The organism is Stenotrophomonas sp. YJH_SMC_8 (assembly GCF_059371315.1).
Genome location: NZ_JCAFUL010000007.1, coordinates 1 through 115,343, shown reverse-complemented (window position 1 = coordinate 115,343; position 115,343 = coordinate 1). Strand labels below are relative to the sequence as shown.

Genomic DNA, 115,343 nt, shown 5'->3' with positions numbered 1-115,343 from the left:
CGCCGGCGTCGACCGTGTCACGGTGCAGCTGGACCATGCCGACTACAGCGATGGCTTCGGCAAGCGCGACGTACAGACCGTGGACGTGGCCGGCCGCAGTGGCGACAGCCGATGGCACCTGGGGCTGGCCCATGGCGAGCGCGACTACGGCAGCAGGCGATTCAGCGGCAACCGCGTGCAGGGCTCGCTGCACCATCGCTGGAGCACGCGCCTGTCCACCCGCACTGCCGTCACGGCATCCAACGATGATCCAGTGTTCGTCAACCGCCAGGTGAACCAGGACATCCAGTGGAAAGTGGCACCGCAGACCGTACTGAGCGTGGGCGGCAAATACGCCCAGTACCATGCCGGCGCCTATGTGAGCGGTTGGTCGGTGGGTGCCTCGCATTACTTCCCGCGCGTGACAACCTCACTGCGCCACGAGCGGCACCGCCAGTCCAATGGACCGGATGGGCATGGCACCACACTGTCGCTGCGGCTGAAGGATGGGCAAGGCCGTGGCTCGACCCAGCTGTGGCTGGGCAGCGGCACGTCCGGCTACACCGCCGAGTCCGATCCGCTGCTGCTGCGCGAGCACGACGCACGGCGTGCCTTCCTGCGCCGCAGCCAGCCATTGGGTGAACATCTGGTGCTGGACGTGGGTATCGGCAAGACCTGGCACAAGACCCGCCTGGACAGCTTCCAGAGCGTGCAGTCGCACCTGGGCCTGGGCTACCACTGGTAAGCCTGTGGTCGATCGGCGGCATGCAGTGCCGCCGATCTTCAGCCCGCAGGAGTCAGCGCCACCACGCGCGCGCCAGCGCCACCACGCCGACCACACCGGACAGCCAGCTCCACATCGGCAGGTCGCCCCAGTACCAGCCCGGTGGCTGCACCACGTACATCAGTGCGGCAATGGCGAGCAGGCCCACACCGGTGATCGCGCCCACGGCGCGCTTCTGCAGGCGCTGCAGGCTGGCGTCGAGCGCGACCAGATCGCGCGAACGCATCGCCAGTTCGTGGCGGCCTTCCACCTGCTGGGTCAGCCAAGCGTGTACCAGGCGTGGCATGTCCGGCGCGTGGGTCATGATTTCCGGCAGGCGCTTGCCGAGCTCGCGCACCACCCGGCGCGGGCTGTAGCGCTCGCGCAGGATCTTCGCCAGTACCGGCTTGGCCACCGCCCAGATGTCGATCTGCGGGTCCAGCTGGCGGCCGACGCCCTCGATGTTCAGCAGGGTCTTCTGCAGCAGGATCAGCTGCGGCTGCAACGTCAGCTGGTAGCGCTGCGCCACGCGGAACAGCTTCATCAGCACTTCGGCCAGCGAGATCTGCGACAGCGGCCGGGTGAAGTACGGCTCGCACACCGAGCGCACCGCCGCTTCCAGATCGTCGATGCGCACGTGGTCGGGCATCCAGCGCGCCTGCACGTGCAGTTCGGCGATGCGGCGGTAATCGCGGTTGAAGATGGCCATGAAGTTCTCGGCCAGGTAGTACTGATCTTCCTGCGAGAGCTGGCCCATGATGCCGAAGTCCAGCGCGATGAAGCGCGGATTGGCTCGGCGCGCCGGATCGGTATCGACCCAGATGTTGCCGGCGTGCGCATCGGCGTGGAAGAAGTTGTCGCGGAACACCTGGGTGTAGAACACCCGCACGCCCTTGGCGGCCAGCGCCTTGCGGTCGATGCCGGCCTTGTCCAGCGCGTCGATGTCGTCGGACGGAATACCCCACACGCGCTCCAGGGTCAGCGCGCGCTCGGCGGTGTGGCTCCAGATCACTTCCGGCACGTACAGGTCGTCGGAATTTTCCCAGAAGCGGCGCAGCACGCTGGCATTGGCGCCTTCGCGCTGCAGGTCCAGCTCGGCGGCCAGGGTGTTCTCGACCTCGGCCACCACTTCGCGCGGGCGGATCTTGTCGGCGCGCGGGTGGGTGCGCTCGACCAGCGCGGCCAGCGAGTTGAGCAGAGCGATGTCGGCGTCGATCTGCTTCTCGATGCCCGGGCGCAGCACCTTGACCACCACCTGGCGGCCATCAGCCAGCGTGGCCGCGTGCACCTGCGCGATCGAGGCCGAAGCCAACGGTTCGGTGTCGAAACTCGCGAACGCCTCGCTGACCGGCAGGCCAAGCGCGTCCTCAACGATGCGGCGGGCGGTCTCGCCATCGAACGGCTTGACCCGGTCCTGCAGCAGGGTCAGTTCGTTGGCCACGTCCGGCGGCACCAGGTCGCGGCGGGTGGACAGGATCTGGCCGAACTTGACGAAGATCGGGCCGAGGTCCTGCAGCGCCAGACGCAGGCGGGCGCCGCGCGACTGCGAAGCGATGCTGGCCGAGGCGCGCGGCACGAACGGCTTGGCCAGGCGCAGCCAGCGCTCGGCCGGCGTGCCCTGCAGCAGGTCGTCGAGACGGTAACGCAGGATCACCCGGCCAATGCGGCTTGCCCGCAGCACGGCCTTCATGCGGCACCCCGCAGGCGCTGCACGCGTGCACCCAGACGCTCCACGTCATCGCGCAGCACATCCACGTCGTCGTGGAAGGCATCCAGCTCGGCACGTGGCACCACGTCGCGCGATTCCTCGGTGATGAACTCGGCAGCGCTGTGGGCCAGGTCAATCGCACCCTGGCGCGCATGCTGCAGGGCGCTGCGCAGGGTGTTGGCGACCTGCACGCCCAGCACTTCGCCGAACACGCTGACGAACGGCTGCTGCCAGTCCGGGTCGAAGCCCTTGGCCAGCTGCTGCAGGCGGCGCGCCAGCTCGGCATCGCCGGCCACGCGTACACGGCCCTTGCTGTTGTTGTCACCGCGCCGCGCGTTGGCCAGCAGCGGCAGTTGAGCGAGCACGCCGGCCAGGCTGCTGCGCACGGCCAGGTCGGCCTCCTGCGCGTCCACCGGGCCGACCCGCAGTGCATCGCCGTCGACGCTGATGCGCATGGCCAGCGAAGGCGCTTCCAGGGTCAGGTCGATATGCCGGCCGTCGAGGCTGGCCAATGCATGGCGGGTATCCGGATCCAGCGCCAGTGCGCGGTTCAGGGCGATCTGCAGGGCGCGGCCAGCGACCGGCTTGAGGGACTTGAGCAGGGAGAGAGCCATGTGCGCATTCTACCTGCGTGGGTGGGGGGCTTGGGCCGGGCTGCTGCCCGGCACCCGCAGATGCAACAGCCAGGGCAACATCAAAAGCTGACTTCCTGTGGGGAGGCGGGGTGAGTCCGGTTGCGGGGGCCGCTGCAAGTACGTCCCTGTAAGCTCGGTCGCCGCATCCATGCGGCTCACGCCCCCGCAACCGGACCCACCCCGCCTTCGACAGTTTCCTGCCGTCTGTGGGGTCGGATCCCGTTGCTGCGCAACGGGCTCTGACCCCAATTCTGATGGGCCATGAGGACGGTAGATCCGCGCCATGCGTGGCTGGATGGCCGGTTCATCCGCGCCTCACCTGGGCGGCAACGGAAGGTTCATGCTGTACGGCCACGCAACGCACAGGACATCGCATTCCCCATGGCACGGACCCGGGTCGGCATCATCTTCGGTGGCAAGTCTTCCGAGCACGAAGTTTCACTGCAGTCGGCGAAGAACATCCTCGACGCGCTCGACCGCGAGCGCTTCGAGCCGGTGCTGGTCGGCATCGACAAGCAGGGCCAGTGGCACCTGAGCCAGCCGGAGACGTTCCTGCTCAATGCCGATGATCCGTCGCGCATCGCGCTGCATCGGTCCGGCACGTCCCTGGCGGTGCGCCCGGGTGTGGAACAGGGGCAGCTACAGCCGTGCGATGCGGCCAGCGCGCTCGGCCAGATCGACGTGGTGCTGCCGATCGTGCACGGGCCACTCGGCGAGGACGGTGCGCTGCAGGGCCTGCTGCGCATGGTCAACCTGCCCTTCGCCGGTTCGCCGGTGCTGGGCTCGGCCGCAGCGATGGACAAGGACGTGACCAAGCGCCTGCTGCGCGATGCCGGCCTGCAGGTGGCGCCGTGGCTGTGCATCCGCCGTCATCAGACCGCAGCGGTCGATGTCGATGCGGTGATCGCCCAGCTCGGCCTGCCGTTGTTCGTTAAGCCCGCCAACCAGGGTTCGTCGGTGGGCGTGAGCAAGGTCAAGGATGCCGCGGGTTTCGCCGATGCGCTGGAACTGGCACTGCGCTACGACCACAAGGTGCTGGTGGAATCGGCGGTGATCGGCCGCGAGATCGAATGCGCGGTGCTGGGCAACGAGCAGCCGCAGGCCAGCGTGTGCGGCGAGGTGGTGGTGCACGACGAGTTCTACGCCTACGACACCAAGTACATCAATGCCAATGGCGCTGACGTGGTGGTGCCGGCCGGCATCGACGCCGCCACCCAGGCGCGCATCCAGCAGATCGCGCTGCAGGCCTACCAGGCGCTGGAATGCGCGGGCATGGCGCGGGTCGATGTGTTCCTCACCGCGGAGGGCGAGATCATCATCAACGAGATCAACACGCTGCCCGGCTTCACCCGCATCAGCATGTATCCGAAGCTCTGGGGCGCCAGCGGCGTGGACTACACCACGCTGATCACGCGGTTGATCGAGCTGGCGCTGGAGCGCCATGCGGCGGACCGGGCGCTTCTGTAGAGGCGAGCCATGCTTGACCCTGGAGATGCAGCCGAGCATGGCTCGGCTCTACAGGAGGCGTGCCGACCAACGGTCGGCACCCACCGGTCAAAGACAATGCCGACCAAGGTCGGTAACCACCGGGAAGCGGCGTGCCGGTCGGTGACCGGCACGCCCTGCAGGTTCTATCCGCGCTTGCGGAACATCGAGATCACCGCCAGCACCAGGAAGATCACGAACAGGATCCAGGCGATGTTGCTGGCGGCACCGGCGATGCCGGAGAAGCCGAGCACGGCGGCGATGATGGCGATGACGAAAAAGATGACGGCGTAATGCAGCATGGCGCTCCTCGCAGATGTCCGGGCCGTTGGATGGCGTGGGTCCATCCTCCCGATCTGGCGGTGTGCAACCAGTGATGGCGACCTATGCGGCAGATGAAGCCTTCAGCCTGCGCAGGCCTTCCTCGATGCTGACCTGCGGCACGTAGCCGAAGTCGCGGCGCGCCGGTTCCATGCTGTACCAGTGCGGCGTGCACAGCTGCTCGGCCAGGAAGCGGGTCAACGGCGGTTCGCCGCGCAGGCGCAGCAGCGGCCACAGGCGCTCGCAGATCGCACCGATGCGGTAGGCGGTCTTGAAGCTGATCGCCTTGTCCACGGTTGGCGCGCCCACGGCAGCCAGCAGCTTGTTGACCAGCTCGCGCATCGGCAGTGGTTCGCCGTTGGAAATGAAGTAGGCCTTGCCTGCACATGCAGCGCCCGGAGCCAATGCCTCGAAGGCGAGGAAGTGCGCGAGCGCGGCGTTGTCGATGTAGGTGGTATCGACCTTGTTGTTGCCATCGCCAACCAGGCGCAGGCGGCCCTGCCGCGCGCGCTCGGCCAGGCGCGGCACCAGCTGCTGGTCGCCCGGCCCCCAGATCAGGCGCGGGCGCAGCGCTACCGTCGCCAGCGTTGCATCGTTGGCGGCCAACACACGCTGTTCGGCAATCGCCTTGGTCGCCGCATACGGTGCCTGGAAATCCTCGCCATAAGGCACTTCATCGGCACCCAGGCCTTCCACCGGATGGGTGGCGCGGTGGGTCACGCTGGGCGTGGAGGTATAGACCAGCCGGCGGATGCCGTGCGCACGGCAGGCGGCGATCACGTTGTCGGTGCCGACCACGTTGGCCTGGTGGTAGCTGTCATAGCTGCCCCAGGCGCCGGCCTTGGCACCGTTGTGGAATACCGCGTCGACGCCGGCCACCGCGTGCAGCACTGCCTGCGGATCGGCCAGGTCGCCGCGGATCTGGCCCACGCCCAACGCCTGCAGTTCCGGGTAGTGGCTGCGGTTGAATGCCAGCACCTGGTGGCCCCGCTCGACCAGCCCGCGGCACAGCGCCTGGCCGAGGAAACCACCACCACCGGTGACCAGGATCTTCATGCGCGCTTCTCCAGTTCGGCGCTGGCCCAGACGGCGAGCTTCTCGCGGCCGATCTTGGCGTTGTGACGGATATCGACGGGGAAGGCCGGATGCACCAGGAAATGCTGCAGGCCGGCCTCAGGCGTGCGCGCTGCGGCATGCGCACGCAGCGCTTCCTGCAGTGCCGGGCTGTCGGACTGGCCGCGCAGCAGTTCCACGCACAGCACCGGCACCTGCGCACCGGCCACGCCGACGCCGACCAGCGCGGTGCGCGCCACGCCTGCGACGGTGTTGAAGACCGGCTCGACCTGTTCGGTGTACAGCGGTCCGCGCGCTGTTTCCACGCGCTGCGTCTTGCGTCCGCAGAACCACAGGCGGCCCTGTGCATCGAAGTAGCCGACGTCGCCCATGCGATGGACGATGCGGGTGCTGCCATCGGCCAGCGTCTCGCGGATCTTCGCTGCCGCCGTGGCCTGCGGACGATTGAAGTAGGTGTCGGTAGCGGTCGGGCCAGCCACTGTGATTTCTCCCACTTCGCCAACGGCCAACACGCGTGCCTGCGACCAGTCCGGCAACGGTGCGTCATCGATGGCGATGATGCGCACTTCGTTCGGCGCCACCACGCTGCCCACGCAGGTACCGGCACCGGCTTCGGTGGCGGCGCGCGTACGCTCCAGCTCACGGCCCTCGACCACGGCCACCGGCAGGCACTCGGTGGCGCCATACGGCGTCCAGAACTGCGCGTCGGCCGGCAGCAGGCTGCGGATGGTGGCGACCACGTCCGGCGGCACCGGCGCACCGGCCGAGGTCACCCGGGTCACCGTCGGCAGCGGACGGCCATGCCTGGCCAGCACCCGCATCAGCGCCGGCGAGCCGAACAGCTGGGTCACGCCGAAACGCTGGATGGCGTCGTGCAGGCGCGCCGGGTCGGCCTGTGCCGGCCGGGTCGGGTCCATGTCCGGAATCACCGAGGTCAGCCCCAGCGCCGGATCGAACAGCGCGAACGGCGGGAAGGTCGGCAGGTCCACCCCGCCCGCTTCCATGCCGAAGGCACTGCCCAGCAGCTGGATCTGGCCGACGAAGTGGCGATGGCGGTAGACCACGCCCTTGGGCACGCCGGTGGAGCCGCTGGTGAACAGGATCGCGGCCATGTCCTCGCCATCAGTGGCGGCCAGCATCGGCCCACCGTTGGCACCGGCGCGCTCCAGCGCGGCCAGCGTGGTCCCGCCCCAGCCGAGGCGGCGGCCGACGGTCACCAGGCGGGTCGCCGACGGTGCCCAGCGCAGCACCAGCCGCGCCACATGCGCCAGCGGAATGCCGATGAAGGCCTCCGGCTGCGCCTCGTCCAGGCACTGCTTCAGCGCGCGCCTGTCGATGCCCGGGTCGACCAGCACCGGCACCGCGCCCAGCTTGAACAGGGCAAACATCAGCAGGAAGAACTCCGGCGACGGCCGCACCATCACCACCGTGCGCACCCCACGGCCGATCCCGTAGCCGGCCAGGCCGGCCGCCATGGCGTCGCTTCGGGCGTCCAGCTGGCGGTAATCCAGGGTCACGTCGTAGGCGGCCATGCCGTTGCCGGCGCCACGCCGGCCAGGGCAGCGGATGGCGATCTGATCAGGCCGTTCACGCGCCAGTTCAGGCAGGCGGGCGGCAATATTGCAGGGTCGGTTCATCCGTTCATTGTCGCCGCTTACGGAATTTCTTGCGCGGCGGCCCACTTCGTGGAAAATCCGCACCCTCGTTCCTGATTCCGACTGCCGCCCGAGGCGGCTTGCCCATGCAACATCCCTGCATGACCTGCGGCGCCTGCTGCACCCAGTACCGCGTGGCCTTCCACTGGATGGAATCGGACGAGGTCACCCCCGGCGGCGTACCGCACCAGCTCACCGAGGTGCTCGACCCGCATCGCCTGTGCATGCGCGGCACCCACTCCAAGCCGGTGCGCTGCGTGGCGCTGGATGCGCAGATCGGCGTGTATTCGCGCTGCACCATCCACCCCAACCGGCCCAGCGTGTGCCGCGAGGTGGATGCATCGTGGGAGTACGGCAAGGCCAGCCCGCAGTGCGACAAGGCGCGCATCGCCTATGGCCTGGATCCGTTGACGCTGGCCGACTGGCGCTGGCGCGATGACGCCGACAACGACGACGACCATCCGGACGACAACGGCAACAGCCCGTCTTCGCCGCCGCAGGCGCCGGTCGCCGCGTGACGGGCGGGGTCGGATCCGTTTCCGGCACGGAAACGGCTCTGACCCCATGTACGACAACGCCGGGCATGGCCCGGCGCTACCGAAGGGTTCCGTCGCAGATGGGGTCAGAGCCCTCTCTGCGAGAGGGATCCGACCCCGCATCCGGTTACAGCGGGTTCTTGTCCAGGAACGCGCGGATCTCCGGCACCAGCACCTCGTGCTTGTCTTCCAGCACGTAGTGGCCGGCGTCCTCGAAGGCATGCACCTGGGCCTGCGGCAGCGCGGCCTGGAAGCCCTTCAGGAAATGATGATCGAACACGAAGTCGCGCAGGCCCCAGCCGAGGAAGGCCGGCCGGTCAGCGAACGACGGCAGCGCCTTGCCGGCACGCTCCAGCAGCGACCACGCCTTGTCGGCCGGCGACAGCGGGATGTCCTGCATGAAGCGGATGGTGCTGATGCGGTTGGCGTAGCTGTTGTAGGGCGATACATAGGCGCGGCGCACGTCGGCCGGCATCTTCCGCTCCACGCCCAGCCACGAGGCACCGGACGAGAACGCATTGAAGGTGCGGATGATCCACTCGCCGATCTTCCAGTGGCGTCCCAGCGCGATCTGCCACGGCATCTTCTTCGCCGCCGGCATCGGGAAGGCGGCGGTGTTGAGCACCACCAGGCGCTTCACCTGGTCGTGGTGCGACAGCGCCCAGCCGAAACCGATCATGCCGCCCCAGTCGTGCACGGCCAGGGTCACCGGGCCGGTGATGCCCAGGTGCTTGAGCAACGCATCCAGATCGTCCACGCGCGACTGCAGCGTGTATTCGTAGCGACTGTCATCGGGCTTGTCCGACAGGCCCATGCCGATGTGGTCCGGCACGATGCAGCGGTACGTGTCCGACAGTCCGGCCACCAGCGTGCGCCAGTAATAGCTCCACGACGGGTTGCCGTGCACCATCACCACCACTTCGCCGTCGCGCGGGCCTTCGTCGAGATAGTTCATCGACAGGCCGGGGCGTACCTCGAAGCGCTGCGGGTGGGCGGGGTAACCGGGAAGATCGCGCATGCGGAGCACCTAGGGAGAATCGCGGCGCGGTGTAGCGCCGAGCCGATGCTCGGCGGCTCTCCGGTCAGGCCGCAGAAGGACCGCGCTGTGCGCGTGAGCCGAGCATGGGCTCGGCTCTACAGGGAGTCTGGCAGGAAGCTCTTACCAGACCACTTCAGCCATCGAGCAGTTCAGGCCCGAACCGATGCCCAGAAGCGCGATGCGATCGCCCTTCTTCAGCTTGCCCAGCTGCTTGAGCTTGCTCAGCACGATCGGCACCGAGGCCGGGCCGATGTTGCCGTGCTCGCCGAAGATGGTCATGACCTTCTTCGGGTCGATGCCGAAGTTCTTGATGAACGCGGCGGTGTGCGGCTGGCTGACCTGGTGGATCACGAACTGGTCCAGCTCTTCCACGGCCCAGCCCAGGGCGATCTTGGCGGCGGTGAAGGTCTTCTGGGCCAGCTTGATGCCTTCGATCAGCAGCAGGCGGGTGTCGGTGACCATGCGGTCCAGGTTGCCCAGGCACAGCTGGTTCCACTCGGTGGCCGAGCGGGTCACGCCGCCCTTGTAGCGCGGCGCGTCCGGCACCAGCTCCGAGCGCGCCATCACCATCGCCGCAGCACCCGAACCGGTGGTCAGCGCCGCCAGCTCGTTGCGGAAATCGTCGGCGGTGACGTCCGGCGCGGTCATGCGCTCCAGGGTCTTCTCGTACACCAGGTTGGCAGTCTCACCGTCCACCACCAGCGCGTAGTCGATGTCTCCGCGCTCGATCATGCGCGCGGCGATATCCATGCCGTTGATGAAGGCCAGGCAGGCATTGGCAACGTCGAAGGTCATGCACTCGTCGCTGACACCGAGGTTGCCCGAGACGATGGAGGCCGTGGAGGGCTCCAGGTAGTCGCGGCTGACCGAGGTATTGACCAGCAGGCCGACCTGCGTCGCATTGATGCCTGCGTCTTCCAGCGCCTTGCGGCCCGCCATGGTGGCAGCGTCGGACGCCAGCACGCCGTTGTCCCACAGGCGGCGCGCGTGGATGCCGGCGATGTCGCCGAGCACGTCGGTGCGGATGCCGAGACGGTCCAACGTCGGCTGCAGCCGCTCGTTGATTTCCTTGGTCGTCAGCGTGTGCGGCGCGTCGACGTGTGCCAGGCCGGCGATCGAGACATTCTTGAAGAGCATCGAGGTTAGCGCCAAGGCTCAGGCAAAAGGGGGCGCTATTCTATAACCCCCGGGGCCTTCACCGCATCTTTACGAATTCAGCCTTGGCCGTATGGTGAAGCGTTCAGCGCGGCGGGCACTGGAACGCGGCGAAGCGCTGGCTGCCATCGGCGGGGGCCGCGGCGGCCTGCACGGCATTGGCGCCGGCACTCGGAGCCTCGTTGCGGGCCAGGGTTTCCAGCTCTTCCTGCACGCGCAGCGGGTTGCGGTTGTAGAAGCCGACCTTGCTCTTCACGGTCACCACCACCTCGCCCTTGGCGATGCAGCCGGCCGGAACCGGACCTGCCGGCAGCACGCGGGTCGCCTTGCCGGCCGGTTCGATCGGCACCCAGGTACAGGCGGTGACGGTGAGCAGCAGGGAGGAAAGCAGCAGAACGCGCATGGGCAGATCCTGGAAGGGTATGGGGGGATTCTGCCTGAACAGCCTGAATCGGGGGTAGCCGGGATGGGGTCCCGGTAGCGCCGGGCCATGCCCGGCGAGCGCAGAACGCGGCATGGCTGGCCGCCGGAAAGCCGCCGGGCATGGCCCGGCGCTACCACGGTAGGCCTGCCCGCCGTGGCGGGCAGGCACATCCCTTATTTCTTGACCGGGTTGCCTTCGGCATCGATCACGGTCACCTCGCCCAGGTTCAGCGCGCGCACGGCCGCTTCGGTCTGCTTGAGGTCACCCACCACCACCCAGGTCAGCGCCTGTGGCTTGATCTCGGCGGCGGCCTGCTGCACCTGCGCCGGGGTCATCGCCTCGATCTCGGCCTTGCGGCGCAGCACGTAGTCGTCCGGACGCTTGAACTGCACGATCGAACCGATGGTCGAGGCGACCGCGCTGGCGGTCTCGTAGGCACCGGGTAGGCTGAGGGTCTGGATGTTGCGGATGCGGTTGACCTCGGCGGCGGTGGCCGGCTTGCTGCCATCGGCGAACGCGGCGATTTCCTTGCGCATTTCCGCCATCGCCGGGCCGGTCTTGTCGATCTGCACCGGCGCGCTGGCCATCCACGGGCGCTGGCCCACCGAGTTGATCGCGCTGCTGCGCGCACCGTACGACCAGTGCTTGTCCTCACGCAGGTTCATGTTCAGGCGCGAGGTGAAGTCGCCGCCGATCACGCCGTTGGCGATATCGAAGCGGGTCGAACTGGCGGCGCTGGACGGCGCCACCACCTGGCCGGCGAACAGGTTGGCCTGCACCGCACCCGGCTGGTCGATCAGGAACACGCGCGGGCCCTTCGGCAATGCCACGTCGGTGGCGGCCTTCACCTGCGGGGCGTCGCCCGCAGCCTTCCAGTCGCCCAGCTGCTTGTCCAGCAGCGGCACGATCTCGGCCAGGGTGGTGTCACCGACCACGATCAGGGTTCCGTTCTGCGGGCGCAGCCAGTCGCGGTGGAAGTCGACCAGGTCTTCGCGGGTCAGGCCGTTGATCGCCGCTTCGTCACCGCTGCCGGTGAACGGAATGGCATACGGGTGGCCCTTGCCGTACAGCAGCGGCGGCAGCACGCGCATCGCCACCGCACCCGGGTTGACCTTCTCCTGCTGGATGCCGGCGATCCAGCTCGCCTTGACCCGGTCGATCTCGCCCTGTTCGAAGCGCGGCTCGCGCAGCAGGTCGCGGTACAGCGCCAGCGACGGCGCCAGGTTTTCCTTCAGCGCCGACAGGTCCACGCTCATCGAATCCAGGCCGGCCGAGGCGTCCAGGCTCGCGCCCAGCGCGTCGGCGGCATCGGCAAAGGCCAACGAACCGAGCTTGCCCGCACCCTCGGTCATCAGGCTCATGGTGAAGTTGGCGGTGCCCGGCTTGCGGCCCTGGTCGGCACTGAAGCCACCCGGGAACTGGTAGCTGAACTGCACCACCGGAATCTCATGGCGCTCGGCCAGGATCACCTGGGTGCCGTTCTTCAGCGTGGCGCGCTGCAGCGCCGGGAACTTCAGCTGCGGGAACTCGCGGGTCTGCGGCACGCCGGCCTTGCGGTCGACCTGCTCCGGCAGGGTGCTGTACTTCGGATCCACCGCCGGCACGTTGAACGGTTTCGGCGCCTGGCTCGGGTCTTCCTTCAGCGCCACGCGCTCACCCGGTGCAATCACAAGGGTGTGGCTGCCCTTGTCCAGCCACTGCGCGCCCAGACGGCTCAGATCAGCGGCACTGGCCTTCTCGATGTTGGCCAGCGAGGTGCGGAAGCAGCCCGGGTCGCCGGTGAACACCGCGCACTCGGCCAGTGCGTCGGCCTTGCCGCCGAAGCCACCAATGCGCTCGATGCCGCGGATGAAACCGGCGCGGGCACCGGTCTTGGCGCGCTCCAGCTCGGCCGCGGTCGGGCCCTGCTTGATCAGGCGGTCCAGTTCCTCGTCGATGATCTTCTCGACCTTGGCCGGGTCCTGGCCCTGCTTGACCGTCGCCATGATCACGAAGTTCGAACCCAGCTGCGAGGTCGACAGGCCCGACGCGATGCTGTCCACCAGCTTGTCCTGGTGCTGCAGGCGCTGGCTCAGGCGCGAAGACTTGGCACCGCCCAGCACCTGCGCGAACAGCTGCAGCTGATCGACCTCGGTGGTGCCGACCTGCGGCACGTTCCAGGCGCGGTAGATGCGTGCCTGCGGCACCTTGTCGGTCATCGTCTCGCGGGTGTCGGCGCTGCGCTTGGCCACGTTCACGGCCGGCTGCGCCATGGTCGGGCCGGCCGGGATGCTGCCGAAGTACTTGCCGACCTTTTCCTTGGCTGTGGCCAGGTCGATGTCGCCGGCCAGCACCAGCACCGCGTTGTTCGGACCGTACCAGGTGCGGAACCAGGTCTTCACGTCATCCAGCGACGCGGCGTTCAGATCGTTCATCGAACCGATCACGCCGTGGTGGTACGGATGGCCCACCGGGTACATCGCCTTGTTGAGCTGGTCCCAGGCCTGGCCGTAGGGCTGGTTTTCGCCCTGGCGCTTCTCGTTCTGCACCACGCCGCGCTGCTCGTCCAGCGCCGCCTGGTCGATCGCGCCGACCAGATGGCCCATGCGGTCCGACTCCATCCACAGCGCCATGTCCAGCGCGGTGGTCGGCACGTTCTCGAAGTAGTTGGTGCGGTCGGTATTGGTGGTGCCGTTCTGGTTGGTGGCACCCACCTGCTTGAACGGCTCGAAGAATTCGCCGCTGTGGTTTTCGCTGCCCTGGAACATCAGGTGCTCGAACAGGTGCGCGAAGCCGGTGCGGCCGGCCGGTTCGTCCTTGCTGCCGACGTGGTACCAGACATTGACCGCGACGATCGGCGCCTTGCGATCGGTATGCACGATCACGCGCAGGCCGTTGGGGAGGGTGAACTGCTCATACGGGATATCGACCTTGGCCGGTACGGCCGGCTTTGCCGCCAACGCATGGGAAGGCACGAGCGTGCCCAGGGCGGTGCTGAGGGCGACAGCCAGCAGTGCAGCGCGCGGGCGAAGGGCGAGAGACATATCCGGATCCTTGGTCACATAGGTGAATCCCGATCCTAGCGTGCGCACGCAATGGCAGGAATCGGTCGCCAGTCACTGGGGGTGTTTGCCCTGATGGCCATTCGGCCTGGGCCAATCGAGGCTCCTGAACCGTCACATGCGCCAGCTGAAGGCGTCCGGACAGTGTCCGCGGCGCATCGAATGGACAGGTGTCCGCCCACCGGACACTTTTCGATCCAAACAAAACCCTTGTAAATCAACGACTAAAAGTTGGCACGGGGATTGCTTGGTACTTCCTGCGCCAGGAAGGGCTTCAGACGAAAGCTGACTGAAGACTGAACAAATGCAGGAAATCGAAAATTTTCCTTGCAAGCCCAGAATCGGTGTACTACCTTACTACCACACCACTGATCACCAACACTAAACAGGCCCCGTCATGAACGCCAAGACCATTGCCATCGCCATCGCCCTGATCGCCGGCACCGCGGTTGTTTCGTCGGTGCAGGCCTCCGAATCCATCAAGACCCTGTCCACCGTGCAGGTCCGCCCGGCCGCCGACCAGCTGGCCCAGCAGGCTTGGGAACAGGCCAGCGGCATCCCGACCCTGGCCACCGTGGAAGTGCGCCCGAGCGCCGACCAGCTGGCCGAGCGCAGCGGCTACGTCGCCGCCCCGGTCGCCGCCGCGATGCCGATCACCACCCTGGCCTCGGTGGAAGTACGCCCGAGCCTGGAACAGCGCGTCGCCCTGGCCGCCGAACTGGAAGCCCAGCGCTACGCCGCCACCCTGGCTGCAGCCGCCACCAGCGTCGCCAACCAGGTGATCGTCAACCTGCCGGCCCTGCAGGTGCGTCCGAGCGCTGCCGACCTGCAGGCCCTGGCCACCGAAACCGCCCAGGTCCTGCTGCGCCCGTAAGCGGTGCCGCCCTGCCTCGCGCAGGGCGTGCGCCGTAAAGGCGGAGGCCGTCGCAGGTACACTGCGCCGATGAATGCCGCGCCCCAGTTCCACGTGATCCTGTTCCAACCGGAAATCCCGCCCAACACGGGCAACGTGATCCGGCTCTGCGCCAACACCGGCGCGCAGCTGCACCTGGTCGAGCCGCTCGGCTTCGCACTGGAAGACAAGCAGCTCAAGCGCGCCGGCCTGGACTACCACGAGTATTCGCGCCTGCAGGTGCACCCCGACCTGGACACCGCGCTGGCGCGGATCGCACCGAAGCGGTTGTTCGCCCTGAGTACGCGTGCCAGCGTCCGCTATGACAGCGTGGCGTTCGAAGACGGTGATGCGTTCCTGTTCGGCCCGGAAAGCCGTGGCCTGCCGCAGGACGTGCTCGATGCGCTGCCCGATGGCCGCCGCCTGCGCCTGCCGATGCGGCCGGACAACCGCAGTCTCAATCTGTCCAACACCGTGGCCGTGGTGATGTACGAGGCCTGGCGGCAGCACGAGTTTGCCGGCGGCGCGTAGCGCCGCAGACCGCATGTGGTGGGTGCGGACCTTGGTCCGCACAGATGTTTGGCCGCGCGCTGAAGAAATGTGCCAACCAACGTTGGCACCCACCAAAGGCAGGTTCAGGGGACTGCTGAGAACTTCTGGTGGCTGTGGATCGCTTCTGGTGGGTGCGGACCTTGGTCCGCACCGATGCCCGGTTGCGCGCCGAAGGAATGTGCCAGCCAAGGTTGGCACCCACCAAAGGCAGATCGGATCACCCACCCGATAGATCCACGCCATGCGTGGATGCCTTTGGCGTGCGGCCGCAGTGCCAACCAAGGTTGGCACCCACCGGAACCAGGTTTCAGAACGCGTTGATGCCGGTCAGTTCGCGCCCGATCACCAGCTGGTGCACGGTTTCGGTACCTTCATAGGTGATCACCGATTCCAGGTTCAGCGCATGCCGGATCGCCACGTGTTCGGTGGTGATGCCGGCGCCGCCCAGCAGGTCGCGGCACTCGCGGGCGATGTCGATGGCCATGCGGCAGTTGTTCCACTTGGCCAGGCTGACCTGCTGCGGTTGCAGCTGGCCGGCTTCCTTCAGGCGGCCCAGCTGCAGGGCCAGCAGCTGCGCGGTGGTGATGCGGCGGGCCATCTCGGCCAGCTTGATCTGCGCGCTCTGCGTGGCCGCCAGCGGGCGACCGAACAGCACGCGCTCCTTGGCATAGCCCAGCGCTTCATCCAGGCAGGCAATGGCCGCACCGATCGGCCCCCAGCTGATGCCGTAGCGGGCCTGGGTCAGGCAGCCCAGCGGACCCTTCAGGCCCTTTACGTTGGGCAGGCGGTGGCTGTCGGGCACGCGCACGTCGTCGAAGAACAGGGCGCCAGTCAGCGACGCGCGCAGGCTCATCTTGTGCTTGATCTCCTGCGTGGTGAAACCGGCCATGCCCTTTTCCAGCACGAAGCCCTGGATGCCGTCCTCGGTCTGCGCCCAGACGATGGCCAGGTCGGCCACCGGGCCGCTGGTGATCCACATCTTGCTGCCGCTGATGCGCCAGTCACTGCCATCGCGCACCGCGCGGGTCTTCATGCTGGCCGGATCGGAACCGCCATGCGCCTCGGTCAGGCCGAAGCAGCCGATCAGCTCGCCGCGCGCCATCGCCGGCAGCCACTGCTGGCGCTGTTCCTCGCTGCCATAGGCGTAGATCGGGTACATGCACAGCGAGCTCTGCACCGAGACGAAACTGCGCAGGCCGGAATCGCCGCGCTCAAGCTCCTGGCAGATCAGGCCGTAGCTGACCGCGCCGAGGCCACCGCCGCCGTACTCGGCCGGCAGGGTCGCACCGAGCAGGCCCAGTGACGCGATCTCCGGCACCAGTTCGTCGGGGAAACGGGCCTGGTCGAACGCATCGCCGATGATCGGCAGCACGCGTTCGTTGGTGAAGCGGGCCACGCTCTCCTGTACGGCGCGCTCTTCCTCGTTGAGCAGGGAACGGACATCGAACAGATCGTACGGATGCAAAGCCATGGCACTCACACGCAGTCAGGACCCGGCCATTGTCGGTCATCCGGGCAGAGCGTGCCGACCAAGGTCGGCACCCACCAGAGCTGCGGCCCTACGCTGCATTGCAGCAATCGTGGTGTGAACATCGCTGATCTAGCTCGATCACGCGCGTCCCGGTACCCTGACACATTCAAACAACCGTTTCGCCCGTGGCCGCACGCGCGATTCCCAGGCACCGCCGGTGGCCCCGATGCCGGCCCTACCCACGAGTCATGCAATCGATGAGCGCTGAAGCCAACGCCCTGCCCCCGCGTGAAGTAATGGAATTCGACGTGGTGATCGTCGGCGCCGGCCCCGCCGGCCTGGCCACCGCGATCCGCCTGCGCCAGCGCGCGATCGAAGCCGGCCGCGAATTGTCGGTGTGCGTGCTGGAGAAGGGGTCCGAGCCGGGCGCTCACGTGCTGTCCGGTGCGGTGATGGACCCGCGCGCGCTGACCGAACTGTTCCCGGACTGGGCCGAGCGCGGCGCACCGCTGAAGCAGAAGGTCACCCGCGACGAATTCCTGTTCCTCAGCGAAACCGGCGCACGCAGCACGCCCAACGCGCTGCTGCCGGAGTGCTTCCACAACGAAGGCAACTACATCATCAGCCTGGGCGAAGTGACGCGCTGGCTGGCGCAGCAGGCCGAGGCGCTGGAGGTTGCGATCTTCCCAGGCTTCGCCGCCGCCGAGGTGCTGTACGGCGACAACGGCGAAGTGATCGGCGTGGCCACCGGCGACATGGGCATCGAGAAGGACGGCAGCATCGGCCCGGCCTTCGAGCGCGGCATGGCGCTGCAGGCCAAGTACACGATCTTCGCCGAAGGCGCGCGCGGCCACCTGGGCCGCCAGCTGATCGCCCGCTACAAGCTGGACGAAGGCAAGGACCCGCAGGCCTACGGCATCGGCATCAAGGAACTGTGGCAGATCGACCCGGCCAAGCATGAGCCGGGCCTGGTGGTGCACGCCGCCGGCTGGCCGTTGGACAGCGACACCTACGGCGGCGCGTTCCTGTACCACGCCGACGGCGGCAAGGTCGCCATCGGCTACGTGGTCGGCCTGGACTACAAGAATCCGTGGCTGAGCCCGTTCGAGGAATTCCAGCGCTTCAAGACGCATCCGGACATCCGCAAGCACCTGGAAGGCGGCACCCGCATCGGCTACGGCGCACGCGCGATCACCGCCGGTGGCCTGCTGTCGCTGCCAAAAACCGTGTTCCCGGGTGGCGCACTGGTCGGCTGCGAGGCCGGCTACCTCAACGCCAGCCGCATCAAGGGCAGCCATGCGGCGATCAAGACCGGCATGCTGTGCGCCGACGCCGCGTTCGACGCGCTGGCTGCTGACCGCCAGCACGATGAACTGAGCGCCTACCCGAAGGCCTTCGAAGCCAGCTGGCTGTTCACCGAACTGCAGCAGGCCAAGAACTTCAAGCAGTGGTTCAAGAAGGGCCAGACCGTGGCCACCCTGATGACCGGCGTGGAGCAGTGGCTGCTGCCCAAGCTGGGCGTGCGCAACCCGCCGTGGACCCTGCACCGCACCCAGCCGGACCACGTCTGCCTGGAACCGGCGTCCAAGCACACCCGCATCGCCTACCCCAAGCCCGATGGCGTGCTGACCTTCGATCGCCTCAGTTCGGTGTTCCTGAGCAGCACCAACCACGACGAAAACCAGCCCAGCCACCTGACGCTGAAGGATCCGAGCATTCCGGTGAAGGTGAACCTGGCCGAGTACGCCGGCCCGGAAGCCCGCTACTGCCCGGCCGGTGTATACGAGTTCGTCGGCGAGGCGGACAACGCGCGATTGCAGATCAACGCGCAGAACTGCGTGCACTGCAAGACCTGCGACATCAAGGACCCCACCCAGAACATCGTGTGGGTGACCCCGCAGGGCGGCGGCGGCCCGAACTACTCGGGCATGTGATCGCCACGGGCTGCGACCGAGCGTCGCAGCCCATCGCTTGCCGCGCACCGCTATCCTGCCCGCCCATGCGTGCGTCACTCCCGCTCATCGCTGTTGCCGTGGCCCTGGTCGCCACGGCCTGCCAGCGCCCGCCTGCAGCGCCCGCCACGCCGGAACAGGCGCACCAGCAGGCCATGCAACGCGCGTTCGAGTTGTGTGCCGGCTGCCACACCGTGCAGCCTGGCGGCATCCACCGCTTCGGCCCGAACCTGCACGGCGTGATCGGCCGTCGCGCCGGCAGCCTGCCCGACTACGGCTATTCCGACGGCATGCGCCGCGCCGACATCACCTGGTCCGCACAGACCCTGGATGCGTTCCTGCAGTCACCCACCCATGTTGTACCGGGCACACGCATGTACAACGCCTTCCCCAGCGCCGAACGCCGTGCGCTGGTGATCGCCTACCTGCAGCAGCAGTCGGCTCAATGAGCCAGGCGCTGCAGCTGCTGTTGCAGCCGCGCCACGAATGCCGCCACCGCGGCGAACAACGGCACCGGATCGGTCTCGGCCGCATCCTGCAGGCGCTCGACCAGTGCATTGGCCTGCCCGGCCAGTGCCGTCGCCCCCACCGCACCCAATCCGCCCGCCTGACGATGCAGGTGCAGCGCGGCAGCCTCACGGTCGCCGGCCTCCAGCGCGCGCTGCACAGCGGCCAGGTCACCTTCACTGGCCTGCAGCAGGCTGTCGCGCAACTGCTCGGCCACGGCCTGTGAACCGAAACGCTGTCGCAGCGTGGCCAGGTCAGGCAGCATCACGCCGTCGGTGGCGGACTCCAGCACCGGCTCCTCGAACCGTTGCCCCTGCGCCTGCGGCAACCAGCGCAACAGTGCCGCACGCAATGTTGCCAATGACAATGGCTTGGCCAGCACCTCATCCATCCCGGCTTCACGGCAACGACGCGCATCGTCGTCCAGCACGCTGGCGGTCAGCGCCAGCACGGCCAGCCGGGGTTGCCCGGTGCGTCCCTCGCGCTCACGTAGAAGCCGGGTGAAGGCGAACCCATCCAGCACCGGCATCCGGCAATCGGTAATGACCAGATCGAAGTGCTCCGATGCCAGGCGATCCAGCCCTTGCTGGCCATCACCGACCAGCACGTGTGGCACGCCCAGCTGCTGCAGCCGCCAGGCCATCATCGCCTGGTTGGTGGGATGATCCTCGATCACCAGAACGCGTGCCTGGCGCAGTGCCGGCGGCAGCAGGGCAGCCTGTTCCTGTTCGGCAGCCAGCGCTTCAGCATCGGCAATGCCCGCTTCCACCAGCGACAGCCGTACCTCGGCGCAGGTACCCTCGCCGAGCGTACTGTGCAGCTCCAGCTCGCCCTCCATCATCTGCACCAGCCGATGGCAGATGCTCAGGCCGAGGCCGGTACCACCGTGGTCACGCTGGATGTAGGCGCCGGCCTGGGTGAACGGCGCGAACAGGTGCTGCAGCTGTTCGGGCGCGATGCCCATGCCGGTGTCGGTGACGCTCAGGCGAAGCGGTTGGCGGCCATCTTCGGAGGTCGGGCCCATCACTTCCACCTGCAGCCGCACTTCGCCGCGCGGGGTGAACTTGATGGCGTTGCTGAGAAGATTGAACACGATCTGGCGCAGACGGACACCATCCACTTCATGGGCCGGTGCCAATTGCGGATCGATCTGTACCTGCAGCGCCAGGCCGCGCGCGCTGGCCTGTGCGGAGAGCAGGCGGCACACGCTTTCCAGCAACGGCCGCAGCGGCTGAGGTACCGGCTCCAGCCGCAGTGCGTTGGCCTCCAGCCGCGAGTAGTCAAGGATGTCGTCAAGGATCTGCCGGAGCATCTGCGCCGAATCCTCGATCACGCCAAGGATGCGTTTCTGCTCTGCATCCAGCGGTGAGTGCGCCAGCACTTCCAGCATGCCCAGCACGCCACTCATCGGCGTGCGGATCTCATGGCTCATGGTGGCCAGGAAGCGGGATTTCGCCTCGGCCGCCTGCTCGGCCTCGGCCTTGGCAGCGGTCAGGGCATCCGCCTGTGCACGGGCCTCGCTGGCATCCACCCAGTAGCCACTCCAGGTCACCACACCGGCTTCGGCGGCATAGGGTTGCGCCTGGGTGCGCACCCAGCGCGGGCCTGCTCCATTGCCACGCAGGCGGAACTCCAGCATGAGCGGTGCGAACTGGTGCGCGGCCTGTTCGACCGCCTGCAGGATGCCCGCGCGATCCTCCTCTTCGACGCGTTCCAGCAACGTCCTGGCGTCCTGCTCAGCCTGCTGCCGGGTGATCCCGAACAGCGCCTGCAGGTCGCCGGCAATGAACGGGAAGCTGAGCGTGCCATCAACCTCGCGACGGGCCTGGTAGACCACGGCAGGCAGGTTGTCGGTCACTTCGGCCAGGCGCTGCTCCAGCTGGCGGCGCCCGGCCACCTCACGGCGCAGGCGCCAGTAGCCGATGCCATGCACCAGCAGCGCGGTCAGCAGCACCAGCAGCAGCGGTACACCCCAGCGCAGCGTGCTTCGCCAGTCGATGCCGTTGCGGTACTCCACCGCCAGCCAGTCGCCGCGCAGCGCTTCGCGCTCGCGTGGGGTCATCTGCAGCAGCAGGCGATCGAAGGTCGTGGCGAGAGCCGCATGCCGGCGTTCCACGGCCAGTGCCAGCTGGTCGTTGAAACCCGCGGGCGCGGCAACCTGCAGGCGACCCGGGAAACGCGTGCGCAGCAGGTGGTCGACCAGGGCCAGATTACCCACGTAGGCGTCGGCCTCGCCATCGATCAGGCGTTGCATGGCCTGTTCGGCGCTGCGCGCGGCGACGATCCTGGCCTGCGGCGCCTGCTGCAGCACATAGCCACGTACGCGCTCTGGATCGGACAGCAGCACACGCCTGTCCTGGAGGTCGGACAGGCCCAGCAGGGCCGGGCTGTCGTGGCGGCTGACGATCACGTTCGGCACGCTGATGAAGGGTTGGCTGAACACCCAGTCCGGGCCCAGGTAGCGCGAATCGACCGGAATGCCCATCACCGCCTGCAGTTCGCCGCGGCGCGCCTTCTCGCGCACCTCGTACCAGTCATGGCTGTTCTGTGCCTGCAGGTTGGCACCGGCCTGCATCAGCCGTTCCAGGTACTCGCTGGCCAGGCCGCTGGGCTTGCCATCCTCGTCGGCGAACGACAGTGGGGCGGCGTTCGGCGCGAAGCCGATCTTCAACGGCTGTTCCAGAACCCGCTTCTCGGCCTGGCTCAGCGCCAGCTGTGCCGATGCCGACCACTGCGGCGGGGGCAGCCAGCGTTGTACCAGTACATCGCGCTGGGCCTCGCTGGTCGCGGCCAGCGCCAGGTCCAGCGCTTCGGCCAGCGGTTGCTTGCTGTTGGGCACGCCGAAGTGCAGCCGTTCGGGGGGCAGGTCGCTCGGACGCAGCAGCACGACACCCTGCAGGCGCTCGCGTGCGATCAGTTCGGTGGCAACGTAGGCATTGCCTATGTAGACATCGGCTTTGTCGTCTCTGACCATCTGCAGCGCAGCCAACGAGCTGTTTGCGACAAGCTGCACCGCACGTGGGAAACGTGCCCGCACCTGCGGGCCGGTCAGGAAATCCTGCTCGATGACCACCCGCAATCCGTCCAGGTCGGGCATGTTCGAAGCACGCAGATCGCCTGGTCTCCCCACCAGCGCCAACGGCGCCTCGCCATAGGCAGCGGTGTAGACCATGCAGCGGGTGCGGTCGGCGCTGAGACCGACATTCATCACCACGTCGATCTCGCCACGACATGCCGCATCCAGTACGGAAGTCCAGTCGGTATAACGCCGGGCCTCAACCTTCACGCCCAACTGACGGGCAAGAAGCGACAGATAATCCGGCCCCAGGCCAACCTGCTGGCCATCACGGAGGGACTCGAACGGTGGCCAGCCGCTGTCATACTGGCCCACGACGATGCTTGGATGGGCGGCGAGGTACTCGCGCTGCAGGGGGCTGAGCGGCAACAGCCCAGGCACCGCCTGTGCCAGCGCCACGGGCAGCACCAGCACGGCCAGCAGCAGGACCAGCCCGCGAACAGCCCAGCTACGCATCGGCGTCGATCTCCTAGAATCCTGACAGGGCCGCGATGGTCGCGGTCCGGCTTGCCCGGTGGCCATACTAGAGCATGAGCTTGCGCATCATCATCGCAGACGACCACCCCGTGGTCCGTATCGGTACCCGCGCCGTCATCGAATCGAGCGGGGTCGGCCGCGTGGTCGGCGAGGCTGACAGCGCGCAGGCGCTGATGGCCCTGCTCGGCAGCCAACCCTGCGACCTGCTGGTGACCGACTATTCCATGCCGGGCAGCCCACAGGCCGACGGCTTCGCCATGATCGGCATGATCCGCCGCCGCTTCCCCGACCTGCCGGTGCTGATGCTCAGCGTCTCCAACAACCTGGCGATCCTGCGCATGGTGCTCGACAGCGGCGTGCTCGGCCTGGTCGACAAGAGCTCGTCGATGGACGAACTGCCGCAGGCCATCCAGGCGGTCTATCGGGGCCAGCCCTACATCAGCCGGAGCCTGCGTGAGCGGGTCGAGGCTGCGGGCAGCTGGCGCATGCGCGAGGGCGACGGCAAGCCGTTGTCGCCACGCGAGGTGGAAGTGCTGCGGCTGCTCGGCACCGGCATGACGGTGAAGGAGATCTCGCTGCAGCTGCACAAGAGCGTCAGCACCATCAGCCGGCAGAAAGGCGACGCCATGCTCAAACTGGGCCTGAAGGGCGACGCCGAATTGTTCGACTACCTGCGCGACGGCAAGATCTGAGAACCAGATCACACTGTAAGGGCATCTGTCACCGCCCTCTTTGACCGGCCGCCGTTCTGTGCCAAGATGACCCGGCATGGGTTTTCAATGCGAGGTCGAAGGAATCGACCGGCTCATGTCCTCGCTCCCGTCCCAGGTGGATGGGGTGCGGTTTCCTGCCGGCCGTCTGGCCCGGCAACGCTGACCATGGAGAGGCGCATGCATCACCCCCCCGAGCCATGTTGGACCCTGCCGTTGCGGCCCCTGCGCGCATTCGCGGCGTGCCTGCTCGTCTCTCTTTCCGCTGCGGCCTGCAGCGCCGCCGATCCGGCCCCCTCGTCCTCCCAGCCTGGCGCCCCCGTGCAGGCTGCCGATGCGCCCCGACAGGATGTTGCCCCGATGCAGAACACCTCTCCCGACACCGCCGTCACCCCGCCCGACGCGCCGACCGTGATGTATTTCACCTACCAGGTGGACGGTGATGGCGCGACCTCCTACGAGGTCCAGAACGGCAGCGTGGCGACCTTCTGGTTCGGCCACACCTTCACCCTCGATGGCACCACGTATTACACGGGTTTCTCCTGGGATACCCGCGAGCACTACGGCAAGCCGGGCGAGCAGTCGCCGGCCGGCCCGGATGACCGCGCCAACCTCGCCGAGGCCACCTTCGTGCTGGCCGGCAGCGACGCGAACAAGCCCTGGAAGTTCCGTGGCCAGGAATGGACCATCGGCGCACTGGGCGCCTATGACAAGGCCGACGATGTCGATACCCGGCGCAAGCCGCTTGAACATCGCACCGCCGACGGTCGCCTGCTGCTGGCGGTGCCGACCAGCAGCTTCGACCGCGGCATCAGCAGCACCGGCTATGCACTGCTGCTGTTCAACCCCAAGCGCAGCGAAGACGACGTGGACAGCAAGGTCTGGCGCTATGTCGGCTCGGTGCGTACGGGCGAGGACAACAGCGCCGCCTGCGACGAAGGCAACGTGATGCCCTGCACCGACAGCGATGGCGAACTGGCGTTCGCTGCCGACGGCAATGGCCTGCCGCGACTGACCGTGACCTTCAAGGGCACCACCATCGACGCCCCGGGCAAGACCCGTGCGCTGGCTGCCGGCGACGCCGTGCACTACACCTTCGACAGCGCGACCCAGCAGTACGTCGCGCCTTGATTGCCACCCGCACGTGCGGGTTACCTGTTGACCGACATGTTCTTGACTCATGGATGAGTCCGGTTGGCGATTCGCGGCACGCGCCGCTCCATCAACCCCGAGGAAGACGTCATGGCACAGCATGACTACAGCAGAAAGGAAGTCCTGGACATCGTCGAGCAGGTCGCCCGGCACAAGGGCATTCCCGTCGATGACTTCATGCGCTTCGCGCACATCGAGACCGGCGGCACCTTCAACGAGCGCGCCCACAACACCTCGTCCGGCGCCAAGGGCCTGTTCCAGTTCGTGCCCGGCTCCGCGCGCCAGTATCACCTGACCGGCCACGAGTTCGACCCGACCCGCAACACCGAAGCGGCCGCACAGATGTACCAGGACAACCTGGACTCGATGGCACGCCGCAACGAGCGCACCGGCCACCCGTACCTGTCCGGAGGCAGTACGCCGACCGGCCTGGACCTGTACCTGGCCCACCAGCAGGGCAGCGCCGGCTATGGCTCGGTGCAGACCGCGATTGCCACCGGCACCTTCGGCGTGGTCCGCAACGGCCACGGCGAAGAGATCAACATGCGCCGCAACGTGCTGAACCAGATCGGTTCCGACGCGAAGGCGCTGACCGGCCACACCCTGGCCGAGATGCGCGGCATGAACGATGGCGACCTGGCGCGGACGTTCTCCAGCTACTACATCCACAAGTACGCGGCGATCAGCATTCCGGAAAAGAACATCGAACCGCAGGCGGTGGCGCAGGGCCAGGGCCAGACCCCGGCAGCGCCGGTGCAGGCTAGCGCCGCCGTGGCGGCCGGTGCAGCCGCGCTGGCGGCGACCGCTTCGGCCGCTGCCGCGCCGAAGCCGGGCATCGAACTGCAGGCCGCCTACGAGGCCGGCGTGAAGTACGACCACGTGAAGTACGCCATCAACATTCCGGGTCACGCGCTGTACGTACCGGGCAAGACCGGCAAGAACGTGGAGCAGGGTTACATCGACTGTTCCGGCTGGGTCGGCACGCTGCAGAACCGGACCATGGACGAGATCAACCAGAAGGCCGGGCATGCGGTCTTCAGCAAGGCCGATCGCATCGACCTGGGCAACCTGGGTTCCGGCGGCATCGTGCGCAAGGCGTTCGACCAGTCCGGCGTGCTGCTGGACCGCGACGCGATCCTGAAGCCCGATGCGCTGAAGGAAGGCATGATCATCGGCCTGGATACGGCCAGGACCCGCCACGAGCATTGGAACGGCATCGACCACATCGTGATGGTGGTGCGCGACCCCAACACCGACAAGCTGCTGATCAGCCAGTCCACCGGCAGCAAGGGCGTGCACACCATGCCCATCGAGGACTACCTCAAGCAGGTGAAGGACCACCCGAACTGGAAGCTGTACGCTACCGACCCGCTGTCCAAGGCGCGCGACCTGCTGGAAAACCGCACCCAGTCGCACGAGCAGACCCAGGGCAAGCCGGCGGCCGAGCACAAGGCCGCTGCCACGCCGCAGGCCGAACTGTACAAGCAGGGCGCGCACAGCGACGGCGTGCGCACGGTGCAGGAACAGCTGGGCCACCTGGGCTATGTCGGTGCCGATGGCAAGCCGCTGGTCGAAGACGGTCGCTTCGGCCGCAACACCGACGCGGCGGTACGCCAGCTGCAGAAGGACAACGGGCTGGTCGCTGACGGCGTCGTCGGCGCGAAGACCCTGGAGGCGATCAGGGACGCTCGCGAGCGCCCGCTGCTGAACGACGAGCGGCACCCGCGCAATCCATTGTTCATCCAGGCCAGCAAGGGGCTGGAGCTGATGCCGGCAGGCACCTTCAAGGATCGCCACGCGCTGGAAAGCACCGCAGCGGCATTGACCAGGGAAGCCCACGCCGCCGGCCTGCAGCGCATCGACTCGGTGGTGCCCAGCCCGAACGGTGAACGCCTGTTTGCCGTGCAGGGCACGATCGGTGACCCGGCGGCCAGCCGTGTCGCGGTGGAGACCCGCGCCGCCAGCGAGCAGAGCATCGCGCTCAGCAGCGGTGCCGTGCAGGGCGCGCCGAACGTGCTGCACCAGCAGCAGGACGCCCAGCAGGAGCAGGCCCGGCAGGCACAGAAGGCCATGGGGGTCTGAGCCCGCAGCGCCTTGCAGACCGGGGAGGGGCCGCGCCATGCGCGGCCCTTTCCCTTTCTGCCAGCTGAGCGGCCGCGGCCGCTTTCAGCCTTGCTTCATGCCACCTGCCGCTAGATGAATGCGCAAGCCGCACGGTGGGCCAGGCAATGTTCCGGCAATGTTGGAACGTCAGCGTGGTCTCCACGGCAGCCGGGGCGCCCGCGCCCTCCCTGCCCAGCGTGGCATGCACCTCACAGGAGAACGAACATGCTCAGTACTTCCACACTCAGCTTCCGTGGTCTGGCGATGGCCCTGGCACTGGTTGCCGGTGTCGCCGTGGTCAGCGATGCCAGCGCGATGTCGAGGAAGGACAAGCGCACCCTGGTCGGCGCCGTGGTCGGTGGCGTGGCCGGCAATCTGCTCTCCAACGGCGATCCTGCGGCCACCGTCGGTGGTGCCGTGGCCGGCGGCGCGATCGGCAACCTGACCACCTCCGACCGCCGCGACCGTCGCTATTACGACAATCGCTACTACGACAACCGCTACGACCGGCGCTACGACCGGCGCTACGATCGTGGCTATTACCGCAGCGGCTACTACGACCGTGGTGACGATCGCCGCTGGCAGCGCGAGCGCTACTACAACAACCGCTACTACAACGACCGCGGTCGCCATCGCGGCTGGTAAGCGCGTCGGCATCACCCATGCTGATGCAGGGACGGGCGGGTCGATGACCCGCCCGTTTGCGTTGGCCGCGGTCATGGCGTTGAATGCGCAGCCTTGGATGTGACTTTTCCCACTCGGGCTGCGGCATGACGTCTTCCTCCCACCGCGTGCAGGGCCTCAACAACGACGAGGTCGCTGCCGACTGGCCACCCATCAGCGCCGCGGACATCGCGTGGCTGAGCGCGCGTTACCTGCAGCTGGGCGAGCACAGCCAGCCCCGCTGGCACAGCCCGCGACCGCTGTCGGCCGCCGCCATCGTTGACGGCGTGGATGGCGCGGTGTTCATCAAGCGCCACCACCACAGCGTGCGCAGCGCGGGCTGCCTGGAAGAAGAGCACCGCTTCATCGCCCATCTCGCCGCAGAGGGCGTACCGGTGGTGCAGGTGCTGGCGGCGACCGATGGCCGCACTGCCGTCGAACACGGCGAATGGACCTTTGAACTGCATGCCGTCGGCGTGGGCGAAGACGTCTACCGCGACGCCGTGTCGTGGTCGCTGCTGACCGATGTCGCACAGGCACGCGAAGCCGGCCGCATGCTAGCGCGGCTGCACCGTGCCTCCGCCAGCTACCACGCGCCACAGCGCAGTACCCACCTGCTGGTCGCGCGCGACGATCTGATCCGCGCCGACGACCCGATCCAAGCAATCAAGGCTGGCCTAACTGCACGTCCGGGTCTGGCCCGTTACCTCGCACGCATCCCCTGGGAAGCGCAGCTGCAGCGCGACGTGCTGCCGTGGCACGCCGGCCTGGCCGCGCGCCTGCGCGACGAGCCGCGTCTGTGGGCGCACAACGACTGGCATGTCTCCAACCTGCTGTGGCGCGACGGCCAGGTCAGCACCGTGCTGGATTTCGGCCTGGCCTCGCCCACCAGCGCGCTGTTCGACCTCGCCACCGCGATCGAGCGCAACGCGGTGGCGTGGCTGGAACTGGAGCGCGGCATGGATGCAGTGCGCATCGACATTGCGCTGGCGTTGCTTGATGGCTACCGCGAAGTGCTGCCGCTGTCGGGTACGCGCGTGCATCTGCTGGCCGACCTGCTGCCGATGGTCCATTTCGACTTCGCACTGTCCGAAGTGGAGTACTTCGAAGGCATCACCGGCTCGACCGCAAATGCGGACGTGGCCTGGCAGCCGTTCATGCTGGGGCATCCGGCATGGTTCCGCAGCGCGCCGGGGCAGGCACTGCTGCAGGCGCTGCACACCGCGGCATGACCCGGTTGACGCACCGTCGGGGTCACCGTTGGGGTCAGATCCCCTTCCTGCGGAAAGGGATCTGACCCCGCAGCCTGAAGGGCACCGGCTCGCAAATCCGTACCATTTGTAGTGAAATGGTCACCTGAAGCGGGGGTGCCTGGATCTGCCAGGCTGAGAGAGTCCCTTGGAACCTGATCCGGTTTGCACCGGCGTAGGGAGCTTTGAGCCGCAGCCACACCCCCATCATGGGCCGGTGCACCTGCGCGCCGTCGCTTCGTCTCCCTTGTTGTCCGAAGACGAACCGAATGAACCGCTGCCTGCGCCCCACCCTGCTCTCCCTCGCCCTCTGCGCCGCCTTGCCGCTGCATGCCAGCGAAGCCGATGCGTCCCCCGATGCGGCTGCCAGCGGCGCCGAACGCTCGCCGACCGAACTGGCGGCCGTGCGTGTGCAGGCCGGCAAGCCGAAGGCCGATACCTCGCGCGTGAACGCCTTCGGCGGTGGTTCCTGGAAGGACACACCGGCGTCGGTGAACGTGCTCGAGCGCGATTACCTCGACCGCCGCCAGGTGCGTTCACTGTCCGAGCTGGCCAGCAACGATGCCTCACTGGGCGATGCCTATGCGCCGGTGGGCTACTACCAGAACATCGCCATCCGCGGCTTCGCGCTGGACGCCGCCACCGGCTACCGCTTCAACGGCCTGTCCATCGCCGGCGAACAGCGCCTGGCGCTGGAGAACGTGCAGTCGGTGGAAATCCTCAAGGGCGAAGCCGGCCTGGCCGCAGGCGTGATGGCGCCGGGCGGCATCATCAACTACATCGGCAAGCGTCCGGCCGAGGTGCGCACCGCCACGCTCGGCACCGATTCGGAAGGCTCGCGCTACGTCGCCGTCGATGTCGGCCACTGGATCACCCCGCGCTTTGGCCTTCGCCTGAATGCCGCGTGGGATTCCAGCAACTCCTATGTCGAGCACGCCGATGGCCGCCGCAACTTCTACTCGCTGGCGGCCGATTGGCTGATCGGCGAACGCGGCAAGCTGGAAGTGGATGCCAACTACCAGACCAGCTCGCAGCGTTCGGTGTCCGGCTACCAGCTGCTGGGCGCGAGTGACCTGCCGCGCGGCGTCGACCGCGAGCATCTGCTCGGCTACCAGCCGTGGCAGCGCCCGGTGGATATCGCCAGCACCAACATCACCGCACTGCACACCTACGACTTCAACGACGCCTGGCAGTCGCGCGTGTCGGTAGGCCACAGCCGGTCGGTGATCGACGACAACGTCGCCTTCGCCTACGGCTGCTACTACGCCGTGCAGTGCGCCGATGGCAGCGTGCCCGGCAACTACTTCGCGCCCAACGGCGACTACGACATCTACGACTACCGCAGCCCGGACGATACCCGCCGCAACCAGCAGGCGCGCGCCGAACTGCGTGGCCGCTTCGACACCGGCAGCATCGGCCACGAGCTGACCATCGGCGCCGACTACTTCCGCCGCACCGTGGACAAGCGCCCGAGCGTCAACGAGTACGTCGGCACCAGCAACATCCACGAAACACCGGTGCCGGTGTTCGAGCCGTCGCCGAAGATGCCGGGACCGTCCGCACGTCGCCTGGACAGCCGCCAGACCGCGTTCTTCGCGCTGGACCGGATCAGCTTCGGTGACGACTGGCAGTGGCTGGCCGGTGGCCGCTTCGTGCGCCTCGATGAGCGCGCCTACGACAAGCGCGGCACCCCGCAGCGCCACAGCCGGCTGTCGCGCTTCCTGCCGCAGACCGCCGTGGTGTGGAAGGCCACCGACCAGCTCAACGCCTATGCCAGCTACGTGCGCGGTGTTTCACTGGGCCAGGAAGCGCCGTTCTGGACCAGCAACGCCGATACCTTCCTGCCGTCGGTGCAGTCGCGGCAGCTGGAAGTGGGCGTGAAGTACGTGCCGGTCGAGGCGCTGACCCTGGGTGCGGCGGTATTCCGCATTTCGCAGCCGTACCAATACGCCAAGCCGGACAACAGCGAGGTCGGCTACACCTTCGTCGAGGAAGGCACGCAGACCCACACCGGCCTGGAGCTGACCGCCAACGGCCAGCTGACCGATGCACTGCAGATCGTGGCCAGCGCCAGCGTGTTGCAGGCGCGGGCTCGCGATACCGGCACGCCCACCTATGAAGGCCATCAGCTGGTGAACGTGCCGAAGGTGCGGGCCAGCGTGCACGTGGCCTATGCGCTGCCGTTCGTGCAGGGCCTGGACGTGACCGGCGGCTGGCGCTATGCCGGTGCCAACGTGGCCCGTGCCGATGGCGGCGTGCGCGCGCCCGACTACTCGGTGTTCGACGCAGGCCTGCGTTTCCAGCATCGCCTGCACGAACGTGCAGTGACCTGGAACCTGTCGGTGGACAACGTGTTCAACCGCTTCTACTGGCGCGATACCGGCAGCAGCGGCGGTGACTACTACCTGTTCCCCGGCGCACCGCGACAGGCGCGCCTGTCGGTGACGTTCGCGCTGTGAGCGGCGTCATGCTCGAGTGGACCGCCGCGCTTTGCAGCATCCTCGGCGTCTGGTTGATGGCGAGGCGCCGGCTGTCGGCATGGCCGGTGGGCCTGCTGTCGGTCACGCTGTACGGGCTGGTGTTCGCCGAGGCCAAGCTGTACTCGGACACACTGCTGCAGGTCGCCTTTGGTGGTTTCCTGGTCTATGGCTGGCTCAACTGGCGCCAGCATGCTGCCGATGAAGGCAGCATCCGCATCGTGCCGTTGGCGCGCGGCAAGCTGCTGCGCGACCTGGCCATCGGCCTGTGCGGTGGCGTGGCGTTGGGAGCCGGCATGCACACCTTCACCGACGCCGCGCTGCCGTGGCTGGACGCGATGCTGACCGCACTGAGCCTGGTTGGCCAGTGGTGGCAGGCGCGCCGCCATGTGGCCTGCTGGTGGGTGTGGATCGCGGTGGACGTGGTCTACGTGGGCGCGTACCTGTTCAAGTCGCTGCACGTGACTGCCGCGTTGTACGTGTTCTTCCTGGGCCTGGCCGTGTTCGGCCTGCGTGCATGGAGTGCGGCCGCACGCGAACCGCAGGCGGCACCGGTTCGTTGATGCGGATGGCCGGGCTGGGCGCTGGCCATCCACAGTAGAGCCACGCCATGCGTGGCTGAGGGATCACCGGTAGGCCCATCCACGCACGGCGTGGATCTACCGGTCAAGCACCAGACCCAATCGCAGCGGCTGGCGCATGTCGGCAGGCGGTGCGGCCTGCAGCGGCGCCGCCTGCAGGGTCGCGCGCAGGTCCGCATCCACCTCGCGGTCACCCAGGCTGTCGAACTCCAGCTTCGAGATGCGGCCATCCGCCGCGATCCATACGCTCACCGGCAGCGGCGTGGGCGTATCCGGGTGTGCCCGCAGCCACTCCACCACGCGCTGCGCCTGCGGATCCTGTTCCTGCTGCAGGCGCTGCTGCAGCTGGCCCCCCACCGCAGCGGCATAGGCCATCCAGTGCGCAGGGGCCTCCTGCGCGGAAACGCTGGCACTCCCCAGTGCCAACGCGCCGAACAACGCGGCCAGCGGCCCCCACCAGCGCCGCGCGCCGGTCCCGTTCCCAGTCCTGGCCATCGCCTGCCTCCTGCACTCCCATCCAGCGCGCCATGGTCGGCGCCATAGATGACAGGCAGATGGCGGGCCGTGATGGCCCGGTGCGATCAATCGCCCAGGTCGGCCAGCACCTTGCGCGAGGGCGCGAAGAAGGTCACGCCGGTGGTGGCGGTGGAGAAATCGAGAATGCGGTCGTGCAACGGCGCGGGATTGCCGATGAACATGCGCTCGAGCATCTTCTCGATCACCCACAGGCGGCGGGTGTAACCAATGAAGTAGGTGCCGTACTCGCCACGGCCCGGGTTGGCGAACGGCATGTTGTCGCGCAGGATCTCGTGCTCGCCGTCGGCGTCTTCAATGGTGCACAGGGTCTTGTGCGACTTCTGCGCATCCGCCGGTGCGTCATCCAGCTCGATGTTGTCGTGCTTGGTGCGGCCGATGATGGCTTCCTGCGCCTCGGTCTTCTGTGCGCGCCACGCATCGAGGTTGTGCAGGTACTTCTGCACCACCACGTAACTGCCGCCGGCATGCTCCGGGTCTTCGTCACCCACGATCGTGGCTTCCGGCAACGACAGCCCTTCCGGGTTGGCGGTGCCATCGACGAAATCGAGCAGGTCGCGGCCATCGAAGTAGCGGAAACCGGCCACATCATCGACCGTTTCCACCGCATCACCGAAGGCCATCAGCAGGTTGCGCTCGAACGCCACGATCAGGTCCATGGTTCGTGCACGGATGTGGTACAGCAGGTCACCCGGCGTGGACACGGCGGTGTGGGTCGCACCCTTGATCTCACGGAAGGGCTGGAGCTCGCGCGGCGGCGTGGTGCCGACCAGCGGCTGCCACACGCGGTGGCCGATGGCCACGTTGCAGGTGAAGGTGCGCTCGATCTCGCGGATGGCGGTGTTCTTGATCAGGTCGTCGGTGCTGGCCAGCACCTCGCGCGCCTTGGCGATCGACGCCTCGTCATCCTTCACCTTCAGCACCAGGAACGCCGCCGAATGGGTAAGCGGCGCGGTGATCTGCTGCGGCTCGTTGTCGAGCGTGTGGTCGAGGGCGGTGATCGGTGCGGGCTGGGAATTCACGGCAGTTCCTGCTGGCTTGAGACGGGTGCATCGCCTGTGGCGATGTGCCGGCGATCATAGCCGAACCACCCGCGCGCGGCCGGAGCGGTTCTCGTTCCGCTGTCAGCAGCGCCGCACTACGCCCGGGTCAACTGGAACTGCTGTGGGCTAGTCCAGGCGATGCGAAGATACGCGCCTTCCAGCAGGCCGCGCTCGCGCAGCCAGGCGAACACCTCGGCCGGGCACCACTCGCGCCCCGCCGAGAAGGCCACGCCCAGATCGCGCAATGCGACGAACATGCGGGCCTTGGCGGCATCGTCGGCGACAGAGGCATGCAGGATCGGCGGCACGCCCTGAAAACCAAGCGCACCCAGCGCCGGCTGCGCGGTGGTATCCACAAGCACCACCTGCACGGTGTTGCCATCGGCCTGCTGCACGTATGCGCAAAGGGAAGTCTGCATGCGGAATCCGCCATCCGGTGGGCTGACAGTATGCCCGCGCATTACCGATGCCTCAGAGGTCCCGGAAAAAGTGAAGCCCGGCGCGAGGCCGGGCTTCGGTTGGCGTGTGGGAGAGAGAGAGTCACACGCCAGCACAGCACGCACTAACGACAGGCGTTTGTTACCAGGTGAAGCGCGGGCCCACGAACCACTCGCGGTCGCCGGCCTTGGCCAGCTTCACTTCGCCACTCAGGCCCCAGTTCTGGTTGAACTTGGCGGTGGCGCCGACGCGGCCGTAGAACTCGCCGTCCGGGTTGATACCGTGCTTCTTGGTGTAGTCCTCGTAGCCGGCCATCACGTAGCCTTCCACGTACGGGTTGAACGCGGTGCGCACGCCGACTTCAGTCGAGTAGCCGTTGAAGTCCAGGCCGTGCTTCATGTCGAACTTCTGGTACGCGACGCGGGCCACCAGGTCGGTGTTCGGTGCGATGCCGTAGTTGTACCCGGCGCCGATGCGCCACTGGTCGACGTCATTCTTGAACTTGTCGGTTTCCTGGGCGCTGTAGTCGCCAAAGACGTGGAAGTTCGGGTGCACCGCAACGGAACCCTTCACCTTCCAGCCATCGGCGTCGCCGCCTTTGGCATCGGTGTTCACGTAGCCGCCTTCAACGTAGTTGTACGACAGGCCATCGGTTGCCGATGCAGCGAACGGCAGGGCAGCCAGAAGACCCAGGGCAAGCAGCGAATTCTTGTTCATCGTGACACACCTTTAATTATTTTGGTTTCGTCGACCGCCTCCCGGGAGGGGGAGAGAGAGGAGGCGGCCGACAGGTGTGAATTATCCGTTAGGGGGTCTAATCGACCCTGAATATTGAACTGACTGGTGTATAAATAAGGCTCCCGTTCAGGGAACTCCGTCAGCGCTGCTAGTAGCCATGCCCCCATAGTTCGTGTCGATTGCACAAACTATGGGAGCAATCACCTACACAGACTATGGGGACAAATGCGAGCCTGGATCAGGGTCCCCGAACACTGGTCCCCGGCTCGCCCCACTGGGCGAGGCTGACTAGCGACGTCTAACAGTCCCGTACCTAGCGTACGAGATCGCCGATCGGATGGGTCGAGTGCCCTGACCTTCTAGGCCTCAAGATGAGGCAAAGACCGGTTCTAAAAGGGGCTACCTTGGCGTCCGCGAGATCCAGATCTACGCGTACCTCTTGATCGCTCGAATGCCCTTCCTCTTCTTCTTGTTATCGTCGTAGAACTGACTGAGGACCCCCATGTCCTTCAGGACGCCAAGGACCGGTCGAACAAACGGATCGTCGGGAAGTAGTGGCCTACCGGCGCCGCTCGCTGCAAGCTCACTGTAGACACCTTGCAGGCTATGGAGAATTGGTAGCAGCCTCTCAAGCTCAATCGTGGCCAGGTGCGGCCCCAGAAGTTCGAAGACCACCGCCGGAGAGACTCTCGGTACGCGCGCATATCGTTCGATGGCATTCAGAGGAATGCTCAAACCAGCCTCGATTGCCCCCTTCAGCAGTTGCTGAATTCCCGCATCGTTTGCAGAGGGTGCATAGGCCTCGATCTGCTCTACAACCTTACTCTTCAGCTTTTTGCGAACCTGAGCGCTTTGCAGAAAATCAGCCAGATCGTTCCCGATGACCTTGGGCGACATGAACTCCCCAAAGCCTCGCGAACGTTGGATGTAATGTGCTCGGGTTGCCCAGTCCATACCCTCCAAGGCGAGGTAGGCCTCCTTTGTGTCTTCGATCAGCTTCGCCCTCAGGGCAAGCCCGAACAGCTCACCACTCTCAACCACGAGATCGCTTACCGGCAGTGGTGCCTCCAGGCCCAGCATGGTCGCCAGTTCCACGCGCCGCTCCGCAGTAAGGACGTCATTCGCGGCCAGTATCACCTTGGCAACTCTCTGCCTGCCCTCAAGTTCCACCTCCTCAACCCCAGCAATTGATGAGGTCTTCAGCAGAGTGACGGCCAAGGACGCGTCGATAGCCTCAAACTCATCCAAGTATGCAATCAGGTTGAACAGCGATACCTTGAATCTCATGTTCTGCGCCAGTAGCGGCCAAAGGTGCGAGGTCACATCACCGAGATCTTCAATGATGCAGTCAGGAGAGGCACGTGAGATGAGGACACCGATTGTCTCTAGGTCCGCGTCTGCGGACTCTGCCACTTGCGACAAGATCTGCAGATAGTTGGAGCTGACATCGACGCTGAAGTCCGAAGGCGAGATTGCATCGAGGTACTGACGCAGATGGCCGATCATGTGATCGTAGGCAAAATCGCTCATTGAACGAATGGCGTCCAGGGCAACAGACCCACCATCCATGATGGAGGCCATGTTCTCACGCGTGATCTCATAGAGGCCCCGAGTAAGCAGGTCGCTCCGCAACGCTGGCGCCAGGCTGCCTAGATGAGATGCGCTGAGTTCGCAGCGCAGGAAAATAAAGCCTATTCCCTTCGCGGAGCGGTCATCCAGCTCCTCGCTAGCAAGCGAAGGGATAGCCGCATAGTTCGCCCTAAAGTAAGCGATGAACGCAGCATCAAGTGAGTATCTAAACCTACCGCTCATGCTCTCCAGTGCTACGCCAATAAGCTGCAACCGGGCGCTTTCCTCGACGTCAACCTCACTGGAGAGGTAGATCAGAATCCCATCATAGATGGGAGTTAGAAGCCTGATAACTGCATCCTTCTTGGAACTTCCAGCCAGTATCGCCTGGAGATAGCGCCGTTGGTCGCCCCCCATCTTCGTGAGCGAAGCTATCTGAAGTGAGAGGATGTCTGTGTGCCCCGGGTTGCGTTCTCCGGCGTTCAGCAGACGCTCCAAGACGCTGACGTTGTAGAGGCCCGGCTCTCCAAAGTCCGCCACGGCGCACTCACCGATAACCTCATCTGCCTCATCTGGCTCGAGATGGAAGTGCTCATCCATCGTGTTGCGCTGTACATGATGAATAAGGAAGTTCATCGCTGCGGCGCCAACACGATCGCCAGGAAAGACGGAGGTGTAAAGGTTGAAGTTTCGATTGATATACCCGGCGCGGACAAGATGATAGGCCAAGCCAGTCTTCAACACTTTCTGTGCCAGGGCATCCAATGACATCGAGTGATCCGAATGCGGGGCAACCCAATCCTCTCGACTAAGGAGCTGGGACATATCCGCCGCACGGAGTTCGACTAGATCTGAATGGATCTGAGTACGCCGCGCGACCTCAGCATCAGCGTCCAGTTGACTCCATTGCTCTGGTTTCCAGCGATCACCGAGCAATCGCACAATGTCACTCTTCTTCAGCGACAGTATCTGAGTGCGGTTGTAGTGATCGGTTCTGACGCTAAACGTGATGACACTCTCCATAGAGGCGTCCTGAAAACTCTGCCAGAAGTCAACGCCCTTGTACGCCGCAATTGAGTACGAGACTCCCGAGAGCTCGAATGGCCCCTCGGTGACGTGATGGGAGGCAGCGCGCATCAGCATCTGACCGATGCCTAGCAATGCCTCACCCAGTTCTTCGCTTCGCGCCTGCAGCCCGTTTGCCAATGACTCCCGTCGGTGAGTGGCTGATAGCTCCTTTTCCAAGCGATCAATGTTGAAGGCCACGATCTTGCGACCATGGTTGTAGAGAAAGTCAAGCTTGCTCTCGCCAAGACGAATGGCTTCGAAATCGCTTAGATGTGTGCTCTTGTACAACATCAGAGCGAACAGCTCAGTCTCCGATAGCTTCAGGCGGCTAGCCGGCCTCAGGATCTGATGCCGGAAGACCAGAAACTCGTTGCGCACATTCTTTAGTAGACGCATTTCGGGTACGTGCCTGCTGGCAAGGTCAATCAACCTCGGTTCAATGCTGTGCTCGATCTCCTTCAGCAAACGCGTCGTGAGATCTCGCGCATTCTGATGCGTGATGAAGGGGACAACCGGAATCACTAGGTCAAAGAACTTAGTCCGGTTGGCTCGAACTGTCTCGGCGAGTGCGGTGTCATCAGCTGCCAGCAGATCACTCTCAAGGCGCCGACCCTGCTGCTGCAGGCCAAGTTGATCGAAGATACTGTCCTTAATCGCATAGATGAACTTGATCTCACTTTCGATCTGTGGCGAAACGTTCAGAAGAGTGTTAAGAGACCTGAGCGTTTCAAATATGTGCGCATCATTGAATCTGTCGATATCCTCGAACACAACAATGTTCCGCTTGGACACCTCAAAGAAATAGACGATTTCATCCAGGTACTGGTCGAAGTACGATACCGACCGATCATCCAACGTGACCGTCGCCGCCCCCGCAGAGAGCTCCTTGATCCGCAGCCGGCCGTGGAAAAGCTTCCTCAGAGTCAGCGCTGTACCCATGAAGATCGGGGCCAGCACCAAGTAGATGCCATTGCCCATTGCCTTCCCGAAAGGAAGAACCTTGGCGACCTGATCCGCCCAGCCGGTTAGTAGGAATGCTACAACCGCGATCAGTGCAAAGATCAATGCGATCAGCAACTCTCGGGACCAGTTGAAGCGCTCGATCCGCTGGAAGCGGGATCCCGGCGTGTTTCTTGGCTCTTCACGGTAGAGGAGCTGCTTGACGATCTCCTGCTGAATCCGATTGGTCGGCGTTATCGCCTGTGGGGGTAGCGCCCCCTGATTTGCAACAGACTCGAATGGAGCTAACGTTGAGAGAGAGAGCTCGAGCACTTTCCCCTCATTGCGACGCACCAGCTCTTTAAGAATGCTACTTTTGCCAACGCCATACGTCCCTGATAGGGCGATGTTGCGGATCTGGGGGGTGGCCAGGGCATCCGTGAGCGCGTCGACGTATGGCGTGTGATCCGACTTTGAGAACTCTGGCGTCAGTGGCGTTAGCCTGGGCATTCCATCGCTGCTTGGCGCTCCATCCGTTACATGCTCGTTCTGAGAAGCGATGCCGACTGGGGCGCCGGAGGTGGCGCTGGATCGAGTGGTATCGGAATGGGATTGCTTCATGGACATCCTGTCGGAGCAGAAGTGTATGGGTGCGGTATCGATTGGCGATAGGGAGGCAGCGCCATCACGCTAATGCATGCTACCAACACAGGGGCGCCTTTTCAGGCGCGCCTGGGATAGCTTCATTGAGACCCTAATCATGGCGGCTAGCCGAGCGAAATAACGGAACTCCAAACGTCCCTCGGCAGGTGGCTATTCATCCCCAGTTGTATTGCAGAAGGGTCAGACCGTACTCAATGATCTAGGAGAGCTACAAGTCGTTGGCGTCGATCCGGCTGACGCCAGAATACGCCGGTCCCTCATCTCTCATCTCTGCGGGACCACGGTAGGCTCAAGGTCAGTCGTGGATAAGCGATGTTTATCGGGAGCAAGCAGCTTTTCGCCGGAAGCGGACTGCGCAAGTGAAGAACTCTTACTGCGGCACTTTGCGACCCGAAGCGGACACCCCGCCTAATACGCTAGCTGCTGCGAGTCCCTAGTTCGATGTGCGAGTATCCAACCGACGGCTGAGATCGAAACGGACCAGTGCCTTAGCTTCGCCCAGCCAAGGGTTTGGCCAGCATGCCTTGCAGGAAGATGTCTACACGGGGCGGGCTTCTTGAGATATCGTTAATGGTTGTTGGTTTCGAAGAAGGGGGCGAGTGTGCTGGAAGTTTTACTGGAAACGATTGTTCCCTTGGGGGGCGCTTCAGCAGTGGTCGGAGCGTTTGCAGCATTCTTGGGAAGTATCTGGGCCCATCGCATCAAGCAAGCGACAGTCGCAGCAGCTCAAAAAGACGTCGCTTCCATGACTGCAAAGGCTCAGCAGGATCTAGCTTCACTGTCCGCGGAGCACACGCGCGTGCTGGAATCATTCAAAGCGAAAGCAGCGGTTGCTCTCAAAGAACGAGAGGCATTCGCCGGATTTTCGGCGGATTTTTATCAGCAATTTCTTTCTCAGCGCGTCACTGTTTACCGTGAACTTCTGCGAATTGGAAACGATTACCGGAAGCGGATGGACGAGAACTTTCTGCGTGAGGAGTTTGAAGACTGGCACGGGGAGTACGTCTCTATTTATGGAGAAATGCTAGAGTTGGTGACCGACAACCAGCTTTATGTTTCGAATGAAGCTGAGGCCAGCTTTCAGCGCCTGCGTGTTGCAATCGCACCCCATCTGAATGAGGCGGATCGCGCCGAGGCGTACGCGCAGGCACATGGTGCAGATGACGGTGAGGCGAATGAAGCTCGAGCCGAGGGCGAGGAACGTGCACTCCGAGAGACAGGCCGCCTAATGGCCGAGTTTATTGATCAAGTGCGACGAGATGTCGCAAAGATTCGCTCGCGCATTGAGATGGATTCACCGGCACCCATGCTTTAACAGCGTCTGTGGACTCAGTCCGCAAATGCGCGCTAAGGGCAGCTGTCGCCGACGTCCAATTACTTGATTCGACCCGAGATCGGACACGCCTTTCAGCTATAGGACGGCGGGAACACGGATTGGCGATCCGCGACGGTGCACCTTGCTCGCCGGGGAAGCCACAGGCCGCTTGCCCCTGCTGCGGGAGGGCCGCCACCAACTCGATCTCGTTGGCTGACTATCGTCGGTCTTTAGGTCAGGTCTGACCGGCAAGGCGCTCACGTCCATCCGAGCGTCGCACGCTCAGCCATGGGTGCATGAAGTCACTGTGGACCAATGGCTCCCAGGAGGCAAAGATCCAAGACCGGATTCGCGCAGTTGCGTGCCGCTGGCCGGCACGCTGGATCTGCTGTTCGGCGCCGGACTGATGACCTTCGAAGACGCCGGTGATGCCATCTTTGCGGACAAGCGAGTCAGGAAGCAGTTGGCGGACGCCGGTCTGATTCCAGGGAACACCTGTCTGCGCAAAGCGCCATGGAATCGCCTGAAGAACTACCTCGCCATCCACCGCAGCCAAGTCTTCAAGGGTAAGCTGCCCCACAGCCGGACACGCTGACATCATTGGCAGAGTCAGTGCCGCACACAATGATCGGTCGGAGTGCAAGGCTGACCATCGGAATCATCACGATGTGCCGGATCCATAAACCGTGGTCCCGCGCTCCCTTTCAATTAGCGACCGGTACCCTTCAGCATGGATAACGTATCTACCAAACGCCTGGATCCCCTAGGCTACTGCATGTACTGCGGCACCAGTGCCGCTGCGCTGACCGACGAGCACGTCCTTGCGCGCGGCCTCAACGGCGACTTGCTGCTTCCCCAGTCCTCTTGCGAAGCCTGCCAAGAGATGATCGGCCGTGAGATTGAAACACCTGTTCTGAAGAATCGTTGGTTGACCCAGTGCAGGCTTGTCCTAGGCTTCCGTTCGTACAAGCCGCACCGGCAACCGAGCGACATCAAGATGACCTTCGTGGCCGCCGACGGAACCCGCTTTCAGAAGAAGATACCCAAGAGCCAGGCGGTCGCGGCCATCACGTTGCCGCACCTCATCCCCCCACGTGCGCTCACTCAGGCATCCCCCCTCATTGAATGCAACGGGATCGAGATCCACGGCACATATGACAGCGTAGTGCACAATCGCGAGGCCACAGAGCAAAGCAATACCCAGCAGCAGATTGCCGCGCTGTGCCAGCGCTATGGCGCTTGGGGAATTGACCTTTCGTCCAGAGTCTCTCCCACCGACCTGTGCCGCTTCCTGGCCAAGACCGCCTACGGCTACCACGTCGCTGTCCGGGGCTTCATTCGACGCGACGAAAGCCCAGCATTGGCGGTGCTGAAAGGCGTGCAACTGGACCTGTCGAACTGGGTCGGCGGCGAAGAGGTCGCATCGGCATACGGAGCAGGAGGCTTGCACACCCTGGACATCGAGGACCGCACGGATGGCAATGGCGCGCCGTGTACGGTCGTCACTATCCGCCTGTTCAACGCCTACGGGGTTCATCTGCGCTACGTCGTAGTGACCCATGCGCCTGGCTGGAAAGACCGCCTGATTCCAGACCCCAACCCGTTCCAGCGCATTGGTGAGGCCGTGACATTGACGGGCCGCTGGGGTTGGCCATGACCATGGCAAGCGAAGACGGCCGGACGCGAGCGCTGATCCTGATCCTTTGCGGCCAACAGCGTCGACTGAGCGCATGGTTTCGGCTTGGGACATCGTCGTGCAGACACGTGAGGTCACATGCTTCTTCATGGAGCTGGATTCCAGATCACCCATGAGTACGTACACGTGCAACAGCCCCATGCGAGCGTCTATGTTGCGCAGCGTACCCTGCTCTATCAGACGCTGCTTGGAGGCGGCGCCGAGTGCGCGGCCGAACTGATCTCAGGAAACCCGACAACGCCCATCTGCGTCGTTCGACGTAAGGCAGCGACTGTACACTGGAGCGCGCATTCGTACAGGACAGCGCAGGCATCGATCTTTCTCAGTGGTTGTACAACGGTCCTATCGATGCCGGACGGTGCGGAGATTTCGGATCCTGGATCGGCTACCGCATTGCCCACGACTACATTCCCCGCGCGCCGAACAGCACCAGTTTCATCGCCACGCTGCTAGATGTGCCCCCCGGCACAGCCGCAACCGTGCTTGAGGCGAGGGGATGGCAACCTGCGTGTAACGCTGGAAGAGGCGCTGAAGTGCAATCGATGTGACATCGACTTCATACAGATGAATTGGCTGTTGTGAACAGGCAAGGCGATGCGCCGACGTAGATCAGCTCGCCTGATCCCGCTTGTTAATGTTGGGTCACAGACAGGCTTCACAGCGCATCCACGTATTCAAATTCCAGCTGAAAGCGCTTGTCAGCGACGGGAACAAACGCCGCTATATTCCAGCTTCCCCAGACGAAGGAGGGAGTGCAATGAACCTGAACCCGCAACACATGAAGACGGCCCGCGCACTTGCTGTAGCGCTCATCGCCACCGTCAGCCTTGGCGCCTGCGCCTCTTACAAGAACGAGTTTGCAACCATCAACTCGCGTCTCGATCAGCTCGACGTAAAGGTGCAGGGTGCTGCGCAGAGTGCGGAGTCCGCCAACCAGTCCGCGCAGCAGGCCAACCAGCGTCTGGACCAGATCGAAGGTCGCGTGCAGCAGCTTGAAAGGGCACCTGCGGGCCGCAAGCCGCGCGGGTAATCGCTCCCTCACTGTTTGAATCGCATCTGATTTCGTACCTCTGTATCGGGAACCAGTGGCCTTCGCCGGCCACTGGCGTCCTTCCACCCAAGATTGCATTGCAAGGAGCCGTCCCATTCGTACCTACTCCTCCCCTGCACGCCGCGCCCTGCATGCCGCACTAGCCATGGCACTGGTCGTTGCGTGCAGCGGCGTAGCCAACGCCAGGGACAAGGACGCACCTGCACCACCGGTGGCCGCCGTTGATGAACTTCCGCCTGACCAGAGCGTGTCCGAAACGGTGATCGAACTGGCCGGCTGGGTGGTCGCCAGCAAGGACAACCAGGGCTATCCGTTTGCAGTCATGGACAAGGCGGCGGCGCAGGTTCTGATCTTCAGCGGCGACGGCAAGCTGCGTGGCGCGGCACCGGCGCTGTTCGGTTCGGCCATCGGCGATCATTCCGCACCCGGCGTCGCCAAGCTCGCACTGAGCGCGATTCCCGGCCACGACCGCACCACGCCAGCCGGCCGCTTCATTGGTGGCTACGGCCCCTCCGACGATGCCGGGCGCGTGCTGTGGGTGGACTACGATTCCGCCGTTTCAATGCATCCGCTGCCACCGGGCAGCCCGAAGGAGAAGCGCGCCGAGCGCTTGGCATCGCCCTCGCCCGACGACAACCGCGTCACCCACGGTTGCATCAATGTCTCGCCCGCATTCTATGGGCAGATCGTGCAACCCATGTTCGAGAAGGGCGGCGTGTTCTACATCCTGCCGGACAAGGATTCGATCGCGAAGACGTTCCCGGAGTTCGCGCAGAGTCGCGGAGATGCGAAGGACGAAGACGAGAAGGGCGCACGGCGCGCGAGCAAGTAGCAGCGCCGGCGTATACTCCACGCCGGGGGAACCCGCTTCGCGGGCCGGCTTGGTTCAGGTGTCACGTCCGCATGTCCGTTTTCGAATTCAACGCACGATGGAAGGAAGAGCTGGTCTGCACAGGCCCGCATGGCTCGTTCGTTCTTGAGCTGCCAATGGGCAGGTTGACGGCCTACCTGCCTTCCGAAGAGGTATTCCGAAGCAACGCCCCCTCGTGGGCGTCCGATCTCTGGCCTCAACTCAGAGAAGAGCTTGAACTGTGGTGCGTGACCCATCAGGCAGCGTTGGTCGTGGATTCCACGGCCCGGATCTACTGACTGAAGGCGGTCGCTCGAGCAGTCCGGAACATCCCTGCCGTCTCCTTGGCATAGGCAGTGGCACCGGGCATGCGGATCTTTCTCAGGTAGTTTCTTAGATCTGGGCCATCTCCACGGTGCAGCCAGTACTCGATCAGATGACCGATGGGCATGTGCAGGTTTGCGGGCTCATTGACAATATTGTCTGGCCCTCCTTCCGCTTCCATGTATGCAGTGAGTTTCTGCGCAATGTATCTGAAGGTCTGAACGCGTTCCGCTTCAATCAGGCCTAGCAGCGCTAAAGTGCGAATTGCGACACCATTGCGATCGCATCTGATTTCGTACCTCTGTAACGGGAACCAGTAGCCTTCGCCGGCCAGATGTGCCGTCTCCGAAAGCCGGCACGCTGGCATACTGCGCCCATTGACGATCCTTCGAGGCCACGTCTGCCTCGTTCATGAGGCTGCCGGTGGACCCAGTCTTCCAGTTTCTACTGAGCTCGATGGCAGGCGTATTCGTGTTCCTGTTCTTCGTGGGACGTGAGTACTTGCGTGGCCTTGGATGGCTGCTCGGCTCCTGGGATCCGAACATGGGGTGCGCGACGGAGGATGAACTCATTTCGAAGGCCAACCGCAACGCCTTGCTGATTGCCGTGCTGCTGCTGGCGTGGGCCTTCATGGGCCCTTCTTCCTACCGCCGCAACTGGGAAATCGAGGTGTTGGGCATTGGCACCGGCATGCTGCTTGCCTACGTGATGATCATCCGCCTCGCAGCGTCAAGGGTGAAGCGGTTGCGCGGGTGATCGTGCCCCGGTAGGCACCCTTGAGCATCAGGAAGCCGCAGCCCCTGCGGCCCGCGCCAATGCTGCGGCGTGCGCGTCACCCTTGCGCTCGCTGTAGCGGTCCACCAGGTAGTCCGACCGCCCTCGCGTCAGCAGCGTGAACTTCACCAGTTCCTCCATCACATCCACCACGCGGTCGTAGTACGGCGAGGGTTTCATGCGCCCGTCGTCATCGAATTCCTGCCAGGCCTTGGCCACCGATGACTGGTTGGGGATGGTCAGCATGCGCATCCAACGTCCAAGTACGCGCAGCGTGTTGACCGTGTTGAACGACTGCGAGCCACCGCTCACCTGCATCACCGCCAGCGTCCTGCCCTGCGTGGGTCGCACGCTGCCATCTTCCAGCGGCAACCAGTCGATCTGGTTCTTGAATACGCCGGTGACCGTGCCATGCCGCTCGGGGCTGACCCAGACCTGGCCTTCCGACCACTGCGACCACGCACGCAAGCGCTGCACTTCGGGGTGGCTCGTTTCCACGCTGTCCAGCATGGGCAGCGCATGCGGATCGAACACGCGGGTTTCGCACCCCAGATGGCGCAGCAATCGCTCGGCTTCCAGCGCCAGCTTGCGGCTGAACGACTGCGGCCGCAGCGAGCCGTAGAGCAGGAGGATGCGTGGCGGCCCCGGATCTGCCGCGGCGAGCTGGTGGTGATCGGGCTGGGGCAGCGAGCCGTCCACCAGGTTCGGCAGATGGGCACTTGTGATTGGCTTATTCATTCGACTATTCTAGAAATATGGAAACGTTGAATGCAATCGCCGCCCTGACTGCCCTGGGTCACGCCACCCGCCTGGCCGCCTTCCGCCTGCTGGTGGAGGCCGGCCCGGCAGGACGCATGGCGGGCGACATCGCCACGGCCCTGCAGGTGCCCCCAGCCACGCTCAGCTTCCACCTGAAGGAGCTGGTGCAGGCCGGGCTGGTGGAGAGCGAAAGCCAGGGCCGCCATGTCTGCTATCGGGCCAACTTCGATGCCATGAACGGCTTGATCGAGTACCTCACGCACAACTGCTGCGCGGGTTCACCCAGCGAGGAGTGCGTGCCCGCAGCTCCCGCGTGCAAGTGCTGACACCGCACACGACCTGCCCCATCGAGGCGATTGCCCCATGACCCGTTCTGTCCTCTTCCTCTGTACCGGCAACAGCGCCCGCAGCGTGCTTGCCGAAGCCACCCTGCGCGCCTGGGGCGGCGATCGCTTCACCGCCTTCAGTGCCGGCAGCCAGCCCACCGGCCAGGTCAATCCGTTCGCGCTGGCGCAGCTGCAGGCCGAAGGCATGCCGATCGATGGCCTGCACAGCAAATCGTGGGATGTGTTCGTGGACGCGGCCCCGATGGACCTGGTGATCACTGTGTGCGATTCGGCAGCCGCCGAAGCCTGCCCGGTGGTGTTCGGTGACTTCATCCGCAGCCACTGGGGCCTGCCCGATCCGGCGGCCGTAGCGGGCAGCGATGCCGACAAGGCCGCAGCCTTCGCGCTGGCCCATGCCATCGTGAAGCTGCGCCTGCGTGCATTGCTCGCGCTGCCCGAATCGGTGTGGTCCGACCGCGAGGCAGTGCAGCACGCACTGGACCGGATCGGCCAGCTGCTGCCGACCGACGGTACGCCGTGACGGCGCCACTGCCATGAGCCTGTTCGAGCGACACCTGACCCTGTGGGTGGTGCTGTGCATTGCGGCTGGCACCCTGCTGGGTCACTTCCTGCCCGGCGCTTTTGCCGCGCTGGCATCCGCAGAGATCGCCAAGGTCAACCTGCCGGTTGCCGCGCTGATCTGGCTGATGATCATCCCGATGTTGCTGAAGGTCGACTTCACTGCGATGCGCCAGCTGCAGCAGCACTGGAAGGGCATCGGCGTAACGCTGTTCATCAACTGGGCCGTGAAGCCATTCTCGATGGCGCTGCTGGGCTGGCTGTTCCTGCGCCATGCCTTCGCTGACTGGTTGCCAGCAGCACAGATCGACAGCTACATCGCCGGGCTGATCCTGCTGGCAGCCGCGCCCTGCACCGCGATGGTGTTCGTGTGGAGCAACCTGTGCCGCGGTGATGCCAACTTCACCCTGAGCCAAGTGGCGTTGAACGACGCGATCATGGTGGTTGCCTACGCACCGGTGGTTGCACTGTTGCTGGGCCTGTCAGCGATCACCGTGCCGTGGGATACCCTGCTGCTGTCCGTTGGCCTCTACATCGTGGTGCCGGTGCTGGTGGCTGCGTTGCTGCGGCGCTGGATCCTGATGCGGAGTGGCGAGGCAGCGTTGCTGCGGGTGCTTCGCAAGCTGGGGCCCGTCTCGCTGTGCGCGCTGCTGCTCACACTGGTGCTGCTGTTCGGCTTCCAGGGCCGGCAGATCGTGGAGCAACCGCTGGTGATCGCGCTGATTGCCGTGCCGATCCTGATCCAGGTCTATTTCACTTCCGGCCTGGCTTACCTGCTCAATCGTCGCCTGGGCGTGGCCCATTGCGTGGCTGGCCCTTCAGCACTGATTGGCGCCAGCAATTTCTTCGAACTGGCGGTGGCGACAGCGGTGGGGCTGTTCGGCGTGCAGTCGGGGGCGGCGCTGGCCACGGTCGTCGGCGTGCTGATCGAAGTACCGGTGATGCTGTCTGTGGTGCGGATCGTGAATCGTACCCAGGGCTGGTATGAAAAGCGTGCGGAGCGCTGACAGCGCAGGACGCTGCCAGGCAGGTCTGCTGCTGGCCGGCAGCAGATCTTCTCCCCGGACCATCTGGCCACGGTTGTGAGCCGCCAGACGGCGGTGCCTTTGCTCGCCTTCGGTATCAGAAATCCAGCTCATGCTCGGGCAGCGGAAACTCGGTGTGCCTGGCTTCCCACTTGCCAGAGGGCTCCCTGATGCGGAAGTGATCAAGCACGAAGGGAATCCCTTCGCTGCTCATGATTCCGGGCCCGGCGGTCACCTGGAAATGCAGGTGAGGCCAGCGTGCATCACCCGAATTGCCGATGTTTGCCAATGGTTCTCCGCGCCGAACGCGCTGGCCGGCTTTGACGGTGACACTTCCAGGTTGAAGGTGTGCATAGTGCGCAAACTGGCCTTCACCCAGGTCAAGCACCACCGAGTTGCCTGCCAACGACTCCATGCTCAACGGCACTGCAGGGGTGAATCCTGCCGATGTCCTGGGTATGTTGTCCGGGAACCCGCCCCTGGCTTCGACGACCGTGGCGTCGGCGACTGCGAACACCGGTTGCCCGTAGGCGTGGTAGCTCCGCACATCCCGCGGATCCCCCTTTAGAAGCTCACCATCTATGCGGCGCTTCCAATCGATGGCATATCGGCGCGAGGTCTGCGCGACGCCACCGGCGACGAACACGCCCGGCCGATGGTGGCGGTCCAGTGCCAGACCGTTGTCGGCCAGCCAATGACTGCCGCGGACGGGACTGGACAACACCTTTACGACGCCATGCCGTGTCCCCACCTCGGGACCTTCGGCTGCCGCGCCATCCAGGGCAATGCGATGCATAAGCCGCTCCGGCACAGGCGATGCTTCATTGAAGGCGATGCAGAGGAAAACCGTGGCGGCTCGCCCCGCTTGCAACGTATGCGCGGCATCGATGGCGCCGCCGCCGACAAGGGACATCTGGTCACGCAGGGTGTTTCCGGAAACAGTGAGCAGGCGATCATCGCCATCTGGCGTGGACGCCAGAATGTCCAGCGCGTTGATGTGCAACGCGTCTTCGGATCGGTTCTGCAGCTGCAGTTCGTAGACAAGATAGCGATAGCCGCCCGCGCTGAAGGCGCTGGGTGCGAAAGGCGTACGGACCTCGAGCTGGACCGGAGGAAATGCGGGCTCGGCCGCATCTACCGCTCGGCCCGCCGCATCGGTTCGCTGGACGACCTGGCACCCCACCGGAAGCGGAAGCTGCTCGACGGATGATGCACGGGCGGGCATGGCGAGGCTGAGACCCGCAAGAAGACCGAGGCAACGCAATGTGGAGCTCATCACATGTTGTCCTGGAGGGGAATGAGCACAGAAACACTGTGGGAACGGCTCACATCAGAAGTGGACCCAACGCGCCTCTTCATGCTGGAACGTGCCTGCGTGATGCAAGGCCGGTAACGTAGCTGATGTCCACGGGCAGATGCGGACATGAACCCGACGAATCGAGACATATCACCGGGAACCAAACCCTGTCCTGTACGCGCTGGGTGTTTGGCCCATCTGGCGGACGAAGGCCCGCCGCAGTGCATCGGCCGATCCATATCCGCATTCAGTGGCAATCCACCCTACGTCCTTCCGGGTAGCCTCCAGCAACAGTCTGGCTGCGTCGACCCGCAGCTGCTCGACATACTTCCGGGGAGTGAGACGGAACGCAGCAACGAACCGGCGGTTGAACTGCCTGGGGCTCATGTGGGAACGCTGCGCGAGCTCGTCCACGCCCAAACGAAGATGCAGGTTCTCCCGCATCCACTGCTCCAGTTTCTGGAATGCGTCGGGCAGGTCCAGGGACTGCAACTGGCGGCTGATCTGGCTGTGCCCGCCTGAGCGCCTGCTGGCCATGACCATGCGCTTTGCCACTTTGAGCGCAAGCGAGGGGCCGTGATCCTCCGCGACCATCGCCAGGGCCATATCCATTCCTGCGGTGATTCCGGCCGACGCCCACACGGGGCCGTCCCTGGTATAGATCGCGTCGGCCTGCACCCTTACCTTCGGGTAACGCTCACGCAATTCGCTTGCATCGCTCCAGTGTGTGGTGGCCTGGCGTCCATCAAGCACGCCTGCTTCTGCCAGCAGGAGCGCACCACTGCACACCGATGCAACCCGCCGCACACGTGATGCAACCGAGCCCAGCCATGCAACCAGCATCCGATCAGCCCTGACGATATCCAGCGAGTTCCCCATGCCTCCACAGACCAGCAGGGTATCGGTGTCATCAGGCATATCCGCATACACCAGATCGGGCAGCAGGCGAATGCCGGAAGACATCACGATGGGCTGTGCGTCCATGGCAAGCAGCTTTACCGCGTAGAACGGACCACTGCCAGGACGGTCCTCCTGGGCCTGGCGACTTGCCAGCGCGAACACCTCCATCGGCCCACTGATATCCAGTGACTGGGCACCGGCGTAGGCAAGCATGCAGACCTTTCGGGTGGGAACCCGCTCCATGACAGGTCGTCCTTCGGGAGTTGGCAGCAAGGCTGACAGCATATCCGCGAAGCGGTCATCACCTGATAGCTGTCAGGCGCTGTCCCTGTTGCAGATGTCCTGGCCAATGCTGAGTTCGTTGCCGCTTGGGTCTGCTATCCGGAAATCACGCATGCCGTAGGGTCTGTCTCCGATGGGGACGATGATCGTGACTCCCAGGCCCACAAGGGTTTCGTAATAGTCGTCTATGCCTGATACGCGCAGATGGATATGTGCAGCACCTGCAGGCTTGCTGCCGGCCCGCTGCGTGAGGGCGATCTCCACACCATCCCGGCAAACCGCGGCCATGTCGGGCGGATCGCCCCACGACCATGCCAGATCGAACCCCAGTACGTTGCGGTAGAAGTCCATCGATTCTGCAAGGTGGTCTACTGAAAGGATCGGAGAGATGGACTCGATCTTCATAGGCTTGGGACCCCTTTCATGCCCAGGTGCTGGTCGATGATAGCGTCCGGCCAGACTCAGGGCTGCGTGCCAGGCTCCCAGGTTGCCGCCGCCACCCGGTTTGTATTGTCGGGACAGGCAAGGATCCCGACCGTCTGTTGACACAGCGTGCGAACCTGGCAGCCATCGCCGGCACCGTTCATCGGCGGTCCTGGTCCTGTCTCTTCGCGGCGTCCAGGTACGACTCCGCCGATCCGGACGCTTTTTCAGCATGCCGCACGCACGCTCGAACCTCCGCCAACACCGAGGTTCCGAGATGACACACCGCTTTCCGAAGGCCGCCCGCTGGACGGCCGGGCTGGTCTTCACCCTGCTCTGCGCCGCCGTGGCGGCCTACGCCTTCACCGTGCTGTACGGCCAGCCGCACGCGGGCAATCCCCTGCAGATGAAGTTCGCAGCATCCGGCCTGGATGTTCCCGCCCACCTCTTCGGCGGCGGGCTGGCCTTGTTGCTGGCGCCATTGCAGATGAACGGATGGATCCAGCGGCACGCCCCCAGCCTGCACCGGCTGAGTGGCGGGTTGTACACAGGCGGGGTACTGATCGCCGGGCTGGCCGGATTCTCGCTGGCACTACATGCCGAAGGCGGCGCATCCACCGGCATCGCCTTTGGCCTGCTCGCCGTGGCATGGCTGGCCACAACCGGTATCGGCATCGGCCACGCGCTGGCCGGCAACCTCGCCAGGCACCGGCAATGGATGTGGCGCAGCATCGCCCTCACCGCCTCGGCAGTATCGTTCCGGTTGATCCTGGGCATCGGGCTGGGCGTGCTGCATCTACCCTTCGCCCCGGTCTATCTGGCCGCCGCCTGGGGATGCTGGGTGGTCAACCTGGCACTCTGCGAACTGGTATTGCGATGGCCGCGGCGCTCATCGGCCACGGCGTTGTCAGCGGTTCGGTGATTCCGGGGCGCCAGACATCGCATGGCGCTTGCGGAAGACGCTGGGCGTTTCACCCAGCTGGCGCTTGAACGCCGCGTTGAACGTCGATTTCGACGTGAAGCCGCAGGCATAGGCGATATCGAGAATGGTCCGGGTGTCGGCACCGTCGGCCAGATGGCGGGCTGTGGCTTCAATCCGCTGGCGGTTGATGTAGTCCCAGAAGTTCTCGCCGAAGCGACGGTTGATCACCACCGACACCAGGTACTCAGGGTAGCCGGAACGTTTGGCCAGCTGGCCGATGGTGAGCGCCGGTTCGCGGTACAGCTGCTGCTCGGCCATCAGTTGCGACAGGCGTGCCTCGACATCGGCAAAGCGCGGGTCGTCAGCGCTCGCCGCCGTGTCGGGCTCGGCTGGCGGCGGTTCGATGGCCGGCTCCGCCACCACGGCCACCTGGGTGAGGCTGAAATAGCCCATCAGGAAGACCCACGCGGCAACCAGACCGTAGATCAGCGGATAGTCGATCCAGGGAATCCGGACCAGCCACTGCAGGGTGGCAACGAACCAGATGGCAATCTGCGAGACCGCCATCGCATCGATCCAGCGCAGCGACATCCGGTCTGCATCCGAACGTCGCTGCAGCAACCCACGCCGGTAACGACCGACCCGCAGCAGGCCAGCAATCACGTAGGAAAGGCTGTAGGCGTACAGCACGATGTTCAGCCGCATCCATTCCAGTTCGTCAATGCCCGTCAGCAGGCGCGCGTGGATACCTTCGGGCGGTACCCACCCACGCAGGAAGAAACCTGCATGCAGGGCCAGCACGATGATGAACCCGGATAAATGCACACTGTCACGCCAGCGCGCGGCCCGCGCTTCGGTGAGGACCCTGACGTAGACATAGAACAGGCTGCCGTACAGGAACGGGAACAGGCCGACGAACCGCAGCGCCTTGCCGGCCGTGGGGTAGGACGGGTTCCAGTAAACCGCCTTCACCGCCAGATCAATGCCGATCAGTGCGATCCACACCGCCAGCACCCGGTTCGCCCCGGCATTGACCGGGCGGCGCCACAGGGCCAACGCCAGCAGCGCGGCCTGTGCGGCGCCAATGGCGAAGACGACGATCCAGAAAGCCATGTAAGGGGGCGGTTGGCGGTGGGATGGGCCGCAGCTTAGCAGTCCATTTCGGGGGGGGAAGAACAGGACAAACGGCATAGGCCGTGCCTTCGATGGGCGCGCCTTGTCGCATTCATCCCGCTGCGTGCACCGCACGCCAGGAAGCCAAGTTCGATCCGTGTCGCATATTGCCCAAGCGGCTGCGGCCATTGCGGCGCCCCGGTCTGCGGCCACTTAACAGCATGCAAGAATGCTGAAAGCGTCTTCGATCAAACGCTGTATGCAACACTTCTGATTGGCGTTGCGCAGCGGCGGCGGTACAGATGGCGGGCCACCGGAAATGGGTGGCCGGGCTTCGAAAACCCGTGCGCTTGTTTGACAACGCTTGCCCGTCGGCGTCACTCCTCGTGGCGTCGGCGGGCAATCCGTCTGCCGGTTATGGCGGGCGGAGCGTGGAGGCCTTGTGCCTGCCGGTTTCAACAAGCGCCCGGTTTTCGAACCACGTCTCCGCCTGCCACCTTTGCGTGGCGGCTGCCGTCTGTCCTGCACGGAGCACCTGCCATGAGCACACCCGACTCCTCCCGCCTGCGCACGCAGTACGTGCCCGCCAACGCGGACGCGCCCTCGGAAGCACCCCACCCGCACGATCCGCACGGTTTCATCGCCACGCTCGACCGCATCGGCAAAGGCGCCGCCGCCGATGGCCAGCCCTGGCCCGAGCGTCACCAGATGCCCGGCCGCCGCATGGCCTTGGGCGATGCGGACTGCGCGCTGGCTGGCCAGCGCGTGACGCTGGAACTGCTGCTGGCCGCCGAACGCGTGCGTCAGAACGGCGCAGACGCCGAGTATGTGGGTGATCGCGTGCTGGAAGGACTGGCCATGGCCTCGCTGGCGCTGAACGCGCAGATCGGCATGCGCATGCGGCCGGAGGAGTGATACGGGTAGCGTCGCCTGCTGTTCCGCCGGGTATGGCCCGGCGCTACCGCGGGCTCTGCATTACTCGCAGGCATCGCCCTCGTTCTTCAGCAGCGCTTCGTCCAGCGGGCGCTCGCGTTCAATCAGCGCGCGTTGTTCGGCATCCGGCTCGCCCAGCCACCAGACACGGCAGCGCGCGGTAAGACGGCCGACCATCTTCGACTGGTCGGGCGAATACAGCATCGCCAACGCGGTGCCGGGGCAGTCGTGGGCCTGGCAGGCGGTGTAGAACCACCACGGCTCGCCCTGCAGCACTACCAGCTCGCCAGGGCCGCTGGGGCCGCTCAACAGGCGCTGGCGCAGCGAGGGAATCTCCTTGTCGCTGGATTCGGCCGCCGCCGTGTTCTTCATCAGGGTGTTGAAGGCCGCCAGCACCTTCGGGTCCTTGCGCCCGCAGTCGTCCACGGTGTTGCCGCCGACCAGGGTGAAGAAGTGCGTCGCCAGCGGGTTGTCCGCGCAGGTCAGTTCGCCGCCGGCGCTCGGGTCTTCCGGTTCGCCTTCGTTGTCCCACACCGCGGGATCCACGCCGTCTTCGACGGACGGTTCCTTCTCGACCACGGTGGCCGTGGCGGCCGGTGCTTCGGTGATCGGCGCTGGCGCCACAGCAGGTGCAGTCTCGCCAGTCTTCTCCGGTGCCTGCCCGCAGGCTGCCAGCAGCGCGGCCATCATCGCCATCCCTGTGATTCGCATCTTCATCGCGTGTCCTTGTCTGATCTGCGCTGCATCCGCCGAATCGGCGGCCGCGTGATTCTAACCAGCACCGCGCTAGGATGCGTTCGTAGCTTCCCCTCATCGCCTGGAGCCGGACGCATGCGCCGCACTCGACTCGCCATGATCTTCTGCAGTGCCCTTCTGCTGGCAACGCCGGCAATGGCGTTCGGGGCTGAAGGCACGACGCCTGCGCGCCTGCCCGATACAGCGCTGCCCGCGCCGCTGGAGCGCGTGCTGCGCGACTACGAGCAGGCGTGGCGCACGGGTGATGCCAAGGCACTGGCCGCGCTGTTCGCCGAGGATGGCTTTGTGCTGCAGAGCAACCAGCCACCGGTGCGCGGGCGCAGCGCGATCGAGGCCGCGTATGCCGGCCAGGGCAGCAGCCCGTTGCGGTTGCGTGCCTTGGCGTATGCGGTGGAAGGGAACACGGGTTACATCATCGGTGCCTACGGCTACGGCAACAACGTGGGGGATACCGGCAAATTCACGCTGACGCTGAAGCGCGTGGGCGAAGGGCCATGGTTGATCTTCTCGGACATGGACAACACCAACGCGCCACCGCGGGTGCGATGATGGTTTCCGCCGGGCATGGCCCGGCGCTACCGAAAAAAAAACCCCGGCGCGTGGCCGGGGTTTTCGATTCACTTGAACAGCGTGTCCGGGTATTCCGGTTTCTGTTCCCGCGCCAGCAATGCGCGCAGGCCTTCTTCCGGCGTCTGCTCGCCGTGCAGCACGGCGCGCACGCGGTCGGAGATCGGCAGGTCGATGCCATGGCGGCGTGCCTGTCGCATCACTTCGTCGGCGGTCTGCACCGACTCGACCACCTGGCCGATTTCGCGCACGGCATCCTGCAGCGTCTGGCCACGGCCCAGGGCCAGGCCCAGGCGGCGGTTGCGCGACAGGTCGCCGGTGCAGGTCAGCACCAGATCGCCCAGGCCGGCCAGGCCCATCAGCGTTTCCGGCTTGGCGCCGATCGCCGCGGCCAGGCGCAGCATCTCGTTGAGGCCACGGGTGATCAGGCCGGCACGGGCGTTGAGGCCCAGCTGCATGCCATCGGCCACGCCGGTGGCCACGGCCAGCACGTTCTTCATCGCACCGCCCAGCTCGGCACCGACCATGTCGTCGCCGGTGTAAGCGCGGAACGCCGGGCCGTGCATCGCCTCGGCCACCGTCTGCGCGAACTCGGGCACGTCGCCGTGCACGGTGATCGCGGTCGGCAGGCCCTGGGTGACTTCCTTGGCGAACGACGGCCCGGTGACGACGGCCAGCGGCACGTCCTCACCCAGCACTTCGCGCGCTACTTCATGCAGGAAGCGGCCCGAACCGGGTTCGAAGCCCTTGGTGGCCCAGGCCACGCCGGCACCGGCCGGGCGCAGCGGCGCCAGCGCACGCACGGTTTCACCGAAGGCGTGCGACGGCGTCACCACCAGGATCCAGGCCGCGCCCTCCACCGCCGACGCCAGGTCGGTGGTGGCACGCAGGCTGTCCGGCAGCGGGATGCCCGGCAGGTAACGCGGGTTCTCGTGGCGCTGGTCGATGGCTTCGACCACGGCAGCGTCGCGCCCCCACAGCACGGTCGGGTGACCGTGCCGTGCGAGCAGGCTGGCCAGCGCGGTTCCCCAGGAACCGGCGCCCAGCACGGCGATCTTGTCAGCGGTAGTGCTCATCCGTGACGTCGCAGCAGGGATCAGGCGTTGCCGGCCGGCTCGGAGTCAGCCAGCGACGGTGCGTCGCCCTGCTCCTGGCGCTGGCGCAGGGTTTCTGCGTACAGGCCTTCGAAGTTGATCGGCTGCAGGAAGAACGGCGGGAAGCCGCCGGCCTGGATCAGGTCGCTGACCAGCTGGCGCACGTACGGGAACAGGATGTTCGGGCACTGGGTGCCGAGCAGCACGTCGATCGACTGCGGGTCCAGGCCGACCAGGCCGAACACGCCGGCCTGCTTCACTTCGGCCACATAGGCGGTGCGCTCACCGGCCTGGCAGGTCAGGGTCACGGCCAGCACGACTTCGAAGGCGTTCTCACCCAGGCGCTGCACCTGCTGGTTCAGGTTCAGCTGCAGCTCCGGCTGCACCTGGTCATTGAAGATGGTCGGTGCATTCGGCGACTCGAAGGAGACGTCCTTGACGTAGATCTTCTCGACGGTGAAAGCGGGGCCGGTGGCGGCATCGACCGGCGCAGCGGCGCCGTTGGTGATCTCTTCGGACATTTCCAGTAACTCCAATGAATGCAATGAAAACGATGGTCGAATTACTGCGATGGGGGCGGCATCAGGCCCATACAAGGCCGGATCCGCCACCTGCGGCAATCAGTTGCGGCCCTTGACCAGCGGCAGCTCGGCCTGCTGCCAGGCGGGAATGCCGCCGTCGAGCACGTAGACCTTCTCGAAGCCGGCCTTCTTCAGTGCCTTGGCGGCGGTTTCCGAAGCGTTGCCGCTGCGGCACACCAGCACCACCGGCGACTGCTTGGCGTTGGCCACCAGCTTGTTGTCCGGGCCAAACGCACTGGCCTGGGCGTTGCGGCTGCCGGCAATGTGGCCCTTCTCGAAGTCACCGCTGGCCGACAGGTCGACCACCACCGTGCCGCCCGCGTTCATCAGCTGGGTCAGTTCGGCGGGCTTGATGCCCTTGAAGCCCCGGAACAGGCGGCGGATCTCGGTGACGATGATGGCCACGGTCAGGCCGACCAGGGCCGCGGACAGCATCGGGTTTCGGCCTGCAAAGGCCAGCAACTCTTCGTAATTCACTCAGGTCACGGGTCGATTAAGCGGGCGCCGATTGTCGCACAAGCCGGACGCGGCCCGTCACTGCCCCTTCCACAGGTCCGGCAGGCCGGCGGTCTGCCACCAGCGCTTGGCCTCCGGATCCCAGCGCCAGCGCTCGACCACCATCACGGTGCGTTCGGCCTGGGTGTTCTGGTTGATCACCCCGATTTCGACCCGGCGCTCGACCAGGCCGCCTTCCAGCGCCGCGCTGCTGCGCTCGCGGTAGGACGACACGCGCAGCTGCGCGTAGCGGTTGAGCTCGAACTCGGTGGGCGGCTTTTCCTTGCGCTGCTTGGGGTCGAGGTAGCCGATGGCATCGTCCATGCTGCCCCAGCGGATGGTCGCCCCGTAAGCGATCTGGGTCTCTTCCAGCAGCTTGCGCTGCTTGCGGCTGAGGTCGTCGGCCGAGGCTGCGGCGCTGGCCAGCAGCAGGGAGCAGATCAGGAACTGGATGAGGCGGCGCATCGGTGGTTTCCCCAGAACGTCAGCCTGCCATCCTACCCTTTGGCGAAGGCAACAAAGCGACCGCTGAACTCGGCGGCCGGCTTGCCATCGGCGCCGGGCTGGGTGGCGATGATGCTGATGCGGGCCTTGCGGCGCTGGCGGAAGGTATTCAGGAAGGCATCCCAGCCGCTGGCTTCGGCCGCTTCGGCATGGGCATGCAGGTCTTCGTAGACCGGGGTCAGGTAGCGCAGGTTGCTGTCGGCCACGTAGACCTCGGCATCGTGGCCGGCCAGGCGCAGGCGCAGGCTGACCAGTGCCCACCCGGACAGGGTCAGCACCGAGGCCAGGCTGCCACCGAAGGCGTTGCCCTTGTCGTTGACGTTGGCGGCCAGCGGCGCGGTGATGCGCAGCACGCCGTCGGCATAGCCGTCGAGCTGGATCTGCATGGCGCGGACCGCCGGCATGCAGTCCAGCACGTCCTGCAGGGCGGCCAACGAGGAAGTCAGGGCATCAACGGACATCGGAGCAGCGACCACGACAACGAAGGGCCCGCATAATGCAGGCAATGGCCGACCATACGATACCCACTGGCGCTGCCGGTTCCGAGGCGGGCTGGACCTTCATTTCGCTGCGCCCGCGGGGCCAGAATGCGGCGCTGCGCCGCGCCGTTGCTGGGCTGGGCGGGCATGTAGTGGCCCTGCCGCCCTGGCGCTTGCAACGCCTGCAGGGCACGCCAGTGGTGCGCCAGCTGCAACGCGCGCTGAACTGCGATCGGGTGGTGTTCACCAGCCCGGCTGCGGTGGCCGCAGCCGCCGCGCTGCTGCCGCTGGCCGACGCGCAGCGCAGCCCCTGGCTGACGGTGGGCGAAGGCACCGCGCGCGCGTTGCGGGCACAGGGCATTGACCAGGTGCATGCGCCGCAGCGGATGGACAGCGAAGGCCTGCTCGCCCTGCCGGTTCTGGCGCAGGTGCAGGGCCTGCGCATCGGCCTGGTCACCGCCCCCGGTGGACGCGGCCTGATTGCTGCGCAGCTGCAGGCAGCCGGCGGCACCCTCGAACGCGCCGACGTCTATCAGCGTCGCCTGCTGCGCCTGCCGCCCCGTGCGCTGGCCCGGCTGACGCGTTCAGCGTCTCCCTGGGTGCTTGCAGTCAGCAGTGGTGAAGCGCTCCAGCATTTCTGGCGCCAGATTCCGGCCGCCTTGCAGCAGCGTCTGCAGGCACACGCCAGCATCGTGGTCGCCAGCGACCGGCTGGGTGAACAGGCTCGCAGCCTTGGCCTGCACCGGGTCGTGCGCAGTGCCGGGCCGACTACTGAACAATTGGTCGCCGCTGCACACGCCACGCTCACCGGCCCGGCAGCGACCTGAACAGGGACGTGCGTCACGCTTGCCGCTGCCGTCGGCAACAGTGATGCTGTGCACAACGCGGCCTGCCGGAACCGACTGGCAACACAGCCGACAAGGAAGCCCGATGAACGACACTCCGCCCGCTGCTCCACCCCATCGACCCGTGCGCTGGCTGCTTCCGCTGGCCGGGGTGGTCGTGCTCGGTGCGGGCGGCTATGCCGGCTGGTACTTCTGGCAGCAGCAACAGGAAGAACAGCACGCGCAGGCGCAGACCACCGCCGTGCAGCTGCAGGGCCTGGAAGCCACGCTGGACGCGCTGCGCCGTGACCAGCGCGCGACCAGCCAGCGCCTGCAGGATGCGGCGGCCACCAACCGCGTGCTGCGCGACGAGATGCTGGGCCTCTCGCAGCGCAGTGCACTGCTGGAAGAGAACCTGGCCAAGCTGGCCGACAGCGCCAACCAGGGCCGGCAGGCGGTACAGCGCGATGAGGCCGAGCTGCTGCTGACCCAGGCCGCGCAGCGCCTCAACTACGCCGACGACGTGGACGGCGCGCGCCGTCTGTACGCGCAGGCGGCCACCGCGCTGGCCGATCTGCCCGACAGCGAGGGCCTGAACCTGCGCCAGGCGCTGGTGCAGGAGCGCGACGCGCTTGATGCGCTGGGCGCCGGCCCGCGCGTGCAGTCGCTGCAGCGGTTGGATGCCTTGGCCAGGGCACTGCAGGGGCTGCCCTCGCAGGTACCCGGCAACGCTGCGACCGACACCGCAAAACCGTGGTGGCAATCGACGCTGGCCCCGTTCGTGGACATCACACCGAGCCGCCAGAACGGCCCGCTGACCGCTGCCGAACGCCGCAATGCCGACGATGCACTGCAACTTGAACTGACCCTGGCGCGCGCTGCGATCGAACGTGGCGACCGCGCCGGCCGCGATACCGCATTGGCACGCGTGGAGCACTGGGCACAGCGACGCTGGCCGGATTCACCGGCCCTGCGCGCGCAACGTGCTGAACTGAAGGCCTTGCGCGAGCTTCCGCTGCAGGCCAGCAACGCCGTTCTTGGCAGCACCCTGCAGCAACTGCGCACCCAGACCGACCGGAGGTAATCCCGCATGAAACCCCTGCAATCCCTGGTCGTGCTGTTGCTGGCCGTGGCCATCGGCGTGGTCGCCGCGCAATGGCTCGGCGCCGATGACCTCAACCGCTTCGGCGAAGTGACCCTGCGCTACGGCGGCTACGATTACCACAGCAACCTGCCGAAGGTGGCCCTGCTGACGGTGATCGCGGTGCTGGTGCTGTGGCTGCTGTGGAGCCTGATTGCCGCACCGTTCCGGGCCTGGGGCCGCTACCGCCGCAAGCAGGGCCGGGTGCGCCTGATCGACGGCCTGCAGGCCTACGAACATGGCCAGTGGCAGCGTGCCGAAAAACTGCTGGATGGCGCTGCCAAGGATCCGGAAGTGAGCGCGGTGGCGCTGGCCAACGCTGTGCGCAGCGCGCAGGCGCGTGCCGATGGCCCCGCCGGTGAAGCACTGCTGCAGCGCCTGGGCGAAAGCGATGCCACGCTGCAGGCGCTGCTGCGCGCCGAACAGCTGTTGGCGCGCGACCTGCCTGTGGATGCCATCAACGCATTGGACGTAGCCGCGATCCAACCGCTGCCGCCGCGTGGCCTGTGGCTGCGCACCGAAGCGCTGGCGCGTGCCGGCCGCGCACACGAGGCCTATGGCCAGCTGGGTGCGCTGCGGCAGAGCAAAGTGCTGCCAGCCGACGCGAACAGCGAACTGGAAGCACGCCTGGCGGCACAGGCGCTGCTGGAAGCGGCCGACGTCAACGCGCTGGCCGCGCAGTGGGAAGCCACGCCGAAGGCGCTGCGCCCCACTCCGGACGTGGTGGGCGCCTATGCCAGCCGCGCGGTGGCACTGAACTGGGACGAGCCCGCGCTGCTGGCGCTGGAGCAGGCCCTGGACCATCGCTGGGACGACGAACTGGTGGCGCTGTATGGCCGCCTGCCGGCCGAGCGCCTGGCCACGCGACAAGCCAACCTGGCGCGCTGGCGCAATGTGCACGACAGCTCGGCCGCGCTGCGCCTGGCACAGGGCCGCGTGGCACTGGGCCAGCAGCAGTGGGATGCCGCCGATGCGTTCCTGCACGAAGCCATCGCCGCGGGCGCCGGTGCACCGGCATGGGAAGCACTGGGTGAACTGTTCGCGCAGCGTGGCGAGCATGCACTGGCCGCGCAGTGCCTGGCCAATGCGCTGCGCCTGCAGCGCGGCGAGGACAGCGTGGAGCTGGTGCGCGGCATTGAAGCACCTGCACGTGCCACGGTGGAGGAGCAGCCGATTGCGGTGCAGCCGCCGGTGTATGACGCCAACGAAGAGCGCGACGAATTCGGCAACCCGCGGTTGCCGTGATCGGTAGTGCCGGCCGCTGGCCGGCTTCCACCGGTGAATTTGGCACCGTGCCAAGCAAGCTTGGCACCCACCAGAGCAACAATCCGAACAACAACAAAAAACGCCGCCCATCGGGCGGCTTTTTTGTAGGTAGATCCACGCCATGCGTGGATGAAATCAGCGTTCGACGATCGCCACTACGCCCATGCCGCCGGCGGTGCAGATCGACACCAGCGCGCGGCCACCGCCACGTTCGGCCAGCTGCTTGGCTGCGGTGGCGATCACGCGTGCGCCGGTGGCGGCGAACGGATGGCCAGTGGCCAGCGACGAACCCAGCAGATTGATCTTGTCCGGGTCGATGCGGCCCAGCGGTGCGTCCAGGCCCAGGCGGTTGCGGCAGTAATCCTCGCTCTCCCACGCACGCAGGGTGCACAGCACCTGCGCAGCGAAGGCTTCGTGGATCTCGTAGATGTCGAAGTCCTGCAGGGTCAGGCCGTTGCGCTTGAGCATTTCCGGCACGGCCACCGTCGGCGCCATCAGCAGGCCTTCGCCATGCACGAAGTCCACCGCAGAGACATGCGCGTCGCGCAGATAGGCCTGCGGCTCATGGCCGTGTGCACGCGCCCACTCTTCACTGGCCAGCAGCACCGCGGCGGCACCGTCGGTCAGCGGGGTGGAGTTGGCGGCGGTGAGCGTACCACGGCCGGAGACCTTGTCGAAGGCCGGCTTCAGTGTGGCCAGCTTTTCCAGCGAGGTATCCGGGCGCAGGATGTTGTCGCGCTCGACGCCACGGAACGGTGCGATCAGGTCGTTGAAGAAGCCGCGCTCGTATGCGGCAGCCAGCTTCTTGTGCGAGGACACCGCCCACTCGTCCTGCGAGTCGCGCGAGATGTTCCATTCCTTGGCCATGTCCTCGCAGTGGTCGCCCATGCTCTTGCCGGTGCGCGGCTCGGCCACGCCGGGGAACTCGGGCTTCAGTTCGGAGAACTTGAAGCCGGCGGTGAGCGCACGGATCTTGTCGCCGGTGCTCTTGGCACGGTTGGCAGCCAGCAGGCGCGCACGCAGCTTCTTGCCGTAGACGATCGGCACGTCGGACGTGGTATCGGAACCACCGCCGATGCCCGATTCGATCTGGCCCAGCGCGATCTTGTTGGCGACGGTGATGATGCTGTCCAGCGAAGTACCACAGGCGCGCTGCAGGGTGATGCCCGGGGTCAGCGGCGACAGGCCGGAGGACAGCGTGGCTTCGCGGCCCAGGTTCCAGTCGCTGGAGTGCTTGATCACCGCACCCATCGCCACTTCACCCAGCTGCTGGCCGTGCAGGCCGAACCGTTCGACCAGCGCGCCCAGCGTACGGACCGACATGCCGAGGTTGCCGACATCCGAATACGCGGTGTTCTGGCGGCAGAACGGAATGCGGACGCCACCGAGGATGGCGACGGGACGAGCGTTGGGCATGGAGATACCTGGCATGGATGAGGGTGTCTGCAACATGGCCTGCACGACGGAGCAGGCATAATGGAGCCAAGTGTAGCTGCCGCCCTGTGATGGGCCAACCGTGGAACCATGAGCAAACCCGACCCCGCGATGAATGCCCTTGGCGTGCTGGCCCTGGAACTGGCCGGCGGCGAAATCCCCCGCCAGGCGGTACTCAGCGCCGAACAGGCCGGTGAACTGGCCGATCGCGTCGGCCGCGACCTGTCCAAGCTGGTGCCGCAGGTGGCCGAGCTGGACCTGGTGTTCGCCGCCGCCCATTTCGACCCGGCCGAAGTGCTGCGCCCGGGCTGGCCGATCCATCGCCGCCTGGAAGAACTGCAGATGCGCGCCCCGGGCCGCAACCAGGGCCCGCGCCTGCTGGCCTTCGGCACCGACGCCCAGGGTGACGTGCCGCTGCCTTTCCAGGCCGATGCCAGCCTGGTGGGCGGTGGCCTGCGCGTGGTGCCGTTCCTGCTGACCGGCAGCGACGTGGCCACCACCAACGCTGTTGCCAACGCGCTGGAAGAAACGCTGCTGGCCAACGGCATGGCGCATGCCGATACCGCGCTGATGGCGCAGAACACGTTCGGCGCCCGCATCGAGCACGCACGCTACTTCACCGTGAACGACCTGGCCGCGATGATGTCGATGCAGTACGACAACCAGGGCCTGGCCGCGCTGTGGCCGCTGATCGAGACCGCGATCATGGCGCCGGGTGAGGACGAGTGGCTCAACGCCGCGCCCGAGCCGCTGCTGCGTTACACCCACGGCGAGGCACGCATGGCACTGTTCGACCCGGCCGGCTGGTGCGCGCACTACAACCACGGCAACAACGACTGCGATCGCCTGAAGGGCATCTACGAGCAGTTCCTGATGCGCCAGCGGCAGATGGCTGCGGTGCTGGAAGCGCACGGCGTGCCGGTGCTGTTCGTGCACTGCGAAGCCGGGCAGGACGCGCGCGAGCTGCTGGCGCGCTGATCAACGGACGTATTCCGCCGGGCATGGCCCGGCGCTACCTGTACGCTTTGTTGTAGAGCCGAGCCCATGCTCGGCTCAGGCCGCCTGCAGAGCAGCCGAGCGTGGGCTCGGCTCTACAGGCGGCACGTGCGCCTTACGGGGCCTTCTGGATCACTGCACACGCCAGGCGCGCGCCGGCATTGCCGGTCGGCTGGGTCTTGTAGTCATCCGCATCGGCGTGGACGATCAGGCCGCGGCCGATGATGTCGAAGTCATCACCCTTACCGATGTTGACGTTGCTCGACACCGGGCCGTCGATGGTGGCCACGCCCTTGTCGTCGGCCTTGATGTTGGGCATGTCGCCGCCGTGGTGCGGATCGGTGGCAACGTTGCCGTGATCCTGGTGGCCCGGGTTGAAGTGGCCGCCGGCGCTCATGCCATCCGGCGCGCTGCAGTCACCCTTCTCGTGGATGTGGAAGCCGTGCTCGCTGCCCGGCTTCAGGCCGCTGATCTGGCCGGTCACGTGGACCTTGCCGTCGACCACCTTGAAGGTAACGCTGCCCTTGGCCTCGTTGCCCTGGGTCGGTGCCAGCTCGGCGGTGGCCGAAGCATCGGCAGCCGGTGCGGCGGCCGGTGCCGGTGCGGCAGCCGGTTCAGTGGTGGCAGCCGGCGCCGCCGGCGGGGTTTCCGCCTGCGGTGCGGCGGGCTGCTGGCCGCAGGCCGCCAGGCCCAGCGCGGTGATGGCGGCAAACAGCGAAGTGTGGATCAAACGCATGGAATCTCTCCCTGGATGATGCCTGCAGTGATCAGCGGACAACCCGGATCACGCCACAGGCGATGCGGACGCCGGCATTGCCGGCGGGCTGGCTGCGATAGTCGTCGGCGTTGGCGTGCACGACCAGTGCACGTCCGGCGATATCGGTGGCGGCGCCTCCGCCAAGGGTAACGCCCTTGAGGTGGATATCGACGTTGGCGCGGCCCTGGGCGTCGGCACGCAGATTGTCCATGTCGCCCAGGTGGTGCTTGCCGGTGCCGGCGCGGCCATGCGCGGCGCCACCGGGGTTGAAGTGGTTGCCGGCACTACTGGCATCCACCGCGCTGCAGTCGCCGCGCTCATGGATGTGGAAGCCGGCCTGCTGCAGGGGCTGCAGGCCACCAATCAGGCCGGTGATGTGCAGGCCACCGGGCTCCACCATCAATGCCAGGCGGCCACTGACGATGCTGGCTGAGGCCGGCGACAGATTGGCCTCGGCCTGTTTCGCGGCGCTGACCACGGTCGGCGGCGGCGGGGTGGGCTCGGCCTTCTTGGGCGCACTGCCACAGGCAGACAGCAGCACGGCGGCGGACAACGGCAGGATGGCAAAGGACAGACGCATCGAAGACTCCTTGCAGGTGACACTACGGACGGCATCGTCCATGAACGATCAACGGTTCGGCAAGCGGGCGCGAGGATCGCGTGCAGGGGCCGTTCAATGGCCCCCGCGGCGGCGCCCGGCGCCCAGCTTGCGGGTAAGGGTATTGCGGCCGAGGCCGAGGCGGGCAGCGGCTTCCGCGCGGCGCCCATGGGTGATCTGCAGCGCGGCCTCCAGCAGCGCATGGTCGACCCGCTCGCGCACCTGCGCATGCAGGCCCTCCACGCCTTCGGCCAGCTGCCGGCGTGCCCACTCGGCCAGCAGCGCTTCCCACTGCCCCGGATCGGCGCCGTGCGCGGGGCTGCGGCGGCCACGCGCGCGATTGAGCGCGGTATCGACGTCGGCCACGCCGATGGTGTCGGCGGCGGCCAGCGCCGCCATCCGCCAGCACACGTTCTCCAGCTCGCGCACGTTGCCCGGCCAGTCGTGTTCGCGCAGCGCCTGCAGGGCGGCGGCGGTCAGGCGCTTCGGTGGCGTGTCCAGCTTGCGTGCGGCGGCGGCCAGGAAGGTGCTGGCCAGTTGCGCGATGTCCTCGCGGCGCTCGCGCAGCGGCGGCAGCTGCAGGCGCACTACATCCAAACGGTGCAGCAGGTCGGCGCGGAACTTGCCCTGCGCGACCAGCCCTTCCAGATCCTGGTGGGTGGCGGCAACCACGCGCACATCGACGCGGATCAGCTCTCGGCCACCGACGCGGAAGAACTCGCCCTGCGCCAGCACGCGCAACAGGCGGGTCTGCAGCGGCAGCGGCATGTCGCCGATCTCGTCGAGGAACAGCGTGCCGCCGTCGGCCTGCTCGAAACGACCGATATGGCGACGCTGCGCCCCGGTGAACGCACCGGCCTCGTGGCCGAACAGCTCGCTTTCCAGCAACTCGGCCGGGATCGCGGCAGTGTTGAGTGCAACGAACGGACCGTGCGCGCGTGGTGATTCGCGATGCAGCGCATTGGCCACCAGCTCCTTGCCGGTGCCGGTCTCGCCGGTGATCAGCACCGCCAGCGGCGCCTGTGCGAGGCGACCGATCGCGCGGAACAGCGCGCGCATCGGCGGCGTATCGCCGACCAGCTGCGGCGGCTGGTCGCTGTGCGTTTCCGCCGCAGGCGTGGGCGCGGCCAGCGCCGGTGCCACTGCCGGCAGCACGCGCTGCGCCAGCGCCACCGCATCGTCCAGATCGAATGGCTTGGACAGGAACTCATGCGCGCCGCCACGGAACGCACCGGCGGTGCTGGCCACATCGGTATAGGCCGACATCACCACCACCGGCAGCTGCGGCAATGCAGCCTTGAGCTTGTCCAGCAGCACCAGGCCATCGTCACCGGGCATGCGCACATCGGTGAACAGCAGCGCCGGCGGTGGGCCTTCGCTCAACGCCTGGAGGGCGGGCGCGGCGCTGTCGAAATCAACGACCTGGTAGCCTGCCTCGCGCAGCGCGGTGCACAGCACGAAGCGAACAGCGCGGTCGTCGTCGACCACCCAGATTCGCTGCGGGGACGAAGAAGACTCAGACATCGCGCGGGGCCTCCTCGGCCGGGGCGGCGCCGTTGCCGATCGGCAGCAGCAGGGTGAACACGGTATGGCCCGGGCGCGAGCGGTAGGTGAGCGTGCCGCGGTGTTCGCGCGCGACCTGCTGGGCCAGCGCCAGGCCCAACCCGGTGCCCTCGGCGCGGCCACTGACCAGCGGCAGGAACAGGTGCTCGGCCAGTTCCTCGGGCACGCCACGGCCGTCGTCGGCGATTTCCAGGCGCAGCGCCAGCGTATGCAGCTGCTCGGCGATGCGCACGCCATGCTCCACGCGGGTGCGCAGGGTGATGTTGCCGGCGCCGGCCTGGATCGCGTTGCGCACCAGGTTCCACACCGCCTGGGTGAGGCGGTCGGCGTCGCCGTGGAATTCAGGAATGCTGGGGTCGTAGTCGCGCTGCAGGCGTACCGCCCAGCCGGCTTCGCTCTCGGCCAAGCGCAGCACGCGTTCCAGCGCGGCATGGATGTTCAGTTCGGCGTGCGGGGCCGCCGGGGCCGGCGATAACAGCTGGTCGAGCAGGCCGTTGAGGCGTTCGATCTCCGAGCCGATGAGCTCGATCAGCTCGCGTTCGCTGGCATCACGCTGGGCCGCGCGCCGGGCCAGCAGCTGGGCGGCCCCCTTCAGCCCCGCCAGTGGATTGCGCAGCTCGTGGGCCAGGCCCTTCAGTGCCGCGCTGAGCGCGCTGGGCAGGGCCTGGGTAGGGTCGAGCCCGGGGAATTCATCGACCGGGTGTGCCTCCAGCAGCCAACCGCCATCGTCGCGGCGGCTCATCCAGCCCTCGGCGAAGCGTGGCGCCTCGCCGGGCACCGCCAGCGCCAGCCGGTTCAGGCGCAGGCTGTCGCGCTCGTCGCGGGCCAGGAAATGGGCCAGGGCCTCGCCCTGCACTTCCAGCGCGGCGAGCGGCTGGCCCAGCAGGCGGCGCCCGCTGACGCCCAGCCAGCGGCCAAAGGCCGGGTTGCAGCCGATGATGCGGCCGTCGGCCCCGGCCCAGGCCAGCGGCGTGCCGAGGGCATCGAGGGAAGGCGGGGGTGCGGGGTCGGACATTGCACCAATGTAGTGCAAAACGGGGGTCCAGCATCAGATCGCATCGAATGCGTCGCCAGTCGTCGCGCCCGGGAATTACGCGCCATGCTTGCCTGAAGGATACTAACGTCTTACGATACTATCGTCATGCGTTATCAACATGCCGATCCAATCATTTGCCTGCAAACGTACGCAGGCACTGTTTGAAGGTCATCGCGTGCAGAGATGGCGCCACATTGAAGCTGCCGCGCTGCGAAAGCTGGCCATGCTCAACGTGGCAGCTGATCTGCGGGATCTGCGTCTGCCGCCAGCGAACAGACTGGAATCGCTGCATGGGGACCGGCGCGGCCAGTACAGCATCCGCATCAATGACCAGTTCCGGCTGTGCTTTGTCTGGTCTCGGGAAGGACCTGCCGAGGTCGAAATTGTCGATTACCACTGAAGGAGTCGCGCGAGTGCGAACCGCCCCCTACCCCGCTCCCGGCGAGATCCTGTTGCATGAATTCCTGGAGCCTCTGGGCATCACCCAATACCGGCTGGCCAAGGCAATTGGCGTCTCACAACGCCGTATCGGCGAGATCGTCTCCGGCGATCGCGCAGTCACTGCGGACACCGGGCTGCGCCTGTCCCGCTACTTCGGCGTTTCCGACAAGTTCTGGATCGGCCTGCAGGCCGACTTCGATGCCGCGATGACCAAGGAAAAGCTGGCCGACGTGCTTGCCCGGATCCAGCCGTACGACGCAGCTGCGTGAGCCATGATCCGGGGTCAGAGCCCTTTCCGTTCGGAAAGGGATCCGACCCCGGCTGGGGCAGCGTTACACCGGGTAACCGGTCGCCAGCCGCGCCTTCTTCCAGGCGCTTTCGAACTCGCGCGGGGAGATCTCGTCGTCCTCGTCGAAATCGAGGAAGGACACCGGCTGGTCGGCCAGCGGGAAGCGGTCATCGCTGTGCGCGTGTTCATCGGCCCACACAGCCGTCGTGCCGTAGATCTCCACCTGACGGACGATCTTCTCGCCGCGGGCTTCCATCAGCACGTTGCCCTTGCCCAGGCCCGATTCGGCCCAGTGCTTGTAGTACTTCTTTGCGGCGGACTTCGCGCCGGGTTTTGCGTTGTGATTTGCGTAGGTCATTGCAGGGGTCCTGGCCGCAGGCGCGGCCGGAAAGTTCGGAATGGCGCCATTATCAGGCATCCGGGGGTCAGAGCCCTTTCCCTTGGAAAGGGATCCGACCCCTGCTGGATCAGTTCGGCAGAGGCACGCCCTTCGGCCACAGCATCCAGATGTTGCCCTTCTGCTTCATGTCGCCAGCCAGCTTGCCGGCGGCATCGCCGCTGCCCCAGTACAGGTCGGCGCGCACTTCACCGGCGATGGCGCCGCCGGTGTCCTGCGCGGCCACCGGGCGCACCAGCGGGGTGCCATCCGGGCGCGTGGTGGACAGCCACAGCAGGCTGCCCAGCGGCACCACGCTGCGGTCCACGGCCACGCTGTAGCCAGCGGTGAGCGGCACGTTCAGCGAACCGCGCGGGCCTTCCGGGCTGTCCGGATTGCGCACGAAGAACACGTAGCTGGGGTTGCTGCGCAGCAGTTCCGGCACACGCGCGGGATTGGCCCGGGCCCAGGCGCGGATGGCGTCCATGGTGACGTCTTCCTTTTTCAGCTGGCCCTGGTCCACCAACCAGCGGCCGATGGCGCGGTAGGGGTGGCCGTTCTGTTCGGCGTAGGCCAGCCGCACCTGCTTGCCATCGGCAAGGCGCACCCGGCCGGAGCCCTGGATCTGCAGCAGCTGTAGGTCCATCGGGTCGGTCAGCCAGGCCAGCACTGGCGCCTTGGCGCCCTTGGCCGCGATGGTACCGGCGTCGTCGTAGGGCTTGAGCACCTTGCCCTCAACGCGACCACGCAGGCGCTTACCCTTCAGTTCCGGGTAGAGGCTGTCCAGCTGCACCACGATCAGATCGTCGGGCGTGCCGTAGACCGGCACCGTCGCCTTGTCGGTGCGGGTGAGGCTGCCGGGGTAGATCGGCTCGTAGTAGCCGGTGATCAATCCGTCGGCCTGGTGACCACCGGCACGCAGCGCGTAGACATCGAGGTCGCGCTGCAGGAACTGGCGGATCGCGGCCGGATCCTTGTCTGAAACCGCTGCGGCCGTGGCGCAGGGTTTGGCCCAGACGGCATCGTTCTTCAGGCGGGTGCAGCTGCTGCGCCAGGCAACGAAACCGGCCTGCAGATCGGTATCGGAGACCGGGGGCAATGCGCTCCATGTGGCCTTGGCGTAGGTGGCCGCAGGCGGTGTGACGGCCGTCGACCCTTCGGATCCGGTGCGGGGGGCGGTGGTGGAGCAGCCGGCGAGCACGGCCGCTGCCAACAGAGTCCAGTGCTTGCGCTTGAAGAAGGTGGCGGAATCGATCATGCCGCCATGGTGGAGTGCCGGCCGCTGGGCGGCAACCCAGCGCCTGGTCAAGCGTTCATGCGCGGAGTCACGGCGTCTGCAGCAGCAGCGAATGCAGGATGCGGGCGTCCTCGGCATCCAGCGTCTTCGGCAGGTCGTCGCGGCCACGGAAACGGCGGTGGAAGGCGGCGACGGTGGCTTCGCGGTTGTCCAGTGGATAGCCGAAGCGGGCCAGCGCATTCCACGCGTCGAAGCCTTCCGGTGCCGCGCCGTCGGCGGCGCGCGGCCACACCCCGAAGCCGGCCTCGGCCAGCTGCTGCCAAGGGAAGAAGCGGCTCGGATCCTGCTTGCGCGTCGGCGCCAGGTCGGCGTGGGCGATGACCTGGCGCGGCGGGATGTTCAGGCGGGTGGTGAGATCGCGCAGCAGCACGACCAGCGACTCGATCTGCGCCGGGGTGAACGGGCTGCGGCCATCGTTGTCGAGCTCGATGCCGATCGAGGCCGAATTGAGATCGGTGATGGTGCCCCAGCGCCCGGCGCCGGCGTGCCAGGCACGGCGCTCATCGGCGACCAGCTGGTAACGATGGCCATCAGCGCCGACCAGATAGTGCGCACTGACCGGCCCACCGCTATTGGCCGTGCGCAACGTATGCAGGCTCTGCTGCACCGACTTCTGCTCGGTGTGGTGGATGACGATGATGACCGGCGTGCGCGCGTTCTGGTTGGGTGACGGCACCCAGGTGGCGAGCGGGTTGTGCTGCACGGGCGCAGTAGCGGTGCAGGCCGCCAAGGCCAGCGCCAGCAGTGCGGAAACCAGAAGGCGGGGGCTGATCATGGACGGATTGTAACCATGAACTGCGGCCGCCGTTCCTCGCTTCGTGTGGATCGCTGGAGAATTAGGGAGCTGTCATTCAAAAAACTCAATAACGCCCCCCACCTCATACCCAAACCTCAACCTTCCATCCGGATGGCAAACAACATACCTTCCCTCCAAATCAGCACCTTTACTGAAGTGATCTCCAATAAGAACTCCTGATTCAAACTTCGGCGCCATCCGAACAGCCAAACACCCAAGCTCCTCATCACTTACATTCAAGCCACTGTAGGCATTAACGATAGTTTTGAACTGACCATCATCATGCATAACCCATATCCCCACCGAATCTTCAGCTCCCGCATGATTCCAATATTCATCAGAGTCGAAAACACTCGATTGCGGAATACCCAAAGACTCTGACAGTACCGAACGAACTTCATCAAAACTAGAAGAACGCTCAATCGAAAACTGGAAGGAGTCCACACACCACCTCAGTTCATTTCGCAGATCCACTCGAATTATACAACCCCAACAGCCTCCCCCTAGAGAACGCATTCTGCAAGTCAGTCGCCAACCGCTATCGACTCGCCATCCAGCTCAGTCCACGAAACAGACTCGGCCATGCCGCCAATCGATTCCAGCACCGAGGGCACGTGAGCCCAGGCAACAGCCGCCGTAACAATCTCAATCAAATCATTCGAAGAAGGAACCGCACCAAACTCTATGCCCTAAGCTTTCCAACTGAATCCATCCACTCAATCCAGACAGAGGAGTTATTCAGACAACCGCAATCACGTAGAGCCGACATGAGACGCTCAACAACTTCGAACAGCGGAAGATCCTCACCAGATCGATAAAAAATTCCCTCGAGGAATACCAGCATTACTGAAAATGCATCCAGCAACATCAAGTGCCCACCCGATGAATTCATTTGTGCGCCACAGAATTCAGAATTAAGAGCGCCCCCAGCGGTGTTTACCTCTGCAAATGCGTCGCACCAGTCATCCCACATTGCCGGATCGTTGGGCAGGTCATCTGCCCACAAAAATGAGCCAGCCGAGGATAATAGATCAACAAGAGCGTCCTGCTTACTACCCCTATCCAAATACTTTTGCAGGAAAACGCACATCAACACATATGCAGCCTGAACAGAAATTTCTTTGAAGTCTCCCATATCACCAACACTCATCCCGCCACCCTCTTCTAAACCGGCTCACATGCGCACTGCAAACACCATTGGCAATCAGCTGGCTGGTGGCCGTCACCGTACCTGCAGCAGCCGCCGTCGCCTGCTTGTCCATCAGCAACGTGCTTGCATCCAGCAATGCCTTCACCACGAGCTGCGCTGGTATCGATGTTGACGCCCAGCTCAGCCGCCGACATCTGCTTGCCATCGATGGTGAGGTGCGATCGATATGGACTGGAATGCTACGTCCAATGCTCACGGCCATTTGCGCCAATCCAAACCAAGCCCGCCGGAGCATCGATCAAGAACCAAAGGCCGAATCCATCAATATCATCTTCGCCAGGATTCTCAGGCCATGCCTTTGAGATGAACAACAATTGTTCCCGCCAGTCACCCTGCAAGGTCCTCCCGTCCGATGCGAGTTTTACTTTCCCCTCTCTCAGCAAACGCCCCATCAACTCGAAGAACGCGTCCCTCCTTCCAGAAATCCCAACATCCCCCATCTCCATCGTCATGTGCTGCCAGACGGCACCAAGAGACAACCCAAACGAAGAATTCATCACTGCAGAATAGACTTCATCCCTCATTCTAGCCTCACCCCTACTTGCCCCCCAATTACCTATCGACTTGTCTCGCACATCAGTCGTCCAACTCGCGCCAGATTGCGCTCGCCTGATCCTCTGCGTGGAAGTTGTTCTCAAACAAGTTCCTGGCAATCCTCACATTCAACACGGTCCCCGCCAGATCCTGCCCGACAACCCACCCGCCAGCGCTCCCACCGCTTTAGAAAGCGCCAGAACCGCCTCCGTTTGCTGCGGGCTAAGATTCGCGTGGCTGCCGCCGAACAACTTGTCCGTCAACACATTCGCAGCCAACTCGCCACCGGCTGCAGACATGGCGCCGGTCCCCGCACTGCCACCATTGACTTCCGCCAGCAGCGCACCCAGCACCGCATGCGACGCCAGTTGCGGCATCGCATTAGGGTCACTGTCGTGATTCGGATCAAGCATGCTGCCAATGGATTGGGCGGCATAAGGCGCCAGTGCATTGGAGGCAACCCGACCAGCGCCTGCCCTCCGCGCCGTCCGCCAGCGCAGTCGTCACCGCATGACAAGCACAGTTGTACTCATCGCAGCGCCCCGCGTCCTCGCGCCGCTGTAGGCCTGGCTATTTGCCGCCACCACCTTGCTGCATACAGGCAGCCGATTCCATCGCCCTCAATCACAAGGCCGCATTGACCCTCATCAGTCGTCCAATCCGCGGCCAGATCAACATGTAGAAGGCGCCCACGGCCAACCCTATGAAAAGCATGATGCCAGCGCGCCTGGGAGCCCACTCAAGCCAAAAGGAAGGACTGGTCCAGACCTTTATCCAAGCGCCAGGAGAGAAGGCACCCTCGAACGCGAGCCACGCCAACAAGGCACAGACTGGTGCAGCTACAACATGGCGAGCTTTGAGCCGCGGAAGAAATTTATCCACAAGCATAACCCCAGGCACACCGAAGATGAGGCCCAACACAGCAGCTATGGCGCAAACCAGCGATGCGAAAATTGCAGCCTGCGAAAGACTGCCTATCCGATAACTCAGCGGAATGGCTATGAATAGCAACCCTCCAAGCATAGAACTGGCAATCACGGACACAATCTTTGCCCCCAATTCACGCTCACTCATTGGCAGACCTCCACCATCTTTCCATCAGGGCCCCGGTAGCTCATGCATTTCTGCTTTGAGGGAAAAGTACTCCAAGGCCACTGCAACTTGCCAACTTCGCTACCAATATCGCGCGTATTGGGACTCCACACTTGTCTATCGGCCCACGAATTCGAGTTGAACATTGGACTCGAACCCGTACCCCAGCCTCTGGTTGAGACTGAGAATCCACCGAATCCATCCGGAAGCACCTGTCGGATCACAAAGCCGGGATCCAATGCATGTGCTCCAAGCACCGTGATGTTGATCAGACTACTGGTGCTCGGATCGACCAGGTGCGTTACGTAACCCAGAGACAGGCCCATGCTAGCCGGCCCCCACGCCCTTGCCGGCCGCTCCCTTGCCCCCGTTGCCGAAGCCACCGCTGATGCTGCCCGACGTGGCCTTGTAGTCCATGTGATTTTGCAGATCGGTGAAGGTCAACGAATCAGCAGTCAGTTCACTGTTGCCCGCATTCGTGCTGGCGATCGCGCCGCCTACCAGGTTCACCTGGCCGGCATCAACGTGATAACCGCCATCACCGGCGAACAGGCCACTCTGCTGGCCGACGCCCTGATAGCTGCCGTTGGCCTTGCCTCCGCTGGCGTAGCTATCGGCGTTCCACGCGGTGCCGAACGACACCTGCACGCGGCCACCCACCTGGCTGTTCCTGGACATGCTCTCGGCGATGTCCTGCAGCGACTCGATCGTCAGCGTGCCGCCGGTCTTGACGTCGATGCGATCGGCGGTCGCCGTGGCGTCACGCCGGGTGGTATCGCCCTCGGCCTTCATCGAGATGTTCTTGCCGGTCAGCGTGGTGTTCTGCCAGGTGCTGCTCTCGGCATTGGACTTGCTGCTGCCCACACTCGCTTCGGCGTAGACATACACACCGGTCTGCGCCCCCATCGAGACGCCCATGCCGACTTCGGCACCCGCATTACGACTCTTGCTGCGGTCGGCCACGTGCGCCTTGCCTGCTTCCAGCAGGATGTCGCCGGCAGAATCCAGGCTGAGTGCATTGCCCGCGCCCAGGTTGCCCTGCACTACGTGGATGTTGCCCGTCGTGCTGGTCAGGTTGACGTTGCCACCGCCCTGGATGGTCGAGTCTCGCGAAGAACTCCGCCATGGAAAAAATACCGGCTAGACATCTAGCTCAATAGCGAACTCACTTCAGCCAGAAGGCGGCAGACAAGACCGACTCCTGATTGGACACCAAACCCCAAACCATACCATTTATTTCCACACCCACATTTCGCTCAAAAGATAACGAATAAATCTCGAGGAAAGCCGGACTCTAGGCGTGCGAAACAACACCACTCCACTCATGCACTCAGCGCCGCCTTTACTCGCCCCAAGTCGCGCAAAAAATCTACGAGCTCGGCTCCATTCAGCGCCTGAGAGGCATTCCCGACGCTGTCGCCCGCACAACTTCTTGCAAACTTAAATGGAATCTCATCCTCAGCTTCATAAAGCGACAAAGCCCCCCTATCCAATATGCAAGAAAGAAGCGCAGTTAGCGCAAAAATCTCTTCCTCGGGAAAATCTTCCAACTTCAACTCGAGAGAAGAATATGCAAATAGAATAGCCTGACCAAAATCATAACCCAACTTACCCATGCCCTCCTCCACATCAGAGCTTACCGACCTCACGTAATCCCTATAACCCCAACGCCTCATCATCAATTCCTGCTATAAACATTAAGCTGTATTCTCGGATACCGGGCCCGAAACTGCAATATTACACTGGAACAACTAGCACATGCCTTCAACTCAGTAAAAAGATCGATCCTACCAACGGCAGAAGGATTATCTCCCAATGATCTTGCAACATTTTCAAGAATCTTGAACTCACCATCGACATCTCTCAGGAAAGCATTCTTTCCGTCAACCTTACCCCATGCGCCAACACTCAGAGGCTTGAATACGGTCTCTCCTTCAGGGGCAGCAACAAAGCCCGCTTCTCCTTCAGCATAACGACTGAAAGCACGGAGTTCGGACGGCAGCCCCGCAATATCAACGTTCGCAACGGCGATGTTTCCCTTGTCCTGCAACTCTAGAGGTAGAGTGGCGCGCAAGTCGGAGGCGCGTCCAGCCAGCGATTGCTGGATTTCCGGGGCCGTGGAGTTGGACAAATATCTGGAAAAGTTGCCCTGATTCGCGCTAGACCCTGCCTGCTCACCAAGCAACTCTCCTGTCCCGCGCACCAACCCGCCTGACGTAGCTCCAGCAGCGCCAATTTGAGTCAGGGCATACAGCAGCTCTGCCACATCTGGCGAAATTCCAGCCGCTTGGAATGCCTGCCCGCCCCAAGTCGCAGCGGGCTTACCCGTGAACAACGTACTGGTCCCGGCCACTGCGTTGTCATAGCCGCTTGCGATCAAAAAACCTGCGCCTACACAGCTTATTATCGACGCGCACGATGGTGATATCGCAATACCACCAGCCGCCTGCGCTGCTCCGCCAATAGCCTGCAGACCTCCGAATGCACGCACTCCCGCCTGATTTCTTGAGCCCCAGTCAAACAGGTAGTCCGCAAAAGCATAGTCAAACAGTTGTCCTTGGGTTGCCACTCCATTGCCCGCCGTGTACAGATAGCCCGGCTGCACCTGCACCTTCAGCCACTGCCGATCGTCCAGCGCCTCCGGGCTCGAGCCCAACGCTTCGATGGCTGTCCATTCGGACCTCTCAACACTGCCTTCCGCGAACCCAGCCGAACATTTAACGAGAGCACACGCTGCTGCTGTGAGCTCAGCTTCACGAACGACGTCGCCGTTGCTCAACTCCTTGATACGGGCCAGCTCTACTGTGTTTAGAAGTCGATTGTTATCCACAGCATTTTTGCTGATTCCCATGCTGAGAGAGATCTGTGCAAGGTCCCCACCCGCCAGCGCTCCAACCGCCTGAGAAAGCACCGAAATTGTTTCTTTGTCTGCATAAGGGAAAGCCTTCATCAGCACACCTGCGGCAATCTCTCCGCCCGCTCCAGCCAGCGCCCCCCCTGATGCCGAACCGCCATTGAGCTCCGCCAGGACAGCACCAAGCAGCGCGTGTGACAGTGCCTGGGCTACGGCATTGGGATCGCTACCATGGCCTGTGTCGAATTTTTCTCCGATCAACTGCGCCGCGTAGGGAGCAAGCGCATTGCCCACAATTTGGCTGGCGCCCTGACCGGACGTGCCGCCAACAAGAGCCGTAGTGACGGCGACCAAAGCCCGGCTGTAGTCCCCGCCGATCCCCCACTGGAGCTGGGATCTATAGAAGTTGCGGTAGTCTGCACTATGGCTGAGGACGTAATTTTGCTTTCCCTCCGCGTCAAGTGCTTGGAAGTCGGCAAGATCCTGTCCCTCAAGTGTTTCCACAAAGCCGTCATAGGCCTTCTCAGCACCGGTCTGAGCACGCGAGGCAAGGTCTCCGGAAATCTGCTGGCTCGTAGAAAGTACCGTCCCCGCCGCAGCCGCCATCGCCTGCTGATCCGCCAGCAGCTTGCTCGCATCCGGCAATGCGTCCAGTGCACGATGCGCTCCACTTGCGTCGGTATTGATGCCCAGCTCAGCCGCCGACGTCTGTTTGCCTCCGATGGTGATGTTGCCCTCGGTCAAGGTGGCAAGGGTGGAGCTGCTGTCGCTGCCCTTTTCCATCATCGGCAGGCCCGGACCACCTCGGGGTGAGGCAGTTCCTGGCTTGGGCGTCCAGCCATCCATCTCCCCGCCCGCACCACCACTGATGCTGCCGGAGCTGGCCGCGTAGTCCATGTGGTTCTGCAGGTCAGTGAATGTCAGCGAGCCCGCAGTCAGTTCACTGTTGCCCGCATGGGTGCTGGCAATCGCACCGCCCACCAGATTCACGTGGCCGGCGTCGACGTGGTACCCGCCATTGCCGGCAAACAGGCCGCTCTGCTGGCCAACCCCCTGATAGCTGCCGCTGGCCTTGCCTGCACTGGCATACCCGTCGGCATTCCACGCGGTACCGAACGACACCTGCACGCGGCCACCTACCTGGCTGTTCTTGGACATGCTCTCGGCGACGTCCTGCAGCGATTCGATGGTCAGCGTGCCACCGGTCTTGACGTCGATGCGGTCGGCGGTGGCGGTCGCACCGCGAAGGGTGGTATCGCCCTCGGCCTTCATCGAGATGTTCTTGCCGGTCAGCGTGGTGTTCTGCCAGGTGCTGCTCTCGGCATTGGACTTGCTGCTGCCCACACTCGCTTCGGCATAGACGTACACGCCGGTCTGCGCACCCACCGCAACACCCACGCCGACTTCGGCGCCGGCATTGCTGCTCTTGCTGCGGTCGGCCACATGCGCCTTGCCCGCTTCCAGCAGGATATCGCCGGCCGAATCCAGACTGAGCGTGTTGCCTGCACTAAGATTGCCCTGCACCACGTGGATGTCGCCACCGGTACTGGTCAGGTTGACGTTGCCGCCGCCCTGGATGGTGGAACCACGCGAAACCTGGCTGCTGCCGTCGGCACTGCTGCTGGAAGTCTTGAAGCCCACTCCCGCTTCCGCACTGAGCAGCGTGCCACCACCAGCGCCCTTGGCCATGCCTGCGATCGCACTGGCCGACTGGTAGGCATTGGCGCCGGCGGCCAGGCCCTGCATCTGCTGCAGGCGACCGTCGGACTTGCGCGCGGCATCGACGTTGTTGAGCAGATCGATCAACGGCGATTTGACCCGCGCGAAGGCACCGATCTTCAGGTCCTTGTCGCTCTGCGAGTAGTGACCACTCTCGTCGGCGGTCAGCAGTTCGATCTCGGCGGCAGTGATGTTCACGTCCTTGGCCGCGATCACGTTGCTGGCAGTCTGCGTGTACTTTCCACCCGCGGTGAGGTTGACGCTGCCTCCCAGGCTGCCAACGGTGCTGGCCACCTGCGAAACCTGCGCGCTGTCATCGCGATGCTGCTCGCGATGCCAGCCGGAGAACTTCTCGGTATCGGAGATCTGCACGGTGCCGATCGCCTTGCTGTCCGAGCGGTTGGCATTGCTGACCGTGTCCTGCCCGCTACGGATCGTCAGGTCGCCCGCAGCGCGGATATTGACGTCCTTCTCGGCGGCGATGTTGGCGGCGGTCAGGCGGATATCACCCTCGGTGGTGGCCATGCGCACGCCTCCACCCACCGACAGCTGGGTACCGGTGATGGTGTCGCTCTGTCCGGCGCCATCGCTGCGTGAGTTGTTGGTGCCGAACGGCAGGCCTGCCGAGTTGGTGGCGATACCCCAGCCCTTGCCACGACTGTCGCTGCCGCTGCGCTCGGTGTTGTGCGCCACGTCGAACACGATGTCCTTGGTAGCCAGCAGCGCGGCCTCACCCTCGGCCGACATCTGCGCACCTTCGCTGGTGATCGAGCCGCCATTGGCGATCAACGTGAGATTGCCTCCCGCATTGAGATTGCTGACCCGGGCGTCACTGGTGGAGTGGCTCTGGTTGCTGTTCGAGCGCTGGCTGCCGGCCGTGATCGCCGGCAGCACGGCCGCCGACACGCCGGCCGCCACGCCTTCAGCGGTACGCGTGATCCGGCCCATCATCGTGCCACTGTCGGCCATGCCTTCGGTGGCGTTGTCGCGTGCGGTGCGGTACGCCTTGGCCGGGTCGTAGGTGACGCCCACCGAGAACCCGCTGGACTTGCTCGACTGGCTGGCCTGGGTGTCCACTGTGTCCTGGCGGGCGAGCAGGTTGATGTCCTTGCCAACCAGGGTCAGGTCCTTGCCTGCGGCCACATCGGATGCGGCGATCGTCAGCTGGTTACCGGCGTTGATCAGCACACTGCCTTCGCGCGAGGCGATGGCCGAGCCGACCTGGGTGGTTGACTGCTCGGCAGAACTGCTGCTGTTCTTCGAGCTGCCGTAGCCGATCGAAGCGGTTCCATTGGAGAAGCCACCGGTGAAGCCGGACTTCTTCCTGCTCTCGCTGGACTCGCTGCTGTGATGGTCTTCCGCAGAAGTGATCAGTACATTGTTGCCCGCACCGAGGACCACTGTGCCGGTGGCGTCAACCACCGCGCCTACGGCGGTCAGATCGCGGCCGGCGGTGACGCTCACGCTCTCGCCCATCAAGCCGGTGCCAATGGCGTAGCTGTCGCTACTCTCGGCATGGCGGGTGGTGGTGGTGCTCGACAGGGTTTTCTTTTTCTTGTCGTAGCTGTCCAGGCTGAAGTCATGCGTTTCGTTGGCCGAAAGCAGGTTGACGTCGCGACCGGCCGCCACGCTCAGCGTGCCATCCGAGCTGGCGACCTGGGTTGCAGTCAGGTTGATATCGCGGTTCGCCCTCAGCACTACATTGTCGCCAGCCTGCAACTGGCTGCCACGCACGGTCTCGTCACTCTGGCTGATCTGCAGCGAACTGCGCTTGCCACCGGCACTGAAATCACTGCTGCGGCTGTCCACCAGCACCTGGCTGTTGATGTCACCACCGGCCTGCAGGGCCATGCCGCCATCGGTCTTGATGCGGGTTGCGGCCAGGTTGATGTCCTTGCCCGCGGCCAGCACCACATCGCCAGCACCCTCAATCGACGTCACCGCATGCGTGGTCTGGCTGTTGCTGGTGTGGTTGCGGCTGTCGTGGTTCAGCGCACTGCTCTGGCCCAGCGTCTGCGCACCCAGGTCCAGGTTGCCACCAGCAACCAGCTGGGTGATGCCGTGGGTGCCGGCATTGCGGATCTCCGCTGCCTTGAGGCCGATATCACCGCCGGCCACCACCGACAGCACGCCATCGCCACCGGGGTTGGTGACATACAGGCCGGCCACGCGATCCAGCGTTGTCTTCTGCTGCGACAGGCGATCGCCCTGGTCCTTCCATTCCGTGGTGGTCGAGGCCACGGTGATGTTGCCACCGGCCTTCAATGCAATGGCATCGGAAGCCTTGACGGTACTGCCGATGATGTCGATGTCCTGGCGCGCCGACAGGCCCACCTGCGCACCGCTGATCTGGCCGCCAGACAGGTTGCGGATGTTGCCGGCATCGATGCTGACCAGCTGCCGGCCGGCAATCGTGCCGCTGTTGACCAGGTCGCCGCGCAGCTTGACGTCCACCTCCGCACCGGCCAGCAATGCGCCGTCGTTGCCAAGGTCGCCCGGCATCACCCGCAGGTAGACCTGCGGCACCAGCGCGCGCACCACCGAGCCGTCGGCCAGGGTAACGTCCTTTTCCACCAGCCAGACGATGTCGCTGGTCAGGCGTGCCATCTGCTCGGCCGTCAGCGCCACGCCGGGGCGCAGGCCCCATTCGCTGGCGACCGTGGCACCGGCCTCCAGCAGCGCGCGGTACTGCTCTTCGTCGCTGGCGTGCCCGGTAAGGAAGCGACGGCCGGTGAGTTCGCCGATCTGCTCGCGCACCAGCTTCTGCTCGTAGAAGCCATCGCCCAGGCGCTTCTGCGTCTGCGAGGGCTCGAAGCCTGCGCGCTGCAGCAGGTAATCCGAGCTGAGCCAATCACGATAGCTGGCGAAGCGCGGGTCGGTTTCCACGATGTGGTTGCCGCGGTTGGCGTCCACATTGAACAGGCTGGCGGTGGGCGCACTGGCATTCGGGTTGGTGGTGACCACCACGCGTGGATCAGCACCGGTTGTCGTTGTGGCCTGCTTGCCATCCACCGCGGCATTGCCACCACTGCCGGCATGCTCTCCGGCGCGCACCGCCGCCGGGCCGTTGGCATTGGCCTGCCCGGCCTGGGCGGCGCTGATGTCCTGCGCCGTGCCAGCGCCCGCCCCGGCATTGCCGGCCTGGCCGGGGCCCTGTGCACCCGCCGCGTCTGCCCGCACGCCGTCGGCCTGGGCTACCGCCTGCTGATGGCCGCCGTTGGCCCCCTGCGCCGCGCCAGCGGTGCCCGGCCCCTGCGCGTCCACGCTGCCCGCACCCTGGCCCGTGCTCTGGCCGGGCCCCTGCACGCTGCCCGCGCCGGGACCGACCGCACCTGCACCACGGCCGCTGGTATCCAGCTGCGCGGTGCCCTTGCCACCACCGGCGTTGGGGTTGCTGCCCCCGTTGTTGTCGTTGCGCAGGTTGCCGACATCGATGGTGAGCTTGCCACCGGCGGTTATCGACGAACCCAGCGCACCGGTCTTCTCGGTGATCGGTGCCGCCTTCCAGCGGCTGGAGGAGCCACCGTAGGTGATGGACTGGTTGTCGAAGGTGCTGGTACGGGTCAGCTGCTCGGCAGCATTGATCACCTCGGACTGATCGCGGTTCAGGCCGACAATGGCCAGGTCGCGACCCGCGGCGATGTTGGCGAAACGGTTCTCCAGCCGATCGGTGCTGATCCGCATGTTGCCGCCCGCGTTGATCACGGCGTTGTTGCCTGCCGAAACCACCACGTCTTCCACGGTGGTGCGGGTGGCAATGCGGGTCTTCTCGTTGCCGCTGGTCTCCTGCGGGTGACGCTGCATGTTGATCAGCGTCGCGTCCGGATTGTCATAGTCCGGATAGGTGATGAGCTGCACGCAGGTGGTGGTACAGGTGCCGTAGGCGTTGTTGTACCGGAGTGTATCGGTCACGTACTCGATCGGCGGCGAACCCGGACCACGGGTCGCCAGATCGCGGAAGGGATCTTCCGCGCCCGCGCCGAGCTGATCGGGATTGTTGCGGTTGTCGGCACGGCCGACGTAATAGATCGTGACGGTGCCGTCCTGTACGTTCAGGCGTTCACGTGACGCGCGTGCGCCATGCACGCCACCGCGGGCGAACGCATAGGCGCTGGTGTTGCTGGACAGCCGGATCACCGCTTTGCGGATCTGCTGGCCATCCGGAGTGACGTAGGGGGTGTCTTCGAGGATGTCCGCCGGATTGAGGTAGTAGATCTCATACGGCTGGTAATTCGAGGTAGCGCGGAAATCCCGGTTGTTGTTGTTGGCGTTCTTGAACCAGCCGGGTTGTTCCAGCCGCACCGGTGCATGCACGGTGGTGACCTTCTCCACCACCACGTTCTCGCGGATGTTGTTCACCGCCAGCGCGGACAGGTCCAGGTTGCCGCTGACCTCGATGGTGGAGCCGATGTTGTCGACCTTCTGCGCGCTGCCTACCGCGCCCAGACCGTTCAGGGCACCGCCGATGGCGGCGTCGCCATCGCTGAAGATCAGGCTCTTGCCGCTGTTGGTCAGCGTGCCGACGCCAAGGTCCAGGCGCTGGCGTGCAGCGATGGTACCTGCACGGTCCACGCCACCGATGTTGGCTGCCACGTTGTTGAGCGAGCCCGCCTGGATGGCGACGCGGTCACCGTAGATGCGGCCGCTGCCGATGTTGTCGACGGTCGCAGCGGTGATATGGGTGACGTTGCCGTCCAGCAGGCCGTAGTTGACCAGTGCGCCGCCCGCTGCAAGGCGGGTCAGGCCGATGCTGCTGATCTCGCCGGTGGAGGCGTTGGTGATGTTGCCCGCATTGATGTTGACGTTGGCGCCGGCCAGCTTGCCGGTGTTGTCCAGGTTGCCCTGGATGGACAGGCTCAGCGTGCCGTTGGCCACCATCTCGCCACGGTTGGTGTGGCTCTGTCCCAGCTCCAGGGTCATGTCACCCTGCGACATCAGCCGGCCGTCACCGATGATCTCGCGGGTGCGGAGGGTCTGCTGCCTGCCGGCCACCAGGGTGCCGCCGCTGTTGACCAGGGTATCGGCGCGGACGTCGGAGCCCAGCGCCGCCGACACCAGGCCACCGCTGTTGTCCAGGCGTTGGTTCACCTGCAGCACGAGGTTGTCGGCAATCACCTGGCCGTTCTGGTTGTCCAGGTTGCTGGTGGTTACCTGCAGGGTCTTGCCCTGCAGCCCCAGCGCAGGACCATTGCCCGGGCTGAGCGTATTGCGGTTGTCGACATGGCCGGCCTGCAGGTCGAGGCGGCCGGTCGCGGCCACCAGGCCGCCACTGTTGAGCAGCGCACCCTGCAAGCCGATGTCGGCATTGCCGCCGGCGGTCACACTGCCACCGGTATTGGCCAGCTGCTGCGCGCGCAGCAGCAGGTCGGCCGCACTCACCAGTGAGCCGCCGCCACTGTTGTCGATGTTGGTGGCCTGCACGTCGGCACCGGCCTTGGCGGACACCGCGCCACCACGGTTGTCGAGATCGCCGCTGCGGATCTGCAGCGTGCCGCTGCTGACGATGCCGTTGCCATTGGAACTGGCATTGATCAGCCGCTGTCCGGCGGTGCTGATGCTGAGGGCTGCCGCCGACTGCAGCAGGCCGCCGGTGTTGTCCAGGGCACCGCTGCGCAGCTCTGCGTTTCCGGAAAGGCTGGCAATGATGCCGCTGCGGTTGTCCAGCGCCTGGACACGGGTATCCAGCTGCAGGTCGTTGGCGATGATCCGGCCACTGTTGTTGTTCAGGCCGCTGGCCGAGACCTGCAGGTGCTTACCAGCTTGGACCAGGCCGCCCTGGTTGCGCAGCGCATCGGCGCTGGTCAGCTGCATGTCCTGACCAGCAGCCACGGTGCCACCGTCGTTGTTGATGGACTGAGCCTCGGCCAGCAGTGCGCCTCCGGCGGACAGGGTGCCCTTGTCGCTGTTGTCGAGCAGGCCGTCGACGCGCACGGTCAATGCGCTGTTGCCATCGCTGTGTACGATGCCGCCGCGATTGTCGAACGCGCCTGCTGTGAGGGTAGCGTCTCCTGTGGTCAGGATGCGGCCACCGTGATTCTCCAGCGCGTGGGTGATCGCCAGGGTGCTGCTACCGCCGCCGGCAGCCTGGATCGTGCCCCGGTTGTTGAGCAGCTGCGCGCTGCGCAGATCCAGCGCACCATTGCCGGCAAGCGTGCCACCGCTGTTGTCCAGCCTGTTGCGCGCGGACACCTTCAATGCATCGCTGCCGGAGGCGATGATCGAACCGCCCGCGTTGAGCAACGTGCCGGTATCGACCGCGATGCGGGTCGCGGACAGCGTGCCATCACGCAGGTCGGTGGCCTCGCCGGTCAACTGCAGGGCGCCATTGCTGAGCAGCTTGCCGCCCTGGCCATTCAAGGTGTGCGCGTTGATGGCCAGCATGCCGGTGCCAGCCTGCTGCACGGTGCCGCCGGCATTGGCGAACACTGCACTGGTCAGTGTCAGGTCACCATTGCTGGCGATCAGGCCGTTGCCGCCATTGTCCAGGGACGTGGCGGCGTGCACGGTGCTGGCCTGCGTGCCCGTCGCCAGAATCCTGCCGTTCTGGTTGTCGAAGCGCTCGGCGTTGAGGGTGAAGTGATCGGCATTGATCGTGGCACCGCGATGGTCCACGTTCACTGCATCCAGCTGCAGTGCGCCTGCCGTGGCGATGCTTCCGCCGGCCCCGTCCATCTGGTTGGCCTGTACGGTCAGCACGCCCTTGCCTGCATGGACGATGCTACCCGCGGCGTTGACCAGCTGCCCGGCATCGACACGCAGGTTGCCGGCATTGCTGGCGAGGGTGCCGCCACCGTTGTTGAATCGGCCGGTGACGGTGACCCGGCTGTCGGACGTACCCGCCGAACTCAACGTACCGCCTGCATTCGACAGCGAACCGGCGTTGATCTGCTGCGCGCCGTTGGCGGCGATGGTACCGCCGTCATTGCCCAGTGCGCCGCGCACCTGCAGCGACATCGCCTGGTTGCCGGTGGCGGTCAGCGTACCCGCCGTGTTGTCCAGCTGGCCGGCCTCGACGCTGACCTGCTGCGCAGCCGTGGTGCCCGCACTCAGATCGACGGTTTCGCCCTTCAGTTGCAGCTCACCATTGCTGACGATGCGGCCGGCGTGACCCTGCAGCGTGGTGGCATCGATCAGCAGCAGGCCGTCACCCGCCTGCTCGATGCTGCCGGTGCGGTTGTCCAGCGAAGCCGCTGCCAGCTGCATGCCCGTGCCGCTGGCAATGACGCCCTTGTTGCTGTTGTCGAGCAGGCCATCGGCCTTTACCACCAGGCGTGCAGCGCTGTGCAGCGTGCCGCCCTGGTTGTCGATGCTGCCGGAGGTGATGCCGAGCCCACCATTGGCCAGGATACGGCCGCCGCGGTTGTTGAGGTCCTGGCCGATGATCAGCTGGCTGGCCGCTGTACCCGCGGACTGCAGCGTACCGCCAGCGTTGATCAGCGCGGCGCTGCGCAGATCCAGCCCGCCATTGCTGGACACGGTGCCGCCGCTGTTGTCGATGCGTTCGCGCGCGCTCAGCCGCAGCATGTCACTGCCGGTAGCGGTGAGCGTGCCGCCGGCGGTGATCAGGGTGCCGGTATCCACCTCGATCCGCTTGGCCGAGGTGACACCCGCCCGCAGGTCGGCGGTGGTGCCCTTGAGCAGCAGGCTGCCATTGCTGACCAGCGTGCCGCCCGTACCGTTGAGCGTTCCAGCATTGATCGACAGCACGCCTTCGCCAGCGTGCTGCACGGTACCGTCGGCATTGCCGAACACCGCCGCCTGGATGTCCAGGTCGCCATTGCTGGCCAGCAGGCCACCCTCACCGTTGTCCAGGCTGCCGACCACGTCGATCCGGCTGCCCTCCGCACCAGTCGCCATGACCTTGCCGGCCCGGTTGTCGAAGGACTGTGCGTCCAGCGCAATGCGCTCGGCCTGCAGGGTGGCGCCGCGATGGTCCACGCTGCCCGCCTGCAGGGTGATGCCCCCTGCGCTGGCGATGGTGCCGCCCTGGCCATCCAGTTGCCCGGTGCTCAGCAGCAGGCCCTGGCGGCCGGCATGGCTGAGCGTGCCCTTGACGTTGGCCATGCTGCCGGCGTCGATCTTCAGCGCCGCACCATTGCTGGCCAGCATGCCGTTGCTGTTGTCGAACAGGCCGTCGATGCGCAGCTCAGTGGAGGCGCTGCCGGCCGAACTGAGCGTGCCGCCACGGTTGGAGAGCTCACCGGCTTCGATGTGCTGGGCACCGTTGCTGGCAATGGTGCCGGCGTCGTTGGCCAACCGGCCGCTGACCTGCAGCGCCAGCGTCCCGCTGCCGGTGGCGCGCAGCGCACCCGCACTGTTGTCCAGGCTGCCGGCCACGATGTCGAGCTGCTCAGCCGCCACGGTACCGCCGCGCAGGTCCAACGACCCGCCCTGCAGAGACAGCGCGCGGGCGGCACCGATGGTGCCGCCCTGCCCTGACAATGTTTCCGCCTCGATGTGCAGGTTGCCGTTGGCAGAGATCGAGCCGCTGCGGTTCTCCAGCTGTGCAGCCCGGATCGCAGAGGCCGCTTCACCGGCTGCAATCAGCTTGCCATGGTCGTTGACGAAGCGCCCCGCGCGCACGTCGATGGCGCCATTGCTGCCCAGCGTTCCGCCGGTGTTATCGAGCAGGCTGCGGGCCTGCAGCTGAAGGGGCTGGGCGCCCAGCGCGCTCAACTGACCACCTGCCGTGATCACGCTGTCACCATCGATACTGATGCGTTGCGCCGTCGTGGTGCCGTCGCGCAGATCGAGGCTGTCGCCCTGCAGGTCCAGCGAACCATTGCTGAGCAGGGTGCCACCGGCACCGGTCAGGTCCTGCGTGGTGATGGCCAGGCTGCCGGAGCCGGCCTGCTGCACGGTTCCCCCGGCATTGCCGAAGGTGCGCGCATGGATGTCCAGGTTGCCGTTGCTGGCGAGGGTGCCGCCATTGCCATTGTCCAGCGTGCCCTGCACGCGCAGCGTATTGCTGCCGGTGCCAGTGGCGACGATGCGTCCGCCCCGGTTGTTCCACCCGGCTGCCGTGATGTCCAGTTGCGTGGCGGTCAGCGACGCGCCCTGGTGATCGACCTCGGCCGCGGTGAGCTGCAGTGCGCTGGCGGTGGCGATCTGTCCCTTCGCCCCGTCCAGGCGCCCGGTGTCGATGACCAGGCCGGCGGTACCTGCATGGCTGAGCGTGCCACCTGCGTTGATCAGGGTGCCGCTCTGCAGCTGCAGGTTGCCAGCATTGCTGGCAATGCTGCCGCCGCTGTTGTCGAGCGTGCCGTCGACCCGGATCTGCGACGCCGCGGTACCGGCCGAGTTGAGCGCGCCACCGCGGTTGGACAGCGCACCCGCATGGATCTGCTGGGCGCCGTTGGCACTGATGCTGCCGCCGTCGTTACGCAGCAGGCCCTGCACCTGCAGCTGCATCGCATTTTGGCCCAGTGACAGCAGGCTGCCGCCACTGGTGTCCAGCCCGGCAGCGTCGATCTTTACGTCACGGGCGCGGGTGCTGCCCTTCTGCAGGTCCAGCTGCTGCCCGCTCAACTGCAGCTGGCCGTTGCTGGCGATGCTGCCATCGGTCCCCTGCACGGAGGTCGCGTCGATCTTCAGCGTGCCGGTGCCGGCGTGGTCGATGCTGCCGCCCTCGTTCAGCAGGCCATCGGCCGTGATGTCCAGGTCGCCATTGCCGGACAGCAGGCCGCGCTGGTTCTGCAGCCGCTGGCTGGCATGGATGCGGCTGGTGCCGGTGCCTGCGGCGATCAGTTTGCCGCCATCGTTGATGACGGTGCCGCCGTTGATGTCCAGCGCACCATTGGCGCCCACGGTACCGCCACTGTTGTCCAGGGTGCGCGCTACCTGCAGGCGCAACGCATCACTGCCAGTCGAGGTCAGCGTGCCGCCAGCGGTGGTCAGGTCGCCGGCACGCACATCGATGCGCTGTGCAGCGGTGGTGCCATTGCGCAGGTTGAGGGTATCGCCGTGCAGCTGCAGGGTACCGTTGCTGAGCACGGTGCCGCCCTGGCCCTGCAGGTTGGCGGTAGTGATGCGCAGGTTGCCGGTACCCGCCTGCTGCACGGTACCTGCGGCATTGCCAAAGGATGCTGCGTCGATCTGCAGGTCGGCATTGCTGGCCAGCAGGCCACCGTCGCTGTTGTCCAGATGATTACGCACGCTGAGCGTGCTGGCCTGCTGGCCGGTGGACAGCACGCGGCCGCCACGGTTGTCGAAGTCCTGTGCCGTCAGCTCGAGCTGGCGGGCGACCAGCTGCGCGCCGCGGTGGTCGGCACGGCCCAGCAGCAGGTCTGCCGCGCCTGCGGTAGCGATGCTGCCCTGTACACCCTCCAGTACCTCCGCATGCAGCTGCAGGCCCTCGCTGCCAGCGTGGCTGATGCTGCCGCGCGTGTTGACCAGGGTGCCGATGTCCAGATCCAGGCGCGTGGCATTGCTGGAAATGCTGCCCTCGCTGTTGTCGAGCTGGCCGATCGTCCAGGTCGTCGCGGCGCTGCCACCGTGGGCAAGGCTGCCGCCGCGGTTGAGCGCCGACTGCGCCTTCAACTCGAAGCCACGGGCGAAGGTCATGCGGCCGCCGCTGTTGTCCAGCTGCTGCACCTGCGCGCTGGCCGCACCCTGGACCTGCAGGGTGCCGCGCATGTTGCGCAGCGCCTGTCCCTGCACCTGCAGGGTACTGGCGCCCAGCGTACCGTCGCTGTTGTCGAGGCTGTTGCGGGCGCTGAGCTGCAGGTCACCGCTGGCTTCAATGCGGCCACCATCGTTGCTCAGGGTTCCGGCGATGTTGAGCATGCCGGTTGCCAGGGGCGGGAGCGGCGTGACCGGCGGGGTGCCGGTGCCCGGAGAGCCGGTGCCCGGGGTACCCGTGCCGGGCGTGCCGGTGCCCGGATTGCCCGTACCCGGCGTCCCGTTTCCGGGCGTACCGGTGCCAGGCGGGGTACCGGTGCCGGTACCCGGCGAGACGCTGGCCACGTTGCCGATGCGGCCCTGCAGATTGCTGACATCGGCCGCCTGCAGCTGCAGCGCCTGCGTTCCGAGCTGTTCAATGCTGCCGCCACGATTGCGCAGCGCATCGGCGTTCACTTCGATGCGGCGCGCATTGAGCGTGCCACCACTATTGTCGACGTCTACCGGGGTATGCACGCGCAGCTCGCGCTCGGCACTGAGCGTGCCGGCATTGGCAATCCCGCCGCTGGCGTCGATGCGGGTGTCCTGCTGCGCATGCATCGCGCCAACATTCTCCAGCCGGCCATCGGCGGTGACCACCAGTTCACCGGCCTGCGCGCCGATCTTGCCGGCGTTGCGCACGCCCACGCCGTGTTCGTTGCCGACCAGCCAGATCCGATTGGCGTACATGCCGCCCAGTGCGCCCACGTCCAGCGCGAAGACGGGCGCCGCCGAAGTCGGCTTCTGCGCCTGGACACTGCTGTGATCGGCACTGACCACGTTGCTTCCCAGGCTGGCCTGCAGCTGGTTGGCCCAGATGCCGGCGTTGACCTGCAACGAACGGGTGATGATGTCGGTGTAGTCGGCGCGACTGGTATCCAGGCCTGCGCCACCGACTCCGATGCTGCCGCCTTCCACGCGATACCCGTCCAGCACGCCATTGGTGACGATCGGCGTACCGGTGGTGAGGGTCACCCGGCTGGCGTTGAGGAAGCCCGCGCCATTGACCTGGATGCCGGCCGGGTTGGCGATTACCACCTGCGCCCGCGCGCCCGCGACCTCCACGTAGCCATTGAGGTGGCTGGGGTTGCTGCTGTTGACCTCGTTGAGGATGACACGCGCGGTACCGGTGGCCAGCCACGGATTGCCCTGCACCCAGCCACCCAGCTGGGTCTGCACGTCGCCGCGCGAGTTGTTGAGGATGACACCCTGCTGGCCGACGTCGAACTGCTGGTAGGTGTTGCGCGACACACCGCCGGCGCTGGGCGTGGTGATGTTCACCTGCGGCGTGCCGTTGGCCGAGGTGATCACCGTCGGGCGCTGGTTTGCCGGTGCGCCGGGGTCGGCGGCAATACGGCCGGGATCGGCCGGCGCCTGCTGCGCGGACAGCGGCTGCACCAATCCCACCCAGCCCAGCACCAGCCAGAGCGCGAAACTGATCGGCCGCAGGGTGCCGACGGTATTGCCGCCGCGGTGGTCTACCCCGCCGTGCGCAGCGTTGACCAGCTCGGAGGCGACCTGCATGACGCCGAGCGTACGGTTGAAGACCAGACGGTAGACTTTGTTCACGGCGCTGATTCCTTTCGGTGCTGTTGGGTTGTATGCGCAGCAGGCTGCGCGGTACCGCATCGTGTTGGCCGCGCAGGGGACTGCGCAGGCCGGTCATGTGCAGGCGTCAGAACGAGACGCCCAGGTTCATTCCGAAGGTGGTGTAGGCGGTCTGGAAGCCGCGCGGCTTGGACAGCGGGCTGCCGACGAACGCATCCCAGTTGATGTGGCGGGTGCCACCGCGAAGCCCGAGGGCCGTACCGGTGAGCCGGTCGCCCAGCAATCGGGCCGTGGACGGGCCGGCGACACGCCCGTGATCAACGGCGACGTAGGCCTCCAGGCCGCCGCCCAGGGGCACGCCCACTTCATTGCGCAGCAACCAGCCACGCTCACCGGTCAGCGACATTTCGCCATCAAAGCCACGCACGGTGTAGCGGCCACCAATGGAGAACCGGTCCTGCGGCACCAATGGCGAGCGGTTCCACTGCGCACGCCAGCTGCCGATGTAGCGCAGGCTTTGCTTGCCCCACTGCAGCGGCAGGACCAGCTGCGCGTCCGCGGTATAGATGCGGCCATGCGCCGTGCCTTCGCCAAACGCCTCTTCGGGCGCACGCAACGCGTTGAAGGCACCGGTACCCTTGCGGTACGCCAGGTTCACATCCAGTGTCGCCTTGCCGATGAAGTGACGGTGGCCCAGGCCCAGCTCCCAGCCGGCCATGCGCCGGCGCTGCACTTCGATCTCGGTATCGTTGATGAAGTTGTCCGATTCGCGGTACCAGCCACGCGCGTACATGCTGGTCTTGGCATGCGCGTTGCGGAACAGCATGCGGGTCAGCCGCAGTTCCGCATTGCGGCTGGAGCCGCTGTAGACGTAGTTCTCGAACGCACCGGCAACGGTCTGCTCATAGTCGTACTTGCTGGCGTTGGCACCCAGCAGCCAACCGCCCAGCGGTACGCTGTAGTGCGCCGCCCAGCTGTCGGTGCCACGTTCGCTGCCGTTGAACACCGATCTGCCCACGTTGACGTAGAACAGATCGCTCAGGCCCGCAGGGTTGTCCACCGACACCGTGGCACCGGCCTGCATCTTGCCCGTGCTCTGGCTGCCGGCATCGTCCAGGGTCAGGTTGACGCGTACCGGACGCGCCTGCTTCCAGCTGATCACCAGGTCGCTTTCGCCGGGTTTGGCGGCCGCGCCATCGGCCGGTGGCGCGATCTGTATGTCCACCGAGGCAGTCGGCACGCGCTGCAGGTTCTCCAGCGCCTGCTCGATGTCACGCAGGTTCAGCACCTCGCCACGCGTCACCGGCATCGCATTCCAGAGGGCGGGGGTACGGCCTTCTCCGTCAGCGAAGCGGATGGCGTTGACGCGCCCTGGCACGACCGTGAGCGTCAGCACGCCGGTCTTCAGGTCCTGCGGTGCGGCAAGGATGCGGGTGGTGACGTAGCCGCGCTCGATGATCGCGTTCTGCACGCGCTTCATCACGATGTCCACGCCCGCCGTACCCAGGCAGCGCCCGGTGGCGGGGTTGCTGCGGGGATCGGCTGCCGCCAGCGCCCAGCGGAAGCGGTCGGCAAGCTCGCCCTGCAGCGCGATGGTGGTGATGGTGAAACAGGGCGACTCATCAACCGGCAGGCGGCCGAGGTCTTCGGTGGCTGGCTGCAGGCGCACATCCGGTGTGGATTCCTGCTGTTCACGCAGCACGCGCTCGCGCTCCTGCTGCCGGAGCAGTTCCTGCTCCGGTGACACCGTCTGTGCCCATGCCGGCGCCTGGAGGCCAGTGATGGCCAATGCCACGCCCACGGACAACCGCCACGGCAACACCCGGCTGCGTACTTTACGTCCCTGTTCCACGATGCTTTTCCCTGCTGATGACTGCCAGACCGACGAAGATGCGGCTGGAAGAGGCAGCACTGTAAGGGAATCGTGTGGCAGGAAAAAGCACCAGCGAACCACGCTGGCGCAAGGCTTCAAGGCAAAGTGTGATGTCCGACGGAGGGCATTCCGCCAGCGGGCAGAGCCCTGGATCTACACTGGAACCAGCAGAGCTCCGTCATTGCGTCGACTGATGCCGGTGGCACAAGGGAAACCTGTACCTGACGCCCGCCACTGCGTGCAGCGCAGCAGTGGCGGGACGCCCTTGAAACCGTGAAACCGGTCAGGCCTCGTAGGCCGATTCGCCGTGCGAAGTGACATCAAGACCGGTGCGTTCTGCTTCCTCGGTCACGCGCAGGCCGACCACGCTGCGCACCACCAGCAGGATCAGCGTGGTCACCACCGCCGACCACACCACGGTGAGGCCGACGCTGACCACCTGCACCCATACCTGATGGGCGATATCCAGATCGGCCTTGGTGCCACCCAGCGACTGTGCACTGAACACGCCAGTGAGAATCGCGCCGACGATGCCGCCGACACCGTGCACACCGAACACGTCGGCGGTGTCGTCCACTTTCAGCAGGCGCTTGAGGCCGGTCACCCCCCAGACGCAGACCACGCCGGCGACAAAGCCGATGATGATCGCGCCGAGCGGGCCGACGGTGCCGCAGGCCGGGGTGATGCCGACCAGGCCGGCCACCGCGCCCGAGGCGGCACCCAGTGCCGACGGCTTGCCCTTGCTGATTGCCTCCACCAGCGTCCAGCCCAGCACCGCTGCGGCAGTAGCCAGCACGGTATTGAGGAAGGCCAGCGAGGCCACGGTATCGGCCGCTGCCGCCGAGCCAGCGTTGAAGCCGAACCAGCCCACCCACAGCAGCATCGCGCCGATGTAGGTGAACGGCACGTTGTGCGGCTTCAGCGCGGTCTGGCCGTAGCCCAGGCGCTTGCCGACAAACCAGGCAGCCACCAGGCCGGCAACGCCCGCATTGATGTGCACCACGGTGCCACCGGCGAAATCGATCGCGCCCAGCTCACCCAGGTAGCCACCACCCCAGACGATGTGGGCCATCGGGATGTAGCTGAGGGTGAACCACAGCGCCGAGAACAGCAGCACCGCACGGAACTTGATGCGTTCGGCGAAGGCACCGACGATCAGCGCAGTGGTGATGCCGGCGAAGGTCGACTGGAAGGCGACGAACAGATAGTCCGGCAGCCCCTTGATCGGCGTGTTGCCCACCGACTCGGGGGTGAAGCCCTTGAGGAAGGCGAATTCGGTGAACGAACCGAAGAACGGATTGCCCGCGCTGAACACCGCACTGTAGCCGTAGGCCACCCACAGCAGCAGCACCAGCGAGAACACCACCAGGATCTGGCTGAGCACCGACAGCACGTTCTTCGAACGCACCAGGCCGCCGTAGAACAGGGCCAGGCCCGGCACCACCATCATCAGCACCAGCAGGGTGGAGGTGAGCATCCAGGCCACGTCGCCACGATCATAGGCGGCGGCCGCTTCGGCCACGGCCGGTGCAGCGGCTGCAGCTGCAGGGTCCTGCAGCGGTTCGACCGCAACGGTTTCGCTCGGCAGCGGCGACACCTGTGCCTGGGCATGGGCGCTGCCCGGCCACGCACCGACGGCGAACGCGCTGAGCAGCATCAACAGCCACACGACATGGAACCGGGCTTGCCACCCGGTGAGAAGGCGCATCTTCATGGGGGAGTCTCCGGAAGGGGGTTACAGCGCGTCAGCACCGATTTCGCCGGTGCGGATGCGGATGACCTGTTCGACGGCGGTGACGAAGATCTTGCCGTCACCGATCTTGCCGGTGCCTGCCGACGACTGGATCGCTTCGATCACCGCATCGGCACGTTCGTCGGTGACCACGGTTTCGATCTTGATCTTGGGCAGGAAATCGACGACGTACTCGGCGCCGCGATACAGCTCGGTGTGGCCCTTCTGGCGGCCGAAGCCTTTCACTTCGGTCACGGTGATGCCCGACACGCCCGCGTCGGACAGGGCCTCGCGGACCTCGTCGAGCTTGAACGGCCGGATGATGGCGGAGATCAGTTTCATGCGCATGTCCCGATGGTGGATGGGGCCAGCGCGCCAGCGCGCGTTGGCATCAGGCAACCAGCGGCCATCACTGTGATGGCCTTGGCTGTTGCACCGGACACGTACAGGGCCGGGACGGCCGTGCCTCTCTCCTTGCACGACCGACGCGGGAGGGAGGGCGGCCCTGGTCGCGTATCCGGTCTTTCTCTTGCCCCTGGATAAGCGGGCCAATGGCCCGCGTTCCAATGCAGCGGACTGACAGTCCGCTCTACAACGGCGGGCCTGCGCCCGCCTTGCGGCTCCCCAGCCGCGAAAACGGAAGCGATGGCGGCGGGTGGGAGGGGGAAGCCCACCGCCATCGCATCCGGTCAGCTGGCGTAGTACAGCTGGTATTCCAGCGGGTGGGTGGCCGCGCGGAACTTGGTCACTTCCTGCATCTTCAGCGCGATGTAGCCGTCGATGAAGTCATCGCTCATCACGCCACCGGCCTTCAGGAACTCGCGGTCCTTGTCCAGCGCTTCCAGGGCCTGGTCCAGCGAGGAGCAGACCTGCGGGATCAGCTTCTCTTCTTCCGGCGGCAGGTCGTACAGGTCCTTGTCGCTCGGTGCGCCCGGGTCGATCTGGTTCTTGATGCCGTCCAGGCCAGCCATCATCAGCGCGGTGAAGGTCAGGTAGCCGGACTGGATCGGGTCCGGGAAGCGCATTTCGATGCGGCGTGCCTTCGGGTTGGACACCCACGGAATGCGGCACGAGGCCGAACGGTTGCGGGCCGAGTAGGCCAGCATCACCGGGGCTTCGAAGCCCGGCACCAGGCGCTTGTAGCTGTTGGTGCCCGAGTTGGCGAAGGCGTTGATGGCCTTGGCGTGCTTGAAGATGCCGCCGATGTACCAGAGCGCCAGCTGGCTCAGGCCGCCGTAGCCGTCACCGGAGAACAGGTTGGTGCCGCCCTTGGACAGCGACTGGTGCACGTGCATGCCGCTGCCGTTGTCGCCGACGATCGGCTTGGGCATGAAGGTGACGGTCTTGCCGTTGCGGTGCGCGACGTTCTTGATGACGTACTTCATGCGCAGCAGTTCGTCGGCCTTCTGCACCAGGGTGCTGAACTTGGTGCCGATCTCGCACTGGCCGGCGGTGGCCACTTCGTGGTGCTGCACTTCCACTTCGATGCCGACCTGTTCCAGGGTCTTGCACATCTCTGCGCGCAGGTCGTGCAGGGTGTCGGTCGGCGGAACCGGGAAGTAACCGCCCTTCACGCCCGGACGGTAGCCGCTGTTGGCGCCGTCGTACTTGGCGCCGCTGTTCCAGGCGGCTTCTTCGGAATCGACCTTGAAGAAGGTGTTGCCCATTTCATTGGCAAAACGGACCGAATCAAAGATGAAGAACTCCGGTTCCGGGCCGAAGAACGCGGTTTCGGCGATGCCGGAGGACTTCAGGTAGGCCTCGGCGCGCTTGGCGATGCCGCGCGGGCAACGGCCATACGGCTGCATGGTGGCCGGGTCGAGGATGTCGCAGCTGATCACGATGGTCGGATCGGCGTAGAACGGGTCGACGTAGGCGCTGGCGGTATCCGGCAGCAGCACCATGTCCGACTCGTTGATGCCCTTCCAGCCGGCGATCGAGCTGCCGTCGAACATCTTGCCTTCTTCGAACAGCGACGGCTCGATGATGCTGACCGGGAAGGTCACGTGCTGCTCGACACCACGCATGTCGACAAAGCGCAGATCGACGAACTCGATCTGGTTGTCCTTGATCAGCTTCTCAACGTTTTCCACGGACATCGGTACGACCTCGGATGGGGATGAATGCCTGCTGAGGTACAGCAATGACCGTGCCAACTTTTCAGATGCCGCAAGTCATTGATTTCAAAAAGACCGCCCCATGCGGGTGCAGAGCGGGGCGCACCAAACGGGTGCGCCGGGCACCAGACGCACCCGTTTGGTGCAGCAGGGATCGTCTATCCTCTCGACCTTCTTCCTTCCGCCGCGCGTGCACGCACCGTCCATGTCCGACCTGCTCTCCGCCCTGCTGCTGGGCATCCTCGAAGGCTTGACCGAATTCCTGCCGATCTCCAGCACCGGCCATCTGCTCATCGCCCAGCACTGGCTGGGGGCCCGCTCGGACTTCTTCAACATCGTCATCCAGGCCGGCGCGATCGTGGCCGTGGTGCTGGTGTTCCGCCAGCGCCTGCTGCAGCTGGCCACCGGCTTCAACCAGCGCGAGAACCGCGAGTACGTGTTCAAGCTGGGGGCCGCCTTCCTGGTCACCGCGGTGGTCGGCCTGGTGGTGCGCAAGGCCGGCTGGTCGCTGCCGGAAACGGTCAGCCCTGTGGCCTGGGCACTGATCATCGGTGGCGTCTGGATGCTGCTGGTGGAGGCCTACACCGCGCGCCTGCCCGACCGCGACCAGGTGACCTGGACAGTGGCGATCGGCGTGGGCCTGGCGCAGGTGGTGGCGGGCGTGTTTCCCGGCACCTCGCGCTCGGCCTCGGCCATCTTCCTGGCCATGCTGCTGGGCCTGAGCCGCCGCGCCGCCGCCGCCGAGTTCGTGTTCCTGGTCGGCATCCCCACCATGTTCGCCGCCAGCGCCTACACCTTCCTGGAGATGGCCAGGGCCGGGCAGCTGGGCAGCGAGAACTGGACCGAGGTGGGCGTGGCCTTCCTTGCCGCGGCCGTCACCGGCTTCGTCGTAGTGAAGTGGCTGATGGGCTACATCAAGTCGCACAGGTTCACCGCCTTCGCCATTTACCGCATCGCGCTGGGCGCGGCGCTGCTGCTGTGGTTGCCGTCCGGCAGCTGAACAGCGCCGGGGCACGGTAACCCCGTTGCCGGCCCCCCCCCCGTTTCCCCCACGGTTCCCCAAGGAGAATCACCATGAACCGCAAGCTCACCCTGCTCCTCCCGCTGGCCCTGATGGCCGCCTGCAGCCAGACCCCGGCCCCGGCCGGCACCGGCGGCGACGACGTGGCCCCGGCCGCGGCCAAGGCAGCAGACCAGCAGACGCTGGCGCACCTGGATGCGCAGCGCCTGCAGAGCCAGCACTGGCTGCTGCAGCAGGCCACCGGCGCCGACGGCAAGCGCATCGACGCGCTGTTCGCCCGTGAAGACAAGCCGGTCACCCTGGACTTCGCCGATGGCCGCCTGTCGGTCAGCAACGCCTGCAACCACATGGGCGGCAGCTACACCCTGGCCGACGGCACGCTGACCGTGGGCGCGATGGCTTCCACCATGATGGCCTGCACCGACAAGGCGCTGATGGCGCTGGACGAGGCCGTGTCGAGCCGCCTGCAGGGCGAGCTGAAGGCCACGCAGGATGCCGACGGCAAGCTGACCCTGACCACTGCCAAGGGCGACGTGCTGGTGTTCAACCCGGAACCGACCGCTGAAACCCGCTATGGCGGCGCCGGCGAAACCGTGTTCCTGGAAGTGGCTGCGAAGACCGAGAAGTGCTCGCACCCGCTGATCCCGGACTACCAGTGCCTGCAGGTGCGTGAAGTGAAGTTCGACGACAAGGGCCTGAAGCAGGGCGAGCCGGGCAAGTTCGAGAACTTCTACGGCAACATCGAGGGCTACACCCACGAAGACGGCGTGCGCAACGTGGTGCGCGTCAAGCGCTACGAAGTGAAGAACCCGCCGGCCGATGCGCCGTCGCAGGCGTACGTGCTGGACATGGTGGTCGAGTCGGCCATCGAGAAGAAATAAAACGATGGAAGGGCGGCCGAAAGGCCGCCCTTCTTCATTGTCGGTAGAGCCGGCCGCTGGCCGGCTGCCCTGCGGAGCACCGCCAACACGCGGATATTGCCGGCCAGCGGCCGGCACTACCCAGATGCATCGGGAGATCGGCATGAAGCATGTCCCCACCCTCTTGGCCGCTGCACTGCTGGCCATGTGCGCGGATGCCTCCGCTGCCAGCACGCCCACCACCGCCCAGCTCGAAGCCCACACGTGGCAGCTCACCCGCGCCACAGATGCAAAGGGCAGGCGCATCGGCGCGTTGTTCGTCCGCGGTCGCGCGCCCTATACGCTGCGCTTCGGGCACGGTTACATGAGCGAGTTGAACCTGTGCAACAACGTCAGCAGCCAGTACCGGCTGCAGGACAACCAGCTGATCCTGGAGAACGGCATCCAGACAGTGGCCGGATGCATGCGTGGTGACATCGTCGTGCAGCAGGAACGTGCTGGAGCGCTGATGAGCAGCCGGAGACCGGCACCGACGCTTGAGCTGGATGAGCGCGGCGCGCTGGTACTGCGCAACGCGCAGGGCGACACCGCAGTGTTCGAACCGGCACCGTTGCCAGTGAAATGATCAAGGAAACCGTCGAGCATGGCCCGACGCTACAGGTGGAGCCGGCCACTGGCCGGCTCTACCCGGGTGCTGCTCAACCCAGCGCCGGGTTCAACGTGTAGGTGCCGTGCAGTGCGGCTTCGGCCAGCACGTGGCCGTGCATGGCGCGGTACGCGTCGGCGGCGGTGAAGCGCTGCGGCAGGTCCAGCGACGCCACGTCCAGCGCGAATACCCGGAAGAAATAGCGGTGCATGCGCTCGTCGTTGAACGGCGGATACGGGCCGTCATAGCCCAGGTAGTCACCGGCCATGTCCGGGTTGCCGGCGAACCAGCCGGTGAAGTCGTTCAGCCCCTGGCGGCTGCCGGCCGGGCCGGCGGATGCGGGCTTGCCCTTCACCACGAAGCCGTCGCTGCAGCTGCCAGCGGCGATCTCCTGCACCGTGGCCGGGATGTCGGCCATCACCCAGTGCACGAAATCGCAGCGCGGCTGGTCGCGCGGCACGCTCATGTCGCTGCGGCCAACCGTCTCCGGCACGGTCGGCACGTCCGGGTCCACGCACACCAGCAGGAACGAACGGGTGCCAGCCGGCACCCCGCTCCAGGCCAGGTGCGGGTTGCGGTCGGGGGCGAAGCCGTTGGCATCGCCTGCGGCGAACTCACGATCGATCGGCGCGCCGTTGGTCAGGCTGTGGCTGGTCAGCTGCATCGGACTCTCCTCACTCTTCCGGGTAACCCAGGCGCACCGCAACCGGGGTGAGCTGGGCAAAGGCGGCGCTCATCACGTCGCGGTAGTTGCGCCAGTGGCCGGCCGGCAGGCGCGGGGCGCCCAGCTGTGCCGCCGGCGGCATCGGCCGCTCGAACAGGCGACCCAGCAGTTCGGCCATCGCCTGCGGATCGTTGCCGATCTGGTCGATGCGCAGCAGCACGTGCGGGTACAGGTCGTCCTCATGCAGCGTGGCGATCTGGTTCAGCGCGCGGGTCAGCCATTCACTGGCTTCGGCCAACGACGTCATCGCCAGCGGCGCGGCGGCACCGTAGGCCACCCAGTCCAGCAGCATGTCGCGCGGGTCGCGCAGCACCAGCACCAGGCGGCCCTGGGGCAGCTGCGGGCGCAGCGCCCACAGCAGCGCGTTGTCCCACCACAGCAGCCAGTCGATCACGGTGTCGCTCTGCAGGCCACGTGCCGGCAGCTGTTCACGCCAGCGCTGCACCAGCCGCTCCGGCGTCAGCACGCCCGAGGCCAGGTCCTGCAGCGTGTTGTAGTTCTGGAACGCGTCATCGGGCGGCGTGTTGGTGTAGCGGTCGCTGCGCAACACCGGGCTGGCAGCGGCCAGGCCGGTTGCCACGCGCTCAACGCCCGAACCCGGCGCGCCCCAGAGGAAGATCGGCGCGGAGCTGGCATCGCCGTCGATGCTGCCCTTGTCCGGCCAGCTCGGCGGGGACTTGGCCTGAGGCGGCAGTGGCAAGCGCTGCGGTGCCTGGTCGGCCTGCAGCGACAGCCACGTGCGCAGCGCGTCCTGCGGCTGCCCGGCGCGGTCCTGGATCTCGCCCATCCACGTCCGCAGGTCGGCGCGATGGTCTTCCGGCGCCAGCTCGATCAGCGCCTGCACACGGGCCACGGCGGCGGCCGGATCGCGCTGCAGCAGGCCTTCGACCAGGCGGGTCTCGCCGCTGACGCGGCCCGGTTCCAGGCTGACGATGCGTTCGGCGATCGCTTCGGCCTGAGCGTGTTCGCCGACCATGTCATGCAGGCGCAGGCGCGCCTCCAGGGCCGGCAGGTGCGCGGGCATGGCCGCCATCCAGCGCTCGACCGCGGTCACGGCGCTTTCGCTGCCCACCTGCTCGATGGCCAGTCGCGCCAGCCACACGTCGTGCAGCTGGTCGTTGCTGTCCAGCACCGCATCCAGGCGTGCGCGCGCTTCGTCCTCGCGGCCCAGGCGCTGCCAGGACATCAGCAGCAGCTGCAGCACCTGGCGGTCTTCCGGCTGCGTCTCCAGCAGCGGCAGCAGGTAGTCCAGGGCCTGCAGCGGCTGGCCATTGCGCAGCGACAGCTCACCCGCCAGGCGGCGCATCGACGGTACGTCCATCTCCGGCTGCTGCAGGGCCACCTGCATGGCCTCGGCGGCGGCCGGCACGTTGCCCTGGCGCAGTGCCAGCTGCACCACCAGGCCATGCAGCGAGGACAGCGACGGATTGAGTTCCAGCACGCGGCGGAACGACTGCTCGGCGAACGCCAGCATGTCCTTGCCGAGGTAGGCAAAGCCCAGCGCGTACAGCACGCGGGTATCGTCCGGCAGCGCCTTGCTGGCAGCCGACAGCAGCGCCAGTGCGCGGTCGGCGTCACCGCGGCGCAGTGCAACCATGCCGTCGATGGTCAGCAGTTCCGGATGGTCCGGCTCCACGCGTGCGGCCAGGGTCGAGATGCGCTGCGCTTCGTCGAAGTCATTGCGGCCGATCGCCAGGTGCGCCTGCATCAGATAGGCGGAGAACGAGTTCGGATCGAGGCCGGTGGTGCGCACCAGTGCTTCGTCGGCACCCTCGAACTGGCGCAGTGCCAGCAGCAGGCCGGCATGCTGCAGGTGCAGCTGGGCGTCGTCCGGGGCCAGCCGCAGCGCCTGCTGCAGTGCCTCCATCGCCTCCTCGGCGTTGCCCTGCTGCTGCAGCGCAAGCGCCAGCCAGCGGTGGGCGTTGGCCTGGCCGGGTTCGTCATGGGTCCACGCCTGGGCCAGCTGCACGGCCTGGTCGGCCTGGTTCTGGCGCAACGCTTGGATGATCTGGTCTTGCATGGCAGTCCGGTTCAAGTGCAAACCCGCATTGTAGCGGGCTGCGCGCTGCCGCCGGTTCAGGCCCGCAGGACCCGCTGCAGGCGCTGCGCAACCCAGCGCTCGGAGAAGCCGTCGCCACGCCAGTTCTCGATGAAACCGCAGTGGCCACCCCAACAGGCGGTTTCCAGGTGCGCCTGGCGCGGCAGCTGCCAGTTGTTGAAGGTGGCATACGGGATCACCGGGTCATCCTGCGCCATCAGGATGTCGGCCGGCACCTGCAGGGTGGACAGGCGGTCGCCGGCAATCGAGTAGCCGTCGAAATAGGCCTGCAGCGAACCGAAGCTGGTGTGGCGCTCGACCAGCCAGGCGGTCAGCGCACGGATGTCCAGCTTCAGCACGCGGTCGTCGCAGTCGCTCAGCTCGGGGAACAGATCGCGCTTGCGGCGCAGCGAACCGGCCCACTTGCGGCGGAAGTACCAGTCGTACATCGCCGGGCCGTTCTCGATGCTTTCCATGGTCAGCGCCGGGTCCAGCACCGGGCACACCGAGGCCACGCGCTGCAGCGGCACGCCGGCGGCCGGCGCGCGCAGGGCCAGGCGCAGCACGAAGTTGCCGCCCAGCGAGTAGCCGGCGGCCACCAGCGGCAGCTGCGGCCAGCGCCGGGCTATGTCGCCCGCGGCATGCACCACTTCGTCGATCAGGTTGGAGTGGAAGATGCCGGGGTTGAGGTGATGGGTGTTGCCGTGGTCGCGGAAGTTCAGCCGCACCACGTCGAAGCCCTGCTCCAGCATGCGCGCGGCCGCCATGCGCATGTAGCTGGACTCGGCACTGCCTTCCCAGCCATGCAGCAGCAGGGCCATGCCCTGCGGCTCGCGGCCTTCGACATGGCTGTGCCAGCCCTGCAGGCGAACGCCATCGCCGCCATCCAGGATCAGCTCCTCGCTGACCGCACCGGTAGCGGCCAGCAGCAGCAGGCCACGCTGCAGGCGCATGCGGCTGGAGCTGAGCATCGACTGCAGGTGGGGATTGCGCAGCCAGCGCGGTGGCTGGTAGTCAGCCGCATGCAGCGTCGGCGTGCCGGCGTCCAGGACAGGTGGCGGGATCAGGGCCACCGCAGCCTCACCCGGCGCTCATGGCCGCCACGATGCGCGCCCGCGAGGTTTCCGCGATGCGCCGACGGCCTTCCAGGTCCTGTGCACCGATCGGTGCCAGGAAGTGCACTTCCGCACGCCGCGCCGGCTCGCCGAGCAGGCGCAGGAAATTGGCGAAGAAGCTTTCGTTCGGGCCGAACGCGACGATGGTCTGCGCGTCGCCCTTCTCCCCGTACACCAGTGCCACCGGTTGCACCGGCACGCCGGTCTCGACCGCGGCCTGGAAGATGCGGGCGTGGAACGGGCCCACTTCGTGACCGCCGCGGGTCCGCCCTTCCGGGAACACGCCCACGGCCTTGCCTTCGCGCAGGCGGTCGGCCATCACCTGCATCACGCCACCGAGCGATTCGGTGTTGCCTCGCTGGTGGAAGATGGTCTGGCCGCGCGCGGCGAGCCAACCGACCAACGGCCAGCTGGCGATCTCGCGCTTGGCGACGAAGCCCATCATGCGCTGGCTGTGCAGGATGCAGATGTCGACCCAGCTGACGTGGTTGGCGACGAACAGCACGGCACCGGGCAACGGCCTGCCGATCTGCACCAGGCGGAAGCCGAAGATCCACATCAGCCCACCCTGCCACCAGTTGACCACCTTGGCGCCGAAGGTCGCCTCGCCCACGCGCAGCTCGCCCCACGGCGGAAGCATGCCGATCAGGATGAGCGGCAGGAACACGATGATGTGGACCAACAGCAGCGGTACGCGGTACAGGTAACGGCACACACGCGCCACGCCGCCACGGGGGGCCGGAGTGGGGGAAGTCATCCGCGCACGATACCGGAGGGCTGTCATCGCTGCCAGCCGATTTAGGCCATAACAGCCATCGACCGGGGCAATCGGCGGGGAACGCTGGGTTCCGCGGCCGTCAACAAGCCCCGGGAGGCTCAGCCGTGACCGGCAGCCACCACCGCCAGGGTCAGCCGTGAGATGCATACTAGGCGGCCCTGCTCGTCCTCGATGCGGATCTCCCACAGCTGGGTGCTGCGGCCGACGTGCAGCGCGCGGGCGGTGCCGGTGACCGTGCCCGAGCGCACGGCGCGCACGTGGTTGGCGTTGATCTCCAGGCCCACGCAGACCTGCTTGCCGGTATCCACGCACAGGTTGCCTGCGCTGCTGCCCAGGGTCTCGGCCAGCACCACCGAGGCACCGCCGTGCAGGATGCCGTAGGGCTGGCGGGTGCGCTCATCCACCGGCATGGTGGCCTGCAGCCAGTCCTCGCCGGCGGCGCTGAAGACGATGCCCAGGGATTCAATCGCCGTGTTGCGGCTGAGCGCGTTGAGCTGCTCGATGGAAACGGCTTCGCGGAAGACCTGGGCCATGCGGGTACCTTCAGAGGATGGGAACGAGACCGGCGCCGAATGCGGTCAGCATGCGCACCAGCAGCCACTTCGGGCCGACATTGACTTCGGGGAAGTCGCCGACGGCGACGTAGCAGCGATGGAAATCAGGATCCTGCCGCGGCAGCGGCTGCGGGCATTCGGGGCCGGGCTTGAACTCGTAGTCGGTGGCGTAGCGCCACGGCCAGAAATCAAGGATGGGCAGCGCTTCGGAAGCCTTGCCGACGCTGTAGTTCAGCCCCGACAGCACCGGTGGCTTGGCCCGTGGCGCCACCGTCCAGGAGTTCTGCGGGTGGGTGTCACGCAGGATGCTCTGCGCCAGTTCCTCGGCAAAAACCGGGTCGTCGATGATCACCGCGCCTTCGGTGTTGTAGTTCTCGCTGCGCGGATCGAAGTTGTGGGTGCCGACCACGCCGATGCGGCGGTCGACCACCAGCGACTTGGCATGCAGGCCCATGCGCGCGCCCTTGCGGGTGACCGGCAACGGCTTGTTGACCGCTTTGCTGCCCAGGAACGACGGCCGCGTCTCGGTGCGCAGCAGGCGCGTTTCCACCTCGCTGCCGGCGGCGCGACGGCGCGCGCGTGCGTTGTCGTAGGCACCGTCGCTGTGGCGATGGTTCAACGGGCCCTGCTTGCTGCCTTCACCCGAACCACTACTGCTGCCACTGCGTGCGTTGCTGCCGGCGGCACTGCCACCGATCAGCGGGTTGCGGTCGCCCTCGTCTTCCCCCCCGGGCACGGCAATCGGGTCCGGCAGCAGGTTGCGGTAATCGACCGGCGCATCCAGCGGGAACGGCTTGTATTCGAAGATGTTGAAGCCCAGTTCGCGCATGTTGCGCCGCTTGTACTTGTACGACAGCGCATACACGATCGGGTTGTCGGTCGCTGCCAGGCTGTTGCTGGACACCACCACGCGTGGTGGCTGCGGGCGCTTGCGCAGTTCACGGAACAGCTTCTGCGCCGGCTTGGACAGCACCAGGTACGGCGTCTGCAGGATCACTTCCTTCTGTGCACTGGCGATCAGCGCATCCAGCTGTGGCTCGGTCACATGCTGGCCGGCCAGCGGTGCATCGGCCTTCTCGCGGCGATGCTTGCGTGGCAGGTCGGCCACGTAGCGTACCGAAGCCACTGGTAGCGCGGTATCGACGAAGGAACGGGTGACGAACTCGGTGTCGTTGGCTTCGGCGCTGACCCGCTGTACCCGTTCCGGGCGGCGGAAGGTGGCCGGTGGCAGCGTTGGCACGCCTTCGCGCAGCAGGGTGCGGCCCACGTCGTTCAGGCGCTCGGCCGGGACACTGCGGTGGGCGCGCCAGAACGCGTCGAAGTTGGCCGCCATCGCACGTGCTTCCGGGCCGGCGATCAGCACATCGCGGTCGCGGAAGTTGTACTCGCGGTCCCAGTCGTAATAGTCGTCCTGGTAGTTGCGGCCACCGACCACGCCGATCGCATCGTCGATCACCAGCAGCTTGTTGTGCATGCGCTGGTTGAACCGGCGGAAGCAGCACAGCACGCTGCCGGCATAGTCGAAGTAGTTCAGCCGGGCCTTGCCGAAGGTCGGGTTGTAGACCCGCAGCTGGAAGTTCTGGTGCGCACCGGACAGGGCGCCGAGGATCTGCAGGTCGGAGATCGCCGAGAGCTGGTCGATCAGCAGGCGCACCTTCACCCCGCGGCGCGATGCGGCCAGCAGTTCATCGATGACCAGGCGGGCGCTGTCGTCCTTGTCGAAGATGTAGGTCTGCAGGTCGATGCTGCGGGTGGCACTGCGCAGCAGGTTCAGGCGTGCGACCAGGGCGCCCTCGCCCTCATCGAGCAGGGTGGCGTAGTGGCGCGGTCGTTCCGGGGTGGATTCGGTGAACGCCCGGCCCGCCAGCGCACGCAGCGGCGAGTCCTGGGCACAGCGGTCGGCACGCTGGCAATCAACCACGGTCGAACGTGCCTGCACGGCGATTGCCTCGGCGCGGTCGCGCTCGGCATTCGACAGCGATGCACAACCGCTGCCCAGCAACACGGTTGCCAGCGCCAGTACACGCAGCAGGAGGTTCACGGTTTCGGCGCCTCGCTCAGGCGCGCACGCAATACGAAAGTCACTCGGTCACTCAAGGCAAGCTGCCAGCTGTCCATGCCGTACCGGCCTCGCTGCACGGTACCGCGGCTGACGACGTCGCAATCATAGCCGGGTCGGGCACACTCCGCCTTCTCGACCTTCAGTGTCTCGGGGTGGCTGATCCCGCGCAGGGTCAGCCGGCCGTTGATGTCGCCACCGCTCTCCACGGTTTCCGGCCAGTACGGCAGCGAGTCGAACTCGACCACCGGATGGCGGCCGGCATCGAAGAACTCCTCGCCGCGCATCCAGCCGGTGTAGCGTGATTTTCCCGGAATCTCGACCGAGCGCGTGAACATCTTCAGGTGCACCTGGTGGCGGCCGTCGGAAAGGATCTCGATGCGCCCTTCGAAGTGCGGGAACAGGCCTTCGATACGCTGCCCGAAGCGGGTGCGCACCTCGAAGCCGATCTGCGAACGCTGGGTATCCAGGCGCATCACCCGGTGCGCCTCGGCGACCACCGGTGGCAGGGTGGTCGGCGTGGGCACGGCGGCCCAGGCCGGGCCGAGTGCCAGCAGCGCGGGCAGCAGATAGCGGCTGCGCCGCGCCAGGCTCATCGGATCACGGCCACCAGAATGCGTTCAGGCTGGCCACGCCTGGCTCGATCGAGGCCTCACGCGGGAAGCCGAGCACGGCGATGCCGGCCGGCGGCATGCCGCGGTAGTCGCTGCTGGTGCCCTCGGTCATCAACGCCACCAGCCGCTCCAGGCCCGGGTTGTGGCCGACGATCAGCACCCGGTCGAGATCACGGCGGTCGTCCACCAATGCCGCCAGGGTGCCGGGGGTGGCTTCGTAGATGCGGTCTTCCAGGCGCTTTTCCACGTAACCGATGGTGCCGAGCACGGCTTCCAGGGTTTCGCGGGTACGCCGCGCCGGTGAACACAGCACGCAGTCCGGCAGCAGGTTGTTTTCCTTCAGCCACTTGCCGGCGGCTTCGGCTTCGGCCAGCCCCACCGGCGACAACGGCCGGTCGAGGTCGGCCTGGCCGGGGGTAGCCGGTTCGGCATGGGCATGGCGCAGCAGGATCAGTTCACGCATCGCGGGTTTCCATGAAGAAGAGGATGCAGCAGAAAGAGTGACGCAGGCATCAAAGCTTGAGCCAGGACAGCAGCGGCTCCCAGTCGGCCTGGTGCTCGCGCACCTGGGCGGAGCGGTAGTCGAACAGGCTGCGGCCGAGGCCGGTCATGACCACGTAGCTCTGGCTGTCACGCAGCTGCGCGACCACCGGGTACGGCCATTCGGCCAGCATCTGCAGCGCCTGCTGCGAGGTCTGGGTCCAGGGCTTGGTGCGGTTCAGGACCAGCCCGACCGGCAGCTTGCGGCTGTGCACCCGCGGGTTCTGGGCCAGGCTGTTGAGGAAGCCGACGATGGCTTCGATGTCCAGCGCCGAGGGCAGCACCGGCACCACTACCGCGTCGGCAGCGTCAAGGAAATGGGGGATATCGTCGGCCAACGCACCAGCTGGTGCGTCGATGATGACGGTTTCGGTGCCGTCGGGCAGCTTCTGTGCCCACTGCTTCTTCCGATACACATCAATGGGGAGCACCGCGCTTTCCAGCCCGGCACGCCGTTGTGCCCAGCGGGTGCTGGAGCCCTGCGGGTCGGCATCGGCGATCACCGTGGCCTTGCCCTGCAATGCCGCGTACGCGGCCAGGTGGGTGGCGACGGTGGTCTTGCCCACCCCGCCCTTGGAACCGGCCACCAGGATCGTCTTCATGCCAGCCTCGCTTCCGGGTACGTGCCCCGAGCGTACACCGGCGGTGGTGACGGGAGGTAGCACCGCGCTGAACCTGCGGCCATCCCTTTGCTATCGTGGCGCCCCCGAAGGATCGAACCGGCATGAGCGAGCTGCAGGACCTGAGCGCACTGATCCGCGCCAACACCCCCCTGATCGTGATCGAGACCCAGGACGAGGGTCGCATCGTCGACCTGTTCCGGCAGACGCTGATGCACGTCTGGCGGGCGCTGCACCGGTGGTCGATCACCGAGGGCCTGCGCCGCATCGACCTGGACAGCGAAGATCCGCCGGCCGGGCCACCCGACGCCAGCGCGGCCCTGCAGATGATCCGCCAGGCCGAGCAGCGCGGGGTCTACCTGCTTCTCGATTTCCACCCCTACCTGGGCTATGCCAGCCACCAGCGCGCCCTGCGCGACCTGATCCAGCGCCGCCACAGCGAACCGCACGTGCTGGTTCTGATCGGCGCCAAGGTCGAACTGCCGGCCGAGCTGGAAGCGCTGGCGGTACGCTTCAACCCACGCCTGCCCGACGCCAACGCCCTGCTGAAGATGCTGCGCGAAGAGGCCGATGCCTATGCCCGCGAGCATGGCGGCCGCCGGGTCGAGGTCGACAGCGAAGCGGTGAAGAAGATCCTGAAGAACCTGCAGGGCCTGAGCCTGGTCGACGCCCGCCGCATCGCGCGCCAGCTGATCTACGCCGATGGCGCGCTGCGCGACGACGACCTGCCGCAGCTGGCACGGCTGAAATTCGAGCTGCTCAACCGCAGCGGGCACCTGTTCTTCGAGCATGACAGCGCGCGCTTCGGCGACGTGGCCGGCGCCAACCGGCTCAAGCGCTGGATCAACCAGCGGCGGGTGGCGTTCATCGCTGGCTCCGCACCGGCCGGGCTGGATCCGCCGCGCGGCATGCTGCTGCTGGGCGTACAGGGCTGCGGCAAGTCGATGCTGGCCAAGGCCACCGCTGCCGGCTTCGGCGTGCCATTGCTACGCCTGGACGTGGGTGCGCTGTACAACAAGTACCACGGCGAGACCGAGGCCAACCTGCGCCAGGCCCTGGCCTCGGCCGAGCAGCTGGCGCCCTGCGTGCTGTGGATGGACGAAATCGAGAAGGGCCTGGCCAGCGGTGGCGAAGACGGCGGCGTGTCGCGCCGCGTGCTCGGCCATCTGCTGACCTGGATGGCCGAGCGCAAGGCACCGGTGTTCATTGTGGCCACTGCCAACCAGGTACACGAGCTGCCTGCCGAGCTGCTGCGCAAAGGCCGCTTCGACGAGATCTTCTTCGTCGACCTGCCCTCGCCAGAGGTACGCGTGGAGCTGCTGCGGCTGCACCTGGGCCGGCGCCAGCTCAATGCCGACGACTTCGCGCTACCGGCGCTGGCGGCTGCCGCCAATGGGTTCTCCGGCGCCGAGATCGAGCAGGCGATCGTGGCCGGGCTGTACGCGGCGCATGCCGAGGGCCGGCCGCTGGATACCGAGCTGCTGATGAACGAGATCCGCGCCACGCGGCCGCTGTCTGTGCTGATGGCCGAGCAGGTGGAGGCCCTGCGGGCGTGGGCGTCGGGGCGGACGGTTTCCGCGGACGATTGAGTTTTCCCGCGAACGGCGCAGCCCCTCGTGGTTGATCGCTCAAAGCAACAGCCGTGGTTGGCCGGGCGGGGCGGGTTCGCGGGGGACGCCGTAAACCCATCCATGGGGGCTTGGCCGCGGCATCCATGCCGCGGACACCCCCGCGAACCCACCCCGCCCGACTTCTGACGGTTTCCGGGGGCGATCAGCCACGTAGAAGAAAGAAGAAGAGCAAGAGCAAAAGCAGAACCGGTTGGCTGGCCGCTTTTTTGTAGAGCCGAGCCCACGCTCGGCTGCTCTTCGATCAGATTTCCAGTATTCGATTCCGATGCAGATTCATCCACGCATGGCGTGGATCTACCGTGTCGACCAAGGTCGACACCTACCAACAGCAGCGTCGAACCTTCAGAGGTGGGGTGGTGTGGGTTGGCAGGACCGTTGGCGCCATGGATGGCGCCATCGAGCCCCCAGGGACGGGTTTACGGCGTGTCCTGCCAACCCACACCGCCCCGCCATCCCTCGGATTGCCCGCTGTTGCTGTTGCTTCGGCTGTTGCTTCGGCTGTTGCCTCTGCGGGTGCCGGGTGCAACCCGGCCGGACCCCCTCCCTCAGGGCCAGGCCGGCGGGGCAGCCACCCACGCCTGCTGCACTTCGGCCAACGACGCACGCTCATCCTCGCGCCATTGCGGCAGCAACTGCGCATAATTGGCACTGGTGCTCCATTGCGACGGCTCGGTGCGCACCGCCGCGGCATACCACTGCACCGCTTCCTGTTTCTGCCCCATCCGCCATAGCGCCAGCGCATAGGTCGGTGGCACCCAGCTGGGCTTGCTGCGTGCATTGCCGGCCGATGACAGCCATTGCTCCAGCGCGGCCTCCGGCTTGCCCTGGCGCAGCAGGTCCCAGCCGTAGTTCCAGCGCACGCTGCGGCCCGCGCTGCTCTGTGCCGGTGCCTCCTTCAATGCCTCGCCGTACAGCTGGTCGGCCAGCTCGGCACGGCCCTGGGTGCTGGCCACCGAAGCCAGCTGCACGGTGGCTTCCACCGCGCGCCGGCCGCGCTCGCGCAGCCTCACCAGCTGGGTGACCAGCTCATCGCCCTCGCCCTGCATCGCCACCATCGGTGCCGCTGCCAGGTCGCTGTCGAAGTAGAACTCCTGTGGTACCGGCATGGCCGGCGCGGCCCACGCCGTGACCGCTCCCGAGGCCAGCAGCACGCTGGCCAGGATCTTTCCTGGAACTGACATCCCTTCTCCCCAGGCTGCACAACCGCAGCCTCCCTCTCTCGCCCCGATCCTAACCCCAGCAGCGGCGCGCGCGCGAGTGCCGGGACCACCACGGCCCCGCTGCTACAATTCGCGCCTTTCCCGCCGCGTGCCTGCACGCGGCCGGTGCCAGCCGATCCTACCGGGCCAGCCATGACCAGTACCGCGCAACTCACTTCGCCCTCTTCCGCCGACCTGCTCGACCGTGATTACACGCTCGACCACAAGTACACCCGCAACGAGGGGCGGATCTACCTGAGTGGCGTGCAGGCGCTGGTGCGGCTGCCACTGATGCAGCGCCTGCGCGATGCCGCCGAAGGCATCGACAGCGCCGGCTTCGTCAGCGGCTATCGTGGCAGCCCGCTGGGTGGCTTCGACCTGGAACTGTGGCGCGCGCGCAAGCATCTTGAAGCGGCGAAGGTGAAGTTCACCCCTGGCCTGAACGAGGATCTGGGCGCCACCATGGTGTGGGGCACCCAGCAGACCAACCTGTTCCCCGGCGCCAACGTGCAGGGCGTGTTCGGCATGTGGTACGGCAAGGGCCCGGGCGTGGACCGCTGCGGCGACGTGTTCAAGCATGCCAACGCGGCCGGCACCTCGCGCTACGGCGGCGTGCTGGCGCTGGCTGCCGATGACCATGCCTGCCGCAGCTCGACGCTGCCGCACGGCAGCGAGGACGAGTTCGTCAGCGCGATGATGCCGGTGCTGAACCCCGCCGGCGTGCAGGACATCCTGGACATGGGCCTGCTGGGCTGGGCGATGAGCCGTTACACCGGCCGCTGGGTCGGCTTCAAGACGATCGCCGAGACGGTGGAATCGTCAGCCTCGGTGCAGGTCGATCCGATGGCACGCCGCATCGTGCTGCCGGAAGATTTCGAGATGCCGTCGGGTGGCCTCAACATCCGCTGGCCGGATCCGCCGCTGGACCAGGAGATGCGCCTGCACCGCTATGCGGTGAAGGCCGCGCAGGCGTTCGCCCGCGCCAACGGCATCGACAAGGTGGTGATGGATGCGCCGCGCGCGCGGCTGGGCATCGTCACCACCGGCAAGAGCTACCTGGACGTGCTGCAGGCGCTGGAATACCTGGGCCTGGACGAAGCGGCGTGCGCCGACATCGGCATCCGCGTGTACAAGGTCGGCATGACCTGGCCGCTGGAGCCGGAAGGCATCGCGCGCTTCGCGCAGGGCCTGGAAGACATCATCGTGGTGGAAGAGAAGCGTGCCTTCATCGAGCGCCAGATGAAGGAGCAGTTCTTCAACTGGCCGGCCAGCTGGGGCCGGCGCCCGTCCATCGTCGGCAAGTACGACGAGAGCGGCGAGTGGATCCTGCCGTCCACCGGCGAACTGACCCCGGCCACCATCGCCGGCGTGATCGGCCGCCGCATCCAGAAGTTCTTCAACAACGAATCGATTGAGCAACGCCTGCAGTGGATGCAGGAAAAGGAAGCCGAGCTTGCGTTGCCGCGCGCCAGTTTCCCGCGCGTGCCGCACTACTGCTCCGGCTGCCCGCACAACACCTCCACCCAGGTGCCGGAAGGGTCGCGTGCGCTGGCCGGCATCGGTTGCCATTACATGGTGACCTGGATGGACCGCAGCACCGACACCTTCACCCACATGGGCGGCGAAGGCGTGACCTGGGCCGGGCAGGCGCCGTTCACCGACACCCCGCACGTGTTCCAGAATCTGGGCGACGGCACCTACTTCCATAGCGGTTCGCTGGCGATCCGCCAGGCAGTCGCCGCCGGGGTCAACATCACCTACAAGATCCTCTACAACGATGCGGTAGCGATGACCGGCGGCCAGCCGGTGGACGGACCGCTGAGCGTGCCGGACATTGCAAAGCAGATGCGCGCGGAAGGCATCCACACCATCGTGGTGCTGTCGGACAACATCGGCAGGTGGACCGGCCAGCGCGAACATTTCCCCAGCGACGTCGAGTTCCACGACCGCAGCGAACTGGAGGAGGTGCAGAAGCGCCTGCGTGAAGTGAAGGGTGTTTCGATCCTGATCTACGAACAGACCTGCGCCACCGAGAAGCGCCGTCGCCGCAAGCGCGGCAAGCTGGAAGACCCGCAGAAGCGCGTGCTGATCAACTCGCTGGTCTGCGAAGGCTGCGGCGACTGCGGCAAGAAGAGCTTCTGCGTGTCGGTGCTGCCGAAGGAAACCGAGTTCGGGCGCAAGCGCGAGATCGACCAGTCCAACTGCAACAAGGACTATTCCTGCGTGAACGGGTTCTGCCCGAGCTTCGTCACCGTGCACGGCGGCCAGCCGCGCAAGGGCAGCAAGCGTGATGCCTCCACGCTGCTGGACAACCTGCCGGCGCCGACCATCCGCGGCACGCTGGAACAGCCCTGGAACATCCTGATCACCGGCGTCGGCGGCACTGGCGTGGTGACCATTGGCGCGCTGCTGGGCATGGCCGGCCACCTGGAAGGCAAGGGCGCGACCGTGCTCGACCAGACCGGACTGGCACAGAAGGGTGGCGCGGTGACCACGCACATCCGCATCGCACGCCGCCCGGATGACATCCACGCCGTGCGTATCGCCGCCGGTGAGGCCGACCTGGTGCTGGGCTGCGACATGGTGGTGGTCAACGACTACTGGGCACTGTCCAAGGTGCGCGCCGGTCGTTCGCAGGTGGTGCTGAACACCTACGAAGCGATGCCGGGCACCTTCACCACCCGTCCGGACATGCAGTTCCCCGCCGCCGACATCGTCGCCGGCGTGCGCGTCGCACTGGGCGGCCAGGAACCGCTGCTGCTGGATGCTACCCAGCTGGCCACTGCGCTGCTGGGCGATGCCATCGCCGCCAACCTGTTCATCCTCGGCTACGCCTGGCAGCAGGGCCTGGTGCCGCTGTCGTTCGAGTCGCTGATGCGCGCCATCGAGTTGAACGGCGCGGCCGTGGCGATGAACCAGAAGGCCTTCGCCTGGGGCCGCCTGGCGGTGGTCGATCCGCAGGCCGTGCAGCAGGCCGCCGGTCTGGTGCGCAACCGCCACACCGATACCGAATCCACCCCGGGCCCGCTGCACCCGCTGCCGCCGGGCGAGTGGGAAGGCAACGAGTGGGGCGCCACCGCGGCGCCGCGCAACACCGGTGACGAACGCGAACTGCGCGGCCTGCCCTCGCATGGCGGCGACGTGGCGTTCCTGCCGCTGGACGACGCACGCCTGTCGCGTTCGCTGGACGAAATGATCGAGCGTCGCGCCGCCTTCCTGGTCGAGTACCAGGATGCCGCCTATGCCAACCGCTACCGTGATCTGGTGGCACGCGTGCGCGCCACCGAGGCCGACCGCATCGGCGGTTCCACCGCACTGACCGAGACCGTGGCCCGCTACCTGTTCAAGCTGATGGCCTACAAGGACGAGTACGAAGTGGCGCGCCTGTACACCAGCGGCGACTTCCAGCGCCGCCTGCAACAGCAGTTCGAGGGCGACTACCAGCTGCGCTTCCACCTGGCGCCGCCGCTGTTCGCGAAGAAGGACGAGCAGGGCCGGTTGCTGAAGAAGGAATACGGCCCGTGGATGTTCAAGGCGTTCGGGCTGCTGGCGAAGCTGAAGTTCCTGCGCGGCGGACGCTTCGATGTGTTCGGTCGCACCGAAGAGCGCCGCATGGAACGCAAGCTGATCGGCGACTACGAGGCGACCGTACAGGTGCTGCTGGATGGCTTGGATGACGACCGCCTGGCGCTGGCGGTGGAGATTGCCAGCATTCCCGAGCACATCCGCGGCTTCGGCCACGTCAAGGAAGCCCACTTCGAACAGGCCAAGGCGCGCGAGGCCGCCCTGCTGGCGCAGTGGCGGAACCCGAAGGCGCTGCATATCGTGCAGGTGGCGTAACGCCGCGAAACAGGTAGTGCCGGCCGCTGGCCGGCATCCATCCTGGCAATCGAATGCCGGCCAGCGGCCGGCACTACCGGCGGTTTACCCCAACCGCCACAACAGCAGCCGGTTGTTGGCCGGCATCACCACGTCGCCCAGGCGGGTGAAGCCATTGTCGGCCGCCAGCGCCTGCACCGCTTCGCTATCGCGGATACCGCTGCGGGGGTCGCGCGCCTTCAGCCAGCCATCGAACTGCGCGTTGCTGTCGCTGGTGTAGCGGCCGCCGTAATTGAACGGACCGTAGACCGCCAGCAGCGCGCCACGGCGCAGCACCGGTGGCAGCGCGGCGAACAGCGCCTGTACGTGGTCCCAGCTCATGATGTGCAGCGTGTTGGCGCTGAATGCGGCGTCGAAGGTGCTGCCCTGTGGCAGGCTGAGCCCCGGCGCCGGAGGCAGTTCCACCTGCAGCGCCAGCGGCGGCAGCAGATTCAGCAAGGCCGCTTCGGCACGCCATGCCTCGATGCCAGGCAGGTGGTCCGGATGATCACTGGGCTGCCAGCGCAGCCACGGCCAACGCTCGGCGAAGAAGGCAGCGTGCTGGCCGGTGCCGCTGCCGATTTCCAGCACCCGGTGGCGGTCGCCCATCCATGGGTCGAGTGCGGCAGCGATCGGCTCGCGGTTGCGCTCGCAGGCTTCTGAATACGGCTTGCTCGACATCAGGACGGGGTCCAGGCGGGGTCGGCCCCATTGTGCACGAGGGGGTGTTGCTCGACAGGGCTGCGCCCTGCACCCGCCGAAGCCGGAGCCAGAGCAACTTCAAAAACTGGCATTCCGTGTGTTGGCGGGGTGGGCCCGGTTGCGGGGGACGCCGTAAACCCGTCCTTGGGGGCTTGGCCGCGGCATCCATGCCGCGGACACCCCCGCAACCGGACCCACCCCGCCTTCGACAGCTTTCTGCGGTCTGTTGGAATGGCTCTTGGGGTCAGATCCGTTTTCCGTAGGAAAACGGATCTGACCCCGGATTCATTTCGATATCTGACAGATTGTGTCGACCAAGGTCGACACCCACCAACAGCACACGGAACCTGTCGAAGGTGGGGCGGTGTCGGATTGCGGGGTGTCAGCCGCATGGATGCGGCTGCCAAGCCTTATCTGATCGGAATCTGGCAGCGTAGGTGCCGAGAGCCGGCGTGGGCCGCCGTACAAGCCTGGATCTCGACGATCGCCATGTAGCTTGGCGCCCACGCCGGAATCT

The 115,343-nt window shown here is 65.9% G+C and carries 95 protein-coding genes, 2 pseudogenes and 1 riboswitch (1 of these 98 running past the window's edge); of the genes and pseudogenes, 39 read left to right on the top strand and 58 right to left on the bottom strand.

Translation table 11 applies throughout. The features are described 5' to 3' along the window. Positions 1–724 carry the 3' portion of a YaiO family outer membrane beta-barrel protein gene (locus AC5P88_RS10695; protein ID WP_111113286.1) on the top strand. Its footprint begins 62 nt before the window's first position, so 724 of the gene's 786 nt are visible here — the last part of the coding sequence; its start codon lies off the left edge, out of view; the stop codon is at positions 722–724. A 52-nt stretch (positions 725–776) separates the two neighbouring features. Here the strand turns inward: AC5P88_RS10695 and ubiB are convergent, their stop codons facing one another. Both ubiB and AC5P88_RS10685 read right to left on the bottom strand, forming a co-directional pair. Continuing rightward, the gene (gene ubiB, locus AC5P88_RS10690; protein ID WP_495225008.1) at positions 777–2,432 is read right to left on the bottom strand and encodes a ubiquinone biosynthesis regulatory protein kinase UbiB; all 1,656 of its coding nucleotides are present in this window, start codon (positions 2,430–2,432) and stop codon (positions 777–779) included. After that, a complete protein-coding gene (locus AC5P88_RS10685; RefSeq protein WP_495225007.1) occupies positions 2,429–3,064 on the bottom strand; it encodes a ubiquinone biosynthesis accessory factor UbiJ in 636 nt (211 codons plus the stop codon). The genes ubiB and AC5P88_RS10685 overlap by 4 nt, the downstream gene beginning before the upstream one ends. Positions 3,065–3,466: 402 nt before the next feature. On the opposite strand from AC5P88_RS10685, the gene ddlA reads away from it, so the two are divergent. Next, positions 3,467–4,552 (top strand): D-alanine--D-alanine ligase, encoded by a 1,086-nt coding sequence (gene ddlA / locus AC5P88_RS10680; protein WP_495225006.1) that lies wholly within the window; start codon positions 3,467–3,469, stop codon positions 4,550–4,552. Between the two features lie 164 nt (positions 4,553–4,716). On the opposite strand, the gene AC5P88_RS10675 is transcribed toward ddlA, so the two are convergent. The 3 genes from AC5P88_RS10675 to oleC form a co-directional block, all read right to left on the bottom strand. Then, on the bottom strand, positions 4,717–4,872 hold the full coding sequence (locus tag AC5P88_RS10675; protein ID WP_049429804.1) for a DUF1328 domain-containing protein: 156 nt from the start codon (positions 4,870–4,872) through the stop codon (positions 4,717–4,719). Positions 4,873–4,954: 82 nt separating this feature from the next. Next, on the bottom strand, positions 4,955–5,947 hold the full coding sequence (gene oleD / locus AC5P88_RS10670; RefSeq protein ID WP_106548752.1) for a 2-alkyl-3-oxoalkanoate reductase: 993 nt from the start codon (positions 5,945–5,947) through the stop codon (positions 4,955–4,957). Then, positions 5,944–7,602: an olefin beta-lactone synthetase gene (gene oleC / locus AC5P88_RS10665; protein ID WP_495225005.1), complete on the bottom strand. Its 1,659-nt coding sequence runs from the start codon at positions 7,600–7,602 to the stop codon at positions 5,944–5,946. The genes oleD and oleC overlap by 4 nt, the downstream gene beginning before the upstream one ends. 104 nt (positions 7,603–7,706) lie before the next feature. On the opposite strand from oleC, the gene AC5P88_RS10660 reads away from it, so the two are divergent. Further along, a complete protein-coding gene (locus tag AC5P88_RS10660) occupies positions 7,707–8,138 on the top strand; it encodes a YkgJ family cysteine cluster protein (protein WP_029380125.1) in 432 nt (143 codons plus the stop codon). Between the two features lie 145 nt (positions 8,139–8,283). Here the strand turns inward: AC5P88_RS10660 and AC5P88_RS10655 are convergent, their stop codons facing one another. The 4 genes from AC5P88_RS10655 to AC5P88_RS10640 form a co-directional block, all read right to left on the bottom strand. After that, positions 8,284–9,174, bottom strand: a complete 891-nt coding sequence (locus AC5P88_RS10655) for an alpha/beta fold hydrolase (protein ID WP_106548750.1) — start codon at positions 9,172–9,174, stop codon at positions 8,284–8,286. Between the two features lie 141 nt (positions 9,175–9,315). Then, the gene (locus AC5P88_RS10650) at positions 9,316–10,332 is read right to left on the bottom strand and encodes a 3-oxoacyl-ACP synthase III (protein ID WP_004135358.1); all 1,017 of its coding nucleotides are present in this window, start codon (positions 10,330–10,332) and stop codon (positions 9,316–9,318) included. A 103-nt stretch (positions 10,333–10,435) separates the two neighbouring features. Beyond that, positions 10,436–10,753: a DUF4156 domain-containing protein gene (locus AC5P88_RS10645; RefSeq protein ID WP_005407628.1), complete on the bottom strand. Its 318-nt coding sequence runs from the start codon at positions 10,751–10,753 to the stop codon at positions 10,436–10,438. 194 nt (positions 10,754–10,947) lie between these two features. Continuing rightward, positions 10,948–13,797 carry a M16 family metallopeptidase gene (locus AC5P88_RS10640; protein ID WP_495225004.1) on the bottom strand — a complete coding sequence of 950 codons (2,850 nt, stop codon included), beginning with the start codon at positions 13,795–13,797 and terminating at the stop codon, positions 10,948–10,950. 415 nt (positions 13,798–14,212) lie between these two features. Between AC5P88_RS10640 and AC5P88_RS10635 the strand changes: the two genes are divergently transcribed. Together AC5P88_RS10635 and AC5P88_RS10630 are read left to right on the top strand one after the other, a co-directional pair. After that, entirely contained in the window at positions 14,213–14,689 is a 477-nt protein-coding gene (locus tag AC5P88_RS10635) for an XAC0231 family protein (protein ID WP_005407626.1), read from the top strand. Positions 14,690–14,758: 69 nt separating this feature from the next. Then, a complete protein-coding gene (locus tag AC5P88_RS10630; protein WP_495225003.1) occupies positions 14,759–15,238 on the top strand; it encodes a tRNA (cytidine(34)-2'-O)-methyltransferase in 480 nt (159 codons plus the stop codon). Positions 15,239–15,566: 328 nt separating this feature from the next. On the opposite strand, the gene AC5P88_RS10625 is transcribed toward AC5P88_RS10630, so the two are convergent. Continuing rightward, entirely contained in the window at positions 15,567–16,730 is a 1,164-nt protein-coding gene (locus AC5P88_RS10625) for an acyl-CoA dehydrogenase family protein (protein ID WP_005420799.1), read from the bottom strand. Between the two features lie 257 nt (positions 16,731–16,987). Here AC5P88_RS10625 and AC5P88_RS10620 point away from each other — a divergent pair, with 257 nt between their 5' ends. Together AC5P88_RS10620 and AC5P88_RS10615 are read left to right on the top strand one after the other, a co-directional pair. Beyond that, positions 16,988–18,664 (top strand): electron transfer flavoprotein-ubiquinone oxidoreductase, encoded by a 1,677-nt coding sequence (locus tag AC5P88_RS10620; RefSeq protein ID WP_111113299.1) that lies wholly within the window; start codon positions 16,988–16,990, stop codon positions 18,662–18,664. Between the two features lie 65 nt (positions 18,665–18,729). Further along, a complete protein-coding gene (locus AC5P88_RS10615) occupies positions 18,730–19,131 on the top strand; it encodes a c-type cytochrome (RefSeq protein ID WP_106548745.1) in 402 nt (133 codons plus the stop codon). Here AC5P88_RS10615 and AC5P88_RS10610 read toward each other — a convergent pair. Further along, positions 19,125–22,721 carry an ATP-binding protein gene (locus tag AC5P88_RS10610; RefSeq protein ID WP_495225002.1) on the bottom strand — a complete coding sequence of 1,199 codons (3,597 nt, stop codon included), beginning with the start codon at positions 22,719–22,721 and terminating at the stop codon, positions 19,125–19,127. The genes AC5P88_RS10615 and AC5P88_RS10610 overlap by 7 nt on opposite strands. 74 nt (positions 22,722–22,795) lie before the next feature. On the opposite strand from AC5P88_RS10610, the gene AC5P88_RS10605 reads away from it, so the two are divergent. The 7 genes from AC5P88_RS10605 to pnuC all read left to right on the top strand — a co-directional run bounded on the left by AC5P88_RS10605 (position 22,796) and on the right by pnuC (position 31,660). Further along, positions 22,796–23,434 (top strand): response regulator, encoded by a 639-nt coding sequence (locus AC5P88_RS10605; RefSeq protein ID WP_005407620.1) that lies wholly within the window; start codon positions 22,796–22,798, stop codon positions 23,432–23,434. A 378-nt stretch (positions 23,435–23,812) separates the two neighbouring features. Beyond that, positions 23,813–24,583, top strand: a complete 771-nt coding sequence (locus AC5P88_RS10600) for a hypothetical protein (RefSeq protein WP_049429813.1) — start codon at positions 23,813–23,815, stop codon at positions 24,581–24,583. Positions 24,584–24,694: 111 nt separating this feature from the next. Further along, the gene (locus AC5P88_RS10595; protein ID WP_495225001.1) at positions 24,695–26,686 is read left to right on the top strand and encodes an XVIPCD domain-containing protein; all 1,992 of its coding nucleotides are present in this window, start codon (positions 24,695–24,697) and stop codon (positions 26,684–26,686) included. 246 nt (positions 26,687–26,932) lie between these two features. Further along, positions 26,933–27,352 carry a glycine zipper 2TM domain-containing protein gene (locus tag AC5P88_RS10590; RefSeq protein ID WP_495225000.1) on the top strand — a complete coding sequence of 140 codons (420 nt, stop codon included), beginning with the start codon at positions 26,933–26,935 and terminating at the stop codon, positions 27,350–27,352. 125 nt (positions 27,353–27,477) lie between these two features. Continuing rightward, positions 27,478–28,602 carry a phosphotransferase enzyme family protein gene (locus tag AC5P88_RS10585; protein ID WP_495224999.1) on the top strand — a complete coding sequence of 375 codons (1,125 nt, stop codon included), beginning with the start codon at positions 27,478–27,480 and terminating at the stop codon, positions 28,600–28,602. 121 nt (positions 28,603–28,723) lie between these two features. Continuing rightward, positions 28,724–28,819, top strand: a riboswitch (TPP riboswitch). A gap of 70 nt (positions 28,820–28,889) precedes the next feature. Continuing rightward, a complete protein-coding gene (locus AC5P88_RS10580) occupies positions 28,890–31,079 on the top strand; it encodes a TonB-dependent receptor (protein ID WP_495224998.1) in 2,190 nt (729 codons plus the stop codon). 8 nt (positions 31,080–31,087) lie between these two features. After that, the gene (pnuC, locus tag AC5P88_RS10575) at positions 31,088–31,660 is read left to right on the top strand and encodes a nicotinamide riboside transporter PnuC (RefSeq protein ID WP_106548792.1); all 573 of its coding nucleotides are present in this window, start codon (positions 31,088–31,090) and stop codon (positions 31,658–31,660) included. 96 nt (positions 31,661–31,756) lie between these two features. Here the strand turns inward: pnuC and AC5P88_RS10570 are convergent, their stop codons facing one another. The 5 genes from AC5P88_RS10570 to AC5P88_RS10550 all read right to left on the bottom strand — a co-directional run bounded on the left by AC5P88_RS10570 (position 31,757) and on the right by AC5P88_RS10550 (position 38,628). Next, entirely contained in the window at positions 31,757–32,173 is a 417-nt protein-coding gene (locus AC5P88_RS10570) for a hypothetical protein (RefSeq protein ID WP_106548740.1), read from the bottom strand. Positions 32,174–32,259: 86 nt separating this feature from the next. Then, entirely contained in the window at positions 32,260–33,234 is a 975-nt protein-coding gene (locus AC5P88_RS10565) for a Dyp-type peroxidase (RefSeq protein ID WP_495224997.1), read from the bottom strand. 116 nt (positions 33,235–33,350) lie between these two features. After that, positions 33,351–33,674 carry a hypothetical protein gene (locus tag AC5P88_RS10560; protein WP_495224996.1) on the bottom strand — a complete coding sequence of 108 codons (324 nt, stop codon included), beginning with the start codon at positions 33,672–33,674 and terminating at the stop codon, positions 33,351–33,353. Positions 33,675–33,834: 160 nt separating this feature from the next. Continuing rightward, positions 33,835–34,410: an OmpO family porin gene (locus tag AC5P88_RS10555; protein ID WP_495224995.1), complete on the bottom strand. Its 576-nt coding sequence runs from the start codon at positions 34,408–34,410 to the stop codon at positions 33,835–33,837. Between the two features lie 447 nt (positions 34,411–34,857). After that, positions 34,858–38,628, bottom strand: coding sequence for a YobI family P-loop NTPase (locus tag AC5P88_RS10550; RefSeq protein ID WP_495224994.1), 3,771 nt, complete (start codon positions 38,626–38,628; stop codon positions 34,858–34,860). A 616-nt stretch (positions 38,629–39,244) separates the two neighbouring features. Between AC5P88_RS10550 and AC5P88_RS10545 the strand changes: the two genes are divergently transcribed. The 8 genes and pseudogenes from AC5P88_RS10545 (at position 39,245) to AC5P88_RS10510 (ending at position 44,662) form a co-directional block, all read left to right on the top strand. Beyond that, the gene (locus AC5P88_RS10545; RefSeq protein ID WP_495224993.1) at positions 39,245–39,985 is read left to right on the top strand and encodes a hypothetical protein; all 741 of its coding nucleotides are present in this window, start codon (positions 39,245–39,247) and stop codon (positions 39,983–39,985) included. A gap of 361 nt (positions 39,986–40,346) precedes the next feature. Further along, a complete protein-coding gene (locus AC5P88_RS10540) occupies positions 40,347–40,580 on the top strand; it encodes a hypothetical protein (RefSeq protein ID WP_495224992.1) in 234 nt (77 codons plus the stop codon). A 135-nt stretch (positions 40,581–40,715) separates the two neighbouring features. After that, positions 40,716–41,642, top strand: coding sequence for a hypothetical protein (locus AC5P88_RS10535; RefSeq protein ID WP_495224991.1), 927 nt, complete (start codon positions 40,716–40,718; stop codon positions 41,640–41,642). 144 nt (positions 41,643–41,786) lie between these two features. Continuing rightward, a pseudogene (locus tag AC5P88_RS10530) lies at positions 41,787–42,229 on the top strand (DUF2268 domain-containing putative Zn-dependent protease); the annotation flags it as partial. Positions 42,230–42,438: 209 nt separating this feature from the next. Beyond that, positions 42,439–42,711, top strand: coding sequence for a hypothetical protein (locus AC5P88_RS10525; protein WP_010487149.1), 273 nt, complete (start codon positions 42,439–42,441; stop codon positions 42,709–42,711). 166 nt (positions 42,712–42,877) lie between these two features. Continuing rightward, the gene (locus AC5P88_RS10520) at positions 42,878–43,564 is read left to right on the top strand and encodes a hypothetical protein (protein ID WP_495224990.1); all 687 of its coding nucleotides are present in this window, start codon (positions 42,878–42,880) and stop codon (positions 43,562–43,564) included. 71 nt (positions 43,565–43,635) lie between these two features. Next, positions 43,636–43,881, top strand: a complete 246-nt coding sequence (locus AC5P88_RS10515) for a hypothetical protein (RefSeq protein ID WP_111113310.1) — start codon at positions 43,636–43,638, stop codon at positions 43,879–43,881. 496 nt (positions 43,882–44,377) lie between these two features. Beyond that, on the top strand, positions 44,378–44,662 hold the full coding sequence (locus AC5P88_RS10510; RefSeq protein ID WP_495224989.1) for a hypothetical protein: 285 nt from the start codon (positions 44,378–44,380) through the stop codon (positions 44,660–44,662). Between the two features lie 27 nt (positions 44,663–44,689). Here the strand turns inward: AC5P88_RS10510 and arsH are convergent, their stop codons facing one another. Continuing rightward, positions 44,690–45,418: an arsenical resistance protein ArsH gene (gene arsH, locus AC5P88_RS10505; protein ID WP_495224988.1), complete on the bottom strand. Its 729-nt coding sequence runs from the start codon at positions 45,416–45,418 to the stop codon at positions 44,690–44,692. Positions 45,419–45,435: 17 nt separating this feature from the next. Here arsH and AC5P88_RS10500 point away from each other — a divergent pair, with 17 nt between their 5' ends. From AC5P88_RS10500 to arsB, 3 genes are read left to right on the top strand one after another with little or no spacing between them, the layout of a single operon-like run. Then, the gene (locus AC5P88_RS10500; protein ID WP_180851066.1) at positions 45,436–45,765 is read left to right on the top strand and encodes an ArsR/SmtB family transcription factor; all 330 of its coding nucleotides are present in this window, start codon (positions 45,436–45,438) and stop codon (positions 45,763–45,765) included. 37 nt (positions 45,766–45,802) lie between these two features. Further along, positions 45,803–46,306: an arsenate reductase ArsC gene (locus tag AC5P88_RS10495; RefSeq protein WP_495224987.1), complete on the top strand. Its 504-nt coding sequence runs from the start codon at positions 45,803–45,805 to the stop codon at positions 46,304–46,306. A 13-nt stretch (positions 46,307–46,319) separates the two neighbouring features. Beyond that, a complete protein-coding gene (arsB, locus tag AC5P88_RS10490; RefSeq protein ID WP_111113316.1) occupies positions 46,320–47,351 on the top strand; it encodes an ACR3 family arsenite efflux transporter in 1,032 nt (343 codons plus the stop codon). A gap of 115 nt (positions 47,352–47,466) precedes the next feature. Here arsB and AC5P88_RS10485 read toward each other — a convergent pair whose 3' ends face one another. From AC5P88_RS10485 to AC5P88_RS10475, 3 genes are all read right to left on the bottom strand, one after another. After that, positions 47,467–48,645, bottom strand: coding sequence for a M23 family metallopeptidase (locus AC5P88_RS10485; RefSeq protein WP_495224986.1), 1,179 nt, complete (start codon positions 48,643–48,645; stop codon positions 47,467–47,469). 171 nt (positions 48,646–48,816) lie between these two features. Then, positions 48,817–49,779, bottom strand: a complete 963-nt coding sequence (locus AC5P88_RS10480) for a GlxA family transcriptional regulator (RefSeq protein ID WP_495224985.1) — start codon at positions 49,777–49,779, stop codon at positions 48,817–48,819. 102 nt (positions 49,780–49,881) lie between these two features. Then, positions 49,882–50,253 (bottom strand): VOC family protein, encoded by a 372-nt coding sequence (locus AC5P88_RS10475; protein ID WP_181358180.1) that lies wholly within the window; start codon positions 50,251–50,253, stop codon positions 49,882–49,884. A 250-nt stretch (positions 50,254–50,503) separates the two neighbouring features. Between AC5P88_RS10475 and AC5P88_RS10470 the strand changes: the two genes are divergently transcribed. After that, positions 50,504–51,193 (top strand): DUF2306 domain-containing protein, encoded by a 690-nt coding sequence (locus AC5P88_RS10470; RefSeq protein ID WP_495224984.1) that lies wholly within the window; start codon positions 50,504–50,506, stop codon positions 51,191–51,193. Here AC5P88_RS10470 and AC5P88_RS10465 read toward each other — a convergent pair. Continuing rightward, positions 51,179–52,495, bottom strand: coding sequence for a helix-turn-helix domain-containing protein (locus AC5P88_RS10465; protein WP_495224983.1), 1,317 nt, complete (start codon positions 52,493–52,495; stop codon positions 51,179–51,181). The genes AC5P88_RS10470 and AC5P88_RS10465 overlap by 15 nt on opposite strands. A gap of 351 nt (positions 52,496–52,846) precedes the next feature. On the opposite strand from AC5P88_RS10465, the gene AC5P88_RS10460 reads away from it, so the two are divergent. Further along, positions 52,847–53,221, top strand: a complete 375-nt coding sequence (locus AC5P88_RS10460; RefSeq protein WP_111113321.1) for a hypothetical protein — start codon at positions 52,847–52,849, stop codon at positions 53,219–53,221. Positions 53,222–53,281: 60 nt separating this feature from the next. On the opposite strand, the gene AC5P88_RS10455 is transcribed toward AC5P88_RS10460, so the two are convergent. Next, entirely contained in the window at positions 53,282–53,956 is a 675-nt protein-coding gene (locus tag AC5P88_RS10455; protein ID WP_495224982.1) for an Ivy family c-type lysozyme inhibitor, read from the bottom strand. A gap of 135 nt (positions 53,957–54,091) precedes the next feature. Between AC5P88_RS10455 and AC5P88_RS10450 the strand changes: the two genes are divergently transcribed. Then, complete coding sequence (locus tag AC5P88_RS10450; RefSeq protein WP_495225067.1) at positions 54,092–54,544, top strand: YybH family protein; 453 nt, start codon at positions 54,092–54,094, stop codon at positions 54,542–54,544. A gap of 68 nt (positions 54,545–54,612) precedes the next feature. Here AC5P88_RS10450 and AC5P88_RS10445 read toward each other — a convergent pair whose 3' ends face one another. The 5 genes from AC5P88_RS10445 to AC5P88_RS10425 form a co-directional block, all read right to left on the bottom strand. Then, complete coding sequence (locus tag AC5P88_RS10445) at positions 54,613–55,638, bottom strand: NAD(P)H-dependent glycerol-3-phosphate dehydrogenase (protein WP_005407597.1); 1,026 nt, start codon at positions 55,636–55,638, stop codon at positions 54,613–54,615. Positions 55,639–55,658: 20 nt separating this feature from the next. Next, on the bottom strand, positions 55,659–56,177 hold the full coding sequence (gene secB / locus AC5P88_RS10440) for a protein-export chaperone SecB (protein ID WP_004153553.1): 519 nt from the start codon (positions 56,175–56,177) through the stop codon (positions 55,659–55,661). Positions 56,178–56,276: 99 nt separating this feature from the next. Further along, complete coding sequence (locus tag AC5P88_RS10435) at positions 56,277–56,714, bottom strand: rhodanese-like domain-containing protein (RefSeq protein WP_004153552.1); 438 nt, start codon at positions 56,712–56,714, stop codon at positions 56,277–56,279. 57 nt (positions 56,715–56,771) lie between these two features. Next, positions 56,772–57,197 (bottom strand): hypothetical protein, encoded by a 426-nt coding sequence (locus AC5P88_RS10430; RefSeq protein WP_049429838.1) that lies wholly within the window; start codon positions 57,195–57,197, stop codon positions 56,772–56,774. Positions 57,198–57,229: 32 nt separating this feature from the next. Next, positions 57,230–57,697: a YiiD C-terminal domain-containing protein gene (locus tag AC5P88_RS10425; protein WP_495224981.1), complete on the bottom strand. Its 468-nt coding sequence runs from the start codon at positions 57,695–57,697 to the stop codon at positions 57,230–57,232. Between the two features lie 35 nt (positions 57,698–57,732). Between AC5P88_RS10425 and AC5P88_RS10420 the strand changes: the two genes are divergently transcribed. From AC5P88_RS10420 to AC5P88_RS10410, 3 genes are all read left to right on the top strand, one after another. Next, positions 57,733–58,542, top strand: coding sequence for a uroporphyrinogen-III synthase (locus AC5P88_RS10420; RefSeq protein ID WP_495224980.1), 810 nt, complete (start codon positions 57,733–57,735; stop codon positions 58,540–58,542). A gap of 103 nt (positions 58,543–58,645) precedes the next feature. Next, positions 58,646–59,623 carry a uroporphyrinogen-III C-methyltransferase gene (locus AC5P88_RS10415; RefSeq protein ID WP_106548725.1) on the top strand — a complete coding sequence of 326 codons (978 nt, stop codon included), beginning with the start codon at positions 58,646–58,648 and terminating at the stop codon, positions 59,621–59,623. Positions 59,624–59,629: 6 nt separating this feature from the next. Continuing rightward, positions 59,630–60,925 carry a heme biosynthesis HemY N-terminal domain-containing protein gene (locus AC5P88_RS10410; RefSeq protein ID WP_106548724.1) on the top strand — a complete coding sequence of 432 codons (1,296 nt, stop codon included), beginning with the start codon at positions 59,630–59,632 and terminating at the stop codon, positions 60,923–60,925. Positions 60,926–61,081: 156 nt separating this feature from the next. On the opposite strand, the gene AC5P88_RS10405 is transcribed toward AC5P88_RS10410, so the two are convergent. Then, positions 61,082–62,377, bottom strand: coding sequence for an acetyl-CoA C-acetyltransferase (locus AC5P88_RS10405; RefSeq protein ID WP_099551602.1), 1,296 nt, complete (start codon positions 62,375–62,377; stop codon positions 61,082–61,084). Positions 62,378–62,470: 93 nt separating this feature from the next. Between AC5P88_RS10405 and AC5P88_RS10400 the strand changes: the two genes are divergently transcribed. After that, positions 62,471–63,358: a hypothetical protein gene (locus AC5P88_RS10400; RefSeq protein ID WP_106548723.1), complete on the top strand. Its 888-nt coding sequence runs from the start codon at positions 62,471–62,473 to the stop codon at positions 63,356–63,358. A gap of 133 nt (positions 63,359–63,491) precedes the next feature. Here the strand turns inward: AC5P88_RS10400 and AC5P88_RS10395 are convergent, their stop codons facing one another. From AC5P88_RS10395 to AC5P88_RS10380, 4 genes are all read right to left on the bottom strand, one after another. After that, a complete protein-coding gene (locus tag AC5P88_RS10395; RefSeq protein ID WP_106548722.1) occupies positions 63,492–64,112 on the bottom strand; it encodes a superoxide dismutase family protein in 621 nt (206 codons plus the stop codon). Between the two features lie 31 nt (positions 64,113–64,143). Beyond that, positions 64,144–64,713 carry a superoxide dismutase family protein gene (locus AC5P88_RS10390; protein WP_106548721.1) on the bottom strand — a complete coding sequence of 190 codons (570 nt, stop codon included), beginning with the start codon at positions 64,711–64,713 and terminating at the stop codon, positions 64,144–64,146. Positions 64,714–64,806: 93 nt separating this feature from the next. Continuing rightward, positions 64,807–66,255, bottom strand: a complete 1,449-nt coding sequence (ntrC, locus tag AC5P88_RS10385) for a nitrogen regulation protein NR(I) (RefSeq protein WP_295565983.1) — start codon at positions 66,253–66,255, stop codon at positions 64,807–64,809. Then, complete coding sequence (locus tag AC5P88_RS10380; protein WP_495224979.1) at positions 66,248–67,309, bottom strand: two-component system sensor histidine kinase NtrB; 1,062 nt, start codon at positions 67,307–67,309, stop codon at positions 66,248–66,250. Before AC5P88_RS10380 ends, ntrC begins: the two co-directional genes overlap by 8 nt. A 139-nt stretch (positions 67,310–67,448) precedes the next feature. Between AC5P88_RS10380 and AC5P88_RS10375 the strand changes: the two genes are divergently transcribed. Further along, entirely contained in the window at positions 67,449–67,730 is a 282-nt protein-coding gene (locus AC5P88_RS10375; RefSeq protein ID WP_106548718.1) for a type II toxin-antitoxin system RelE/ParE family toxin, read from the top strand. Between the two features lie 13 nt (positions 67,731–67,743). After that, complete coding sequence (locus AC5P88_RS10370) at positions 67,744–68,040, top strand: HigA family addiction module antitoxin (protein WP_106548717.1); 297 nt, start codon at positions 67,744–67,746, stop codon at positions 68,038–68,040. Positions 68,041–68,103: 63 nt separating this feature from the next. On the opposite strand, the gene AC5P88_RS10365 is transcribed toward AC5P88_RS10370, so the two are convergent. The 15 genes and pseudogenes from AC5P88_RS10365 to glnA all read right to left on the bottom strand — a co-directional run bounded on the left by AC5P88_RS10365 (position 68,104) and on the right by glnA (position 95,849). Continuing rightward, positions 68,104–68,418 carry a hypothetical protein gene (locus AC5P88_RS10365; protein WP_106548716.1) on the bottom strand — a complete coding sequence of 105 codons (315 nt, stop codon included), beginning with the start codon at positions 68,416–68,418 and terminating at the stop codon, positions 68,104–68,106. Between the two features lie 109 nt (positions 68,419–68,527). Then, positions 68,528–69,694 carry a murein transglycosylase A gene (gene mltA / locus AC5P88_RS10360; RefSeq protein ID WP_106548791.1) on the bottom strand — a complete coding sequence of 389 codons (1,167 nt, stop codon included), beginning with the start codon at positions 69,692–69,694 and terminating at the stop codon, positions 68,528–68,530. 67 nt (positions 69,695–69,761) lie between these two features. Further along, on the bottom strand, positions 69,762–70,508 hold the full coding sequence (locus tag AC5P88_RS10355) for an N-acetylmuramoyl-L-alanine amidase (protein WP_495224978.1): 747 nt from the start codon (positions 70,506–70,508) through the stop codon (positions 69,762–69,764). A 72-nt stretch (positions 70,509–70,580) separates the two neighbouring features. Further along, complete coding sequence (locus AC5P88_RS10350) at positions 70,581–70,973, bottom strand: hypothetical protein (RefSeq protein ID WP_495224977.1); 393 nt, start codon at positions 70,971–70,973, stop codon at positions 70,581–70,583. Positions 70,974–71,211: 238 nt separating this feature from the next. Then, on the bottom strand, positions 71,212–71,679 hold the full coding sequence (locus AC5P88_RS10345) for a hypothetical protein (RefSeq protein ID WP_495224976.1): 468 nt from the start codon (positions 71,677–71,679) through the stop codon (positions 71,212–71,214). Between the two features lie 239 nt (positions 71,680–71,918). Continuing rightward, positions 71,919–72,263: a DUF596 domain-containing protein gene (locus AC5P88_RS10340; RefSeq protein WP_495224975.1), complete on the bottom strand. Its 345-nt coding sequence runs from the start codon at positions 72,261–72,263 to the stop codon at positions 71,919–71,921. A 138-nt stretch (positions 72,264–72,401) separates the two neighbouring features. Further along, positions 72,402–72,686, bottom strand: coding sequence for a hypothetical protein (locus AC5P88_RS10335; protein WP_495224974.1), 285 nt, complete (start codon positions 72,684–72,686; stop codon positions 72,402–72,404). Between the two features lie 211 nt (positions 72,687–72,897). After that, the gene (locus AC5P88_RS10330) at positions 72,898–73,347 is read right to left on the bottom strand and encodes a hypothetical protein (RefSeq protein WP_459048256.1); all 450 of its coding nucleotides are present in this window, start codon (positions 73,345–73,347) and stop codon (positions 72,898–72,900) included. 345 nt (positions 73,348–73,692) lie between these two features. Continuing rightward, a pseudogene (locus AC5P88_RS10325) lies at positions 73,693–74,469 on the bottom strand (hemagglutinin repeat-containing protein); the annotation flags it as partial. Positions 74,470–74,687: 218 nt separating this feature from the next. Then, positions 74,688–74,981 carry a hypothetical protein gene (locus AC5P88_RS10320; protein ID WP_495224973.1) on the bottom strand — a complete coding sequence of 98 codons (294 nt, stop codon included), beginning with the start codon at positions 74,979–74,981 and terminating at the stop codon, positions 74,688–74,690. A 62-nt stretch (positions 74,982–75,043) separates the two neighbouring features. Then, positions 75,044–90,166, bottom strand: coding sequence for a hemagglutinin repeat-containing protein (locus AC5P88_RS10315; protein ID WP_495224972.1), 15,123 nt, complete (start codon positions 90,164–90,166; stop codon positions 75,044–75,046). 106 nt (positions 90,167–90,272) lie between these two features. Further along, positions 90,273–91,997 carry a ShlB/FhaC/HecB family hemolysin secretion/activation protein gene (locus AC5P88_RS10310; protein ID WP_495224971.1) on the bottom strand — a complete coding sequence of 575 codons (1,725 nt, stop codon included), beginning with the start codon at positions 91,995–91,997 and terminating at the stop codon, positions 90,273–90,275. Between the two features lie 304 nt (positions 91,998–92,301). Beyond that, positions 92,302–93,732: an ammonium transporter gene (locus tag AC5P88_RS10305; protein WP_305099482.1), complete on the bottom strand. Its 1,431-nt coding sequence runs from the start codon at positions 93,730–93,732 to the stop codon at positions 92,302–92,304. Positions 93,733–93,753: 21 nt separating this feature from the next. Then, positions 93,754–94,092, bottom strand: coding sequence for a P-II family nitrogen regulator (locus AC5P88_RS10300; RefSeq protein WP_004134334.1), 339 nt, complete (start codon positions 94,090–94,092; stop codon positions 93,754–93,756). 347 nt (positions 94,093–94,439) lie between these two features. Next, complete coding sequence (gene glnA, locus AC5P88_RS10295) at positions 94,440–95,849, bottom strand: type I glutamate--ammonia ligase (protein WP_010487206.1); 1,410 nt, start codon at positions 95,847–95,849, stop codon at positions 94,440–94,442. A 223-nt stretch (positions 95,850–96,072) separates the two neighbouring features. Here glnA and AC5P88_RS10290 point away from each other — a divergent pair, with 223 nt between their 5' ends. The 3 genes from AC5P88_RS10290 to AC5P88_RS10280 all read left to right on the top strand — a co-directional run bounded on the left by AC5P88_RS10290 (position 96,073) and on the right by AC5P88_RS10280 (position 98,373). Beyond that, entirely contained in the window at positions 96,073–96,867 is a 795-nt protein-coding gene (locus AC5P88_RS10290; RefSeq protein WP_111203124.1) for an undecaprenyl-diphosphate phosphatase, read from the top strand. Positions 96,868–96,941: 74 nt separating this feature from the next. After that, the gene (locus AC5P88_RS10285) at positions 96,942–97,769 is read left to right on the top strand and encodes an META domain-containing protein (RefSeq protein ID WP_495224970.1); all 828 of its coding nucleotides are present in this window, start codon (positions 96,942–96,944) and stop codon (positions 97,767–97,769) included. 142 nt (positions 97,770–97,911) lie between these two features. Then, positions 97,912–98,373 (top strand): META domain-containing protein, encoded by a 462-nt coding sequence (locus AC5P88_RS10280; RefSeq protein WP_495224969.1) that lies wholly within the window; start codon positions 97,912–97,914, stop codon positions 98,371–98,373. 73 nt (positions 98,374–98,446) lie between these two features. Here AC5P88_RS10280 and AC5P88_RS10275 read toward each other — a convergent pair whose 3' ends face one another. The 9 genes from AC5P88_RS10275 to AC5P88_RS10235 all read right to left on the bottom strand — a co-directional run bounded on the left by AC5P88_RS10275 (position 98,447) and on the right by AC5P88_RS10235 (position 107,418). Continuing rightward, complete coding sequence (locus tag AC5P88_RS10275) at positions 98,447–99,058, bottom strand: YbhB/YbcL family Raf kinase inhibitor-like protein (RefSeq protein WP_495224968.1); 612 nt, start codon at positions 99,056–99,058, stop codon at positions 98,447–98,449. 10 nt (positions 99,059–99,068) lie between these two features. Continuing rightward, the gene (locus AC5P88_RS10270; RefSeq protein ID WP_286074665.1) at positions 99,069–101,138 is read right to left on the bottom strand and encodes a tetratricopeptide repeat protein; all 2,070 of its coding nucleotides are present in this window, start codon (positions 101,136–101,138) and stop codon (positions 99,069–99,071) included. Positions 101,139–101,194: 56 nt separating this feature from the next. Continuing rightward, positions 101,195–102,184, bottom strand: a complete 990-nt coding sequence (locus AC5P88_RS10265) for a YheT family hydrolase (protein ID WP_181358184.1) — start codon at positions 102,182–102,184, stop codon at positions 101,195–101,197. 52 nt (positions 102,185–102,236) lie between these two features. Next, positions 102,237–103,028 carry a lysophospholipid acyltransferase family protein gene (locus tag AC5P88_RS10260; protein ID WP_106548704.1) on the bottom strand — a complete coding sequence of 264 codons (792 nt, stop codon included), beginning with the start codon at positions 103,026–103,028 and terminating at the stop codon, positions 102,237–102,239. A 119-nt stretch (positions 103,029–103,147) separates the two neighbouring features. Further along, entirely contained in the window at positions 103,148–103,582 is a 435-nt protein-coding gene (locus tag AC5P88_RS10255; protein ID WP_005407542.1) for a hotdog fold thioesterase, read from the bottom strand. Positions 103,583–103,592: 10 nt separating this feature from the next. After that, complete coding sequence (locus AC5P88_RS10250) at positions 103,593–105,644, bottom strand: phospholipase D family protein (RefSeq protein WP_495224967.1); 2,052 nt, start codon at positions 105,642–105,644, stop codon at positions 103,593–103,595. Next, a complete protein-coding gene (locus AC5P88_RS10245; protein WP_099552524.1) occupies positions 105,641–106,258 on the bottom strand; it encodes a YceI family protein in 618 nt (205 codons plus the stop codon). Before AC5P88_RS10245 ends, AC5P88_RS10250 begins: the two co-directional genes overlap by 4 nt. A 4-nt stretch (positions 106,259–106,262) precedes the next feature. After that, positions 106,263–106,739 carry a SixA phosphatase family protein gene (locus tag AC5P88_RS10240; RefSeq protein ID WP_005407539.1) on the bottom strand — a complete coding sequence of 159 codons (477 nt, stop codon included), beginning with the start codon at positions 106,737–106,739 and terminating at the stop codon, positions 106,263–106,265. Between the two features lie 49 nt (positions 106,740–106,788). After that, the gene (locus AC5P88_RS10235) at positions 106,789–107,418 is read right to left on the bottom strand and encodes a ParA family protein (RefSeq protein ID WP_049446080.1); all 630 of its coding nucleotides are present in this window, start codon (positions 107,416–107,418) and stop codon (positions 106,789–106,791) included. Between the two features lie 122 nt (positions 107,419–107,540). On the opposite strand from AC5P88_RS10235, the gene AC5P88_RS10230 reads away from it, so the two are divergent. Continuing rightward, positions 107,541–109,025 (top strand): AAA family ATPase, encoded by a 1,485-nt coding sequence (locus tag AC5P88_RS10230; RefSeq protein WP_076738898.1) that lies wholly within the window; start codon positions 107,541–107,543, stop codon positions 109,023–109,025. A 587-nt stretch (positions 109,026–109,612) separates the two neighbouring features. Here the strand turns inward: AC5P88_RS10230 and AC5P88_RS10225 are convergent. Further along, a complete protein-coding gene (locus AC5P88_RS10225) occupies positions 109,613–110,248 on the bottom strand; it encodes a tetratricopeptide repeat protein (RefSeq protein WP_495224966.1) in 636 nt (211 codons plus the stop codon). A gap of 171 nt (positions 110,249–110,419) precedes the next feature. On the opposite strand from AC5P88_RS10225, the gene AC5P88_RS10220 reads away from it, so the two are divergent. Continuing rightward, complete coding sequence (locus AC5P88_RS10220) at positions 110,420–114,106, top strand: indolepyruvate ferredoxin oxidoreductase family protein (protein ID WP_495224965.1); 3,687 nt, start codon at positions 110,420–110,422, stop codon at positions 114,104–114,106. 84 nt (positions 114,107–114,190) lie between these two features. Here the strand turns inward: AC5P88_RS10220 and AC5P88_RS10215 are convergent, their stop codons facing one another. After that, positions 114,191–114,805, bottom strand: coding sequence for a DUF938 domain-containing protein (locus tag AC5P88_RS10215; RefSeq protein WP_495224964.1), 615 nt, complete (start codon positions 114,803–114,805; stop codon positions 114,191–114,193). Positions 114,806–115,343: the final 538 nt, after the last annotated feature.

Coding starts and splice junctions, on each gene's coding strand:
- ubiB (WP_495225008.1), bottom strand. CDS start 2,432: ATGAAGGCCGTGCTGCGGGCAAGCCGCATTGGCCGGGTGATCCTGCGT.
- AC5P88_RS10685 (WP_495225007.1), bottom strand. CDS start 3,064: ATGGCTCTCTCCCTGCTCAAGTCCCTCAAGCCGGTCGCTGGCCGCGCC.
- ddlA (WP_495225006.1), top strand. CDS start 3,467: ATGGCACGGACCCGGGTCGGCATCATCTTCGGTGGCAAGTCTTCCGAG.
- AC5P88_RS10675 (WP_049429804.1), bottom strand. CDS start 4,872: ATGCTGCATTACGCCGTCATCTTTTTCGTCATCGCCATCATCGCCGCC.
- oleD (WP_106548752.1), bottom strand. CDS start 5,947: ATGAAGATCCTGGTCACCGGTGGTGGTGGTTTCCTCGGCCAGGCGCTG.
- oleC (WP_495225005.1), bottom strand. CDS start 7,602: ATGAACCGACCCTGCAATATTGCCGCCCGCCTGCCTGAACTGGCGCGT.
- AC5P88_RS10660 (WP_029380125.1), top strand. CDS start 7,707: ATGCAACATCCCTGCATGACCTGCGGCGCCTGCTGCACCCAGTACCGC.
- AC5P88_RS10655 (WP_106548750.1), bottom strand. CDS start 9,174: ATGCGCGATCTTCCCGGTTACCCCGCCCACCCGCAGCGCTTCGAGGTA.
- AC5P88_RS10650 (WP_004135358.1), bottom strand. CDS start 10,332: ATGCTCTTCAAGAATGTCTCGATCGCCGGCCTGGCACACGTCGACGCG.
- AC5P88_RS10645 (WP_005407628.1), bottom strand. CDS start 10,753: ATGCGCGTTCTGCTGCTTTCCTCCCTGCTGCTCACCGTCACCGCCTGT.
- AC5P88_RS10640 (WP_495225004.1), bottom strand. CDS start 13,797: ATGTCTCTCGCCCTTCGCCCGCGCGCTGCACTGCTGGCTGTCGCCCTC.
- AC5P88_RS10635 (WP_005407626.1), top strand. CDS start 14,213: ATGAACGCCAAGACCATTGCCATCGCCATCGCCCTGATCGCCGGCACC.
- AC5P88_RS10630 (WP_495225003.1), top strand. CDS start 14,759: ATGAATGCCGCGCCCCAGTTCCACGTGATCCTGTTCCAACCGGAAATC.
- AC5P88_RS10625 (WP_005420799.1), bottom strand. CDS start 16,730: ATGGCTTTGCATCCGTACGATCTGTTCGATGTCCGTTCCCTGCTCAAC.
- AC5P88_RS10620 (WP_111113299.1), top strand. CDS start 16,988: ATGAGCGCTGAAGCCAACGCCCTGCCCCCGCGTGAAGTAATGGAATTC.
- AC5P88_RS10615 (WP_106548745.1), top strand. CDS start 18,730: ATGCGTGCGTCACTCCCGCTCATCGCTGTTGCCGTGGCCCTGGTCGCC.
- AC5P88_RS10610 (WP_495225002.1), bottom strand. CDS start 22,721: ATGCGTAGCTGGGCTGTTCGCGGGCTGGTCCTGCTGCTGGCCGTGCTG.
- AC5P88_RS10605 (WP_005407620.1), top strand. CDS start 22,796: ATGAGCTTGCGCATCATCATCGCAGACGACCACCCCGTGGTCCGTATC.
- AC5P88_RS10600 (WP_049429813.1), top strand. CDS start 23,813: ATGCAGAACACCTCTCCCGACACCGCCGTCACCCCGCCCGACGCGCCG.
- AC5P88_RS10595 (WP_495225001.1), top strand. CDS start 24,695: ATGGCACAGCATGACTACAGCAGAAAGGAAGTCCTGGACATCGTCGAG.
- AC5P88_RS10590 (WP_495225000.1), top strand. CDS start 26,933: ATGCTCAGTACTTCCACACTCAGCTTCCGTGGTCTGGCGATGGCCCTG.
- AC5P88_RS10585 (WP_495224999.1), top strand. CDS start 27,478: ATGACGTCTTCCTCCCACCGCGTGCAGGGCCTCAACAACGACGAGGTC.
- AC5P88_RS10580 (WP_495224998.1), top strand. CDS start 28,890: ATGAACCGCTGCCTGCGCCCCACCCTGCTCTCCCTCGCCCTCTGCGCC.
- pnuC (WP_106548792.1), top strand. CDS start 31,088: ATGCTCGAGTGGACCGCCGCGCTTTGCAGCATCCTCGGCGTCTGGTTG.
- AC5P88_RS10570 (WP_106548740.1), bottom strand. CDS start 32,173: ATGGCCAGGACTGGGAACGGGACCGGCGCGCGGCGCTGGTGGGGGCCG.
- AC5P88_RS10560 (WP_495224996.1), bottom strand. CDS start 33,674: ATGCAGACTTCCCTTTGCGCATACGTGCAGCAGGCCGATGGCAACACC.
- AC5P88_RS10555 (WP_495224995.1), bottom strand. CDS start 34,410: ATGAACAAGAATTCGCTGCTTGCCCTGGGTCTTCTGGCTGCCCTGCCG.
- AC5P88_RS10550 (WP_495224994.1), bottom strand. CDS start 38,628: ATGAAGCAATCCCATTCCGATACCACTCGATCCAGCGCCACCTCCGGC.
- AC5P88_RS10535 (WP_495224991.1), top strand. CDS start 40,716: ATGGATAACGTATCTACCAAACGCCTGGATCCCCTAGGCTACTGCATG.
- AC5P88_RS10525 (WP_010487149.1), top strand. CDS start 42,439: ATGAACCTGAACCCGCAACACATGAAGACGGCCCGCGCACTTGCTGTA.
- AC5P88_RS10520 (WP_495224990.1), top strand. CDS start 42,878: ATGGCACTGGTCGTTGCGTGCAGCGGCGTAGCCAACGCCAGGGACAAG.
- AC5P88_RS10515 (WP_111113310.1), top strand. CDS start 43,636: ATGTCCGTTTTCGAATTCAACGCACGATGGAAGGAAGAGCTGGTCTGC.
- arsH (WP_495224988.1), bottom strand. CDS start 45,418: ATGAATAAGCCAATCACAAGTGCCCATCTGCCGAACCTGGTGGACGGC.
- AC5P88_RS10500 (WP_180851066.1), top strand. CDS start 45,436: ATGGAAACGTTGAATGCAATCGCCGCCCTGACTGCCCTGGGTCACGCC.
- AC5P88_RS10495 (WP_495224987.1), top strand. CDS start 45,803: ATGACCCGTTCTGTCCTCTTCCTCTGTACCGGCAACAGCGCCCGCAGC.
- arsB (WP_111113316.1), top strand. CDS start 46,320: ATGAGCCTGTTCGAGCGACACCTGACCCTGTGGGTGGTGCTGTGCATT.
- AC5P88_RS10485 (WP_495224986.1), bottom strand. CDS start 48,645: ATGAGCTCCACATTGCGTTGCCTCGGTCTTCTTGCGGGTCTCAGCCTC.
- AC5P88_RS10480 (WP_495224985.1), bottom strand. CDS start 49,779: ATGCTTGCCTACGCCGGTGCCCAGTCACTGGATATCAGTGGGCCGATG.
- AC5P88_RS10475 (WP_181358180.1), bottom strand. CDS start 50,253: ATGAAGATCGAGTCCATCTCTCCGATCCTTTCAGTAGACCACCTTGCA.
- AC5P88_RS10470 (WP_495224984.1), top strand. CDS start 50,504: ATGCCGCACGCACGCTCGAACCTCCGCCAACACCGAGGTTCCGAGATG.
- AC5P88_RS10465 (WP_495224983.1), bottom strand. CDS start 52,495: ATGGCCGCAGCCGCTTGGGCAATATGCGACACGGATCGAACTTGGCTT.
- AC5P88_RS10460 (WP_111113321.1), top strand. CDS start 52,847: ATGAGCACACCCGACTCCTCCCGCCTGCGCACGCAGTACGTGCCCGCC.
- AC5P88_RS10455 (WP_495224982.1), bottom strand. CDS start 53,956: ATGAAGATGCGAATCACAGGGATGGCGATGATGGCCGCGCTGCTGGCA.
- AC5P88_RS10450 (WP_495225067.1), top strand. CDS start 54,092: ATGATCTTCTGCAGTGCCCTTCTGCTGGCAACGCCGGCAATGGCGTTC.
- AC5P88_RS10445 (WP_005407597.1), bottom strand. CDS start 55,638: ATGAGCACTACCGCTGACAAGATCGCCGTGCTGGGCGCCGGTTCCTGG.
- secB (WP_004153553.1), bottom strand. CDS start 56,177: ATGTCCGAAGAGATCACCAACGGCGCCGCTGCGCCGGTCGATGCCGCC.
- AC5P88_RS10430 (WP_049429838.1), bottom strand. CDS start 57,197: ATGCGCCGCCTCATCCAGTTCCTGATCTGCTCCCTGCTGCTGGCCAGC.
- AC5P88_RS10425 (WP_495224981.1), bottom strand. CDS start 57,697: ATGTCCGTTGATGCCCTGACTTCCTCGTTGGCCGCCCTGCAGGACGTG.
- AC5P88_RS10420 (WP_495224980.1), top strand. CDS start 57,733: ATGCAGGCAATGGCCGACCATACGATACCCACTGGCGCTGCCGGTTCC.
- AC5P88_RS10415 (WP_106548725.1), top strand. CDS start 58,646: ATGAACGACACTCCGCCCGCTGCTCCACCCCATCGACCCGTGCGCTGG.
- AC5P88_RS10410 (WP_106548724.1), top strand. CDS start 59,630: ATGAAACCCCTGCAATCCCTGGTCGTGCTGTTGCTGGCCGTGGCCATC.
- AC5P88_RS10405 (WP_099551602.1), bottom strand. CDS start 62,377: ATGCCAGGTATCTCCATGCCCAACGCTCGTCCCGTCGCCATCCTCGGT.
- AC5P88_RS10400 (WP_106548723.1), top strand. CDS start 62,471: ATGAGCAAACCCGACCCCGCGATGAATGCCCTTGGCGTGCTGGCCCTG.
- AC5P88_RS10395 (WP_106548722.1), bottom strand. CDS start 64,112: ATGCGTTTGATCCACACTTCGCTGTTTGCCGCCATCACCGCGCTGGGC.
- AC5P88_RS10390 (WP_106548721.1), bottom strand. CDS start 64,713: ATGCGTCTGTCCTTTGCCATCCTGCCGTTGTCCGCCGCCGTGCTGCTG.
- ntrC (WP_295565983.1), bottom strand. CDS start 66,255: ATGTCTGAGTCTTCTTCGTCCCCGCAGCGAATCTGGGTGGTCGACGAC.
- AC5P88_RS10380 (WP_495224979.1), bottom strand. CDS start 67,309: ATGTCCGACCCCGCACCCCCGCCTTCCCTCGATGCCCTCGGCACGCCG.
- AC5P88_RS10375 (WP_106548718.1), top strand. CDS start 67,449: ATGCCGATCCAATCATTTGCCTGCAAACGTACGCAGGCACTGTTTGAA.
- AC5P88_RS10365 (WP_106548716.1), bottom strand. CDS start 68,418: ATGACCTACGCAAATCACAACGCAAAACCCGGCGCGAAGTCCGCCGCA.
- mltA (WP_106548791.1), bottom strand. CDS start 69,694: ATGATCGATTCCGCCACCTTCTTCAAGCGCAAGCACTGGACTCTGTTG.
- AC5P88_RS10355 (WP_495224978.1), bottom strand. CDS start 70,508: ATGATCAGCCCCCGCCTTCTGGTTTCCGCACTGCTGGCGCTGGCCTTG.
- AC5P88_RS10345 (WP_495224976.1), bottom strand. CDS start 71,679: ATGAGTGTTGGTGATATGGGAGACTTCAAAGAAATTTCTGTTCAGGCT.
- AC5P88_RS10340 (WP_495224975.1), bottom strand. CDS start 72,263: ATGAGGGATGAAGTCTATTCTGCAGTGATGAATTCTTCGTTTGGGTTG.
- AC5P88_RS10335 (WP_495224974.1), bottom strand. CDS start 72,686: ATGCTTGATCCGAATCACGACAGTGACCCTAATGCGATGCCGCAACTG.
- AC5P88_RS10330 (WP_459048256.1), bottom strand. CDS start 73,347: ATGAGTGAGCGTGAATTGGGGGCAAAGATTGTGTCCGTGATTGCCAGT.
- AC5P88_RS10320 (WP_495224973.1), bottom strand. CDS start 74,981: ATGGGTAAGTTGGGTTATGATTTTGGTCAGGCTATTCTATTTGCATAT.
- AC5P88_RS10305 (WP_305099482.1), bottom strand. CDS start 93,732: ATGAAGATGCGCCTTCTCACCGGGTGGCAAGCCCGGTTCCATGTCGTG.
- AC5P88_RS10300 (WP_004134334.1), bottom strand. CDS start 94,092: ATGAAACTGATCTCCGCCATCATCCGGCCGTTCAAGCTCGACGAGGTC.
- glnA (WP_010487206.1), bottom strand. CDS start 95,849: ATGTCCGTGGAAAACGTTGAGAAGCTGATCAAGGACAACCAGATCGAG.
- AC5P88_RS10290 (WP_111203124.1), top strand. CDS start 96,073: ATGTCCGACCTGCTCTCCGCCCTGCTGCTGGGCATCCTCGAAGGCTTG.
- AC5P88_RS10285 (WP_495224970.1), top strand. CDS start 96,942: ATGAACCGCAAGCTCACCCTGCTCCTCCCGCTGGCCCTGATGGCCGCC.
- AC5P88_RS10280 (WP_495224969.1), top strand. CDS start 97,912: ATGAAGCATGTCCCCACCCTCTTGGCCGCTGCACTGCTGGCCATGTGC.
- AC5P88_RS10275 (WP_495224968.1), bottom strand. CDS start 99,058: ATGCAGCTGACCAGCCACAGCCTGACCAACGGCGCGCCGATCGATCGT.
- AC5P88_RS10270 (WP_286074665.1), bottom strand. CDS start 101,138: ATGCAAGACCAGATCATCCAAGCGTTGCGCCAGAACCAGGCCGACCAG.
- AC5P88_RS10260 (WP_106548704.1), bottom strand. CDS start 103,028: ATGACTTCCCCCACTCCGGCCCCCCGTGGCGGCGTGGCGCGTGTGTGC.
- AC5P88_RS10255 (WP_005407542.1), bottom strand. CDS start 103,582: ATGGCCCAGGTCTTCCGCGAAGCCGTTTCCATCGAGCAGCTCAACGCG.
- AC5P88_RS10245 (WP_099552524.1), bottom strand. CDS start 106,258: ATGAGCCTGGCGCGGCGCAGCCGCTATCTGCTGCCCGCGCTGCTGGCA.
- AC5P88_RS10240 (WP_005407539.1), bottom strand. CDS start 106,739: ATGCGTGAACTGATCCTGCTGCGCCATGCCCATGCCGAACCGGCTACC.
- AC5P88_RS10235 (WP_049446080.1), bottom strand. CDS start 107,418: ATGAAGACGATCCTGGTGGCCGGTTCCAAGGGCGGGGTGGGCAAGACC.
- AC5P88_RS10230 (WP_076738898.1), top strand. CDS start 107,541: ATGAGCGAGCTGCAGGACCTGAGCGCACTGATCCGCGCCAACACCCCC.
- AC5P88_RS10225 (WP_495224966.1), bottom strand. CDS start 110,248: ATGTCAGTTCCAGGAAAGATCCTGGCCAGCGTGCTGCTGGCCTCGGGA.
- AC5P88_RS10220 (WP_495224965.1), top strand. CDS start 110,420: ATGACCAGTACCGCGCAACTCACTTCGCCCTCTTCCGCCGACCTGCTC.
- AC5P88_RS10215 (WP_495224964.1), bottom strand. CDS start 114,805: ATGTCGAGCAAGCCGTATTCAGAAGCCTGCGAGCGCAACCGCGAGCCG.